Below are 111542 nucleotides of genomic sequence, written 5' to 3'. Positions count from 1 at the left end.
CATCAATCACCGATTGCGATAATGAAGGAATGGCAAACCAAGCGTCCTGAGTTATTTACCAAGAAGGTGGTTAATCACACGGGACCCGACAACTAACGACAATTGAATGGTCAACTCATCACTGTGGATATTGAAACACCTCATACTTTCCGGCTTACACAGCGCTTGAATAATTTAATTGGGATTTTACTTACATCAAAATATAAAATATAAAAGATAACTATTCAGCCTGTGATTAAACGGCTGCAGCGACCTGATAACAAAGGGATGCGCCTAAAAAGAAAAATTTCCTCTTTACCGTTATTTTGATGGCTAAAAGCATGTATTTAGCAGTTGATATTTATATGCTATCTTAATTAGCCTATCAAATTGGATAGCGTATTAGCAGAACGCTAAAAAATCTTTACATAACCAATTAATAAAAAGACTTGCTTTCTGGTTTTGAGGCCTCAAATCTTCGAAGAAAACCGCTGATGTTAATCTTTTTTTGGTGCACTATTATTTGTCATTGTGCTCCGTGGAAATAGGTCAGTGACATCAATGCCTAGCGCTTCACTAATTTGATAAATCTTTGTCAAAGTTATGTTCTTCTCTCCCCGCTCAATGTGCCCCATATAGCTACGATCTATTTCGGCTAGAGCTGCCATATTTTCTTGTGTTAACCCTTTGGCTTTACGTATTTCTCTAACCCTCTGACCAAACGCTACCAACTTCTCATTTCGCATTAATATTGCTCCATCCAAAGGACGGAACTATCAAGTTATGATGTATATAAATCCACAGACTATAGCTCTCATTTGATTGTTTTCGATGAAGGCGGACTACCCACCTTCAAAAGATAAATGCATCAAGGGCTCAAACGTCTCTTTCGGGTCTTCGGCGAAAAAAAGCGCATAACTGCTCACCAACCCGCCGAGAACGGACGCATAGCGATTTCACTAAATTCTGTAACTACGTCTCACTGGCACAAGCCGGTAGTCGTCGTCGCACATCAGTTGTCCCTGGAATATCTATTCCAGGGGCGTTACCTTGTCATTGCAAAGCGTCAATGCAATGACTACACCAAGATAAGTTGTGCAACCACAATAGCCCTTGCTGCACAGAAAGCTGTCGATGTACTGCCCGTAGTGTTAGGCCTTTAACGGCCAGAAGCAGCCTTTTAGGCGTTTATGATATAACGCCCGCAACACCGAGCAATTTGAAGCGAAGCGGAAAATTGCTCCGCGTGATTGCGATTGTTATATGGCTTAACTACGACGAGCGAAACTAAAAATATCATAAGGCGCTGGATATAAAGTCCACTAATTCAGTAATGTCTAATGGTTTTATATTCAAATTATAAATGTGCATAACACCAACATTGTGTATTTCCTTGACTAGTTCGTCACTTGTAAAGGCAAAAGGATCAGGTCTAGTATCTCTTCTCTGCGCTAGACCTGAATGTGTATTTTTCAACAAATACCAATCACCATATTCATCCGATTCTGAGGACACCAGAATAATGTTCAAACCTGTCCTGTCTGAACACTCTACTCCCCCCCAAGCCATAACAGACTTACCCTTAACGGTAGGCTTAGTAATATGAAGTCTTCGTTCCCCCCACATATCATTTGCATAGCCGCTTAGTACGTCAGACTCAGTCAAAGGATGAAACCATATATTCACGGACTTTCCGTCAAAAACAATTTTACAGGCCAAATCACCTATGCCTGAAACTTCAGAAATCTTCATTTCAGCACTGGAGCCTGATACCTTGTTGAAGTTATCTACAAACTCAGTGATGGGCTGAACTATTTCATTTTTAAACTCGAAGCTTAAAATATCATTTTTCCGCTTTAACTCTTTCTCTTTTAATTGTTGTTCTGACAAAACCTTTTCAGCCTCTAAATCTCTGGAGATCTTGCTTTTCAATATTTTGTCAATTGCCGACTTATGACCGCCAACATTTTGAGCGGACCCAACAAGGTCTTTTCTTACGCAATCCCAAGTTTTGTAACGATTACTAGGTTTTTTTGCTATTAATTTATTAACAACAGATGCGACTTTTGGTGAAATATTTTGATTTACTTCATTTAATGGTCGAGGGACGAATGTAATGTGTGCGTGCTCCCAATCGCGCTGTGATCCAAAAGCGTGAGTCAAAGCAGCTATTTGATAAAAAACATGACCTATTGAGTACATATCCATTTGAATTGTATTGGTTTCTGAACGATAAGCCTCTGGTGCAATGTATGGCTCAGTCCCCCATCCCTTGAAAGTTTTTGAGCGTGTTTTTTCTTCAGCTATTTTTGCCAAACCAAAATCCGCTATTTTAAAAATACCATCATCTATAAATATATTGTCTGGCTTTATATCTCGGTGGACTAGTATCTCGTTGACGGCCTCCATTCCGTCAATGATTTGGTGAAAAATTCCCAAGCACGCATCCTCCTCCATTAAGCTAGTCTGATTTTGCAAAAAATCTTCTAGAGATCCATCATGAGCTAAATCCATGATAAGGTATGGCGTGCTAGGTTCAGATAAGCCGTCGTGAAAGCCGTGATACCTAATAGTATTTTTGTGAGAAATCTTTTGTGCTTTCTCCCACTCATTGATTAACGAGCGGTGATTGTTGTCGCCAGGAAGATAATGCTGCAAAAACTTCAGTGCGAACTTAGAGCCTCCGCTCTTTTCTTCAATTGAAAAGACATGCCCCATTCCGCCTTGCCCTAAGAACCTTAAGACCACATATTCTTTACCTTCGAAATTTATACAATCATTAACTCTAAACATTATACCTTCCTAGTTAACCATCTACTTACTCTTGCCCGCAATTGCCATATAACGCTTTGCTCACCGGTAAATTAGGAGCGCAGCGAGTAATTTATCCGCGTGCAGCAACTTTTTATGTTGCTTGATAGCACCTTGTGACCTCTAGCTGCGCTGCCTTTTGAAAATTTGAGGTTTTCTCTCTCGCTGTAGACACCATACCATCGACAATCTGTTGCTCTTGCTGATTCTTGTTCAAAAATATAAACGACTGCACAGAAGATATTGTTTCAAAAGCCTCTAACCGCATTTGATCGCTCGAGATTATTTGCAGTTCGTTAAACACTCTCAGATAGCTTTTATACTCATCGGAGGATGGAGAACAACTATCGAATAAATGTGTTTGTATGAGCGCCTGAGACAGAGATAGAAATTCCACGTACTTGGATTTTTTCTCTTCCTGCAACTTATAAAAATTGGCGCGCTCTTCTTTTTGATCTTCATGAGACTGTTTTTTGATCAGCACAAGATAACCAGTCAATCCAGATATTGCCGCCCCCAGGCCAATTTTCACTGCCGTATCTATGACACTTATCCAGGTCAAATCCATCTAGAGCTCCACAACTCGCTCAAAACATAACGCCGACAGCACGCGCGGCTTTGTAGTGACGGCGAAGCCGCAACGGAAAAGCCGTCGCCGTGCCTGGCCTTGTTAAATTTTTGCCCTAAGTACTTGCCGAGTGTATTCACTACACACCCCAGAAACCTGTGACAATAGCTTTGGTTGATGCTCTCCGTAGAGGACCACATATGGTTGCAGCCGTTGTTTTACGGCTAGGGGGTATAGTAGCGTCTCATAATATAGCCTACCCAGAAGCCAAATTGTCCGGATTCGAAGGCGGCCAAGGCCGTCTAGATTCTCAACACCAGACAAAAGCAATCGCTCTTCATGTTCCTTAAACATCATTTCCACGGGAGTGATATCAGAGGTGGGGGCTTTTTCGGCGTAGCCTAACAGCGATTCATGGTCCCATAAGTGGGAGAATTTATTCCTGACCTTTCTCAGCGAATCCATATCCTTGAGTATATCTTCACTCATCCATCCAAAGGCGCAGGCAACTTGTATTCTTTTAGACAGACTTGAGAATGGTCCATAGCCAGAGAAGAGGCTATCTCTACCTCCTGGGACACCCTTGGGTATTTCACGTTTGTACATCTCATCAAGAGCTTCATCAGCGAATGCGCAAGCTATTACCGGAATAAGCCGTTCATCATCAGACGCTATTGCATCACATACCTTGTCCAGTCTCGAAACATCGTGGGATTCGGAGTTAACTTCGGCGGCAAATTTTTTTGCCTGTTCCCTTTCGAACGCCTTCGTATAGTTTCGATAAACCTGCAGGCCATTCTTTTCAACGTCGCTCATATCTAGCGCCGCGATATCTTCATCCCATTCGGACATTCTCACGAACTCCAAGGAAATTTAACAGTTTTATTCATGCGCATGCGCGTTAACATTATCACCCGTCTCTGAAAATTGCGCATAAGCATAAAAACTCTGATCATAAGCAATTGTTTTATGTTTATTTGCAAGATTATCCTCTGGCAATGCAAGCCTTCACGTTAAAGAACTGACCAGAAAAAAACGCATTGTGAGCCAGAGGTCCTATCCTGCGGATGTCCGCTTTGGGTCGTATTCTGCCGAAGCGCATACATCAGCATAGTCTAAATCTCTTCTATCGGCCAAAAGCAGTTTTTAGATATCACTGATATAGCGCTTTAACGCGGAGCGAAGAGGCGGCCCGCAAGTTACGTCCACCTTCCGCGATTTGTTATAGAGTATGCCTGCCCGATGCTCTCGCTGGGTGGTAGAGAAAACCTAATCTTCATCTTCAATTAGGGATTTAAGCTCGTCCTTTAAAGAAGCGGCCAGCTCGATTCCAATAGCGTGATTTAGAATTTTTTCTTCTGAAAAACCGTTATTCCGGATTTTATTCTTCAACTGGTTGAAGACGAACTTTCCTTTAAAACCCTTTAACTCTCTTTGTTGGAAAATTTGCCAAACTTCCTCATTCAAGGGACTACCGCCGTCAGGATACAGCTCTTGATTATGAGCCCTTCTTTGGCCTTCAAATTGTTGCCGCCCTGACACACTATGTTGATTTAAGATTTGATCTATATACCTTCGAGAATCCTCGATATCAATACCAATCAGTTCACTCATGAATTCTGGTCTGCAGAAGTAAGCTTCGATGTCTGAGAGGTCAGTACACCAGAGTTTTACTCCTTCAGCCGAGTACTTTCGCTGAAGTCTAGATATCTCGTCATCAGTCAAAGAGTCTCGATCTCGATGCACAAGTATTTTGTACTGCATTCCAAGTGTTTCATAGAGATCCTGGGCTTGCTCTGGCGACATAAGATTTTTGTAACCTTGCCCCGGATGGAACGTTACAAACTTTTCCAGCTCTGGCCACTGCTCCACAAGCTTCCTAAAAAAGGCGAGATCTTTGTCTTCAGAAACAATAACAACTTTTTTACCGAATGCTCCCCAGCCCAGCGCAATCTCTGCCGCTTCACGACAATCATTTGCTAGATCACCATTTTCTAGCCAATAAACATTCGCATTTATGGGAGAGCCCCGAACTATAAATGGCGAATGCGTTGTTAAAATTACAGAGAGATCCTTTTCGGCGGCAATGTCTGAAAGAGTAGATGCAAGTTTTTCTTGAACGTTTGGGTGAAGGTGGATATCCGGTTCGTCAATCAGAAGTATTTTTGGCTTAAACAAAAGTATGTAACAAAAAATTTGTATTAGCTGTATATACCCCGTTCCCAATAATTCTATAGGATGTAATATCCCACCAACTTCAACATCAGATTTTATTACTAAGTCTCTATCCGGATCGAAATATATCCTTATAGAGACATCTCCCATCAAACGAGTTAGCCAAATTTCAAGCTGAGCTATCTCTTCATTGCTTAACAAGTGCAGCGCGTTTCTCAAAAACACATTTGAGTCACCAAACGAGCATGCTTTCATAACAACCCGCTTTGATTGTTTTGGCTCACTGTTGGGAACTCCTGATATACCGGGAATGAAGCCACTGAAATACGTATCTGGACCTCGAAATGATGCTCTAACTTCATCAGGGATGTGGCCAGTCACTGAGATTCCAGCGTTTCTGGCAGCTCTTGCCTCGCAGGTCGCTGAAACTTCATTTCCATCATCGTTTTCAAATGTAAATTTTATTTTTGAGCTTGGAGTATTTGCTTTATTTCCCCAGCTGGCTCCATGGCCAAGCCTAGCATAGTCATCGGTTGGTAGGTAATCCAGATCCATGACAGCGACAGTCGATGTGCTTCCAATACGTATGCGCCCGGCTTGCCTTAACAAACAGGAAGCCAGATGCGCAGCTTGCAAAACCGATGATTTCCCCGATCCGTTAGAACCAACTAAGATATTTAGCGGGCCTGTCCCAATCTCTATTTCATTGATTTTTTTGAATTTCTCGATTTTTATTTTGGATAATCTCAATTTTCATCCTAGAACTTGTTCTATGGGCATACAATCCGATAATTCGGCCACTCTCTAACAGTATATTAGACAATGCGTTCTATGATTGAATGAACATGCTGACACTTCTTTCCGGCAAATGCAGCCTGCCAGATTCTCCCAGCCTATGATTCTTTATGCTATTAATTTCCATTAGGCTATATTTAGCCAAAATTCACGCTCCTGCTGCATTTCCAAGAATGACCGCTTTGGGTCGAGTGCAGCCAAAATTTGATTAGCAAGATCTATCACGGTCAACTGCTACCTTGGTCGTGAAAATAGTCGTCTTTGGCTACCAGACCAAGTTCGTCGCCTGCGTTCAAATCACCAGGGCAGCCATCTTCGCTGAATAGATTTTGCACGCGACGCTCTTGCTTGAAGTAACCCAACGTACCAAAGAAGCAGCTTTCACACAGGTGCAATTCGTAGCGTTCGCCGTCATTTTGGCTGCCATAGCCCCAATGCGCCTTCACAGTGGCGAATTCAAGTCCGCCGCCTGCTACGTGGGTTGAGGTGAGACATACATCGCATACCACGTCGGTGACCGCCTCGACTTCCACTTTTTCAGTAACTTTCATGTTTCTCCCCCCTCGCTAGCCCAGCGCTTCCGCTTGCGTACATAGTATGCGTGATGCACCTCTAAGTACGCTTTGTCTCTTTATCGACGGGAGCGTTGGACGTCAGGTCTTCCTGTTGCAACGCTTCCCAGTCGTCAACGCCGACAGGGTCGAAGGGGGCCTGGTATTCGTGGACCGATCCCTTGAGCCGCTGCAGGGGATTGCCATTCGTTTTTGCATCACTTTCAGGCATGGATTTTGTCATCGACGACTCTCCCACAATGCAGCTTTTACCGTGAACGTATCACGCCAAGAGGCTTATTACGCTTACTCCACCCCCAGCGCTTTAATCACGGCATCCACGGGCTCGGCGTAGAAACTGGTCTGAAACTTGGTGAAGAGCTCAGCGGGAATGGTCGCGATATCCGCAGCGCTTGCCATGGGCAGGGTCACACGCTTGCCGCCGGCATCGAACGAGACTTGCAAGCACTCGGCGAGATTCTCTACCGGCTTGAGGCTGCCGCCCAAGCTCATATCGCCCAGTACCACCATCTGGCTCTGGGTTGGCCGGCCTAGAAGCCCTGACGAAAATGCCACAAGGCTAGCAAGCGCCAAGTCGCGCAGCACGCCGGTATTCTGCAGGTCTACGACATGCAGGTGGAAATCGTGCTCCATCACCTTGCTGGAAGCGCTGATGCGGTTGGCGTTGGCCTTGAAGTAGTCGAACGCCATCTTGACCTGCTCTTTGGCCGAGGTGGAGTTCCACAGCCCCGACATGGCCAGCTTGCCGCTGCCAGCGGTGACCTGCAGCTCAATACGATAGACGCCGGGCATGCCCTTGTCGCTTAAGCCAATGGTATGTACCACGCCAGGCTTGCCGAGCCCTTCGGGGATGAGTCCACCACCGCCTTGCTCTTTGACGGAGACGAAGTGCTCCTCCAGCGTTTCTTTATCAATGTAGCTGAAGTGGACATCGTAGAACTCCATGCCGCCAATCTTCTTGAGCTGTTCTTTCACACGCCGACGTACTTGCAGGGCGTATTCCAAACAATGGAGCACGTCCTCCTTTTGGTACTCGCCGTGGGGATGAAGCAGCTTGAGCAGCCCAGAGACGGTCTTGCGCACGGCGATCACGTCGCGCTGGTTAAGGTTATCGCCCAGGCGGAAATGCGTGTCGATGGCATCGGCGAAGCTGCGCTTGCGCATCTCGCGGAAGAACTCGGCCAGGTAGTCGACGATGAAGCCGTAACGATGGGTAAAGAAAGAGGGCCGCATTTTGGGGATCTCCCAGCCCGGAATGTAGGCATGGAAGCGGTCGAAGAACGCGGCATCGATCATGGCATCGGGGAATGGCGTTAGCAGGTGGCTGGTTTTCACCAGCGACTCGACGCTCTGGTTGATGTTGCCGATGAATACCATGGAAGCGGAGGCTTCCATCTGCTCCCGCCCGCGAGCAAAGGAGCCGGAGGCCATGTAATCCTTCATGATCTGCACGCCGTCCTTGTCCTTAAACGAGATGCCGGCGACTTCATCAAACGCCACCAGATCCCACATGCCGACCAGACCGATGCGTCGCGAACTCATGTTATAGAACAGGTTAGCCACCGTGGTTTGGCCACCGGAGACCAGAATGCTGTTGGGCGAGCACTCCTTATAAATATGGCTCTTACCCGTGCCACGGGGGCCAAGCTCGCAGACGTTGTAGTTGTTCTCGACAAACGGAATCATCCTAGCCAGCAGGTGCCACTGCACCTCGGCATCCAGCTCAGCGGGCTCCATGCCGATGGAGCGGATCAGCACCTCACGCCACTGCTCGGTGGTGAAGCCGCTGCGCCCCTCGAACAGCTCCTCCATGTTCATGTGCGGCATCTGGATTGGTTTGAGCTGGCTGACCCCAAAGGGCGACGCGGATTGCCCTTCTTCATGGAAGTAGCTGAGCGTGGCGATCACCCAGATGCCGCCCACCAGCAGCTTCTCGTGCTCCTTAACGATCCCAGCGGAGATCTCGGCATCCTTGATGCCTAAGTTACTGAACGCCGCCTCGTAGCGGTCTTTTTTCTCGTTGAGGCGCACCGTGACCCGGTCGATGACCTTGAAACTGCCACGCTCGCGAACCAGCGACTTGATCTTCTCCGCTTCATCGGGGCGCACGTAGTTGTCGGTGAGAATCGTCTTGACGCTTTTCAGGCCTTCGTCGATCACGGCCTGATCGTCCGTGGCGCAGTACATGCCAAGCAGATACTCCAGCACGTACACCGGCACGTTAGCACCTTCCTTGACCCGCTGGGTTAGATCCTTACGCACCACGCGGCCACCAAAGTGGGTGTTGAGCAGGTCGTCGAGATCTCCCTGCTCGGTAAGAGAGCCATTTAAATCCCTATTCTTTTCGAGATGCTGATTATTATCCAAAATCCTGTTCCATACTGGTCATGAATGCTGCGCTACTACCGAAGACATGAATCCGTGAAGCAGACGCTAAAACGTCCCTTATCATCGCCAACGAGCAATTTTTGATCACCCGGAACCCTACAATTACGGGAAGCAATTGGAATTAGCCCTCGTGGAGTCACTATGGCTCATTACCTTTTGGTTAGTGGCCAAGCAAAGGTTTCCTACTTCTGGGTAAGAAAGCCCGCAGCCGCCATCATCTCAAATATGTCAGCATCCTGTAGAGACTTCCACTCCGGCAGTGCATCTAGTCGAACGTCGTAGTATATATCCCATCGGTCCTCAAACCTTTCGATCAGTTCAACACTCCAGGGTAGGGCTCTGTTATAGCGTGTGGAATTCCCATCGCTGTAAGAAAAAAATTCCCACCCCCACCGGGCCTTGAATTTTTCGAGCAACTCAAGGGACCAAGGTAGCGCTTCATTATACGAAAAATGACGCCAATTCCACCGATCCTCAAATCTTTCGAGCAACTCGAGACTCCAGGGTAGGGTCTGGTTTCTCGGGAGGTAATGCCAATTCCATCGACCCTCAAATCTTTCGAGCAACTCAAGGGACCAAGGTAGTGCTTTATTATACGAAAGAACATTCCAATCCCACCTATCCTCGAACCTTTCAATTAACTTGAGGCTCCAGGGCAAAGTTTCGTTGCAAGAAAAACCTAACCACCCCCAATTCCATCTGTCCTCAAACCTTTCGATTAAGTCGAGGCTCCAGGGCAAAGCTTCGTTGTATGAGAGTCCAGCTTCCCCCCAAGACCACTTATCCTCGAATCTTTCGATCAACTCAATACTCCAGGGGAGAGCTTCGTTGCCCGAGAGACCACCTCTTGAAGGTGCTTGCATCCCAAGTCTGTTGAAGTTAAGTACTCTTGATTCGCCCCAGAACCACCGATTCTTGAGCTCTTCAATTAGCGTCAGACTCCAAGGCAGTGCTTGGTTTTCCGAGAGCGTGTACCAATTCCACCGATCCTCAAATCTTTTGATTAACTCCCAGTTCCAGGGCAGTGTTTCGTCGCCCGAGAGGCTCTTCCAGTCCCATTGGTCCTTGAGCTTTTCGATTAACTCCAAGCTCCAGGGCAGGGCTTTGTTGCCCGAGAGGCTCTTCCAGTCCCACTGGTCTTTGAACCTTTCGATTAACTCCAAGCTCCAGGGCAGGGCTGTATTAGCTGAAAGACCAGAGTCACCCCAATCCCACCGATCCTCAAACTTTTCAATTAATTCAAGGGTCCAAGGCAGCGCTGGATTGCCCGAAAGGCCAAGTCTACTATTATTATCTTCCACGGAATCCCAGTCCCCCCAAATCCCCCAAGTCCACTTATCCTCGAATCTTTCGATCAACTCTAGGCTCCAAGGCAGCCCTACTTGAGACGAGAGCTCCTCCCAATCCCACTGATCTACGTAACGATCGAGCAATTCAGCGTCCAAAGGATAAGATGAAGATATCTGCAAAATCATTTGCGTTGGATGTCTGAGTAGTAGCGCTTTGAATCGCTCCTTATCGCGTTCTTCATTTAATGAAGTCGCAACCTGTAGCTGTCGGAAAGCCGCTGAAGTGACCTCCTGGTTAGAGCGAGTCTCAAGTGGATAATGGGGCTCGGTCATGGATATCCTTGGGTTCCTGTTATCTTTTGTGAAAGCTGCCTTAAACGCACAAAACGTCGATCTCTTGCTCCAGGGTGTGGAGTTCTGACATAAGCTCTCTCTGGCGACGATCGACATAGGTTGTCCAAGCCTCATCGCTGTACCCGATACTTTCCATCAGTTGCACGGCGGAAGATGCCTTCAGTGCGTGTAGTGCCGACACCGTTGTGGCGATGTGATGCTCCACCTGTGCGATGGCACCCCGCAAGCGACTGGCCTCGGTCAAGAGGCTGGAACGCGCATCCAGGTTTAAGCCACCTGACTGGAGCAGGTTGAGAATGTCGTGAACACTCTCTATATCTTGTGTACGGTAAGCTGCATCCAGTTGCTGGAATATCTCGGTCGCTTTGGCCTTGAATGCCTCCTCAACCTTATCGGGATGGCACAAACGGCAGGCCGAGCGGTACATCTGCTTCAGCGTTTTCTCGCTTTCCGCATCAAGCTCCTTGTGAGGAGGCTCAGCTTGTACCCTATGGTGTTCCTCGGCATATTCGCGGTACTGATTTTCGGCGGAGTGCGCCGCCTTCTCTGCCTCTTCGGCGTGCTCCCGTTCTTCTCTGCGTGCTTTTTCGGCGTGTAGTCGTTTGAGCTTAGCCCTTGCAGCAAGGACCGCTTGGATGAGGTCGCCAAGCGCATCATCGTGGCGGCGATTGAACACCACCAAGCGCCTTTCTAAATCCGCCTGCTCTGCAGTGAGTGCCGCAATTTCAAGCTCTAATGCTTCCAGGTGTAGTTTCAAATAAGGCACTTCCGCATCTTCCGAAACCACCAATGCTGAGGCGCGTTTCAGCCACTGCTCAATCTCTTCAAGTGCTTGTGTGTACTCGCCTGTGTCAAGCGCTGTTAAGGCCTTACGCAGGCCAGCCTCATTGGCGACACCGCGTAACCGTTGTATGTGAGGTGGCAGATCCTCAACGTCACCAAGTTGAATGAGGTTGCGGATCAGCTCTAGGCGTTTACGGATCCGATCCGTATCGAGGATCGACGTTCCATCTGTCTCTTTTCCGACGATCTGCTCAAAGGTATCTATAAAGCGGGTAGCGAACGAGACATGATTGTGGACGACCGTGACATTCTCTTTGTTATAGCGTGCACGTCGCGTCCAGTTGTAAGAGCCGGTGATCACCGTCGTACCATCGATAACACAAAACTTGTGGTGCATGAGCGAATCACGTCGACTACCGGGACTGATACGATGGATTTCTCCACCCAGATCAATCAAGGCGTCAAAATTAGGCGCCTTCGGGGGGCGATTAATCTCGTCATCCGTAATGGCGATACGTATCGAAACGCCGAAGGAGGCCCTGTGGCGTAGGGCGTTTAGGATTTCTCGATCTGTAAACCAAGCAACAGCAGCCACGATATAACTCTTGGCAGAGCCAATCTCGCGAAGCAGCACTTGATGGATATCGTCAAAATGAGCGGTGATTTTGGGTTCCATAATCTATGTTCTGCCCACCTTGTGTTGGTCTTTATTATAATAATGTGGCGAAATAAACGCCTAAATATGGTTAACACCCCATACTAGATAAATCAGAAAAAGTCATCCGTAAACGCCAGGTCGATGACCACCCGATAGCGTTCAAGCTCGGTGCCGAGATCTTTGTCGCGCAGCACCAGGAAGTAATCGCGCTTGCGGTCAAAGTCAGTGCCCGAGAGCGATAGGCGTAACGATTTGACGCGCTCATTCATGTTGTCGCTGGCACTGTCGAAGGTCATCGTTTCTTCGCTTGAAACCGGCGCATTGTCCTCATTAATGATCGTCACCGCGAGGGTGATGGGCTTGAGTTTTTCGCTGACCGCCTCGGTTTGCATCAGCTCGAAACGCTGGATGTTATTGACCATCTTCAGCGAGGCCTTGGGCGAGATCACGTCCACCTTACGACGGGTGCGCTTCTCCGCCTTGTCGCCGCGCAGCTGCTTGACGGTCAATACCGGCACCGCGATTTCCTGGGGCATGATGCCGCCATGCACGAAGCGCGCGCCGCCGACGAAGTGGAAGCGATGGGCGCCCTTGGGTATCCAGAACTCGGTATCGCAGGCGGTACCGGCGGTCTTGCGGGTATGGCCGTGCCAGACGCTGGCGTTGTCGGGGAGATTTGTGCCCAGCACATATCGCTTTTTGCTTTTGAAGGCACCGGCGGGCTTTTCGGTTAGGTGGGTGCGGTCGGTGGCATCCAGTTTGCCGCGCTGAAACAGGAAACCGTGATCGGCGGTGACCAGCACCGTGCTGGTGTTGAGGTGCATGAGGATCTTGCGCGTGAGGGTATCGAGCTCCTCAATGGCATCCTCCACGGCGGCGAAGGTCTCGTTCTCGGTGCTGGCGGTGTCACCTCTTGCGTCCACCACATTGTGGTAGACATACATCAGCTGCACGCCCTTGATTGCCTCGCGGCCCTGCTCGCGGGACCAGCCCCTGACAGTCTCAGCGGTCACCGCCATGGCCTGGCCACCCACGGCGGCGCTCAGGCGTTGGCTGCGGTTGTCGGTGCCCTGGCTCGACTTGCCATCCACCAGCACGTTGTCACAACCGGGCTGGTAGCTGAGCTCGTGATGCGGCAGCAGCGAGGCCATCCCCAAAGTGGTATAGCTGGGCACCACGCCGAGCTGGCTGGCGAGGGTGGCCTCACTGTAACGCTTGGCGTTGATGCGCTCGCGCAACTCCTCGGCCGCCTCATAGCGAAAGGCGTCGCTGATGATCACGACCAGGCGCTTATTACCATGGGCATCCAAGTGCGAACGCACCACGTCACGGAAGAAGTGCTGCTGATTGGGAATGCGCGGCAGCTTCCAGTCGTGCAGGCGCCCCTCGGCGTCGATGCGCTCACTCCAGTTGCGGGTGAGCTGACCCAAAAACCATTCGTCATAGCAACGCTCCACCGCCTCATCGAGCTTTTTGAGCAGCTCCACACTGGTGTTATCGGACGCTACCGCATAGTGGCGATAGGCCGTGTCAAAGCGATAGAGGTCATTGCAGTAAGCGTGATAAAGCGCCTCCACACTCTCGTAATAAAAGCCATTAAGGTGCTGCTGCCGTAAAGCAAACAGGTCGATAGCCGCACTCAGCGCGGCGTAAAGCTGGCGATAGCGGACGCGGCGCTCGTCGTTCTTGTGCCGCGAGGCCCAGTAGCCATCGAGGCGTTCGGCGATGATGCCACGAAACATGGCCAGATCGCGGACATCGGCCTGGGGTATCGCCTGGCACAGATCCACGATGATCTGTTTTTCCACCACCTCAAAGGTGGCGACATTGGCCAGCCGTTCCAACGGTACATCGCGGATCTTGTCTTCGATGCGCAGCGCCTCGGCCACCCAGCCGGAGATCTCATCAAAGGCCGGGAAGAAACGCGAGCTATCCCGCCAGCGCGAGAGCAGCGCCCGAGACGTCGCTCGGGCATTCACCGAGGCGATGGCGTGGCTCTGCGCCCAATCAGGAATCTCGGAGAGGCTCTCGCAGTAGCCGGTGGTCAGCAGGCGCAGCATCAGCTGGCCGAAGTGCAAGGCCTCATCCCCGATGAGCTCTGCTTGCGTCGCGGGATAACCCACCTCCAGCTGCAGCGCCTTGACCAGGCTCGGCACTAGGGCGTATTTGGTCATCTCGTCGAGCGAGGAGGGGTTGCCCTCCAACCCTACCGCTTCGGCCACCGCCTCATCGGCCAAGTGGAACAGCAGCGTGGCGACATCCGAGGCCGGTGCGCCCACCACAACGGCACACATGGCGAGATCCAGCGCCTCCTCATCCATTTCCGGGGTGACCAAACGCTTGAGCGCCTCGATCCGCTTGCGGCTGCCCAGGAACGCTTGACGCTTTGCCAGGTGCTCGCGCAGCACGTGCCGCGTTAACCCCAGCTCATTAAAGATCATCGACAACTGATCGGCGTAGAAGCGCCCGGAGTAGAGTTTGATATCCAACAGCCAGTCGTCTTCCGGCGCGGGCTCGGCATAGGGGAAGTAGAGCAGCGTCGGTGTTTCTGGCTCGTCCAACTCCAAGCGCAGCTTGACGCCGAACGTGGACTGCCCAGCCATGTTGAGGATTTGCACGCCATCCAAGGCCAGCTCATCCAGCGCATCGGTGAAGTGGCCGGGTGGGTCATACCAGAAGACACGGCGGTAGCCGTCAGTAAAAAAGGCGTAGTGAAGCCCTTGCTGAAGTTGTTCGAGCTGCATTTTGTTTGCCTATAGTCTTAAAGTAAAATCCTACGGGTAAATCTCAATAAAACTTTAGATTCTACTTTTTAATACCGCACCAAGTTCTAAAATCTCTTGGAAGTGACTTAAAATCCGGCCAAAAACTACATCGCACTGACTCGAAGTTATCATATGCTTCCATTTCAGCGTAAATCCTAAACTCTAGATTCCCTTCCTCTTTCACTCTTGCTACATCAGTGAACAAACCATATTCGAATACCAGAAAATCAAAATTCAATGGATGTCTTGTTAATGAACAAGATATATCACTATCGTTCCAACCGCTATCTTCGTTGTAACAAAAATCCAAGTGATCAATAGAATCAACACTTATAGGTTTTCCCAGCGGGGCTATAAGTGGGTCTGGAGCAGTTTTTCCCACACCAACAATATCAAATAAAATTTCCGCAAAGCAATGAACAATTTCATTATAATTAAGGTCATACAAACGTAAGCATTCTTTCTTTATCAACTCACCGTTTTCAAGATTCTTATAATGTTTATAGCCAGAGCGACCCCATTCATCACTCTTAACAAACTCCACTTCAAAACTGGAATCACTTTCGAAAATAACAACAACTCTACTGTTATACCTAGGAAACTTGTTCATATGCAAGCGTTTATCCTGGATAACAAGTCTTCCATCCTGATCAACCCCTGTCCAAATATCTTCATCGCTAGCGGTTATTTTAAAAATTCCACAATTATCAAAAATCTTATGGCAAATACCTTCTTTTTTAATTTTGTTTTCATATGGCATAAGTATTCTAACTTTAACACAATTATCGTGTTCACTTATCGCAATATTTTTCACTAACAAATCTTGACCGTACTCTAGCAATGAAGACAATATCCAGTTTTGAGAGTTTTTTACGCTACCAATATATTTATCGCCAATGTAAACTGATATCGCATGAGGATCAGAACATCGCCAGTCTCTAACTACCCTTGGAACAGAATGAAGATCTATTTTTTTAAAGAATTCGATCAAATCTAAGGTGTCTTTGCCATTAAAATCTTGCATCCAATATTTTACTGGTTTTTCTTTTAACGCAGCGATATTGTTAGTATATGAAGCATTGTCGCAAGCATTCACATCAAAAACTATGCTTGTATCTAATAAAAAATCACCATTTAAGCATTGCTTGACTCCATCAAAGTTTTCTTTAAGTCTTTTTTTAATTAATGATATATTTTTCGAAAAATCTGGCAAAATATCTAGGTTATAATTCTTACAGGATCTTCTAACCCAAAAAAGAGGATCAACTGTATAATTATGATACTCTGATACAGCAAGCTCAAAATTATTATCAATATTTATTTGACCTGAATCATAATGCAAAAATACTCCATCTTTTTCCCAAGATTTAAAAAGATTTAAAATCTCAAAATTAAATTCTTTTTTAGCCAATTCCTCAAATTTGTCAATTTTCTCTTTTATGAGTAAGATTATATCTTTGTAACTATAAATACTTTTTAACTCATCCTCGAAGTCAAAGTATTGATGACCACTAGATGAGCTGTAAAAAAGCCGCGCTTTAAAATTTCCAGGACCAAAGCTACTTACTGAACTCATAGGGCATGAGAACCAGCAACCAGTTGGAAACTCATAAACGTATTCACTACCATCAAATTTTCCAGTTAAAAATTTTCCTTTAACTCTTCCCGTTCTTAATCGCAGTATTTTCTGATCTCCAGATTTTTCACTCGAAAAGCCTAATGGAGGTGGGAAACCAAAACCACTCAAGCACTCAAGTTTTTTTACTATTACACTGCCATCCCTTGGCTTTTGGAGTGTATAAATTTTTTCATAATTTACTGATTCATTATTTTTTAGCTGAACTGTGTCTTCATAAATGCTTCTATTTTTTTCAATAATATGTGCGTAAACTACGACACCTAAAATTGCAAAGAGGAATATAAACCCAAGAATAACTATTGCTTCACCAATCATAACTATACCTTTTTTATAAGATTAATGCTTATTCATCATAATTTTTAATTGTATAATAAATAAATCATTTACCACTAACCACATTAACTTCCGCCAACAAATCCCCGAACTTCCCATAATTCACCTTCACCCCATTATCAAGATCCAGCGAGATGCGTTGATCGGCGTAGTGGCGGAGTTTTTCATCGAAGGTGGTGAGCTCGGTTTGCTGCTTGTAGAGCTTGCTCAGCTCCTTCTCAATACGCTTGGCTTCGGCGGCGGAGTCACTGGCGTCTTTGTCGCTTTCCAGCTTTTCCACGTAGCCGGTGAGCTTGGTGGTGAGCGGGATGACGTAGTCGGTGCGCATCTCGGCGAGAGTGCTTTCGTTGTAGCGGTGCAGATAGACCAGGCACTCGAAGGCTTTTTGCTTGCCGGAGGAAAACAGCCAATAGATGGGGCGTTTTTTGTAGGTGCGCAGGTGATCTTTGAAGAACTGAGTGCTCAAGTAGCGGCGGATAGTCTCAAGTGCGGCTTCGCCTTTCTTGGGTTTGATAGCGTGTAGGCAGAGACTTTCAGCGACGAATTCGAGGTTTTCCTGCAGGTGCTCTTCGCCCCAGACGGTGCGCACGAAATCGCGGAAGCGGTTGGTGGCGTCGTCTGGGAACCACTCCTGATCGGTGAGCGGGATGATGGCGTTTTCATCCGGTGCGAAGCTAGGTTTGGGGGTCTGGGCGAGGTAATCGCGGACGGTTTCGCCCTGGCTGGCGAGAATCAGGCCGGGTTTGTCCAGTGAGTAGCGGCCCATCATGCAGCCGATGGCGTAGCTGGCCAGCTCTTTTAGTGTGTCGCACTGCAGCAGGGTTTCTAACTCCTCTTCATTGCGTTTTCTACCGAAACGATAATGAGGGTTGCATTCCAGGGTTACCTCTTCCAACGGAACATAAGCATCTAGCTCGCCCTCAAGGGCATAACTTTTGATAAACAGGCGATTGAGACAGACCTCTAATCGCTGCATTTCAATAGCCATTTCATTCCAGTTGGTTCGGAGGTACTCGTACTTGGTAACCACCGTTCGTTTGTTACGGTCTAACGTCAAAAGAGGCAATTCTTCGAAATCCCATGAGGTTTCGAAACTGTCCCAGTCTACTTTTGATATCTCAACCAAACTTTCTGCCAATTGACGGACACTTTCCTCGTCTACGAGGCTAGGCATGGGGAGCGACGAAATTTGCGAAATATTAATATCTAGAGTGGGGCTTATGTGCTCAAGAAAATACTCAAGAGCTTTACTGTTAAGCAAAGCAAGCAGAGACAATCGATTATCATCTGCCGTTTTTATGCTTGAGCCTTTATGCCCCAAAACGTAGCCAAGGGGTAGCAGTCTAAATGAAGGTTTACCCGCTGTGAGTGCAGTCCAAGTAATCGTTGAAAGGAAATACTCTGCCGCGCCATCATGTCTAAATCCCGGCGACTCACCCCGCTCAGCTGCCCTAACCATGCGACGCCCATCATCCTCATAATCGAGCACATCAACGCCTAAGCCGTACCATTTTCGAAATATGCCTCCGCGATTATATGGGAACCAGCGGGCTTTTGAATGCTTTGCGGATTCCCGATCGCCTGCACTCAAACAGAGTCTATTATTTGATACTTCGTACCACAGACGCGAAAAGCGCTCTGTATTCCCGGTAGAAATCCCCCTATAAAACGAAGAGATATGTGAGATACGTTTCGCTGCATGAAAGATGGAAAATACTTTCTCACTTGCCCAATAGCTGATTGGACTCCCCGGAATCTTCTTGAAATCATCCGGCTTGGCGTCATAGAACCAGCCGCAGTCGCGGTTCTGAATGGCTTCGAGTAGCGCGCTCTGCTTCTCAGCTTCTGATTTACCGTCCACCAGCCGCAGATAAGCGCCCTGGTAATCCGGCTTGGCGATTTTTTCCATCACAAAGGCCGTGGCGGAGACGACTTCGCCGCTGATGCTGTCAAACGCCCTGCCTCCAAGGTGCGCCATGGTGATAATGGTGTTGTTTTCCAGTAGCCAGTCGCGCAGCTTTTCGTAGCTGGAAAGAAACATCCACGACTGCATATTGATCTGGGCGTTGTAACCCTGCGGTGCCAGCACGCTGAAGGCATGTTCCATAAAGATCGCGAACAGATCCGATTTGCTGTTGGGGTAGGCAGTTTTGGCGTAACCCTTCAGCGCTTTATTCATTCCCTTACTGCCCATATACGGCGGATTCGCCACCACGGCATCATAGCGCTGGGCCAGTATCCAAGCCTGCTGCACGATGGGCTTTAGCTGCTGGGCGGCGGTTTTCTGCATCGTATCGCCGCTATTGGTGAGTTCGGTCAGTTCGTCCAGCAGGGTTTTAAGTGGGGCTGCCAGTTCGTTGGGCACTTCAATCAGCGAGCCGAAGGTTTTGGCGTTTTCAAAGCGCTCAATTAAATCAGCAATCAGCTTGTAAGTGGCATCGTTGCTGGAGAGGTCTTGCTGTTCGCTTTCAAACAGGCCCTGAGATTGACCCTGGTGCCAGTCGCCGGTGAGGTTTAGATCTCGCCATAGGGTATCTGAACTGAGGTGTTGGCTGCTCTGCATGGCCAACACGTTCAGGCGCAGGTTGCGCGTTAAAATCCGGCGGTCGTCTTCGCGGGCCTTCATCAGCAGCGCAAAGCCGGCGAGCTGGGCGGCGCGGTCGTCGATATCCAGCCCGAACAGGTTATTTTCCAGAATCAGCTTAGGGATATCGCGGTTGCGGTAGCCGCGCTCTTCGTAGATCGCCTTCAGCACGTTATAGGCTTCCACCAGAATATGGCCGGAGCCCGCGGCGGGATCGAGCACCTTAATGGTTTCAGGGTCGATGCTGACCGGGGTGATGGCATCGAGCTGGGCCTGCACCTCGGGCTCCTGCTCGGCGGGTTCGATGTAGTACGGCATCTGACCCTTGAGGGCGGAGCCAGGGTAGGTCTGTAGCCACTGGCGGCCCACCGAGTTTTGCACCAGGTATTGCACAATCCAGTTGGGGGTGAATAGCTGGGTGGCGGCGGGAATGTCTTCGCTTTTCACCACCTTGCCGATCACCTGATCTTTCTTCTCGCTGATGTAGAACTGGTAGAGCCAGCCGATTACTTCTACATCCTGCCAGTCGGCTTCGGGAATGGCTTCGACCAGCTCGCGGATCAGGGAATCGGTTTTGGTCAGGTTGTTGGGCAGCAGCAGCTCGCTGGCGTCGTCCAGCGGCTCGAACAGAAACGGCATGGCCTCATGCAGGGCATGGCACTGGGCCAGCAGCAGCTCACGGTAGAGGGTTTCATCCTGGGTGCCGTCGAGCTTGAGTTCACGCACGCGGACCGTATCCAGCCCTGGCAGGTCTACCTCTAAGCAATCATCCAGAATTTGCAGCTGCCCGGCTTCGCCGTTGGCACCGCTGAGCACGCGGCGACCGTGGTCCAGGTAGCCGTGAATTTCCATGTAGCGAATGGCGCACAGGCGGTTGAACCAGCTGTAGGCGGCTTGCTCCATGGCCTGCTCAAACCCAAGCTGCACCACCCACTTAGCCAATGCCTCGCGGGGACCGTAAAGCGATTTAGGGAAGCTGTGGGATTGACCATCCAGGGTAGTGATCAGCATTACATCGCCACGCACCTCAGCCGGTGCCACCTGGCCCTCGCCCTTGGCGCCTGGGGTGATGCCATAGCGCGCCGCCTGACGGGTCATGGTATCGATAAAGCGGGTGCGCGCCTTGGGGGCGTATTTTTTGATGCTGGCGGTGTTCATGTCAGATCCTTGATCGGTTTTCTAGGGAGCAGCGGTGTTACCCACAGCGCTCGCCGCAGATAAGCCGTCATGCTGCCGGTACTGCCTTTTATGTTGCCATTGAAGGCCACTGGCCTAGCGTACTTGCACCTGTTTGCCGGCGTTAATGGCTTCATCCAGTTCGTCTTTTAGCGCGGTGATGAACGCATCGACCTCCGCCTGGCTTTCCAGGTAAACCCCGTCATGCACGCGGCTAAGCACCTCCGTCGCGCTGATACGCGCCACGGGCTTGGGAGCCGCCACCGGGGCAGGTTCGCGCACCGCATGAGCAGGCGTATCCGTGTCGCGCTTCGTCTCGTTGCTTTTCTCACCGCTGCGATTCGCCGGTGGTGGCGTTTTGCCGGGTGTTGGCGAGGGTTCATGCCGCTTGACCGCATCGGACTGCGCTTTATGCAGTCCTTCCAGGCTCTCTTCTTCTAGCTCAACGGCAGTTTCGGTTTGCAGCTGGTAGATCTGCGCGATACTGACCGATCGATTTACCGACGCCTTAAGCTGTTGCAGCGGGTGCAGCAGTCGGTTGCTTAACTCGGCGGTGCCTATGCCGCTCTTGGCAATTTCGGCGTTCACCTTGTCGATGCGCGAGTCGATGCGGGCAATGGCGTGTTGACGCTTTTCTACCACCAGGCGGTTATTGATCTCATCCAGCGTGCGAATGGTGCCATCAACCTTGTGCAGCAAGGTGTACGGCGCTTCGGCGTGATAAATACGCTCAAGCTCTTCCAGTGCTTGCCGGGCGTCCGCGTGCTTTTCTAGCTCCAGGCGATTGACACCAAAGTGGTTCAGCGCTTGTTCGAGCTGCTGCCAGGTGCTTAGCTGCTTGGTGAAGAAGTCTTTCAGGTCGCGGTAGTCTTCTTCGAGATCAAGCAGGTCGTCCTGCTTGGCGGCAACCTCCTTGAAGAAGTCAAAACTATCATCCAAGCGCAGTAAGCCTTCGACTTCGCGCAGCGAGGCGTCAATGGTTTCACGGCCTGGGAAGCGCCCGACATCGGTTTTGCTCTTGTACGCTTCCAGGTCATGCCGCCAGCGCGCGAGGTGTTCCACATAAAAGGTGAACAGCTCTTTTTCACTGCTGGGGCCAAGTTTGCCGAAGAGGTCCTTGGTCAGGTTACGGGCTTTATTCAGCACGGCATCTTCGGTCTGGCGTTTTTTCTGGAGGCGCACTTCGCTGCGGCGGCGGGCGTTGTTGAGCAGCTCAAACGCTTCTTGGCCCGAAAGCGCGGGGCCAGCGGTGTGGAAGGTCAGGCGACCGGCGGCGTGCAGGCGGCCCAGAATCAGCAGCGTCTCGCCTTCCGGCCAGCCAAACGGCCGATTACTGAAGCGCTCCAGTAACGGGTTAAGGGGCACCGGCTCGCCGCCGTGCAGAGAGATGTACTGTTCTACCTCTTTCACCGCCTGGGCGTTACCTTCCTCGCCATCCAGGTTCAGGTTCTGCGTGCCAATGTCGTCGGCGGTGAGCACCGCCTGCAATTCGCGCATGGGCTCGGGGGTGAGCACGGTGAGCTGGCCGAGCTTGCTGAAGGTGTTCTCCAGCAGGTAGCGGCAGGCCTCGTCCAGGCGGGTATTGAGCTGGCTGCGATTGAGATCGAGCTTTTGCCCCAGGGCATAAACGTCCGCATCCAGCAGCATCTCTTCCAAGCGCACCCGCAGGTGTTGCTTACGCTGCTGATTTTCGCGGCCACGGTCGGCCAGGATGCGCTCAACGCTAGGGTCGCTGGCGGCGGCGTTCAGACGAATAAATTTGTCGGTTTTCAGCAGCGTGCGCAGCTCTTCCGTAAAGCGTTTGTCGTCCGGCAACTTGATGATCACCTGGCCGTTGTTATCGCTGCTTTTATGGATACAGCCGGCTTCACTCATCTGCACGTATTCCACGTCCAGCGGCGACACCACTTCCACGCGCAATTGGCTCTGGTAGCGGCCATCCAGGGTGTGGCCATCCAGGTAGCGGCCAATGCTGTAGTCGGTCTTGTTAAGCGGGTAGCGGTACTTATTGCGATCCCGTAGCAGGTCTTTGAAGATCAGGTTGGCCAGCTCTTTGTTTTCATCGCTGCTGGTGACTTCGACCGCTTTGATCTTGCGCGTGATGTCACGCTCTTCATTGGTAAGAAACTGGTACTCATCGCCATTGCGGGTAATCAGACTCTCTTTTTCCAGCCGAGCCAGGGTGGTTTCCAGCTGCTCGCGAATGGCCACGCGGTCATCGTCGATTTGGGTGAGCGAGAGCGTGACGAGGTTATCCAGCGTGCCTTTGACCAGATCCACGTAGCGGATCATGAACAGTGTCCGCAGAATTTCCACGTCGAACGCTTCCAGCACCGGGTTTTCGCTGGCCTGGTCAATGGTGCGTTTCACCGCCGTGTCGAGAAACCCTTCGATAGCGGTATAGAAGCGATGCATGGGCACCAGGGCGCCGATGTGCTGCTCTTGTACGGCTTTGGCGGCCATGTGGAAGGCATCGAGCATGGAGCGTTCGCCATAGGCCAAGTGTGCGCCGGTGGCCCCGACCTTGCGGATCTCTTCAAACACTTTTTGCACCAACTGAAAGTGGTACGGCACAAAGGGATAGTTGGCGATAAAGCTCTCGGCGCCGTCGACGTTTTTCAGGGTCGGGCCAGAGCGATCAAAGGTGAGCTGATTGCGTAGGATCGCGCCCTTCTCGTCGAAGACCTGTTCGAGCTCGTCGCGGGCTTCTTCCGTTTTTACCAGCAGGCGCTTACGGATGACCTCATCGGAGTTGGAACTGGAGAGCGATAGGCGCGTTTTGAAGCGCCCGGCAATCTTGGAGAAATCGTTGGCCTTAGACGCGGTCATTTCCCCAATAACAGCGTCCATGTCCGCTTGCGAGGTGACCACGATCCAAGCACGTCCGCCGCAAATTGTTCCCAGGTTTTCGGTGAGCGTTTGCAGGGTCAGCATTAGGCGCGTATCGCTGCCGATAAACTGGCCGACTTCATCCACCATGAAGACCATGCGCCGCGTCGGCGATTGGCTATCCAGGTACTCCTTCACCCAGTGGCAGAAATTTTCCACCGAGACGCTAAACGTGGCTTCGGAATCCTCAAACCATTTATGCGCGGCCTCTGTTGAGAGTTCCAGGGCAACACTGATGGCGTGTTCGATATCGTCTTGATAGAACTGGTAGCCATCGCGCTCGTCTTCCCAGACCAGGCCGCTGGCATCTTGAAAGGCCTGCTTGAAGCGCTCATAAACGCCGCGCTTTTCCAGGTGGCGTTCCATGTGGGCAATATGCGGGTAGTCGGCACTGAAGCCCTGGTGCTCATTGAACACGCGCAGAAAGACGTTAAGAATCGGGTTGCCGTCGTCATTAGAACTGGCTTTGCTGTCGATGTTGAATAGCACCACGTCGGCCGGCTCATGCACTGCCTTGGCGATATCGGCCCGAATCATCGGGTCGTGTAGCTTGTTTTCATCGAAAAAATCGGCGGCGTGCTTGACGTTACCTTGCTCGTCGCGGGTTTGTGTATTGGCTAACAAGTAGGAAAGCGCTTTCAAGAAGTGAGATTTACCCGATCCGAAGAAGCCGCTGATCCAGACACCCACCCGGTTGGAAATCGACGGATCGCTCAGCGGTGTGGTGTAGGAGTCGAAAAACGCGCGAAAATGTTTTTCCAACTCGTTGGTCACGACGTACTCATCCAGCTCTTGGTAAATCGTTTCGTCATCGCGCTGATCGGCCTTCACGACCCCATTGATCGAGCGGCTTAGCGGCTTGCGAAAAAGCTCCTGAATGCGCATAGCGTTCCTAATAGGTGTTAAAGCAGACAATAAGGATTAAGGCACGAGCGCAAAGGCTCGGTAATAGTTGTTGCTGGCAATCTGATCAAATAACGTCATCGTTTGCCCGTCGTAGCTTCCGGGGTAGAACAGCACCAAGGGCTTATGCCCCAAGGGGCCGTGCAGGGCATTCAGCAAATTGTGCGCCCGCATCATCGGCCAGACACTGCCAACGCCGGTCAATAACACCATATCGGGGTCATGCGACAATGAGTGTCGTATGAGGTAGGGGGCAAACTTATCCATGTGCAGTGGCCCACGCAGCGCTTTGAGCAAGGCGTCGTCGCCTTTGGTTTGCTGCATGTGAATGGCCTTATCGAGAAAACCACGGGCTTCAAGGTAATCGTGGAGTACCGCCAGCAAGTTCACCTGAGCGACGGTGATATCAGGATGCTGGCGAGCCATTAACGCGGGAAGAAAGCTCAGGTACTCCCTGACCTGTAATTCATGCTCGGGCGGGTAATCGAAAATCCAGAAGCCGATCTCATTGCCAAGGCCTTGGCCCGCCAGAAAATCGGGGCGTGAGATTTTTTCCGCCACTTGGTTAAGGCGATCTTTAAGACGACTATCTTCTTGAAAAAGCGCGTTGGCGGGCGGCGCGGAAGAACCGTTGGGTGACATGCGATAGCATCCTTGTCTCTGGCATGTGAAACGCTAGATTACGTCGCTCGCCCTCGTCATGGCAAGGCGCGGGGTACGAAAGGAAAGTGCAGGCCTTTGCCTCTACGCAGAACCGCTGAGCGAACGACACGCCATGGCAGCGTCGTTGTGTTAGTACCCGTGTATTAGCGTAGACGCTTTAAGGCGTCATGTATCCTGACGTGGCGATGGGATTCCAACAGTGACGCTACTTCAGGCCTTAAGATCAACGGCTGAAGACGACGAGAACGGCTGGATGCCAACACCCCGACTTCGGCCAGCATGCGATACGCCACCTGCCCCATTTTGCGTTTCGATGAGGAAGACCACTGGGCAATCGACGGATCACGAAACGCTCGCTCGGCAAGAAACTCGTCCCACTGATAAGCAGGTAGCGTCTCGGCTTGGGTCACGAAGGCATCGGCCACCACCGTTTCCAGAAATTCCACCAGGAGCAGATTACGCGCCAGAGCCGCGCAGAAAGAGATCTGGGTGGCGAGTTGATCGTCGCCATCACGTAGCGCCTGCCAAAAAGGCAGCTCCAAACGCTCCAATCGTTTCCGAATTGCCTGAGCCATCCGCCGCGCCGTGGCTGGGCGGTTTTTCTGAAGGCGGTTTTCGTCAATGATGGCGTGCTGCCAGCTGGCTTCGTTAACGCCTTGAAGCAACAGATCCGCCACTAAGCGACTTTCTCGTACCATCAAGCCGCCACCAATGAGGTCTGAGTTGTAGCGGAAGGTGGAGGAGACTGAGGTCATTAGAAAAAGGCTCGTGAGATTATCGGTTATCGACAAATTATTGGATACTATTAACGGTCAATGGTCTGTACATTTTTAAAGAAAGCCTGGTGATCAGACAATGGGGTCTCTGACAATATCACCACACGAGCCCAAGCTCTCATGAAAAAAAAGTCAATACGGTCTTGTGGCAGATGTACAGCCTCAACAAGCCTTAGCGGCGTTTTATTCTTGTCTTGTTTCCACTGCTGTTGTGCTTGAGAGGCCGTGTCAATTTCCGCAACCTCAGCCGTTGCAGCGAACATTATGAGAAGACCGTTTCGCGGTGGTATCGGCGTGATTTTGATTTTATCGAGTTCAATCGCTTGCTTGCTACCGCTCAGTAAAAAAGGCACCGTCACCTCATTGCTGCCAAGGATCGCATCAGTCGCTTGATAACATGATACCGACAGGGGTGCATGGCATTGACACCCAGTGGCTGAAAGCCGCGTAAACAGCCGATAGGGCAATAAAAAAGCAATGAGCATTCTATCTTAAATTAATGCGGTAGTGGTCTTGACCATGGGGGTCAGAATAAAGCAACCACAGGTTTTGGTTTTGAAGCGCTAATTTTTTCTAGCTGTTTTTCTTTTTCGCATCGGCTTCTTACCCATTCCACGTAGAGCAGAGAAGTCACCGCCTTCTACTTCAGCAATTAACGCTTTCAGGCCATCAGTAAGGGGCTGCATAAACTGCCCATATCGCATCTGCTTCTCGCTGATGGCTTCTAGCTGAGACTCCCAATGTGCCGTCATGTCAGGAACGACCATCCGTTTAGGCAAACTGTTCACAAGATGCTTTCCTGCTTCTGTCGAGTGGATCTCCTTGCCTTTCTTGGTTAAAAACTGCCGTTTGAATAATAACTCGATGATACCTGCACGGGTGGCTTCCGTACCTAGTCCGTCTGTATCTCTGAGTACTTTTTTGATTTCAGGGTCTGATACGTATCTCGCTATTCCCGTCATGGCGGAGAGTAATGTGGCATCTGTAAAGCGTTTAGGTGGACTGGTTTGTTTCTCGTCCATTTTGCCGTCGATGCAGGTAACAGGATCTCCCGATTTCACATTGGGAAGAGGCACTGACGAAAATTCTGCATCTTGCTTTGCGGTCTTTTGAGGTGGCAACAGCGCCTTCCAGCCGCTAGCGATAACTGACTTCTGCTTGGCGATGAACAGTCCGCCTTCTACTTGGCTGTCGACTTGGTGTTCTGCGTACTCAAATGGTGGGTAAAACTGCATCAAGTACTGGCGGGCAACTAGCTCATAGATATTCTTCTCATCCTGAGATAGTCGATCACCTGGCACTACTCTGGAAGTTGGAATAATTGCATGGTGAGCGTCTACCTTGGCATCGTTCCACGCCTTACTCTTCAGGTCGAGGTCAGCTTCTCTTACGCTATTAGCAAGCGTTGTTGCGGTTTTAGCAATAGACTGAGTCACTGTTTGGCGTTCAGCGTAGTGGCCATTAGGCAGATACCGACAGTCTGAACGGGGGTAGGTAATAAGTTTGTGGCGTTCATATAGCTGTTGGCATATGTCCAGAGTTTTCTGGGCGTTTAGGTTGAACCGTTTTGATGCATCAATTTGCAGTGAAGAAAGGCTGTAGGGCAGGGGAGCAGGCTGTTTTTTCTGGTCACGTTTAGCTGCGATAACGTTGCCTGCCTTGCCAACCACCTTTTGCAGAACGACTTCGGCAAGCTTTCGTGAAAGCACCCGGCCTTCTTCGTCCATGTAAGGCTCGCAAGCAGTACTAGGCTTCCATTTTGCTATAAAAGAGACACCAGCTTCTGTCTGAAGCGTTATAAAGACCTCATAAAATGGTTTTGTTATAAAGTTTTCAATTTCCTGGTCTCGGTGAACGACCAAACCTAATACGGGCGTCTGCACTCGGCCAATCGACAAAACGCCGTTATAACCTGCACTTTGGCCAAGAAGGGTACAGAGGCGAGTCATATTAATACCGTAGAGCCAGTCGGCCCTTGCTCTTGCCAAGGCGGATGTTGCCAATGGTATGAAATCGGTATTCTTACGCAGATCATTCAACGCTTTCTTGATAGCGGCAGGGTTCATATCGTTGACGAGACAGCGCAATGTAGCTTCACGTTTTGTCTTATTTACACCTGAATAATTGATCACTTCATCGACCAGGATTTGGCCGACGCGATCAGGGTCACCCATGTTGACCAACTGGTCAGCTTCTTTAATCAGTTTTTTGACAGTATTAAATTGCGAGCGGGTCTGGCTTTTAACTTGATGTTTCCACTCGCTCGGAATGATTGGTAGGTGCTCTTTTTTCCATTTTTTGTACTGAGGGTTATAAGCATCTGGCTCAGCCTGTTCCAGTAGGTGACCAATACACCAGGTCACAACATCGCCGTTAGCCACCTTGATATACCCATCGCCTCTCTGGTGAGGCTTGGGAAGTACATCTGCAACTGCACGTCCGACACTTGGCTTTTCGGCAATGTATAGAATCAACTCTTTTTACCTCGCTCAAACTTTACTACTTTCGCTTTTTCAAGCTCTGTCTCAAGGACTTCTATTTTCTCTAGTGCTTCGTAAAGAGTGAATTCCAAATTAGCATTTTTTTCAATAACTTTATCGCAGAAAGACTTAATTTCGTCTCTTTGATCACGGTATTTTTCTTTTAGACGAACTTCATTATCTCGTTGCGCACGAAGACGATCAAGATTCTTTGATTTAGTCTCACGAGTATCGCTATCCTTGTTAATTTTATTTTGTTCTATAGCTCTTCTAGATTTTAATAAAAAATCTTTGTAATAATAAATGGCACCAGCACTTAGTCCAGCTTCGTCATTAATTCGGCTAATATTGATACGACCATCATTTCGTGTTTTTTCAGGTTTCCCTAGTAGTAATCTTTGAAGAGCGGCTTCTAGAAGCTGCAATGTATGCTCAGATCTTTCAGTTATTTTGTTTAAGCTCTCATTCATAATAAAGAAACCGAAATTTCACCAGAAAATTTTATATAAGACATTTGATGTTCATCAAACACTTTTTCAATAGAGCGTACCTCATAGTAGAGCTTTGAAAGAATGTTAGGTTGATTGACTTTCGCATCAACTAAGGCATTAAACTTATTGATTAATCGTTCTCTGACTTCAATAAGGCTGACAGCTTTTTCTTTTGTAACAATTTTATACTGACATATTGTCATATCACATACTCTATCGCAACGTGGATTTGTACAATGCCCTGTTGGATGTTCAATAATAGACATACGCCCTTCGCTTACTTGTGCAGCAATTTCTTCTCTACTAAGATAAATGGTTGTAGATGATTCGGAACGTAAGTTGAGAATACGCTTTCCCTCAGGGCCAGCAAGAGTTTCAGCATCATTATATATGTAATATAGTGTGTCTGTAATGTAGGCATAGTTTTCATCAGCTATTTCAGATATAAGATCCTCATCTATCATCATGTCGAAAAAAGAAGCAAGATGAGCCTGGTTTGAATACCATGATGTCATTATAATATTCATATGTTTGAATTGATATTTTAAATCGATTAAAGATCCAAGTTTGTTGCGAACAAAAAAAACTGCAAAAGTCCTTCTAAATGCATGAGGGTGCGGGATTAAAATATCACCAACTTTTAACTCATTTACTCGTGTAGGATTTAATAAATTAAATTCCTTTACGTCATTTATATTTGCTTTATAATTTAATGATTTGACGAAGTTTTTTATTGAGTCGCTAATAGCTTGTCGACCTACCTTTGGTTGAGTTGCTTTGGCAAAAGGTATAGCAATAAATAATGAATTTATGCCATCTAGAAAGCGATTTTTCTCGTCCACATGATGTATTTTTTCAACATACTCTTCTCTCCACATGATTCGAGCAAATTCATAGGCATCCCATAAAAGTTCAATTGCCTTAGATGCTGTAGGTATGGTTACCCAGGATACTGAACGTTTAGCGCCTCCAATATTAGGCTTGGTATCAATGCCATTTAGTAAAGGAATTATTACGTCACCATATTTTTTTTCCACATAGGAGTCTAAGTTAAAAGATTTAATTTCCCCATCTCGACATCCAGTAAATCCAGCAATTACGATATAACATGCACCTCTTAACCATGAAAGCCAGCTACTTGTCATGTCTAATTTTATGTCGTAGGAGCTATAATAATGAGCTTTTTTTAGAGCTTTCTTCCTGCATTCAATATAGTTTACGCCATTGTTTTTTTTATTAGAAATAAACTCTTTTATAAATACATCATATAGTTCTGAAATATTTTTTCTATATGGATGATATTTTTCAACAGTTTTTATAGAATTATCAAAATAAAATGAGGCTATGTTTTCGGGCAATGCCATGGTCTGTTTTGCATATTCAGAGTTGCCAGCTAATTTTTTCGCGAGTGATTCAGTATTACCAAAATCCCTTTTTATATAGCCTTTAGAATTTAGCATTACCAAAAACATAAAATGGTTTTTCCAACTCTTATACCTGAATTTTTTTAAAGCGGCTTTTTCTAAAAATAGTCTGAAAGATCTATCTTCCTCTAAAAAGTTATAATTAAAACCACCACAATCCTTGATGATTTTTTCAAATATTACAGCACCATCCATGAAATGTGTGACTGTACCTTTGAAAGATTTTAACGATGGTTACTGAATTATTTGATATACGATTTTTTTAAAGGTTTCTTTGAACTCTCCAGAAAGTCTATTTAAGTTTAAAGTGAAGTCGTGTTCAAAAAAGACCCACTTGTCATCCATATATTTGCTATATGCTTGACCTGTTGAGTCGTACGATATAACTGCTTCAGACGCAATTAAGTAGTCTCGTAAATTTGAGTCTTTATCAGTAAAGTTCATTTGTATAAACCTAGTAGTAAATCTAAATCATCACTATCAGACCATAAAGGGTGAGGAGCATCTAAATATTTCTCGTAAGCCAATTTGTAAACTTTGGGATATAGAGTTTTGATTTTTTCTAATAATTGGTTTATAGATACGCTAACCTTAGATAATACATTGGATGGAGTGGAGTTCATTGATGGCCTAGTTAATGATTGTAAAATAACATCGTTGAAGGAAAGCATTAACCATACATCTTGTTCTTCAGCAATTACTGCATGAAACTTGCAGTTAAAGCATTCTAAAAACTTATAACAAGCAACCCTCTCATTATTTTTTGCTACTTTGTTGTTAACTAATATTTTTTTTAGTTGCTTAGCCTTTTCACCATAAGGCATCCCGCATCTTAGACCACTTGAAATGCTTGTTGGTATGTTGTCATGTGAGAGTAATTGACTCTCTCTAATCGGATCTTTAAATTTGTAAGCGCTATGCTCAGTAGCTTCGAGAAGGTTTTCACCCTGGGCAGTTAGTTTTCTAATCTCAAGAGCTTTAGCTAAAGATAGCTCAATAGTTGTAGAGTCTCCATTCGAATAATGTTTAGATGCTGTCTCTGGCGAGTTATGAAGTCCCTCAGCAACCATCAAAACGCTATTTGAAGCACGCGTGATTAAAGAACTTTTTGTTTTTCTAAATTTTTGCGCGCTTAATGGAGGCAGGCCTAACTTTTTAAATACTTTGCTAAGATTTCCTGCTTCGGAAACAGTCATTGGGTAACTTTTATCGTTCTTAACCTTTGGAAAAATGTATTGGCTTTCGTCAATTGTTAATAAACGACTTATCTCAATCCAGCTGCTTAGAAAGTTTTTAGCCCTGTGTCCAAAGCCTACATCGATATAATTTATATTTCCCCCTTGGCGACCCTTAACAGTAGCAAGTTTATATATTCCTCTAGCGGTTTCTTTAAAAGGTTTTTCCGATATATCAGAATGTTTGAGTGAAAGAAGTGGGGTTGCATTTACTCCAGTATAGAAACAAGTAAGAAAATAAGCTGCTCTTGAAAGGTCAAATTTCCATTGATCTTTGTTTGTATTCGCATGCACCTTTCGAGAAGTTAATTCATATTCAGTATCTATATTATCAGTTGTTAATGGAAATGACTTGGGTGTTGCTTTATTTTTGATGCACTTAGAATAATATTTGTAAATTATATTTAGCTTTTCTACTAGAGTCTTTATTTCGTCGTCTGTATATGGGGGAGTCTCTATGCTGTCACGAGGAAATTCATAAAAGTATTTTTGGCACGAAAAATATAAATTTGCATCAAATTCTTTTAAAAAAGTTTTAAAAACGCTTTGTTTTTGCAGCAAGTTTTTTCCCTTGCTTCCGTTGTGATAACTTGTTACTAACGTTTTTATATATTGCTCTATAGAGTCTGTAGTAAAGATATCTTTATATCCAAGACGATCACAGTATCTAAAAAAAGCAACTAATTGAGTAAAGATATTTATTTTACTCCTAATGGTTCTATCCATCCCATTTACAACAGAAGTCACTTTGTACACCAAAGATCTTCTATTCATGTCTATTAAAGAAGACTGATTCTGATTTTTAGGCAGTTTTGCATGCCGAACTGAGTTGTCAAGAACAGGACAGTCTTTATATAATAAACGCTCAAAATTAGCAGTTGAATGACCATCACTAATTATTCGTATCTGCAATTCAAAAGGAATGATCTGATCAAAGTTTTTAAGATCGCTAGGTAAAGTGGTTTTTCTTCTGCTTTTACCTCGAAATGACATTTTTTATCCTTTTAAAATAATTTCTATTGCTTCTTCGTATACTTGATTGGCACTTTTTTCTTGCTTAGAAAATTTTAGGTAAGCTAATAGTGTGGAACGATGTTTTTGACCCATCACGGCTTGTAGATAATCAAGTGCTTCAGCTTCATTTAGTCCAGAATCTAGTAGTTCTTTCAGACGAAATACAGCATAGGAAGAACGTAAATTATGAAATTTATGATCAAAATCTATTTTATTATTACTAAACGCGTTCTTTATCTCACCCCAGCGTGCATCTAAAGTTTTAGATGAAAAAAACTTGCCCCTTTGGTTTATCAGAAGTGGGGGGTTATCAGCTTCATCAGGGTGATTTAATATGAATTTCCTTTTTCGCTCAATATATCTTGGTGAGTTTACATATTTATGTAATTCATTCATTAATTCTGAAGGGATTTCTGCATGTCGTATACTTTCGTTTTTTGTACTCACACCCAACTTTGGATCGAGTAGTAACCCTTCAGTATGGATTAAGTATTTTTTTGATAACTGATCTTTATCAGGTAGGTAAATTTGCTTAGCTCTTAAAGTGATTATTTCTCCTCTCCTAAGACCTGAAAAACGACCTATGTAGATAGCTAGCTTGAACTCAATTGATAGAGATACGCTATTGCTCCCAATTGATTTTCTAACTATTCCCTTTCTATCTGACTTTAGAAAATCATCCAGCAGGCTCCACTCATTTGTACTAAGTGGAACCAGCTTTCGTGCAAGCCCGTTGAATCTATAATCTTTTGGAAGGTTTAAGCGAAGGTCTGTAGAGTCAACATGTAAGATTTTATTTTTCATAAAATCATGTCGACCGGGTAATTCAACTCTAACAAATTCATAGTTAAAGGGAGGGTTTTCAAAATGATGATTTCTAGCCAAGTAAAATTTATAGAATCTTATTACGACTGACATATAGCTATTTGCTGTGCTTCTAGCTATAGTTCTATTTTTGAAAGCTTCTCTTAAATGTTTTTTAAATGCATAGGTGGGCCTTTGTCTGATCGCTGCAGGCATAAAATCCCATGCATAATTTATGTTATCCAGAAACGTAAAGTAATGAAGTAATCCTTGCGCTTGGGTATTAACCTCTTTTTTATGTAAGTTGGCTTTTAAGTGGATTAGCCAGTTATTAGCTACAGTAATACCTATTCCATTTTCTCTATAGAGAAGAGGCATGCGCCCAACAGATCTGCCAGTGCCAGGAATTATCGCTACTTTTTTGCCGCAGCGATTATTTTCAGTTTGAAATTCTTGGTCTATAAAGAAATCCGGTATTTCCCAAAGTATGAGTGACATCGGGGGGCCTGTCTTGGTGGGTGGAAGATACGGTTATGCCATTTCTAATTGCTGATTCTGCTGGTGCACCGGATCTTCTGCATCTGGATTCAGCCAAGCTGTCTTGCGCGGCGTCCAATTGCGCGTAGATCCGCTCAACCGTATTGGATGCTTGCGCTTCGCCTCGACATAAATCTCATCACGCTTGGCCAGCACGGCCAAATCTTGACCAGCGTGCCGCTCCGCCGGCGTTACGAAGCGGATAGCACTATGACGGTGCTCGTGGTTGTACCACTGCAAGAAGCCGACCACCCACTGCTGCGCTGCCGACAAATCGGCATAGCCATCGGTCGGGAAGTTTGGCCGATACTTGCAAGTGCGTAACAACGATTCCGAGATAGCGTTATCGTTGGAGTCCTGCGGGCGGCTGTACGATGGCGTGATGTTCAGCCGCTGAAGCGTGGCTTGTAGCGTTGAGCCCTTCATCGCCGAGCCATTGTCGGCGTGCAGCACCAGGGGCTGATTAACGCAGCCTTCGTGCAGCACAACCCGCTGGTTAACGCTGCTGTTATTGGCCATCGACTCCTGCTCGAAGACTTCGGCGGTGATGATCTTGCGGCTGAAGACGTCGACGATCATGTACAGGCAGTAGAACTGGCCACGGACCAGGCTCGGCAAATAGGTGATCTCCCATGTCCAACAGCCATTGGGCTGAGTAACCCGATGCCGCTGGGGGTCGCCTTCAGGACGCGGGACACGTGCGCGACCACGATGATGCTGTTCGCCGTGTTCCCGCAGGATGCGGTAATAGCTGGACTCTGAAGCCACGTAACGAACTTCCTCGTCCAGCAAGCGAGTCACGATCTGCCCTGGTGGCAGGCTGACAAACGCGGGGCGATGGCAGATGTCCAGTACATGCTGATGCTCTTCCGGCGTCAGGGTGTGGCGTGCTAAAGGCCGGTTGGCTTCCGAGCGGCGATTCTCGTCACCACGTGCCCAGCGGCGGTAGGCATTGAGGATGCCTTCTTCTTCTTTAGCCACTTCTGACACTATGAGGATATGCGCTGGGAGCAACTTCTTGCGGATAGATTCCCGGCGTTCATCGGAGTACTTCATTGGAACCTCGTATCGCATCGCCTCTTTAGAGTTAAAAGCCGCTATGGCTCCAACTAGCTTGGCAGTGGGGCGGTGCCTCTCTAGGATTTCACATAATATGGGTTATAAACTTGTAAGAATCAAAGTTCACAGTGAAATCGTAACAGTGCGCGATCAGGGTCGCCCGCGTGCACTACCTCTTGCGCTTGCTTGATCAACTGGCGAATGACGGCAAGTTGCCCTCGCGCTTTGGGGCGAGGGGTGAGCTTCCAGCGCTTAGGCACAATAGGCAGGCGGTCGAGCCGCCACTTTTTATCCACGGGGTCATAGGCATCCGGCGGAGCCTGTTCCAGGAGATGACCCAAACACCAGGTAACGGTGGTGTCACCGCACGTGATGGCGCCGTCTTGGCGCTGAGCACTGCCGGGAAGAGCGTCAGCGATGGCACGCGCGAGGCTGGGTTTTTCGGCAATAATTAAGCGCATGGTGAAAGTAGCGTGACTCGGTAGTCGGAATTGCGCTTATGGTAGCAGAGGTCGAGAGGTGTATTGTGCGATTTTGTCGTATAAGTTTTGTATAAATTGCTATCCTTCGTTAAGCTGCAACAACCGCTTTTAAAGAGGTCATACCATGCGCGATCGAGGCAGAACACGGCGATTATTAGGATTAGGCGCACGTACCGGTGGTGCGTTGCTGAAAACCCGTTTAGGTGGTCAAGCCGACTGGCGCTCGTTAGGCGAGGCGCTCTTTGAAGGGCTTTCCGAGCTTAAAGGCCCGGCAATGAAGCTGGCGCAGATTATGTCGCAGTGGGACGACCTGTTGCCGCCGGATCTAGCCGAAGAACTTTCACGGTTGCAACGCCAAGCCGAGCCTATGCCGTGGCCACGTATTCGCGAAGCCTTAGTGATACAATATGGTGACCTTGAGTCTCACTTTAGCGACATTGAAGAGCGCCCTTTTGCCAGTGCCTCGATGGGACAGGTACACAAGGCGGTGACTCACGCTGGTGAAACGGTGGTATTAAAAGTTCAGTATCCCGGTTTGGCGGATGTGTTAGAGAGCGACTTAAAGCAGGTAAAGCGCATCATGCGCTTAGGGCGTTGGTTCAAAGTTCCTCAAGCGCGGTTGGACGCGCTGTTTGAGGAGTTAGCGGCGGGGCTGCGTGATGAGCTTGATTACCGAGCGGAAGCCGATGCGATGGCCCGCTATCGTGAACGCTACCAGCAAGACACACGCCTGGTGATTCCCGAGCCACTGTTTGATCTTTCGGGGCAGCACGTGCTCGCCATGCGCTTTGTTGGCGGCACACCGCTGCGTGAGTTGGAAAGCGTTGACGATGAGACTCGTCAGAAAATCGCGGCGGCCTTGGCGGACTGGATCACAGAAGAACTGTTCACCTACGGCGAACTGCATGCCGACCCTCACGCGGGTAACTTCGCGGCCGATGAGGAAGGGCGGTTGGTGATTTATGATTTCGGGGCGGTGATTCCGGTGCCTGAGGCGCGCCTGAAGTCGATGATGCAACTCTTGGAGGCAACGCTTGCTAAAGATCCCATGGCAATGGACGAGGCGCTCCTAAAAATGGGCGGTCGCCAAGGGCAGGGTGCGCCATTATCGCTTTACCGTGAATCGGCCGAATGCGTGGCCCCGCTGTTCAGCCCCGGTGAGCAGGACTTCAGCGATGTGCGCGTGCATCGGCGCTTGCGTGAACTCACTCCCAAAGTGTGGGCCGCCATGGATCGATTGCAGCCGCCTGCCGATACGCTGTTGCTTTCACGGGCGCTGAATGGTCACTACTGGAATTTGGTTCGCCTGGGTGCTCGCCTGGATATGCATTCGCGCACACAGCCACTTCTTGCGTGGGCGCGTAAGCCAGCCTAAAAGTTGCGCACTGGGCCGTCTGGGAAAAGGTACCACTGCGTAAGTCTCTCTCAACATGATAAACTACTGCCGTTTTGACAACGTATGGAGACGGCAATGCTGGCGGTATGGGTCGATCAACTGCTGGGGTTTGCCTCTGGGGCACTCTCGGCAATTAGGCAGAACGAGCACTATCCCGATTTTATGATCTGGGTGCGGGCCGAGGGCGCCGATTATTTTAACGGCGATGCCGTCATGGCTCAGGCGTTGGCGCCCATTTTGTGGTCGCAGACGCCGCTTGTGCGTTTAGACTTTGCCTGTGAGCCGCTGGCAACGCCAGCACGCAATGAGCCGTGCTGGTGCGATTCCGGGCGCAAGTATAAAGAGTGCTGCTATCCCGTTGACTTTCCGACAGAAATCCCCGATCAGATGATGTGGATGCTGTCACTGCGTGAATGGAAGGGCGCGACTCTGAAAGCTGCATTGGCGAGCCAACGAGCGCCGGCTCAGGCTCTTTTAGAAGCGGGCTTAATTGCCGCAGAAAGCGGGCAGACGGGCCGTGCCATGCAGATATTAGAATCGCTCTTTGACGGTAGCGATTGGTCGCGTTTGCCGGAGCAAGCCGAGCCCGCGTTTGAAATTTTGCTCGATATTTATCAAGAACGGGGCTTTACCCACAAGCGTGCCGAGCTTCTCGATGAAGTACTGGAACGGGGGCCATTGTTCCTGCGCGGCGTGGCGCTTGAGCGTTTATGTTTGATGCACTTAGATAGCGATGATCTCGACAGTGCCCGTGCCGCTTTCGTGAGGGCGCAGCAGGCGCTGCCGGATTCACCGACACTGGCCTATATCGAAGCGATGCTGCTGCTCCACGAAGGTCACGAGAATGAGGCCAAAGAGCGAGCCAATTTCTGGTATCGGCGGTTGGTACGCCAAGGTGAGCTGGATGAAGATCAGCTCGATTTTCTCGCGGCGTTGGCGGCAAACCCGGGTGCTACACTGGCGGATCAGCTACTGAGCGCCGAAGAAGATCTCGCCACCCCGCTGATTGGCCTGCAATCTCTGCTAGCGGCCTTGCCGACGGCGCCAAAGCTAGATATTCGTCTGGCGCCAGAGAGTAACCGTTTGCGTTATCACGTCAGCGCGCGTGAGGCCACCCTGTTTGCAGCCTGGCATGAGCAGTTTCAGGTGCTGGTGGATGAAGACGTCGCCTTGGGCTTTCGTGATGACCCTTGGGGCAATGCCGTGGAGTGGATGACAACGCTTTGCGCGCACCCTGAGTGGCTGGATGCTCCTCAAGTCGTGCAGGATCTTACCTTGGCGTTAACCAGTCGCTTTGGCAGTTTGCCTTGGATGGCGCCTAGCCTGTTGGAGCCGCTGGCGATAAGGCTCTCGCGTTGGTTGCAGCAAGCCCGTGCCGAGGGTGATGGGAGTCTATGTTGGGATGACGCGGATAATGCCATTTTGCTACGCACAGGCTTGGCGTTGGTGGTCGGGATGGAGCGCGGCGCGCGTCAACACTCGCGGGAGCTCGCCGAAGAGCTTTTGGCCATTAACCGTGAGGATAGCTTGGGGCTGCGTGAGCTCGTGCTTGACCAGCTGCTGCGCGACGAGCGTAACGAAGACGCCCTAGCGTTGGCAGAGGAGAGTGGTGACGATGGCTCCATGCCGTTGAATATTCTTCTCGGACGCGCGCTCGCACTTTATCGCCTGGCCCGCTATGAAGAAGCGAATGAAGCACTACAGGCAGTGAAACAGCACAACCGCTACGCCATTGATATGCTGTGTGCGGATAATCCCCGTTCGGCGCTGCCCTCCGGAGAGGGTGACATCAAGCCGGGTAGCCGAGAAGAGGCTTGGCAGTATCGCACGCTAATGCGTGATCAATGGCGCGCGTCAACCGGTGCGCTCAAATGGCTAAGCATGCACCGGTAATATTATCGGCTTTCTAGGCCGCATCATGCATTCGCTTTCTGCGACTGAGGGGGTGGCACTAACTGAGCATCACGGTTTACCCAGATGGCTAAGGCCACCGCGGGCAGGCCTAGCAGCGCTGCCACCATAAAGAAGCTGGCATACCCTTGGGACGTCACTATGAGGCCGCCAAAACCACTTAGAAACTTACCCGGCAGCGTCATTAGTGACGAGAAAAGCGCATATTGCGTCGCGGTATAAGCCCGCGACGTGAGGCTTGAAAGAAACGCGATAAATACCGCGCTGGCCAACCCATTAGCGAGGTTATCGCCAATAATAGTGAGTACCAGCATGGGGAGCTGATTCCCCACTAGCGCCAGCAAGACAAATAATAGGTTAGTGAGCATGACAATAGCCGCCCCGAAGATTAAAAGCGGGCCAATACCGTAGCGGGCGACCAGTAAGCCACCCATAATGCCGCCCCCAATGCTCATGGCAATCCCAAAAATATTGGTAACACTGGCAATGGTGCCAAGCGAAAAACCTAAATCGATATACAGCGGGTTTGCCATCGACGCCATGGCTAAATCACTGATGCGAAACACCGCAATAAACACCAGTATCCAAAGTGCCTTGACGCCGTAGCGGGTGAAGAAATCAGTGAAGGGGCAAACAATCGCGCCGATACTCCACGCGCCTAGACGCCTGACGGTTTTAGGTTTCCCGCGACTAGCGCGCAGAAAAGCACGTACTCTCGGCTCATGGATTAACTGAATGCTCAGGGTGGTGCGGGGGGGTTCCGGGCGTAGCAGCACCGTGATCACGCCGATGCCAACCAGTGCCGCCATGGTTAAATACGCCACGTCCCACGATATTGCCGAGGCGACAAATAGGGCGCCAGCGCCAGCAGCCATGAGCCCACCTCGGTAACCGATGATGTACGTCGACGCCATGGCGGCTTGTACATTGTCATCGGCGGATTCGATGCGAAAGGCATCAATCGCAATATCTTGTGTGGCTGAGCCAAACGCCACCAGTAACGCAAACGCGGCCACCCACCCCAGATTCCCTACGGGTTCGAGCCCGGCAAGCCCGATAAGCCCCCCAGCGATCATCGCTTGGGCGAGTAACATCCAGCCGCGGCGTTGCCCAAAAGCGCGCGTTAGAACAGGAAGCGCCAAACGGTCGACGACTGGTGCCCAAAAAAACTTGATCGAGTAAAGCATCCCGATCCAAGCGAAAAAACCAATCGCCGCGATTTCGACGCCGTCACTGCGAAGCCAGGCTGACAGTGTTGAGAACACCAGTAAAAAGGGTAGACCTGCGGAAAACCCTAAAAACAACATCGTTAGCACTGGCGCTTGCCAATAAATCGCCAGGGCGGCCCGCCAGCTACGCTGGGGTGTCGGGGTCGGCATTGAGAAAGTCTCCTGGAAAGACGTTGGCTAGGGCAGGTGGTAAACTGCGCAGCGAAAATTAAAACGCCGATAGCTTACCGGAGAGGAGTTTTCCATGTCGATTACAGCGCATCAGGTCGTGACGCTGCACTATGTGTTGAGCGATGTTCTTAGCGATGGCAAGCAGGTACTTGACGATTCCAAGGCGCGTCATAAGCCGTTGGAGTACCTGCATGGGCATCATAATATTGTGCCGGGACTAGAGCGCGCGCTAGAAAACCAAGTGGCCGGCGCTGAACTTAGCGTGACGCTAATGCCGGCTGATGCGTATGGCGTTCGCAATGAATCATTGGTGCAGCAGGTGAGTCGTGCCTCCTTTGGCGATGCCGATTTACAGCCTGGCAGTTGTTTTCAAACTGAAGGCGAAGCGGGGCCGCAGATTGTTACCGTGGTTAGCGTAGACGGAGATCAGGTGACCGTGGATACCAATCACCCGCTGGCAGGCCGAACGCTACAGTATCAGGTGAATATCCTAGACGTGCGCGAGGCGACACGTGCTGAATTAGCCAAAGGACACCCGTTACCGCCGGGTACCGAGCACGCCAAGGTGGAAGATCGTAAGGTGCTCTAAGGCAATCGCTTGCTGATGCTTCGGCCGCTAAGAGAAAAGTGACCCACATCAAATTGTTTTACACCTGCTGGCCACGGTGTCGGCAAAATTGATTCAAGTCAGCTTTCCTCCGCGTTTTCGTGATTATTATGAAGTCATTACATCGCGGCGGGAGAAAAGCACATGTATTGGGACGGCACTGTTATTTTTGGTTTGATCACCGTCGGACTGATGATTGTTTTTATGGCGGGTTGGATCGGTTTTATCGTTCGTGACAGCAAACGTAAAAAATAAGTTCTCTTATTAGCAATCAGTTAGCAACCAGTCGTCAGGGGAGGAGGCTTACTGTAACAGGTAAGCTTCCAGTTACCGGCCCACTTGGGCCGGTTTTTTTTGCGGTAAAATAAAATAGGCCTGCTCGATAAAAGTCTTACTGTAAGTGCATGATATCCTCGTCATCATCGGCAGATTGAGCGTAAATCCGTTAACAGTGGGCGCATGAACTAATACCTGATTAGGAGCAAAGTGTTCCTAATCAGGTAATATAAAAACGCAAAAGTCAGGTTTGCGCATTAACTGTACCCTGGTAAACGCAGAAAAACGTAACAATAAGCCTTTCTAACGCCAATTTTCTTGCCAAGCGCGAAGTACCCGCTCGGGATACCACGTTTCTCCCAGACTTCCATTATAGCGCGCGAGCGCTCGGGTAAAGTCGCCCTTTTCGATCGCCAAGTAGTGCGCCAAGATAGTGCAGCCGTAGCGTAAATTGCGCCATGGGTCTTTAAGATCATCAGCCGGTACGCCAAGCTCATCAATCCAAAACGGCATAATCTGCATCAGCCCAACAGCACCGGCAGATGAGACGGCGTTAGCGTCAAAACCACTTTCCACCTGAATCAGCGCCAGGACTAACGTCGGGGGTAAATCGGCTAAACTGGCTTCCAGATAGAGACGACGCAGTAAGCGATCGCGCTTGGCAGTGTCAGCGATGAAGCGAGCTAAGATGGGCGCCATGCGCGCGACCCATTGCTGCCTTTTGGCTTGCTGGTGGGCCTTGAGAAGCGTCGCTTCCAACGTGGGGCGTAATGTTTTTTCGCCGACGGGCTCGGATGCTTGCGGCGCTAGGCTTATTAGCCCGCACGCCGCAAACAAGACCCATGCGCTATTACGCTTGCGCAAGCCCGGCTTTTTCACGTAGAAAATCAATCACTTGTTCGGCGGGGATCATGGTGACATTGCTATCGCGGCGGCCTTTGTACTCAAGCTCGCCGTTATCGAGGCCGCGATCACCAATCACGATACGATGTGGAACGCCCATCAGTTCTAGGTCGGCAAACTTTACGCCGGGGCGGGTGTCGCGGTCGTCCAAGAGAACGTCGAGCCCCGCCGCGGTTAACGTTTGGTAGAGATGCTCTGATTCCTCGCGTACACGCTGCGATTTATGTGCGTTCATGGGCACCAGGGCGACCTGGAACGGCGCAATCGCGTTTGGCCAGATGATTCCCGCATCATCGTGATTTTGCTCAATGGCAGCGGCAACCACGCGTGTTACGCCGATGCCGTAACAGCCCATCCACGGATGGCTGGTTTTGCCGTTATCGCCAAGAACCGTGGCGTTCATTGACTCGGAGTATTTTTGCCCTAGCTGGAAAACATGGCCCACTTCGATACCGCGTTTGATGGCAAGCGTGCCCTTGCCATCGGGCGAGGGGTCACCTTCGACTACGTTGCGTAGATCCGCCACTTCCGGCAGCGCCGCGTCGCGCTCCCAGTTGATGCCGAAGTAGTGCTTGCCATCGGTATTAGCGCCTGCGCCAAAGTCGCTCATCAGCGCGACGCTGCGATCGATGATAATGGGCATATCGAGGTTCACTGGGCCTAATGAGCCGGGGCCAGCGCCCACCGCGGCGCGAATTTCTTCTTCAGATGCCATGGTCAATGGCGCGGCTACGGCAGGGTGGTTTTCGGCTTTGACGTCGTTAAGCTCGTGATCACCGCGCACCAGCAGCGCAATCAACCCACCTTCCGTCGCGTGGACCATTAGTGTTTTCACGGTCTTTTCAATCGGCAGCTTGAACTGTTCCACCAGTGTGGCAATGGTTTTGGCGTTGGGGGTATCGACCAAGCGCAGCGCTTCGTTGGCGGCTGGACGCTCTGCGTTACTGCCTAGAGGAGCGGCAAGCGCTTCGGCTTTCTCGATGTTGGCGGCGTAGTGGGAATCGGTGGAGAAAACGATAGCGTCTTCCCCAGAATCTGCCAATACATGGAACTCGTGGGAACCGGTACCGCCGATGGAGCCGTTATCGGCGATCACCGGGCGAAAATCGAGCCCTAAGCGGGTGAAAATTTGCGAATAGGCGTCGTACATATCTTGGTAAGTGTTTTTTAACGAGTCTTCATCTAAGTGAAAGGAGTAGGCGTCTTTCATGATGAACTCGCGCGAGCGCATCACGCCAAAACGTGGGCGGATTTCGTCGCGGAACTTAGTCTGGATCTGGTAAAAGTTAACAGGCAGCTGTTTGTAGCTGGCGATTTCTTTGCGGACTAGGTCGGTGATGACCTCTTCGTGAGTAGGGCCAACGCAGTAGTCACGCTCGTGGCGGTCTTTAAGGCGTAAAAGCTCGGGGCCGTATTCTTCCCAGCGGCCAGATTCCTGCCACAGCTCGGCAGGCTGTACCGCGGGCATCAACACTTCTTGCGCGCCGGCGCGGTTCATTTCCTCGCGCACGATGGTTTCAACTTTACGCAATGTGCGCAGCCCGAGTGGCAGCCACGTGTAAAGCCCTGAGGTTAAGCGACGGATCATCCCTGCACGCAGCATCAGCTGGTGGCTGATCACTTCTGCATCGGCCGGGGTTTCTTTAAGGGTAGCAATGAGTAATTGGCTGGCGCGCATGGGGTTAAGTATCCCTTGATATTCTTCGCAATGGATGTGAATTCGTGAGCAGTGAGGTTGCCGATTGGCATTGGCAACGAACAAGTGTCGACATTGTACGGCGAAGCGTTAACAGCGGCAAAACTCAAACGTGCGTTAGGCTGTGCTAGTATGATGGCGTCTTTAAGCGTATTGGCGACCCTTTTATGTTAAACCGTTTTGCCTCAGTGAGGAAAAAGCTATGCAAACGCGGTATCGCTGGTTAAAAAGTGCAGTCATTGCTACCTATGTGGTGGCGTTAAGCGGCTGCGGAACGCTCTTCTATCCTGAGCGAAAAGGGCAGATGAGCGGCAATGTTGACCCGGTCGTGGCCATTGCCAACGGCGTTGGCTTGCTGTTTTTTATTGTGCCGGGGGTAATTGCCTATGCCGTTGATTTCTCAAACGGAACGATCTACCTGCCTAATCAAAACTCGGCCTCAATTGACGTTGAACGTTTACAGGATGTAAACGATGTAGTGGCACTGGAAACGCTGTTGTCGCAAAAGGCGGGTCAGCCGGTGCGCCTAGATAACGAGCTGCTCATGGTGGAAGAGGTCGAAAGCCTCGATGTTGCCATGGCGATGGTGCGTATGTCCGGCGTGTTGGATGACGAAAAGCTTGCCACCATGTAAGCGATGCTAACGTTTACAGAAACGCCCCCAACAGAGACCGTCTGTTGGGGGCGTTTTCGTTGCTGCCATCAGCACTGACGTTAGCGCCACTATATTTCACCGACTTGCTTTATCTTGTTGGCTATTTAGGTAGCGCCTAAGCGTGGCGGGGTCATCCGTAAAGGCGCTCGTAACACCCCATGCCCAGTACGGCTGGAACGCACTGGGATCATTGACGGTGTAGCAAAGTAGCGGATAGCCCGCATCGCATACCGCCTTAACGTGATGGCGCTTAAGCCGTGGCCAATGACAATGCACGCTATAGGCGTCAATCGTTTCGCACTGAGACTGCCAGTCCGCAGGTAGCGCACGAAAGAGCATGCCCAATGCCAGTTCCTGGGCGTTAGCATGGTGGCGACAGCGCTGCAGCGCCTGCATATTAAACGATGAAACAATCAACCGCTCAGGCGCTAGCGCAGACATCAACGAGGGGATGACCTGGTCGACCAGGGCTTCACCGTCACGGCCTTTGTGAATTTTGAGCTCTATATTGACGCTCATACCAAGCGTATTCACAAGCGCCAACATGGATGTCAAGCTGGCCATGCGCTCTCCACGAAAGGCATCGTCGAACCATTCGCCCACGTCGAGTTGGCATACCTGCGCCCAGCTTAAGCGGCTGATGTCTCCCTGCCCATCCGAACAGCGTGACACGTCCTTATCGTGCCAAATAACCGCTGTGCCATCGCCGAGAAGCTGCACGTCGAGTTCTACCCACTGAGTGCCTGCGTCATGCGCAGCCTTAACAGCGGCCAGGGTATTTTCAGGCGCTGCAGATGAATAACCGCGATGAGCAATTAAGGTGGGTAGTAAGATTTCTGGATGCATAATGAACGTTCCGTCAGTCGTCGGCGATTACGATGGGCAGAGTTTATCATGCGCGTTGTAATCGCCGCGTTGCGCCGCTGCTCCTGTAGCGTTAGCGTGCTAGATTCCCCAATAAAAAAAGGAGCTATCCAGCATGTCTCAACGGATTCAGTTTTCTCAAACCGGCGGTTCAGAGGTGCTTGAACTGGTCGAGGCGAACCCAGATGCGCCAGCGGCTGGCGAAGTCCGTATTGCCAACAAGGCGATTGGCCTTAATTTTATCGATATTTACTTTCGAACCGGACTGTATCCAGCCCCGTCTATGCCGTCGGGCTTGGGTACGGAAGGCGCCGGCGTGGTGGATGCCGTGGGCGAGAACGTCACCCACCTGAAAGAAGGCGATCGGGTGGCTTACGCGCAAGGCCCGCTGGGAGCTTACGCCGCGCATCATACGCTCCCCGCTGCCAAAGTCGTTAAGCTGCCAGACTTTATCGATTTTGAAACCGCGGCGGCGAGTATGTTGAAGGGACTGACAGTGCAGTATTTGCTGCGTCAAACCTATGAACTCAAGGGTGGCGAAACCATTTTGTTTCATGCCGCGGCCGGCGGTGTTGGTTCAATTGCTTGCCAGTGGGCAAAAGCGCTGGGCGTTAAGCTCATTGGTACCGTGAGTTCTGCCGAGAAAGCGGCGCTTGCTGAGAAAAATGGCGCTTGGGCAACCATCAATTACACCGAAGAAGATGTGGTAGAGCGGGTGCGTGAGCTCACCAATGGCGAGATGTGCGATGTGGTCTACGACTCGGTAGGCAAAGATACCTGGGAGATGTCGTTAGACTGTCTCAAACCTCGCTCGCTAATGGTCAGTTTTGGCAATGCCTCCGGCCCTGTCGATGGCGTGAATATCGGCATTCTCAACAAAAAAGGCTCGCTGTTTGTGACCCGCCCCAGTCTGAATGGTTATGCCGATACCCGCGAGCGCCTGGAAATGATGTGCGATGACTTCTTTGCCATGCTGGAAAGCGGCAAGATCCAAATCGATGTCGCCAACCGCTATCCGCTCGCCGAGGCGGGTAAAGCACAAGATGCGCTACAAAGCCGTAAAACCACCGGGTCAACGGTGCTGCTGCCCTAACGTTTTCGTACCCCAAGACGAAAACCGCCCTCACTAAGGGAGGGCGGTAAAGAGGGCAAATGGTGAGATGTGGTTAGCCGTAGGCCAGGTTAGGTAGCCAAGTGACCCGAAGCAGGAAACGTGACATAGACATTTCTGCACTCACCGTTATTCCACATCGACATAGGCACCCATGCGGCGCATGCGTTGCTCGAATTTTGAAACGTTGTCGACTAGGTCGTTAGGACCGAAGGCCACACACTCTGCCAAAATGGCTTCGATCAGCGTAATTGCTGAAAGGATCGAGGGGAAAAAGTGAGGGGTCGCATTGGCGACGTTGAACGTGATTTGCGCGCCCGGTACCAGCGGTGATCGCATGGTGTCTGTGACTACGATGGCTTTCACCCCGTTAATGCGGGTGACCTCTAGCGCTTTAACCGTTTCGGCGCAATAAGGCTCAAAACCGAAGACGACCACAATATCGTGCTCATCAAAGCGGTCAAGCTCGGTCAAAAGCCCGCCTTCTAAGCCGCGAATGAGGTGAATGTCCGGTATTGCGATACGCCCCACGTAAGCGAAGTGATAAGCGCATGCAAACGTATCGCGAAAGCCCACCACTGCCACTTGGCGTGCCCCCAGAATCATCTGGGCAGCGTCGCGCACGCGTGACTGATTATCGGCGGTAAATAGACGACCGATATTATCAAATGCGGCATCACCCACATCAAGAAACACTTGGTCATCGGTATGGCTGGCGAGGGTGCGTAACTGGCTGGCACGCCCAGAAAACTCGACCGGCCCTGCCTGCACCGCTGATTGAAACACGTCGCGAAAAAGCTCGTAGCTATCAAAACCAAGTCTTTTGGCCAGGCGGACTAGCGTGGAGGGGGTAACTTTGGCGGCGGCGGCGGATTTACGAATCGATTGAAAGGCAATGTCCAGCGGGTGCTCAAGTACATAGCCTGCGGCCAGTTTTAACTGGGGGCTAAGATCTGGGTAAACCTCTGCCAATTGTTGATTGATTTCATCTAGACAGGCAGAGGGTGGCGAACCGGGCAAGGCCTCTGTCGGATCATGCTGAGTAGGGTTTGGCATGTAAGGCTCCTCGATCCACGGCAGCATGCGAAAACGTTGGGCATTGTAACTCACGAGAGGCAAGGTGCGCAGTGCTGTGTCAAATATGAGATACGTTTGTTTCATTTATTATAAGATAAAGAAACGATCGTGTTGACGAAGGCAAATGCCTAAGACTACTATGCAGATAGAACAAATGTGCTCAATAGCATGGATTTTTGGTACAAACGTTTTGATCAGCATGTTGCAAGCGTTCGCAACACACGCATGCAACACACACCCACGCTCAGATTTGCCGCAGGCCTTAACTACCACTATGTCGATTCACGCTCTTTCAAATGCTTCGTCTCGCTTTACGCTGACAACGGAGGCGATACCTTCCTATCAAACACTGCTGGTTTCTTTGCAGGAACACGTTCTCGAAATCCGCTTTAACCGACCCCACCGGCTTAATGCGGTGGTAGAAGCGTTTTATACCGAGCTGATCGATGCGCTCGCTTTGTCTGAGCGGGCAGAAAACGTACGTGCCGTTGTGATAACCGGCGAAGGACGGGCGTTTTGCGTGGGGGCCGATATGAAAGAGCATGGTGGTGCCGCGCGTACGCTCTACCAACGACGCCAGTACCTGCAGCTGGGTAATGATGTGTGTGAAGCCATTTACCGGCTAAAAAAGCCCGTGGTGGCCGCGGTTAACGGCTATGCCCTCGGCGCCGGTGCGGAAATGGCGGTGGCTTGTGACTTTATTGTGATGGCCGAAGACGCACAAATCGGTTTTCCCGAGACAAGTATTGGTACCTGCGTTGGCGGAGGAGTGTCGAAGGTTTTGCCGCAAATTGTCGGGCTCGCACAGGCGCGGCGATTACTGTTCACCGGCGAGAAAATTAGCGGCACGGAGGCAGCACGTCTCTCTCTCGCAATCGCCACTTACTCGCAAGAGCAATTGCTTATCGAAGCCCATGCACTTGGCGCAAAACTCGCTGAGCAAGCTCCGGTGTCAATGGCCATGCTTAAGCGATTGGTCAATGTCAGTAGCGCCAACGATGTCGAGAGTCATCTTCAACAGGAGCTAGATGCGGTTTTCACCTGCTCGACGACGGATGACTGGCAGGAGGGCGTGGATGCCTTCGCACAAAAACGTAAGCCAAGCTTCCAAGGCCGCTAACCCCGGTTGTACTTACCTGTACTTATCGACTTAAGACAGTACTTATCGACTCTAGACAATACTTATCGACTCTAGACAGACTCGCTGTATAGCGAGCCAAGGTTAAAGGTTTAGGCATGAATCCGATTGAAGGTCACCTTCCCCTGCGTAGCCCGCTTCACGATATTTTAGCGCCCTCCGGTATCGCCGTGGTGGGGGCATCTGCTGATCCAACCAAACGCGGCTATAAAGCCATGGTGGGTCTCATCAAGGATGGTTACCGAGGTGAGATCTATCCCGTTAACCCCAAGGCCGATAGCATATTGGGGGTAAAAGCGTGGCCATCGGTGATGGAGATTCCGGGTAATCCGTCGCTCGCGCTGATTTGTACCCCAGCCGCCACCGTGCCGGGGCTAATTGCTGAGTGTGGCCGCCGTGGCATTAAAGGCGCGGTAATTCTCGCCAGCGGCTTTGGTGAAACCGGGGAAGAAGGGGCAAAGCTTGAGCAGGAAATGATGGCCCAGGCGCGTGCTCATGGCGTGCGTATTATCGGCCCGAATACCTCGGGAATATTTAACCTGCATCACCGAGTGAATTTGCTTGCGCTGGATAACGTTAAACCTGGCGATATCGGTATTGTCTCGCAGTCGGGCAACATGCTGTTGTCGTTAGCGTTAGAGGCGCAGCATAACGGCCAAGTGGGTTTTAGCACCTATATTGGTCCGGGAAACCAGAGTGATATCGGCTTTAATGATTACCTGCGCTATCTCGGCGAAGACGAGCACACCCGCGTCGCTACGCTTTATGTGGAAGGCTTTCGCGATGGGCGCAAGTTCCTGCAGGTTGCCCGCGACGTGACAGCCATGAAGCCAGTGGTGGTGTATAAATCGGGTTCCACCGAGCAGGGTCAGAAAGCCGCTAGCTCGCACACTGGGGCGCTGGCGGGCAGTTATCAAATGACGGTAGACCTGCTGCGTCAGTCGGGCGTGAGCGTGGTGCAGTATTCCGATGAAATTCTTCCGGTGGCCGAAGGCTTGGGGCTTTTACAGAAAGCCCGCGGTAAACGGGTGGCGGTGATCGCCGATGGCGGGGGGCAAGCGACGATTGCTTCCGACCGCTTAGCCGAAGCCGGACTGACACTTGCTGAGCTCTCGGAAGACACGCGTTATAAACTGCGTGAGATTTTATTCCCGCAGGCCTCTACTGCGAACCCGGTGGACGTTGCTGGCTCGTCAGACGCCAACCCGTCGCTACTGGCAAGATGTATGGAGATTGTCTCCGCCGACGATAATGTCGACAGTATTTTCCTCGTTGGGATGTTCGGCGGTTACAGCTTGCGCTTTGCTGAGTCACTGCTGGGAGACGAAATGCGTGGCGCTGAGGCGATGGTGGATCTCTCCAAGAAAACGACAAAACCGCTGGTGGTTTACAGTCTCTACGCGCCGGTCAAACCGCCTGCGCTTAGGCGACTACACGAAGCGGGCCTGCCGGTTTATACCTCAATCGAGCATGCCGTGCGGGTGCTTGCAGCACTCGGTGAACGCGGCGAATATCTGGCGCAGTGCGCTTTATCGGCGTCAGAAGAGAAAGAGTATGCCACCGACGCAGGGCGCGCGCTTTTGTCTCAGGCGCAAGCCCAAGGGCGCAATTTATTAGAGTTTGAAGCAAAGTCGCTACTGGCGGAACACGGTATTCGCGTGCCGGTTGAGCGCGTCGTTCGCCGCAGCGATGAGCTTGGTGACATTGCCCGCGAATTTGGCGACCAACCGTTGGCAATGAAGGTGGTATCGAAGGATATCTTGCATAAATCCGATGCGGGCGGTGTAAAGCTCAACCTTGCGGGTGAAGCAGCATTGCAAACCGGATTTGATCAGATCATGGCGTCAGCGCATGCCTATGATGCCAATGCCGATATTGAGGGTGTACTGATCACGCCCATGGCGGAAAAGGGCGTTGAGGTGATCATCGGGATGACGCGGGACCCGATTTTTGGTCCGGTATTGATGTTTGGTCTGGGCGGCGTGTTTGTCGAGATTCTTGAAGACGTGGCCTTTCGCGCAATCCCCTTGAGCCACCATGATGCCGCTTCCATGGTGGAGCAAATCAAAGCGAAAAAACTCTTTGAGGGGGTGCGCGGGGCCTCCGCGATTGATAAAGAGGCACTTGTTGAGCTTTTGCTCAGCGTATCGCGTATCGTTGCCAGCTATCCGCAGATTGCCGAACTCGACCTCAACCCGGTGATTGCCTACCCCGATGGCTACGCCGTGGTAGATGCGCGAATTATTGTGAAGGAGTCCTTATGACACTACCGACGCTACAAGATGCCACTTTGACGCTAGAGCAGCGCGTCGCGACATTAACCTTAAACCGCCACGATGTGCGCAATGCCTTAACCGGGACGGCGTTGGTTGACGACATTGTCGCGGTGGCCGAGTGGGCTAATCGCTGCGATGACGTGTCGGTGCTGCTGATTACCGGCGCCGGTTCCGCATTTTCTGCGGGGGGGAATGTCAAAGACATGGCCAGTCGCGGGGGCGATTTTGCCGGCAATGTCGCTGAAGTGGCCGAGCGCTATCGGCGTGGTATTCAACGCATACCGCTGGCATTGCAAGACGTGGAGGTACCGATCATCGCGGCGGTGAATGGACCGGCGATTGGCGCGGGCTTTGATTTGGCCAATATGGCGGATATCCGTATTGCCTCGCGTAAGGCAAAGTTTGGCGAGACGTTTCTTAACCTGGGGATTATTCCCGGCGATGGCGGTGCGTGGTTCATGCAGCGTTTGATTGGTTACCAGCGGGCCTTTGAGCTCACGCTTTCTGGCCGCATCATCGACGCCGAAGAAGCGAAAGCCTATGGAATTGTGCTGGAAGTGGCCGAGCCAGACGCACTGATGGAAGCCGCAATGGTACATGCCGAGCGTATTGCCGCGCAGCCGCCCAAAGCCACGCGATTGACAAAGCGGCTGATGAAAATGGCGCCCAATATGGAGCTAAAAGGTTTTCTTGATGTCTGCGCCACCTTCCAAGGAATGTGTCACAACGAACCGGAACATTTAGACGCCGTGAATAAAATGCTGGAGAGCATGGCGAAAAAAGAAAGGTAAAGATGGCGTGTTTTCCTCGTGCGCTTTTCGTCGGTGTGCTTTCGTCAGTTTATGAATGAGCCGCTTGCGCGTATCATTCCAAGCGAAAGCTTAAATAATTGACGAGGAGTGCCACGAATGGAAGGGGTGAAGCATATCGTCGCCGTTGCCTCGGGCAAGGGTGGCGTGGGTAAATCCACGGTAACGGTTAATTTAGCCCTAGCGCTCTCAGCGCAGGGCTACCGCGTGGGCGTGTTGGATGCCGATATTTACGGCCCAAGCCAGGCTCAGATGCTCGGCGTGAAAGAAGGCGAGCGCCCGCAAGCCGCAGGGGAAGATAAGTTTTTCCCGCTTGAAGCCCACGGCATCCAAGCTATGTCGATGGCGTTTCTGGTCAACACCCGCGAGCCTATGGTGTGGCGTGGCCCTATGGTTGTTGGCGCGTTCCAGCAGCTTTTAACCCAAACTCAGTGGGATAATCTTGATTTTCTCCTCATCGATATGCCACCCGGTACCGGCGATATTCAGCTGACGCTTTCGCAGCGCGTACCGGTATCCGGGGCTGTCATCGTCACCACGCCGCAAGATATTGCGTTGTTGGATGCGCGTAAAGGCATTGAGATGTTCCGCAAGGTTAACGTACCGGTGCTCGGCATTGTCGAGAACATGAGCACCTATCACTGTGAAAATTGCGGCCACGAAGCGCCCATTTTTGGCACCGGTGGCGGCGAACGAATTGCAGACGAATACGAAACCCAAGTGCTTGGGCGCTTGCCACTGAGTCTGTCGATTCGTGAGTTCGCGGATTCCGGTAATCCAAGTGTAATTTCCGAGCCAGATAGTTCCGTGAGCCAGACGTTTGGCGAGATTGCCAAGCGTGTTGCAGCAGGTGTGGACGGCGCCGCCGAGCAAGGTCCGACGATTTCTTTTAGTGAGTGATAGCAACGCAATGAGCATTAAATCGGATAAATGGATTCGTCGCATGGCCGCCAGTGACGCCATGATTGAGCCTTTTGAAGCAGAACAGGTGCGTTACGTTGATGGTAAGCGCGTGATTTCGTACGGCACCTCAAGCTATGGCTACGATGTGCGCTGCGCCGATGATTTTAAGGTGTTCACTAATATTCACTCGGCGGTTGTCGATCCGAAAGGGTTTGACGATAAGAGCTTTGTTGATGTGAAGGGGGATGTCTGCGTTATTCCGCCCAACTCTTTCGCGCTGGCGCGCACGGTAGAGTATTTTCGTATCCCGCGCAGCGTACTGACTATTTGTTTAGGTAAATCGACTTACGCGCGCTGTGGGATTATCGTTAACGTGACGCCACTTGAGCCGGAATGGGAAGGGCACGTAACGTTGGAGTTTTCCAATACCACCAACCTCCCAGCCAAAATCTACGCCAATGAAGGCGTGGCGCAAATGCTCTTTTTGGAATCCGATGAGATTTGCGAAACATCCTATAAAGACCGGGGTGGTAAGTACATGGGCCAGCGAGGAGTGACACTTCCTCGAACCTAACTCGAACCTAAAAAGCAAAGCGACACATAACGGCGCTTAGCGATGAAACGCTCAAGCGCCGTTTTGCGTTTGTCTTAGGGGTGATCGTCGAGCTCGTCAAGCTCCTCGGCGGCGTCTTCGTGACTCAAGCGCAGACCCTGCGGTGGCAGTACGGTGCCGTCTAGTGTGGCCCCTGTCCCGCTATACTGTAGGCGACCGTCTAAGAACCAGCTGACCGCGATAGGATAAATCAGGTGCTCGCGGGCGTGGATTTTTTCTTTTAGCGTCTCGATAGTGTCATCGGCGCTAACCTTGAGCGCGGCCTGAATCACCACCGGGCCGCCATCGAGCTCTTCGGTCACAAAATGAACGCTGCAGCCATGCTCTGATACGCCATCGGCAAGCGCACGGGCATGGGTATTAAGACCTTGATAAGCGGGCAGCAGTGACGGGTGGATATTGAGCGTTCGTCCGAGAAATCGCTGTACAAAGCGCGGCGTCAAGATGCGCATGAAACCGGCGAGCACAATGAGGTCAGGCTCGTGACGCTCAATGACCTTGATTAACGCGCCATCGTAAGCCTCGCGGCTATCGTATTCACGGTGCGGTAAAGCTACCGCATCAATGCCGGCATCGCGGGCGCGCTTTAGCCCATAGGCATCCGCCTCGTTAGAGATGACCGCCACGATCTCGCCGCCCAACCGGTCGTGGGATTGCGCCTCGATCAACGCTTGCAAGTTACTGCCGCTACCGGAAATCAGCACCACAACGCGGCGTGCGTCGGTGGCTTCGGGTTCTATCTCTTTTAGCGTATCGCTGGTGTAATCGGTGCTGCTCATGCCGGCAGATTCTCCAGCGTCACGGCGTCACCTTCGCGCGCCACAATGTTGCCAAGGGTGTAAACGGTTTCACCTTGGGCTTGCAGGTGCGTGCGGGCTTTATCGGCGTGAGCCGGCGGGACAACGATCACCATGCCGATGCCGCAGTTAAGCACCCGGTGCATTTCAGTTTCGTCAACGTTGCCTTGGGCTTTCAACCAGTTGAAGACCTCAGGGCGTTTCCAGCTGGCGATATCGATGTGCGCGGCTAAATGCTCGGGCAGAACACGTGGAAGGTTTTCCAAAAGCCCGCCGCCGGTGATATGCGAGAGTGCGTGAACGGGTGTCTCTGTCTCGCGCATCAAGGAAAGCAGCGGTTTGACATAGATACGCGTTGGCGCCATCAGTGCTTCGCTTAACGGCTTGCCATCGATGGCGGTATCGAGCGGTGCCTCGCTCACTTCAAGAATTTTGCGAATCAGCGAGTAACCGTTGGAATGCGGGCCCGAGGAAGCAAGGCCTAAGAGGACGTCACCGTCGCTGACGTTTTTGCCGTCCAAGATGTTCGCTTTCTCGACGACACCCACGCAGAAGCCAGCGAGATCATAATCATCGCCTTCATACATACCGGGCATTTCAGCCGTTTCTCCGCCCACAAGCGCGCATCCCGCCTGCTCGCAGCCAGCTCCAATGCCTTCGACCACCTCGGCGGCGATATCCACGTTGAGCTTTCCCGTGGCATAGTAGTCAAGAAAGAGCAGCGGCTCGGCCCCGGCGACAATCAGATCGTTAACGCACATGGCAACAAGGTCGATGCCGATGGTGTCGTGTTTGCCAAGGTCCATCGCAAGGCGTAATTTTGTGCCCACGCCGTCGGTGCCCGATACCAATACCGGCTCTTTGTAATTTTTGGGAAGCTCGCACAGGGCGCCAAAACCACCGAGGCCACCCATCACCTCTGGACGCGAAGTACGCTTGGCTACGTGCTTAATACGATCAACAAGGGCATTGCCTGCGTCGATATCAACGCCTGCGTCTTTGTAGCTTAGCGAAGGTTTGGTGGATGAAGAGGAGGTCTCGGTCATAGCAGATCCTGTGGTGCAAAAATAACGATGAAAGTACGATGAAAGTAAACTAACGATGCGAATGCTGGCGGATAGCCAGCGCCGATGCGGTAACGGGCCAAATTGTAACACTCAGGAGCTGGACCCGCATCGCTCCAAGCAGCGTAACACGACAGGCTAGTCAGCCTGGTTCATGGAGGAGTCGTTGAATGCATCATTCTTGGTGGGGAATTCTGCTTTTAGTGGTCATCGCAGGGGCTATTTATTTGCTTGATGCGGTGCTCATGCCATTTGTAACCGGCATGATTCTGGCTTATCTCGCCGATCCCTTGGCCGATCGCTTTGAGCGCTGGGGAATGAAGCGCCCCCTTGCCGTGACGAGTGTGTTTTTTGTGCTCGCGCTGATTTTGGTGGTGAGTTTACTGATTGTAGTGCCGCTGATTATTCAGCAGGTGAAACAGTTTGGTGATGCGCTCCCGTCTATTCTTCAATGGGTGGAAACCACGCTTGCTCCTCAGCTGCAGGCCTGGGTAGGCTACGACTTACAGGCGGAAGTGGCGAATCTACGCGAAATTTTGGTCCAGAACTGGCGTGATGCCGGGGGGTATTTAGCGCAGGCGCTCGGGCAAGTGGGGCGCTCTAGTATGGCACTGGTCTCTTGGGTGACGTACGTGGCGTTGGTCCCCGTTGTGACGTTTTACTTGCTGCTTGACTGGGACCGGTTAATTAACAATATCGCTAACCTAATTCCTCGCCAGTGGGTAGAAGATACGCACCGGTTGGTTGCTCGCTGCGACGAAGTACTTTCTGCTTTTTTGCGTGGGCAACTGCTAGTCATGCTGTGTTTGGGCATTATATACGCGCTGGGGCTGAGCTTGATGGGACTGAACTTTGGTCTTTTGATTGGTTTTATTTCCGGGATAGCCAGTATCGTGCCGTTTTTAGGCTTTATTGTCGGGATTAGCATTGCGTTGATCGTGGTGCTCTTTCAGATGGGCACCGTTTGGGCAATCTTAGGGGTGATTTTGGTGTTTTCCATTGGTCAGACGATCGAGAGTGTGGTGCTTCAACCTAAGCTTTTAGGTAACAAAATTGGCTTGCATCCCGTGGCGGTTATTTTTGCCGTGTTGGCAGGGGGGAAACTGTTTGGCTTCACCGGTGTATTATTAGCACTGCCGGCGGCGGCAGTGATCATGGTGCTCTTACGCGAAGTGCTTGATCGCTATAAAGGTAGTTCGCTATATGATGTCGAAGGGGTGTCCGAGAGTGCAGCCGCAGAGCAGCGCAGGCTCAATCAGGATCATTATGACGATAGGGGAACCCTATGAGCCGAGTGCCGGCACAGTTGCCCTTAGGCGTCGGGTTGCGCGATGATGCCACGTTCGAAAATTATTACACTAGCACGGCTAATGCCGGGCTGGTGCAAGCCCTAGTGAGCCAAATAGCGTTTCAAGCTGAACCGTATCTGTACCTATGGGGTAGCTCTGGCAGCGGCAAAAGCCATCTGCTTCAAGCAGCGTGCCATGCTGCATCGGATCATGACAAGCGCGCGCTCTATTTACCTTTAGCCGATTTAGGTCACTTTCCGCCGCTCATGTTAGAAGAAATTGAACGCTTAGACGTGGTCATGATTGACGACCTTGAGTGCGTAATCGGGCGTAAGCGCTGGGAAGAGGGGCTATTTCACGCGTTTAACCGCTTACGTGATGCGGGCAAATGCTTGGTAATTGCCGCCAATGCCTCACCGCGTCAGCTACCGGTTGTGCTGCCGGACCTGGCCTCAAGGTTGACGTGGGGCGTGACCTTTCATCTTCAGCCTTTGGATGATGATGAGCGCCTAAGCGCACTCAAACTGCGGGCGAACAGCCGGGGAATGCAGCTACCTGACGACGTTGGGCGCTATATTTTACATCGGGGGCCGCGTGAGCTCAGCAAGCTTTGCGGCGCCTTGGAAACGCTGGATCAAGCTTCGCTGTCAGCAAAACGTAAACTGACGATTCCATTTGTGAAGCAGGCGCTAGGCTGGTAAGCCGGCACAAAAAAACCGCCAACGGTATGCCGTTGGCGGTTTTTTTGTCAAAGCGCTTTGCGTCGAGATTAAGCAGATTTGCTCATCTTGGTCGCCGTTTCTTGCGCTTGCTTGACGTTATCTTCCGTTAGCTTTTGGCTCTTCTGGATGAAGTCCTGCTGCAATCCAACAACTTTATCCGCATCGCCTTTAACGCGCTCGGCCAGTTCTTTAGCCACTTTTTGCTGGCCTTCCATGTAAGAACGCAGACCTTCAGCGTCTTTAATGTCCATGAAGCTGCGCGCTTGCGCCATGCTGGTGTCGACGTAGGCTTTGCCTGCGTCAAGCTGGGCATTAAACATTTTTTCCGCGAAATCAACGTTCAGTGCTGCAAAAGCGCGAGCAGGCGCCATGAACATGTTATCGAACTGCTGAGTCATTTCGTTAGTGTTAATAGTGCGCATGATAAACCCTCCTAGGGCATTCGTTTGTGATGTTAAGACGAAGCACGCGTAAGTGGATCTATGCAATCTTCGTCATGTTGCGTTGCAGTATAGGGGATGTTTTTGTGCAGTGCAACATTATTAATGATGCGATTTTGAAATAGATACATAACGGGTGTGGGCGGCGCCGTTAGGGCGTATTTGCTAACTTAGGTAAGCGCGTTAGGTTGAAGGATGATACCTGTTCGTTTCATTGATCAAAAAGGATCGCAACATGTCGACACGTATAGAACGCGATAGTATGGGCGAGTTAAACGTCCCTTCCGATGCGCTTTATGGCGCCCAGACCCAGCGTGCGGTGAATAATTTTCCGGTATCGCATCAGCCAATGCCGCCTGCGTTCATCCATGCTATTGCGCGCATTAAACTCGCTGCGGCCCATACCAATCATGCATTGGGTTTGCTCGATGAGGCGCGTGCCACGGCCATTAAAGACGCGGCTCAAGAGGTAATCGACGGCAAGCATGATGCTCACTTTCCGGTGGATGTTTTCCAAACGGGCTCCGGCACATCGAGCAACATGAACGTCAACGAGGTTTTAGCTAATCTCGCCAGTCGGGCCGGGGTCGAAGTGTTGCCAAATGATCACGTCAATATGGGGCAATCGAGTAACGATGTAGTCCCGACGGCAATTCACGTTGCCGCGGCAATTGGCATAGATAGCACATTGCTGCCGGCGATAACGCACTTGCGCGACGCGATTGCTCAACGTGCTAGCGAGCTGGCAGACGTGGTGAAAACAGGACGTACGCACTTGATGGATGCCATGCCGTTAACCATGGCGCAGGAATTAGGCGGCTGGGTGAGTCAGCTAGATCAAGCGATTGAGCGCATCGAGAGTGCCATGACGCGTCTTCAGCGCTTGGCGCAAGGCGGCACGGCGGTTGGTACCGGTATTAATACACCGGCGGAATTTGGCGCTAAAATGGCTGAACACTTAAGTGAGCAAACAGGCTTAACATTTGTGCCTAACGATAGCTTTTTTGCCAGCCTTGCGTCGCAGGATGCGGCAGTCGAGCTTTCCGGGCAGCTAAAAGGCTTGGCTTGTGTCGTGATGAAGATCGCCAACGATTTGCGCTGGATGAATTCTGGCCCCCTTGCCGGGTTAGGCGAGATTGAGCTTGAGGCCTTGCAACCTGGAAGCTCAATTATGCCGGGAAAAGTGAACCCGGTTATTCCTGAGTCGGCAGCGCAAGCGGCAGCGCAAGTGATTGGCTTGGATACCGCGATTACCGTGGCCGGGCAAAGCGGCAATTTTCAGCTCAACGTGATGCTGCCGCTGGTAGCCTCAAATTTATTGTCGTCTATCGCGCTGATGAGCAACACGGCGCGATTACTGGCGGATCGGGCGATTGCGACCTTCAAGGTACGTGAAGATCAACTGCGCGAGCCGCTGGCGCGCAACCCTATTTTAGTAACGGCCCTAAACGGCGTCATTGGGTATAACGCAGCGGCCGCGATCGCCAAAAAAGCGTACCAAGCCGGGCGCCCAATTATCGACGTTGCCGAGGAAGAGACGACGCTTGATCGATTAACGCTTGAGCGCTTACTAGACCCTAAGAAACTGACCGAGGGTGGTGTGCCGGAGTAAGCTTTCTTTACGTAGGGCATGGCGATGTTAAGTCCAAAGTGCTTGCATTTCAGTCATAAAGAAGTATAATTCGCATCCGTTGTGGAGCGGCAGGACCATAGCTCAGTTGGTTAGAGCGCCACGTTGACATCGTGGAGGTCGGCGGTTCAAATCCGCCTGGTCCTACCAATAAGTCGATTTTGCCCAACTCGATTTTTTCACCACTACTATCATTTTATTACCTGTTTCCAGGACCATAGCTCAGTTGGTTAGAGCGCCACGTTGACATCGTGGAGGTCGGCGGTTCAAATCCGCCTGGTCCTACCAAGATAACGCCCCATGCGCTAAGCGGATGGGGCGTTTTTGGTCGTGATCTGCATGTTAGCTGTTGTTTGCCAGCGGCGTTATAGAAAGCCTAGCAAAAATGGGGTAGCTCCGTTCGCTGGGCAAAGATGGCCACAAGAGATTCAAGACCCGCTTGGTCCGTCGTGCTGAAGCGCCCTGGCTCGGGGCTGTCAAGATCCAGTACGCCCCAAAGTGCATCGCCTGATCTAATGGGAATCACAAGTTCCGAACGCGATGCTGCGTCACAGGCGATGTGATCGGCCACGGCGTGAACGTCATCCACCCGCTGGGTTTGTCCGGTGCGAGCTGCAGCGCCACACACTCCCTTGCTGAAGGGGATGGGGTGACACGCGGGTTTGCCTTGAAACGGGCCGAGCCAGAGCATATCCGGCTCGCGCTGTAGATAAACGCCCACCCAATTAAGTGTAGGCACTTGCGCAAAAACAAACGCGCTAAGCTGTGCGCTGTTGGTTAGCCAATCACGGGTGTCAAGCAAGGCGTGGAGTTGCTTGCCCAGTAAGGTGTAATCGGTAGGTGATAGCGTCATGCGGTGTCCTAATAACGCATCGAGCCGGCGCAATGCCGGCCCGATGTACGTTTTAAAAATGAAGCGGCGAAGGAAGTTGTGCTTATTTGATCCAGCCAGGAACGGCCGCGCCATCGAACAGTTCTTCGGCTTTTTCGATGACCGCCTCGCTTTGATAGGCGTCGACTAACTGGCGAATTGCTTCGCGGTCCTGATCACCTCCACGCACCACGATCAGGTTGACGTAGGGTGATTCAGGCCCTTCTTTGATCAAGGCGTTATCAAGGCTCAGGCCTGCCGGTTGGGCAAACGTATTATTGATGAATGCCATGTCGACATCCGGCAGTACGCGGGGCAGTTGAGCCGCATCAATCTCGCGGAAACGAAAGTTATGCGGGTTATCCGCAATATCAATAGGGGTCGCTTCCAGGTTTTCAGGGTCGTTGAGCGTAATTAACCCGTGGTTGTGCATCAAAATTAACGCCCGTCCTTCGTTAGAAGGGTCGTTGGGCAGCGCAATTTGGGCGCCTTCCGGTAGCTCGTCAATGCGCTCAAACTTTTCCGAGTAGGCGCCAATCGGATACACGAAAGTGTAACCAGCAACGGCAAAATCGTAGCCACGATCATTCACCATGGCTTGCATGTACGGTTCGTGTTGGTAAGCGTTGGCATCTAAGCTGCCATCAGCCAGAGCGGCATTGGGGGTGACGTAATCAGTGAATTCGATGATTTCAACGTTCAATCCGTATTCACGCTCTGCAATACCCGCTGCGACCTGCATGACGTCCGTTTCAGGGCCGGCCACGGTACCCACTTTGATGCTATGTGAGTCCGCGCTCGCGACGCTGCTCATCAGAGCGAGAGCGGATAAGCCGCTAATTAAAAGCTTTTTCATGAAGGTCTCCTATTGGCGCGATGTTGTATCGCCATTATCTTGAAGTAATAAAAATACTATGTCTAATTCTTTTAGAGTATAACTGCGATGGTTACTTACGATCGCTTTTGCGTACTAAGTAATCGCCGAGGCTTTGGAACCCTTGCACCATGACCACCAAAATAACCACAGTGATAAGCATGATAGTGGGGTTAAAACGGTTATAGCCGTAACGAATGCCCAGGTCGCCAAGACCGCCACCCCCCACCGCGCCTGCCATGGCAGAGTAGCTGACAAGTGTTACCAATGTGATGGTCAACCCCGTGATAATGCCGCCGCGTGCTTCAGGGAGTAATACCTTGCGAATAATCTGCCAAGGGGTGGCGCCCATCGCCTGAGCGGATTCGATCAATCCCGGAGATAGCTCATTAAGTGCGCCTTCCACCAAGCGTGCGACAAATGGAATGGCGGCAATGGTCAAGGGGACCACGGCGGCGTTAATCCCGATGGAGGTGCCCACTAACATGCGCGTGAAGGGAATGATGGCTACCATCAGAATGATAAACGGAATGGAGCGGCCAATATTGGTCACAATCCCGAGCACTTGGTTGAGTATCGGCATGGTGAGAATTTGCCGAGGACGTGTTACGTAAAGCATTACGCCCAAAGGTACCCCGAGGAGTGTCGAAATAAGGCCGGATACTCCCACCATATAGAGCGTATCCAGCGTTGCCTGCAGAATAAGATCAATCATCGCGCTGGACATGGCCTAGTACCTCTACTTGTAGCTTTTGAGATTCAAGATAGTGCATGGCTTGCTGAGTTTGTTCTGACGTTCCCAGTAACTCGGCAATCATCAAGCCTAAGGTGCGTTCCTGAATGGACTCCACTTTGGCTTGCAAAATGCTGACGTCGACACCGCATTCGCGCGCGAGCTGAGAAATGACCGGGGTAGAAACGGCATCGCCAGAAAATGTTAATCGCACAATCGGGTGAGTAGTATCGCTAGGGGTTTCTTGCAAGCGATCCACCAGCTCTTTGGGAGGGGCTAGCTGGAGAAAGTCATTTAAAAATTCACGCCCAAGCTGTGTGCGAGGCGCGGTAAAAAAATCACCGACGACGGCGTTTTCTACTAGTTCGCCGTCAGAGATCAAACTGACGCGATGGCAGATAGATTTAACCACCTCCATTTCGTGCGTGATCAACAAAATGGTAATGCCGAGCGTCTGGTTGATATCGCGCAGGAGCTCAAGAATGGAGCCGGTTGTTTGCGGGTCAAGCGCGGATGTTGCTTCATCGCAGAGCAATACCGCGGGTTCGCTAGCCAGCGCTCGAGCAATGGCGACACGTTGCTTTTGCCCACCTGAGAGTTGAGCAGGAAACTGATGGGTCTTATCGTTAAGGCCAACAAGCTCTAAAAGCGGTAAAACGCGCTCGCGAATTGCCTTTTTAGAACGCCCCATGAGTTCCAACGGCAGGGCCACATTGTCAAAAACATTGCGCGTTGTGAGTAAGTTGAAATGCTGAAAAATCATGCCAATACGATGGCGCGCTTGATTTAGCTCCTGAGCATTCAGACGTGTCATTTCTTGGCCATTGACCGTGACACTTCCTTCTGTGGGGCGCTCCAAGAGGTTGACGCAGCGTATCAGCGTTGACTTACCGGCGCCCGATAAGCCTATGACGCCGTGAATAGTGCCTTTGGGGACATGTAAGCTAGCGTTTTTTAGCGCATGAACGGCACCCAGTTTATTGCCACTGGCTTTGCTGTAATAGGTTTTGCTGACATTGTTGAGTTCAATCATGAATCGCGTCTGCCTTATATGAGGCCAAAGACGTAAAGAGGCCGACAATAGAGTGCGAGGAGCAAGCCTAGGGTGGGAAACAAAAAAAGACCACCCTAAACGGGTGGCCATCAACGCTGGACACACCCTTTTAGCGAAATTTTACCCGCCTATTGGCTGGGTAGACGCCCGCAATCTGGGTACAAATCGGCGTCGTTACAATTGAGGCAAAAGTCTAAATACCGGGATGAGTACTGTCAAATACCGGTTAGAATTATTTTTTACAATCTGAGTTTTTATTGGTTTTATTTTCTTTTTAAGTGATTTTGGTAGGTGTATTTGGGGTGTCTATTATCAAGTCGCGTTGTTGTGCGGGAAAAATTTTTCATGCACGTGTCTTGAAGGGGGTGTCATCAGCATAAAAGTGGCACAATACCGCCCTATTTACGTGCAAGATGTTGGCGATAACGCCATGTTCAGGGGGAAGCGATGTTTACGGGGATTGTACAAGGCACCGCTGTTGTCGTTGCAGTGCGCGAGCTCGACGCCTTTCGTACCCACGTGGTGGAGATGCCTAGCCATATGCGTGAAGGGCTTGAGATTGGAGCGTCTGTTGCCCATAACGGTGTCTGCCTCACAGTGACAGCAATTGAGGGTGATAACGTAAGCTTTGACTTGATGCGTGAAACGTTACGGTTGACCAATCTTGGTGCAATTACGCCTGGGCAGTGCGTCAATATTGAGCGTGCCGCGCGTTTTGGCGATGAAATTGGCGGCCACGTTATGTCAGGCCACGTGATTTGCAAAGCGAAGTTGGTTGAGATCGAAGAAGCGCCGAACAATCGTCGATTGTGGTTTGCATTGCCGGAAAAAGTCAGCCGATTTGTGTTTGAAAAAGGGTATATCGGAGTGGACGGTATTAGCCTTACGGTGGCTGATGTGCGTCAAACAGATGAGAGCGGCGGAGTAACGTTCAGCGTGAATCTCATACCTGAGACACTATCGCGTACCGCATTAAGCGAGCGGATGCTTGACGATGAGGTCAATATCGAGATTGATCCGCAAACTCAGGTGATTGTTGAAACGGTGGAGCGCGTCTTAGCGAACCGTGGGTAGGCAATATTTTTGTTTTTGCTGACCGATTGGTAAGCTTTTGGCCTAAAGCTTGCAAATAACAATAAGTGGGCAGATGCCCAACACTCTGCTGCATTTGGGCGCTCGTATTGCAAATTGCCTTTTGATAACAATTGCTTTCGATAATAAGTGCCTTTCGTTAATATGTGCAGCTTTTCTTACACTCAGGGACCCTACGCGTAGCGTTAAGGATCGAAAACTTTATGAAACTTCTTGAGAAGCACTTCAAGCTCTCTGAGCACAAAACCAACATAAAAACTGAGGTGATCGCTGGGATTACAACGTTCCTAACGATGGCCTATATCATTTTTGTTAACCCCAGCATTCTTTCCGAAGCAGGCATGGACTACGGTGCCGTTTTTGTGGCGACCTGCGTGGCCGCTGCGATTGGCTGCTTAGTGATGGGAGTTTGGGCCAATTATCCGATTGGTCAAGCGCCGGGGATGGGGCTAAATGCCTTCTTTACTTATGGTGTAGTGCTGGGCATGGGACATACCTGGGAAGCAGCCCTAGGGGCGGTCTTCTTGTCTGGTTTTTGTTTCTTTCTGTTGAGTATTTTTAAAGTTCGCGAGTGGATTATCAATTCGATACCGTTATCGCTTCGTCTCGGTATTGCTGCGGGTATCGGCCTCTTCCTGGCCATGGTGGCGCTTAAAAATGCCGGTATTGTGGTGTCAAACCCGGCGACCTACGTAGCCCTTGGAGATCTGTCTGAGCCGGCGGCAATTTATGCGCTCGTTGGCTTTTTTGTTATCACAGCCCTGGCGTATTTAAAAGTCACCGGTGCGGTGATGATCGGTATTTTAGGTATTACGGTAGTTGCCATGCTGCTCGGCCACAATGAATACGGTGGCCTGATGTCAATGCCACCGTCTATTGCTCCCACGTTGATGCAGATGGATGTCATGGCCGCGCTGGATGTCGCCATGCTGAGCGTGATTTTTGCGTTTTTGTTTGTCGATCTTTTTGACACGTCAGGCACGTTGGTGGGTGTCGCTCAGCGGGGCAAGCTTTTAGATAAAGATGGTAAATTACCGCGGGTTGGGCGTGCGATGATGGCTGATAGCACGGCATCAATGGCTGGCGCGGCCCTAGGTACCTCGACTACCACCAGTTATATTGAGTCTACTGCCGGTATTGCGGCGGGCGGGCGCACTGGCTTGACCGCCGTGGTCGTGGGGGTTCTTTTTTTACTGAGCCTCTTTTTTGCCCCGCTCGCGGGCTCTATTCCCGCTTATGCAACTGCCGGTGCGCTACTATATGTGGCGGTATTGATGGCAGGTAGCCTCGCCCACGCTGACTGGGATGACGCAACGGAAGCTGCCCCCGTCTTAATTGCTGCATTGGCCATGCCGCTGACGTTTTCTATCGCAGAAGGTATCGCACTGGGCTTTATTAGCTATGTGGCGATAAAGGCACTATCGGGCCGCTTTAAAGACTTAAATATTGCAGTAGTGTTATTGGCGCTGCTGTTCGTGGCTAAATTCTTCTTTTTAGACTAAACCTCGACCACTTACCGACGAAACGAGAGACGCGATGAGCATCTATGGCGATTATATTAAATCCGTTATCCGCACGGTGCCGGATTGGCCTGAACCGGGCGTGAATTTTCGCGATATTACCCCGTTGCTGCAAAACAGCGCTGCTTTTCGCAAGCTAATTGATAGCTTTGTGCACCGTTATCAAGAGATGAACCTAGATGCTATCGCGTCGATTGATGCGCGAGGATTTATCATCGGCGCGCCGTTGGCTTACGAGCTTGGTTGTAGCTTTGTGCCCGTGCGCAAGAAGGGGAAGCTGCCTTTTAAAACCATTAGCGAAACCTACACGCTTGAGTACGGTCATTCTGAGGTTGAACTGCACTCTGATGCTTTTCAGAAAAATGACCGCATTCTGCTAATGGATGACTTGATCGCCACCGGTGGCACTATGCTGGCAGCGGCTAACCTGATTCAGCGCAGCGGTGGTCAGGTGGTGGAAACCGCCACTATCATTGATCTACCTGAGCTAGGTGGGGCGCAGAAAATTCGCGATGCAGGTTTTGGTGTGTTCGCAGTTTGTTCCTTTACCGAAGACGAGTAACGCCTTTATGAGTACTCACCGTTATCACCAGCATTTTACGGTCTCTTGGGATCAGCTACACCGCGATGTGCGCCAGTTGTGTCATCAGTTAATTGAGCGTGATTTTAAAGGTATTGTGGCGATTACGCGCGGCGGGCTGATTCCCGCAGCGCTAATCGCGCGGGAGCTTAACGTGCGCCTAATCGATACCGTTTGCATCAAAAGCTATGATCACATGGATCAGGGTGGATTGGACGTTCTGAAAGGCGTTGACCATGACGGCGATGGCTGGCTTCTCGTTGATGATCTAGTGGATACCGGTAAAACGGCCAAAGCTGTCAGAGAGATGCTGCCTAAAGCGCACTTTGTCACGATTTACGCCAAGCCAGAAGGGCGCCCATTGGTTGATCAATACCTCACGGAAGTGGCTCAGCAGTGTTGGATCCAATTCCCTTGGGATATGGGCGTGGCCTACGTAGAGCCCCTTGTTGATCAAGTTAGAAAATAACATTTGAAACCCTGATGTTATGAAACCATGACGTTATGAAGCCATAAAGAGGTAAGGCAATGGCGAATCCGTTACCGGGTGAGTGGGGGAAAGCCTTAGAGAATGAGTTTCACGCTGAGTATATGCACTCGCTCAGGGCGTTTCTCGCCGATGAAAAGGCGGCAAAAAAGGTGATATACCCACACTCATCGAACTGGTTTCGTGCGTTTGAGCTAACCCCGCTTGATGAGGTTAAAGTCGTTATTTTGGGTCAAGACCCTTACCACGGTCCAAACCAGGCGCATGGTCTTTGTTTTTCCGTGCAACCGGGCGTGCCGGTGCCGCCATCCCTTGCCAATATCTACAAAGAGCTTGCCTCTGATGTTGGGTTCACGCCAGTTAAACACGGCCATTTGGAAGCCTGGGCCAAGCAAGGCGTTATGCTTCTCAACACGGCATTGACGGTTGAGCAGGGTAACGCGGCATCGCACCGTGGCAAAGGTTGGGAGTTATTTACCGATCGTGTGATTGAGGTAGTCAGTGAGCAAGCGCCTCCTTGCGTTTTTATGCTGTGGGGTGGCCATGCGCGGCAAAAGAAACAGTTGATTGATCGCAGGCGTCATTTGGTGCTTGAAGCGCCGCACCCTTCTCCGCTTTCCGCCCATCGCGGTTTTTTGGGTTCGCGACACTTTTCCCAAGCAAATGACTTTCTTCAATCTCAAGGCCGAACTCCTATTGATTGGCAATTGCCGCAAACCCCTTAACCTCAAGGTTTGTTACGCGTAGAATAGCGCACAATTTTGTATACCTGTCGAGACGACAAACGTCGTTGAATCAAATGCCTGCAGTGAGGAAGTCCCATGAGTGTTCATGCCATTAATCATCCGCTGGTGCAGCATAAGTTGGGGCTGATGCGAGAAGCGGATCTCAGCACCAAAAGCTTTCGTGAGTTAGCCGGTGAAGTGGCAAAGCTTCTTACTTATGAAGCCACTCAAGGACTAGAGCTTGAAGATCATGAGATTAAAGGCTGGAACGGAGAGCCAATTGCGACACGCCGTCTAAAAGGCAAGAAAGTGACGGTCGTGCCGATTTTGCGCGCAGGCTTGGGCATGCTGGAAGGTGTAACGGATTTAATTCCCAGTGCGCGTGTGAGTGTTGTGGGCTTGTATCGTGATGAAGAAACGCTGCAGCCAGTGCCTTACTTTGCCAAGTTCGCCAATGATATTGAAGAGCGTATGGCCATCGTGATCGACCCGATGCTCGCCACTGGCGGTTCCATGGTGGCAACCCTGGATATGTTGCGCGAGCGAGGCTGCGAAAGCATGAAAGTCATTGTCTTGGTAGCAGCACCCGAAGGTATCAAGCGTGTGCAAGAAGCCTACCCGGATATTGAGATTTACACGGCCTCCATTGACGAGCGGCTAGATGAAAACGGCTATATCGTGCCTGGCCTTGGTGATGCTGGCGATAAGATCTTTGGTACGCGATAAGCGCGCCTAGTATGACTGCCCCTTTCGCCCTGCGCGTTGGGGGCATTTTTTTGCTCTGCTGATAAACACGAACGAGATAGTGCAGCATGAAACTTATTTTGCTGAATATTAAGGAGGCCCCAAGTGACAGATACGACTGCGCAAACCGATTCATGGCCCAAAATGCTACTGACAGGCACTCAGATGCTCTTTGTTGCTTTTGGCGCATTGGTGCTGGTACCACTACTTACCGGGCTCGATCCTAGCGTAGCGCTATTTACCGCCGGTGCTGGCACGTTGGTATTTCATGCTGTCACCAAGCAAAGCGTGCCAGTTTTTTTGGCCTCTTCGTTTGCGTTTATCGCCCCCATTCAAGGCTCCATTGCTAACTTTGGTATTCCCGCTACTTTAGGCGGTTTGATGGCGGCGGGATTGGTCTACGTCGTGATTTCCCAAGCGGTTCGACTTAAAGGTACCGCATGGTTACACCGTTTGCTGCCCGCTGTGGTGGTGGGCCCAGTGATTATGGTCATTGGCTTGGCGTTAGCGCCGGTGGCGGTCGATATGGCCACCGGCGAAACGAGTGAAAACATCAACTATACCAAGGCGATTGTGCTGTCGATGGCAAGTCTATTGGTGACCCTGGTACTCGCCGTATTTGGGCGTGGGCTGCTTCGTTTGGTGCCTATCATCGGTGGTATTGTGACGGGGTATGTGCTGTCGCTTTTAATGGGCGTGGTCGATTTCTCCCCGGTAGTTGAAGCAAGCTGGTTTGCTCTACCCAGTTTTACTGCTCCTGAGTTTCATTGGGCGGCTATTTTGTTCATGATTCCGGTCGCTATTGCGCCAGCGGTAGAGCACATTGGTGACATGGTCGCGATTGGCTCGGTCACGCGTAATAACTATCTTGAAAAGCCGGGGCTTCATCGTACGTTGTTAGGCGATGGCTTAGCGACGACCTTGGCGGCTCTCTTTGGTGGTCCTCCCAACACGACCTATTCTGAAGTGACCGGTGCGGTGACGCTAACCCGCGCTTTTAATCCAATGTACATGATCGTAGCGGCGGTCATCGCCATCCTGCTGGCTTTTGTGGCTAAACTAGGGGCGCTTTTACAGACCATTCCTGGCCCGGTGATGGGCGGCATTATGACGTTGCTCTTCGGGTCGATTGCCGTTGTGGGGATGAACACGCTGGTGCGCGCCGGGCATTCACTGACAGCACCTCGTAATCTGGTGGTTGTATCGTTAATCCTGGTGTTTGGTATCGGCGGTATGCAGTTCGGCAATGGTCAATTTACGCTTCAGGGCGTAAGTCTGGCGGCAGTCGTAGGTATTGTGTTGAATTGGGTGTTACCGCGAGCCAGTGAAGATGCATAACCCGTTTGAGAAATAAAAGGAGCACGCCGCAATGCCATCAACACCGTCTTCATCCGCGCATACTGCAACTGTGACACCGATGCCTTTTCCTGTGCTAAGCGTTGCTGCCTGGAGTGGTACCGGTAAAACGACGCTGCTTACACAACTGATGCCGCTTCTGCGCGATTTTGGCCTTCACGTGGGCGTGATTAAACATGCGCACCATAGTTTTGACGTTGATAAGCCAGGTAAAGACAGCTATGAACTTCGCCAGGCAGGGGCATCGCCTATGTTGGTTGCTTCACATCAACGCTTTGCTTTGATGCAGGAAACCCCAGAGCAACAGGAGCCTGATCTTAATCACCTCCTCGGTTTGATGGTACCGCATGCGCCCGATTTAGTGATTGTTGAGGGGTTTAAAGCCTGGCCGTTGGCGAAGCTGGTGCTTTACCGCGAGGGGGTGGGAGAGCCTGCGATTTTGGATGATGCATGGGTGCGTGCGGCGGCTCTTAAAGCAGAAGATGAGCGCACGTTAAGGTCGGATATCACCCGTTTAGACATTGATGATATTCACGCAATTGCCCAGTGGGTGAGGCAGTGGATGCTGGCGGCGCGTGAAGCGACTGTGACATAAAACGTGATGGTGCCGCGACTCGTGTGGCCTGGTATTCTTTCTGCTAAAGCGATTTAAGGTGATTTTTCATGCAACTGACACATCTTAATGCCCGTGGTGAAGCCAATATGGTGGACGTGGGCGATAAACAAGCGACGCGTCGTGAGGCTGTGGCAACAGGACGCATTCTGATGCAGCCACGAACCCTAAAGCTATTGTTGGATGGTGCGTTGCCTAAGGGGGATGTGATTGCAACAGCGCGAATTGCCGGCATTCAGGCTGCAAAGCGTACTCATGAGCTGATTCCGCTATGCCATTCGCTTTCGCTGTCAAAAGTGGCGCTCAATTTTGACATTGACGAGCAAAATGGGTGTGTTCACGTTGAAGCGATGTGTCGGCTAAGTGGACAAACTGGCGTTGAGATGGAGGCGCTGACGGCGGTTTCGGTGGCGTGCTTAACGCTTTACGATATGTGCAAGGCGGTGGATAAATCGATGCGCATTGATGCCGTTCAGCTGGAAAGCAAGGAAGGCGGTAAGAGCGGTGACTACAAGCGTAATGATAGCGTCTATGAAAGTGCGCGCCCTATTGTAACCGGGGCTTGTGACGCTGGTGAGGTGAGTATAGGCGAGCGTTGTGCCTCGCCCTGTGTGCGAGTGAAGTTTTTGGCCGAGCTACGTGAGCGATTGGGTGAGAGTGAAGCCCTCGTCAACTTAGATGAAATGCAATCGCGCGATATCGGCGGTCTCAAAGCAGCGCTTGCTAAGCGTAACGATGCCTTTGTCGTGTTAAGTGATCGGCGTACGTTGTGTGCGGTTAATCAGGTAATGGCCAATGATAACGCGCCTGTTACCGACGATGACGAAGTGGCCTTCTTTCCACCTGTCACCGGGGGCTAAGATGAATATTGGCGTATACGTGCAGCTAGCTCCGTTCGATATGGCGTATGGCTATGATGACTTGCTTGCCCAGCGAACTGATGTGGGTGCCGTGGTGAGTTTTACGGGTCTCGTGCGTGATTTTAACGAATCGCCCGAGGTAACCGGCTTAACACTTGAGCACTACCCAGGCATGACCGAGCGCACGTTAGAAGATATTGGTGAGCAAGCGTGGCAGCGCTGGTCGCTTCAGGGGATTCGTATCGTTCACCGCGTTGGCTACATGGCGCCAGGCGATCCTATTGTGCGAGTTTCCGTGGCAAGCGCGCATCGCCGTGATGCCTTTGAAGCCTGTGATTTTATTATGGATTATCTTAAAACTCAGGCGCCGTTTTGGAAAAAAGAGCATGCTCAACAGGGCGACTACTGGGTAAAAGAACGTGATACTGATCAGCACGATGCTTCGCGCTGGTGATGAGTGAGCATCAACGCAAGTTCAGCATCAAAGTGATTCAGGCATCTCGGCGGCCATGATTTGTAAATGTACTTCAGGCAAATGCTGCATATGCTCCGCGAGCCACGCAATAAGACGGGGTTGTAACGCTTGACGAAGCTCCGCCAGCGTATCTGCGTGAATGTCGTCTAATTGCTCGTCTAGCCAGTCGCTAAAGCTGTCTTCATCAAGTGGGCTGGCACCGGCGTTATCCAGCATTAAGCTACCGATACGCCACCAACCTGTGTCACTGGCGGTAACGGGTAACGCGAGGTAGAGACTACCGCGTCGCGAACTATGGCTCGGGGTTTCAAGTCCAGGGTGAGGCGTAACGCTATTTTGATTCACAATACATGGTGGCTGTGGATAGCGCGCTTCACATTTGAGGCCGTGGCTATCAAATAACAGCATGTCGCCGTTAATGGGTGCCAAGGGTGCTTCAATTCCAAGCGACTCTGCAATGGCCTGGTGGGCCTGCTGGTGACGAGCCTCGCCGTGCACCGGTAGTAAATGCTTCGGCTTTACCCAGCGATAGAGCGTGCATAATTCATCGTGTGCCGGGTGCCCGGTGGCGTGAAGTTCAGGGTGGTTAAACTCATCAAATAGCGCGATGCCGAGTTGAATGAAGCGTTTTTTTAGCCGCTCAATAGGTCGCTCGTTACCGGGAATGGCTTTTGCGGAGAAAATAATGCTATCGCCCGGTTCAAGATCAACAAACGGATGTCGACCTTGTGCGAGGCGCTGTAAGGCCGCGCGGGGTTCGCCTTGGCTGCCGGTGGCAATAATCACGACCTCTTCCGGTGGTAAATAGCCTAAGTCGTGCGCGGGTACCAACGGTGGCAGTTCGTCTAAGTATCCTAATCCACGTGCGACCGTTACCATGCGCTCCATTGACCGTCCCATTAAGCTGATCCGTCGTCCGCAGCGTTGTGCTGCGCGAGCGATAGCGACAATGCGAGCCACATTACTGGCAAAGCACGACACCACGACACGGCCTTTACAAGTGGCCAGTGTTTTGGCTAAGGCGCGAGCAACATCGCCCTCGCTGCCGGAATGGCCTGGCATTGGGGCGTTTGTGGAATCGCCAACGACAAGATCCACCGGGGCTAAGGCGCGAAACTGCCCGGCGTCTACGGGTTTGCCGATCAGTGGCTCGGTATCGAGTTTCCAATCACCGGTATGCAACACGCGGTAGTCGCCTGCGTGCATAACAAGTGCGCAGCTTTCAGGGATGGAGTGGGTTAGCGCTAAATATCGAAGTGTAAAAGGGCCAGAGGTTAGCGCTTCTCCCGGCTCTACGACCTTAATGGCATCGTGTTTTAGGCCGTGCTCGCTAAACTTGAGCCGTAATAGCCCCGCAGCTAAGGGCGTGGCGTAAATCGGACACTGCCAATGGGGCCACAGCCAAGCCACTGCGCCGATATGATCTTCATGCCCGTGGGTAATAAATAGCGCGTCTGGGACAATATCAAGTGTTGTCAGCGTATCTATATTAGGAACTTGCAAGGGGGTGTTGGGTAAGTCCTGGCGTATCATCATGCCGCAATCGACGGCGATCCAGTGCTCCCTGAAACCATACAGCGTAAAATTCATACCCACTTCACCACATCCCCCTAGCGGCAGTAAGCGCAAAGGGTGGCGGCGGCGAGGGCGAATGTGTACGCGCGGTGCTTGCATGTTGATGAAAAGCCCTTGAAAGTTGGACCTTTACTATACGGGATTGCGGGGGCGTGTCACAATCGCACTTGTCACTAACAACGCCTTTTGCAGTGGATCGTGCCAAGTGTTGTTCCCCTCGTTACCATCGTTTTTTCGCCGCTTGGCGGACAGATTCGGTTGATAGAGTACGCTTACCTATGTCGATTTTCTCTCAGTCTCATTATTATCGCTTGGTGGTATCGTGTCCCGATCAGATTGGAATCGTGGCGCGTGTATCCAGTTTTATCGCCCAGCAGGGCGGCTCTATTACCGAGGCGAGTCAGCACTCTGATTTAGAAACTGGACGCTTTTTCATGCGTTATGAAATTTTGGCCGACTCGCTAGGTATCACACTAGAGGCGCTGCGCGAGGGTTTTACGCCGGTGGCAGAAGAATTCAATATGCAGTGGGCGTTAACCGATACGAAGCGTAAACCGCGCGTTGTCTTGATGGTCTCAAAAGAATCCCACTGCCTCGTCGATTTGCTCTATCGTTGGCAGGCGGGGGAGTTGGCGTGCGATATCGTTGGGGTCATTTCTAACCATGATGCCATGCGCGCCCTTACTGAATGGTACGGCATTCCATATTACCATCTCCCCGTTGACCCGCAGAATAAGCAACCCGCATTTGATGCTATCGAAGCGAAAATTGAAGCCCTGGATACCGATTGTGTGGTGCTGGCGCGTTATATGCAGATTTTGCCGCCAGCGCTGTGTCAGCGTTATCGGGGTCGTGTGATCAACATTCATCACAGTTTTTTACCTTCGTTCGCCGGGGCAAAACCCTATCATCAGGCCTATGAGCGTGGCGTGAAGCTGATAGGTGCTACCTGTCACTACGTCACCGAAGAGCTCGATGCCGGGCCGATTATTGAACAAGATATTCATCGCGTGAGTCACTGTCATACGCCGACAGATCTTGTGCGCTTCGGGCGCGATGTAGAAAAGGCGGTACTGGCGCGCGGACTGCGTTGGCATTTGGAAGACCGTGTGATTATTCACGGAAACAAGACAGTGGTATTTAGCTAATCCATCAACGGATGAGGTAGCGATGTCATTTGCACAGAGTGTGCTGGCTCCTTGGGCATTGTGGTTATGCGGCGCGGTTTCGTTAGCGGTGCTGGGGCGTATTTTGGCGCTGAAGCCGTGGCAGCCCTTATTCGCGGATACAGCACTGCAGCATCGTTGGCTGGCCGCAACCTTGGCGGTTGTGTTGATGTGGCAATTGCGGGCTCAAGCCGTTGATTGGTTGACACTGCATTTGGTTTTTACGGCATTGATGACGCTGGTTTTTAAAGCACCGCTTGCGCTCATTAGCAATGTGATGATTAACGTGGCGATGGTAGTGATTGGCCGTAATGAGTGGTCATTGCTGGGCGTGAATGTGCTAGTCACCGGCATTATTCCGGCATTGGTGGTGGGGATTATCTGGCGACTTGTGGATCGTAAACTGCCTGATAATCTAATGGTTTTTATGTTTGTATGTGGTTTTTTTGGCTCGGCTCTTGCGACGTTGGGAGGCGGCTTGACTGCCGTTGGGCTGATTGTCGCCGCGGGCACCGATCCTGAAGCCGTATATTTGGCACAGGAATATGCACGTTTTCTACCATTATTAATGCCGTCTGAAGCCTTTATCACCGGGATGTTGTTAAGCGTTTTGTTGGTCTACCATCCGAATTGGGTGGCCACATTTAATGACCACCGTTATATCGATATGCAATAGTACGTTTCCCGAAGCTTTTCCCTAAAGCTTCCCGGGGAGGGGTTTACCCAAGGGCTTGGCCGTTACCGCCACGAATGACGCCAACGCCAACACCTTCGATCTCTAACGCTTGAGTACGTAGGTCGATCACAATCGGATCGAACTCTGCGTTTTCGGCAAGCAGTTGAACGTTGTGCCCTTGACGCTTAAAGCGCTTAACAGTGACTTCGTCTTCAATGCGAGCGACAACGATTTGGCCATCACGCACACGTTCTGTGCGATGAACCGCCAGCAGGTCTCCTTCTAAAATGCCCACATCTTTCATTGAGAGTCCCCGTACACGCAATAAGTAATCGGCTTTCGGCGTGAAGTATTCAGGCGGTAGCGGGCAATAGCGATCAATGTGTTCATTAGCTAACACGGGGCTACCCGCTGCGACTTCGCCAATAACCGGCAAGCCGCTAGGCATTGTGCCATCAGCGGTAGACTCGTTTGAGAGCTCTTGCCCCTCGAGAGTTTCTTGCGCGGGCAAGCGGATACCGCGAGAGGTGTTACGGATAATGCGAATGGTGCCTTTGCGTTCTAGTGCGCGCAAGTGCTCTTCGGCTGCGTTAGGGGAGCGAAACCCAAGTGCTTTAGCGATTTCGGCGCGGGTCGGCGGGTAACCGTACTCGCTCATGGTTTTGACAATAAAGTCGTAAACATTCTGCTGACGAGCTGTTAAAGGCCGTGACATCGCAAGCTCCTTTTTTGCAGTTTTGATTTATGCACGTTTTGACATCTCGCTAGTACTGACTCAGTCAATAACGTTAAATGGTTTTGTGTGATTAAGTATACAGTATGTTGCTCTGTCCAGTGCAACCGTTACAGCCAATTTTCCTCATTTTTTCTGGTGCGTTTGTTTAAGCGCAATAAAGCAAATGTCGCGTTAGCGTTAAAAGTGCCCGATTCATCAAACATTGAGCCCGGATATCGCTTGGCGTAATATTCTAAAATGTTTAAAACACTCGTTTTTAGGAGCGACCATGGCTCAGTCTGATACGGTGACACGGATATTGGATACCGCTGAAGTTCTGTTTGCTGAACGCGGTTTTGCGGAAACGTCGCTGCGTAATATCACCAGTAAGGCGCGGGTCAATTTGGCTGCAGTGAACTATCACTTCGGTTCTAAAAAAGCCTTAATTCAAGCGGTGTTCTCTCGCTATCTTGATCCCTTTACACAGCGCTTTCATACCGCGTTAGATGAGCTGGAAGCACGCTACCAAGGGCGGGTAATTCCCCTAGAGGTGCTGCTAGAAACTATGGCCACGACGGTGCTGGCCGTGCCTGCCGAGCGGAATAGCTTGAAGGTGTTCATGCGTCTGCTTGGCCTTGCTTATAGCCAAGCACAGGGGCATTTACGTCGTTTTATTCAAGACGAGTACGGTGATGTGTTCACGCGTTTTACGGAGCTTGTGCGTCAGGCAACACCGACTATCCCCGATGCTGAGCGTTTTTGGCGTCTGCATTTCATGCTAGGAACCGTGATTTTTACGCTCTCAGGATTGGATGCGCTACGCGATATTGCGGAAAAAGACTATCAAGAGCAGGTTTCTGTGCGCGACCTTGTCAGGCGGTTACGCCCCGTCGTCGTCGCCGCGATGAACGCGCCGCTGCCTGCAAGCGCCGATGAGGAGAATTATGCGGACGCCCAAGCTCAGTGAGTTACCGCCCTTGCACGCCTATTGGCTGGAGATTGATACTCAGTGCCAGACGCTTACTTCATGGAAAGGAGAAAAAGCGCTTTTCTCTTGCTTAGTGTCTACCGCGAAGGCCGGCACAGGGCAGGACGAAAGTAGCGGGAAAACACCCCATGGATGGCATTATGTACGTGCCGCTATTGGAGGCGATGCGCCGTTGAGCGCGGTTTTTCGTGGTCGCCGCTGGACAGGTGAAGTCTACACGCCTTCGCTAGGGCAGCAGTATCCCGAGCGCGATTGGATATTAACCCGTATTCTGTGGCTTTGTGGTTTAGAGAGGGGTTATAACCGTGGCGGCTGCGTGGACTCTCAGCGCCGTTATATCTATTTACACGGCACGCCACAAAGCGAACCTATGGGAAAACCTCTGTCTCACGGCTGTATTCGCCTAAGCCAGGACGATTTGCTCTACGTATTTGACCATACACCGGCGGGAACGCCAGTGTGGCTACACGGTTAGCGAAAAGTTGCATGTAGCGAGTGTTGGTCTAAAATTAGCGCTCCTTTTTTCAGGATCTTTCGTTATGTCGCACCCCTTTGGCCCGGTCATGCTTGACCTTGAAGGGCTTTCGTTAACTCGCGATGAGCGCAAGCTATTAAAAGCCCCAGCTGTTGGTGGCGTGATTTTATTTGCGCGCAACGTCGAAAATGCCTATCAGGTGCGTATGCTTTGCGATGCCATTCGTCGCGAACGGCCAGGGCTTCTTATTGCAATAGATCAAGAAGGCGGTCGCGTACAGCGTATCAAAGACGGAGTGTCACGCTTGCCGCCGATGGCAGCTTTGGGTAAACGCTATCAAAACGCAAAAACAGAAAGCGTTGCGTTGGCGAAAGATGCCGGTTGGTTGCTGGGCTTAGAAATGTCGGCCTGCGGAATAGACATCACGTTTGCACCAGTGTTGGATATCGATAGCGGCGCTTCAAGCGTGATTGGTGATCGTAGTTTTGGCGCCGACCCTGAACAAGTCAGTGCCTTGGGTCAGGCTTTTATTTATGGACTCCATGAAGCGGGTATGGCGGCCATCGGTAAGCACTTTCCAGGTCACGGCAGTGTGGCAGAAGATTCGCATATAGCGCTTCCTGTTGATAAGCGCCCGTTAGATGCCATCAAGCAGCATGACCTTATCCCCTTTGCGCATCTTGCCAGCGACTTAGATGGCATTATGCCCGCTCACGTGATTTATCCTGCCTTTGATCATCGCCCCGCGGGGTTTTCGCCCAGCTGGCTGGGGATGCTACGAGAATCGCTAGGCTTTAATGGCTGTATTTTCTCGGATGACTTGAGTATGGCCGGGGCTCAAGTGGCGGGAGCTCCGGCAGCACGCGCCCAAGCGGCCCTACAGGCGGGCTGCGATATGCTACTGGTGTGCAATGACCGCGAGGCGGCGCTTGAGGTGGTGGCCGCTTGTAGCGGTCTCACTGCTAAACGTCCGGCGAAACTGCGTTACGCGCGTTCTCGGCCAGACATTGATGCGCTGACGGCTCTTGGGCGTTGGCGTCGCACTCACGCCCACCTTGAAGCGCTGGCGGCTGAGTACGCTTAAATTTTTTTGTGACTTTTGGAAGTAAGATATGGCTAAGCTAGACAAAGAAGCGCTCGCGTCGCGCGACTCCATGCGTGAACTAATGGACGACGCGGACTGCTTGATTACCCAAGAGCAGGTAGAGCACGCACTTGACCGTATGGCAGGGGAAATTAATCGCGATCTTGGCGATAAGCTACCGGTATTCTACTGTGTGATGAATGGCGGCCTGATTACCACTGGGCATCTGCTAACGCGACTTGGCTTCCCTTTAGAAGTGGACTATATCCACGCGACTCGCTATCGCAGCGAACTACGTGGTGGGGAGCTTTTTTGGCGTGTCTCACCCGAAGTGCCTATGGCGGGTCGCCACGTTGTCATCATTGATGACATTTTGGACGAAGGCGCCACACTTGCCGCCATTTTGGCATATTGCAAAGAAGCACAGGCGGCGAGTATCAGTACCGCCGTGCTGGTAGATAAACAGCACGATCGCAAGGCAGTTCCCGGACTTAAAGCCGATTATTGTGGACTCGAAGTGGCCGACCGCTTCGTTTTTGGTTTTGGCATGGATTACAAAGGCTATTGGCGTAACGCTCCAGGCATTTTTGCGCCCAAAGGCCTTTAACGCATGATACCAAGTGACTATCAACGCGGTGAGAAACGCCGCGCCAGCCCGGTTTCGGCAATCATGCGGGTCGAAATTTCTTCTACCGAGAAGCGTGTCGTATCGATGTAGGGAATATGCATTGAACGGTAGAGCGACTCGGCTTGTTCCACCTCCTGAAAGCACTGGTCCATGGAACTATAGCGGCTATTGGGTCGACGCTCGTTGCGAATGGCAGAGAGTCGGCGGGCATCGATGGTCAGGCCAAAGAGTTTATGTTGGTGCGGCGCTAACACCTTCGGTAGTTTGAGTAAGCCATCTTCGTCCTGATCGTCTTCGGTAAGCGGGTAGTTGGCCGCGCGAATCCCAAACTGCAGCGCTAGGTAGAGCGATGTCGGTGTCTTGCCGCAGCGCGAGACCCCTACCAGAATGATATCGGCTTTACTGTATTGATGGGTACGCGCGCCGTCGTCGTTATCCAGCGCAAAATGCACTGACTGAATGCGGTCCATGTAGACGTCATCGCTTCCAATGGAGTGCGTTCGGCCAACGCTGTACGAAGAGTGTGTCTCAAGCTCTTGTTCCAATGGTTCGAGAAAAGTGGAAAAAATATCCACTTTAAAGCCCACTGCTTGGCGAATGACGTCACGAATTTCTTGGTCCACGATGGTGTCGATAATGATTGGGCGCTCGCCGTCACGATTGGCAGTGGCGTTGATTACTTCCACCAATGCATGGGCTTTCTCCAATGTGGCGATATAGGGTTTTGTTTGCATGTTGATATCGACATTCTCAAACTGCGCAAGCAAGCTGCGGCCTAAGCTCTCGGCGGTAATCCCGGTGCCGTCAGAGATAAAAAAAGCGGTGCGTGTCATGGTATTCTCAACTCAGTAGTCAATAAAATCAGCAATCAATAAATAGTGGCGGCTATTGTCGAGCGTTGTGATGTCGATGACAACGTCGCTTGAATGACAAAAAGCACAGTCGGCGATAGCGGTCTTACTACAGAACCGGACGAAAAAACCATTATGTTGTAAATATCCTCCATTCTCTGCGCAGTTAGACTAATGGCGAATACATCCCGACAGTGCTAGGGTGTCAGCGTCAATTAGTGACGGCCAGCTGGTCGTACGGATGTTTAAATGCGAGGGGGTTGCGTGGAAGAGTATATTCTGTGGTTTGATCAGCTGGGTATGGCCGACGTCGAAAGGGTAGGCGGGAAAAACGCCTCGCTAGGCGAAATGATCTCTAATCTGTCGGAGGTGGGAGTGACCGTCCCCGGCGGCTTTGCTACGACTGCTCATGCCTACCGTGAATTTCTTTCCCACGAAGGCCTTAACGACCGCATCAACGATACGCTTAAGCGCTTGGATGTCGATGATGTTAAAGCATTGACCGAAGCCGGGCGAAATATCCGCCAGTGGATTATCGATACACCGTTGCCACCCACCTTTGAAGCCGCGCTGCGCGAGGCTTATGAAAAACTGCAACAGCAACACCCGCATTTGAAAGTCGCCGTGCGCAGTTCGGCAACCGCAGAAGACCTTCCTGACGCGTCGTTTGCTGGCCAGCAAGAGACGTTCCTCAACATCGAAGGCTTCGCTAATATCAAGCGTGCAGTGCACGAAGTTTTCGCCTCGTTATTTAATGACCGCGCCATCTCCTACCGTGTGCATCGTGGCTATGCCCACGAAAACGTCGCTCTCTCCGCTGGTATCCAGAAGATGGTGCGTTCCGAAACGGGGGCGTCTGGGGTCATGTTTACCCTGGATACCGAATCAGGCTACCGCGATGTGGTATTTATTACCGCTTCCTGGGGCTTGGGTGAGACCGTGGTGCAGGGCGCGGTGAATCCAGATGAGTTCTACGTGCATAAATCGACGCTTGCGGCCGGGCGCCCAGCCGTGTTGCGGCGTACGCTTGGCTCTAAACTCATCAAAATGGTGTATACCGAAGACGCGAGTGCAGGAAAGTCGGTTGAAACGGTTGATGTACCACTTAAAGATCGTGGTCGTTTCTGCATCGATGATGAGCAGGTCATGGCGCTTTCGCGGCAAGCCATGACGATTGAAGCGCATTACCAACGCCCAATGGATATCGAGTGGGCGCTCGATGGTGACGACGGTAAGCTTTATATTGTTCAAGCACGCCCTGAAACCGTCGTATCCCAAGAGGAAGGTGGCAAGCTTGAGCGCTTCAATCTCAAAGAGAAGGGGCGCACGTTGGTTACCGGTCGCGCGATTGGTCAACGCATTGGCAGCGGTGCGGTCAAGGTAGTACTTAGCCCGGATGACATGGATAAGATTCAAGACGGCGACGTACTGGTCACCGACATGACCGACCCTGATTGGGAGCCGATCATGAAGCGTGCTTCTGCCATTGTCACCAATCGAGGCGGGCGCACCTGTCACGCGGCCATTATTGCCCGTGAGCTTGGGGTTCCTGCGGTGGTGGGGTGTGGCGACGCCACTCATCTTCTTAACGAAGGCAGCGACGTGACCGTCTCGTGCGCAGAAGGCGATACCGGCCATGTCTATGAGGGTTTGCTTGAGTTTGATCATAATGTCTCAAGCATTGATGCAATGCCGGAGATCCCGTTCAAGATTATGATGAACGTCGGCAACCCGGATCGTGCGTTCAGTTTTGCCAGCTTACCCAATGCGGGTGTGGGGTTGGCGCGCCTTGAGTTTATTATCAACCGTATGATTGGGGTTCACCCCAAAGCGCTTTTGGAATACGACACGCTGCCGTCGGATTTGCAGCAAATTATTGATTTGCGCACCGCGGGCTACGATGATCCTGTTAGCTTCTACGTTGATAAACTGGTTGAGGGCATCTCGACGCTGGCAGCGTCGTTCTATCCGCAGCGCGTCATCGTGCGCCTCTCGGACTTTAAGTCTAATGAGTACGAAAATCTTATTGGTGGCAAGCTTTACGAGCCTGGTGAAGAAAACCCGATGCTTGGCTTCCGCGGTGCCTCGCGCTATATCTCTGATGCTTTCCGTCCGTGCTTTGAGCTTGAGTGCCGCGCGCTTAAGCGCGTGCGGGAAGTCATGGGCCTAGATAACATCGAAATCATGGTGCCTTTCGTGCGTACAACCGAGGAAGCGCGTGAGGTGGTGGAGCTGCTCGCGGCCAATGGGCTTAAACGTGGGGATAATGGTCTGAAGGTCATCATGATGTGCGAGCTTCCGGCCAACGCATTACTGGCTGATGAGTTTCTGCAGTATTTTGATGGCTTCTCCATTGGCTCCAATGACTTAACCCAGCTGACACTGGGGTTAGATCGAGACTCGGGTATCGTTGCTCACCTTTTTGATGAACGCAATGAAGCGGTGAAAAAACTGCTGGCGATGGCGATTCAAGCATGTAAAGCGCAAGGAAAATACGTGGGAATTTGCGGTCAAGGCCCATCGGATCACCCAGACTTGGCGAAATGGTTGATGGAGCAAGGGATCGATTCTGTGTCGCTCAACCCTGATGCTGTTTTGGAAACGTGGTTTATGCTTGCCGGTGAAAATCTAGCCTAAGCGGTAATATCATTTTCGTATTTCATACGCCCGGCCTAGCGCCGGGCGTTTTAGCTTTAGTTAAAGTGATTCGATGAATACCTCAACCGAATAGGAGTGCTTATGTTGCATCACTGGAAAAACCTCTTGCCGTTAGGTCTTTTGTTACTGCCACTGTCTGCGGCGGGGTTTCGCTATGAAGCTCCGGCTATCTCGCCAGAAACCGAATCAGGCTTTGAGGAAAAACCCGGTTGGGAGGCCGAGACGTTTGCTGTGGCGGCGGCAAACCCATTGGCCACCGATGCGGGGTATCAAGTGCTCAAAGCGGGTGGTAACGCGATAGATGCAGCTGTGGCAGTGCAGGCAGTGCTGGGGTTGGTTGAGCCGCAGTCAAGCGGTATCGGTGGCGGCAGCTTCTTGCTCCATTTTGACGGGGACAGCGTTCAAGCATTCGATGGACGTGAGATGGCACCGGCAGCCGTAGGGGAGGGGCTTTTTCTGGATGACAATGGTGAGCCACTGGCTTTTATGGAGGCCGTGGTAAGTGGGCGCTCAGTCGGTGTACCAGGCACATTGAAAATGCTTGAAAAAGCCCATCGTGAGCATGGGGCATTAGCTTGGGAAACGCTTTTCACCCCAGCGATCACCTTGGCGGAAGAGGGGTTTAAGGTGAGTCCCCGCTTGCACCAGAGCCTGGCAAGTGATGAGGCGCTTCGCAACGACCCCTTGGCAAAAGCGTTTTACTATCAAGGTAAAGATACGCCAGTGGCGACCGGAGAAATGCTCAAAAATCCCGCGTTAGCGGAAATATTGCGCCAGATTGCCCAGCATGGTAGTAACGTTTTGCACGAAGGAGCAATCGCGGAAGATTTGGTCGAACGCGTAAATACGCATCGCAATCACCCAGGCGACATTAGCCTTGACGATCTGGCGGCGTATGATGCCTTGATTCGAGAACCTATGTGTACGCCGTGGCTTCAATGGGAGGTGTGTGGTTTTCCTCCGCCTTCGTCGGGGCATTTAACTGTGATGCAGATATTAGGCATGCTGGACCAAAAGGCGATGCTTGAAGCGCCGTTAGATAACGGGGCGCCCAGTGGTGGCTGGTTACACCAGTTTCTGGAGGCCTCGCGACTCGCCTTTGCGGATCGCAACCGTTATATCGCCGACCCTGACTTTGTTGACGCGCCAGGCGGTGATTGGAATACCTTGCTCGCACCTTCGTACTTAGCCAAGCGTGCCGCCCTCATCTCTTCTGACAAAAGCATGGGAAACGAGGCTAAGCCTGGTAATCCGGGTGAGCTTGACGTTAGCTGGGCGGTCGCCCCTTCACAGCCGGAGTATGGCACTAGCCATATCAGTATTGTGGATGCTGATGGCCGAGCGGTGGCGATGACGTCATCAATTGAGCAGGCATTTGGTTCGCGTATTCTTGCCGATGGCGGGACAGGGCTTGCCGGAGGGTATCTACTTAACAATCAGCTCACGGATTTCTCTTTCGTACCGGAAGTGGACGGGAAGCCGGTCGCTAATCGAGTGGAAGCGGGTAAGCGGCCGCGCTCTAGCATGAGTCCAACGCTTATTTTTGAGCGTGAAAGTGGTGAGCTTATGGGGAGTCTCGGCTCCCCTGGTGGCGCGGCGATTATTCACTACACCGCGCGTACATTAGTGGCATTGCGAGATTGGGGGTTAAATGCTCAAGAAGCATTGGACCTTCCGCATGCCATTACGCTTGGTGATCATGTGTTTGTAGAAGCGGGTCGCTTCCCGGAAGAAACACTCGATGCTCTAGAAGATTATGGCCATAAGATAACGTTGCGCGAACTCACCAGTGGGTTGCAAGTGATTATGCGCCAAGATGACGGCGCCCTTTTCGGTGGTGCTGATCCACGGCGTGAAGGCGTGGTGATGGGCGATTGATTTCCGTCACTGGCGAAGCCAGTTACGCAGTTTGACCAGCATAAGGCCGCCGTCGCTGAGTTCGCGGCGGTCGGCGAGCAACGCTGCGAGTTGATCAGGGTAATCGGTAATAATGGCATCGACTCCCATATCTATAAGCGTTGACATGCGGGCGCGGCTATTGACTGTCCAAGCATGGATTTCGTAATTGTACCGGACTGCCAAGCGCATTTCCCGCTCAGTGATGCGGTTGTGGCGTAATCCAAGGGCATCGAATTCACCCCGATTAAGGGTGCCGGGAAGAATCAGTTGAGCCAATAGCGTTTTACGTAACGCGGGAGCTTGCGCTGTTAAATAACTGAGTAGCGCCGGTGTCATCGTGGCCACGCTCATTTCGGCAAATGCATTAGGAAAACCGCAGCGTGCATAGGCATCCAGTGGCGCCTGCTGTTGAGCCCAGCAAGTACGTCGTTCGTCGCTTTCAGTCTGTAGCGCAGCGATAACGGCGTCGGCGAGTCGCCGACTTTGGCCTGGAAGTGGCTTCATCTCTATCATCAGGCTGGCTTTGCCGCGCACGGCACGTAAGGTTTCGTCTAGGCCGGGGATGTGCTCACCTTGAAAGGCATCACCGAACCAGCTGCCCACATCAAAGTGGCTTAGCTCTTCGCGGGTCAAATCGCCAAATTCGCGACGGTCACCTGTCAGACGCGCCATACTGCGGTCATGATAGAGCATGACGTGCCTATCAGCCGTTAAGCGAACATCTATCTCAACGGAATTGGCACCATCCCTTACGGCTTGGTGAATCGCGGATAGTGTGTTTTCCGGTGCGACCATGGAGCTGCCACGGTGCGCGATAATTTCAACATCGTCACGTAGCTCAAAGCTGTTGAGTATCCACCATGCTTGTAATCCCGCAAAGAGTAGAACGGCAAGCTCTACTGCCCAAGCAAGGCGCCCAGGGTGAGAGGCTTGAGGTGGTGACACGTGCTGAGAACGATGAGCAAGCTGTAGGTATAAACACGCAGACAGCATAGCGTTGACGGCAACACCTAAAAAGGTGATGGCGAGGGTAATGAGAACATAGCCTGTTAGGTAAGCCAGTGTGACCGGTAATAAGATGGCGTTATGTTCTGGCAACCACCAAAGCATCGGTGTGAACAGACGATCAAAAAGCAGGGTGGTAAAAATAGGCAGTACAATAATACTCACCAAAACAAGCAACACCGCTATGCCGATTGAACGGTGCCAACCATGAGTAAGTGCAACACTGCGTTTGAGGGCACGCAAGGGCGATATGTTTTCCAGTGCCACCAAGGGCAGCGCCAGCACCCAGCGTAAGTAAAGCCACGCTGCCATCCAAATCCACAGACCGAGTAATGGCAATGCTGACGCAATAAAGTACCACAGCACCGGCGGCTTCACGCGTTGCAAATAATAAGTATCAAGCCCGCCAAGCCACGCGTCAAAAAGCCATGCTAAGGCGAACATAAAGGGGGCAATCAACAAAAGGTGAGAGCCCACTTGCAGGATAACAAGGCCGACTAATGCGGGTAGACGCCGAGTGCTAAGCCATAAGGCGTCTAATGCCAAACGATAGTGATTGTCACGCGGGCGTATAGCGACGTGAAGCATTCCGGCCTGTTGCCAGTAAAGCACCAGAAAGCCAAGTCCTAATACCACTAGTGATACGCCAAGCCCTAGCGGGCTGAACAGAAGAGCGGCGACTTCATCGGTAGTAACAACCGTTCTGTTGAGCTGCGCAAGCAACCCGTGTAGCACCCAAAGAAAGGCAGGTAAGAAAAGAGATGACGCCAGCAGGGTAAAGAATAGATGGAAGGCGATGAGCGGTCGAAGATGGTCACGCAGTGTTCTGAATAGGGACTTTCCTAGGGTTTTCAGTGGCTGCATAGTAAAGGCTTGAGCATCTCAAATTGAAAAACCAGGGTGGCACTGTTCTACCACCGCTAGCAAGTGAGGCGAGTTTCAGGCGGGAAGCGTCAAGCCTTCTTTGGCAATCACAATGCCGTTGTTATCGGCGTAAAGCCATTGCCCCGGCTCGATAGTGACTCCTCCGAAGGTAACCGCAATATCGCGTTGTCCTTCATCGCGTTTTTCACTTTTACGTGGATGGCTACCTAATGCCTGTACGCCTAAATTAAGTGTCACGAGGACGTCCACATCACGTACGCAGCCGTACATTACAATGCCTGCCCAATCATTTTTGACGGCTTGTTCGGCGAGCATGTCACCAAGCATTGCGCAGCGGTAAGAGCCACCGGCATCCACCACCAGCACGGCGCCGTTACCCGGCTCGGCCACGGCCCGTTTTACCATTGAGTTGTCCTCAAAGCATTTAATTGTGCGTACCGGGCCAGCGAAAGCATCTAATCCGCCGAAATTGGCAAAAAGTGGCTCAATAACGTTTACGTCGGGATAGCGATCGCAAATGTCGGGGGTCACGATATCGTTTTCATCGAGGTTTATAGATACGCTCATGGAAAACTCCTTATGCTTTATCGAATAGAAAGTGATGTTATCTAATAAGCCATGATGACGACCAGCATCGAAAAAAACGCCCCGCCTGAAAAAACAGGAGCGGGGCGTTCGGTCATCGACTTAGAAGCGTAACGCTTGCTTCTGTGATGTTGCGAGCATCGGCGATGTAGGTTGGTTCGAGAAGCTTACGCTTCCTGTTCCACCGGAATCACGTTTGAGGCGATTTTCTGATACTCCTCAATTTCGTGGAAATTCATGTAGCGATAAATTTCACCAGCCATGGCATCAAACTCACCCATGTAGCGTTGATATTCTTCTACGCTCGGCAGACGACCTTCAACGGCGGCCACGGCGGCCAGTTCGGCGGATGCCAGATAGACATTGGCGCCATCGCCCAAACGGTTGGGGAAGTTACGTGTGGAAGTGGAAACTACCGTAGATTTCGCCGCCACCCGTGCTTGGTTACCCATGCACAGCGAACAACCTGGCATTTCCATGCGCGCCCCGGCACGACCGTAGATGCCGTAGTAGCCTTCTTCGGTTAGCTGGTGCTGGTCCATCTTGGTGGGCGGTGCCAGCCATAGACGAGTCTTCAAGCTGCCGGCCGGCTGCTTTTCGAGCAACTTACCCGCGGCGCGGAAATGGCCGATGTTAGTCATGCACGAACCAATGAATACTTCATCGATTTTCTCGCCAGCGACATCCGACAGCAAACGAGCGTCGTCCGGATCGTTGGGGGCGCAAAGGATCGGTTCTTTGATTTCGCTCAAATCAATCTCGATCACTTCGGCGTAATCGGCATCTTTGTCGGCGCGCATCAGGTTTGGGTTGGCCAACCAAGCTTCCATCGCCTCGATGCGACGGCTGATAGTGCGCTCGTCACCGTAACCATTGCTGATCATCCACTTGAGCAGCGTGATGTTGGACTTCAAATATTCACTGACGCTGTCTTCGGAAAGCGTAATTGTACAACCCGCTGCAGAGCGCTCGGCAGAAGCATCAGAAAGCTCGAACGCTTGTTCAACGGTAAGGTCGTCAAGCCCTTCGATTTCCAGTACGCGGCCAGAGAAGGCGTTTTTCTTGCCGGATTTCGCGACGGTCAAAAGTCCTTGCTTGATGCCATACAGCGGAATGGCGTGAACCAAATCACGTAGGGTAACGCCAGGCTGACGCTCGCCTTTAAAACGCACCAGCACGGATTCTGGCATATCCAGCGGCATTACGCCGGTGGCGGCGGCAAAGGCCACCAAACCAGAACCCGCGGGGAAGGAGATGCCCATCGGGAAGCGGGTATGAGAGTCGCCACCGGTGCCCACGGTATCGGGCAGCAACATGCGGTTAAGCCAGCTGTGAATTATGCCGTCGCCCGGGCGCAGCGAAACGCCGCCGCGATTCATGATGAAGTCGGGCAGGGTGTGGTGAGTATCCACGTCAACCGGTTTCGGGTAGGCGGCTGTGTGACAGAACGACTGCATCACCAAGTCGGCCTGGAAGCCGAGGCAAGCAAGGTCTTTGAGCTCGTCGCGCGTCATTGGGCCGGTTGTGTCCTGAGAGCCCACGGTGGTCATTTTTGGTTCGCAGTACATGCCAGGGCGAACACCGTCCATGCCACAGGCCTTGCCGACCATCTTCTGCGCCAGCGTAAACCCTTTACCTGTATCAACCGGCTGTTCCGGAAGACGGAAAACGTCAGACGGCTCCAGACCGAGTGATTCGCGCGCTTTGCCGGTCAGGCCGCGACCGATGATCAGCGGGATACGACCACCGGCGCGTACTTCGTCAAGAATCAGCTGGGTCTTGAGTTCGAAAGTCGTTAGCACTTCATCGGTGCCGTGCTTGCACACTTTGCCTTCGTATGGGTAAACGTCGATAACGTCGCCCATGTTGAGATTGGATACGTCCATCTCAACCGGCAACGCGCCCGAGTCTTCCATGGTGTTGAAGAAGATCGGGGCGATTTTGCCGCCAAAGCAGAAGCCGCCGGCACGCTTGTTGGGTACGTTCGGCATATCGTCACCGAAGAACCACAGCACCGAGTTGGTGGCGGATTTACGCGAAGAACCGGTACCCACAACGTCGCCGACGTAAGCGACCGGGAAGCCTTTCGCCTTCACTTCTTCGATTTGCTTGAGCGGGCCGATGTTACCTTGCTCAATTGGCTCGATGCCTTCGCGCTCGTTTTTCAGCATGGCGCGAGCGTGGAGCGGAATGTCCGGGCGTGACCAAGCATCCGGTGCTGGAGACAGGTCATCGGTGTTGGTTTCGCCAGGCACCTTGAAGACGCTCAAGGTGATTTTTTCTTCCAGTGCCGGTTTGGAGAGGAACCATTCGGCGTCTGCCCAGGACTGAATGACGTCCTTGGCGACAGCGTTACCGTTCTTAGCGCGCTCTTCTACATCGTGGAAGGCATCAAACATCAACAAAGTATGCTTGAGCTGTTCGCCAACTTCGCGGACCAAGTCTTCATTATCTAAAAGCTCAACCAACGAGACAATGTTGTAACCACCCTGCATGGTGCCAAGCAGCTTGACCGCGTGAATCTTGTCAATCAGCGGGGAAGTGGCGTCGCCTTTTGCGATAGCGGTTAAAAAGCCTGCTTTGACATAGGCGGCTTCATCAACGCCGGGCGGTACACGGTTGGTGATTAAATCGAGAACAAACTCTTCTTCACCCGCCGGTGGATTTTTCAGTAATTCTACAAGATCAGCAACCTGCTCAGCGGTCAGGGGCTTGGGTGGTACGCCTTCTGCAGCGCGTTCCTCGACATGTTGGCGGTAAGCTTCAAGCACGTTGGGGCCCTCTCATTTGCTTTATGATGGCTGGCTGGGTAGCGGCTGAACGTCAGCAGCGAACAGGCCAGACATACGATATACGCTTGACAAACAGCGTCTGGTTAGGTGGTGTGATTCTACGGCAAACTGTCGACAATGTTAAGCGAGCAGGCAGGTAAAGCCGTTGTACTTTGGTGAAAGCACTTGGGTGAAAGCATTTGGGTGAAGGCACTTTGGTGACAAATAAAGCACTTTCGTAAGAGCAGACGGGTAAAAATGCAGCACTGAAAAGTAGTGTATAAGCTAATAGGTGTGATTCTGATGTTGCCACGTTAATATGGGGCTTCTAAGCATGAGGTCATAGCAAATGCCATGCCATGTTCCTGTCATGATACTTGATGTTGTATAGTGTCTACGTTTTAGATACACGTCTTGTACAATAGTGAAAACGTTTTCTTGAATACGGGTATTATGTCGATATTTGCCGCTGAATTAAGCCAGGCGGATCATTCCTTAACAGCGGATGATCTGTTGCCTGAAAGTCTGTTGAGTTTCTTGGGGTGCTCTACTCCTAAGGCGTGGTTGAGTTGGGCACTGGAAAACCCCACGTTGCTGCTGATTGATCACGCGCAGTGTGAAAAAAAAGCTGCATCAACGGCAATGAGTTTGCTCTATCGGTATGTTGATCAACCTTTACTGCTCAGCAAAATGTCACAGCTAGCGCGTGAGGAGCTTTTACATTTTGAACAGGTGGTTCAGCTAATGGAAAAGCGCGGTGTGACATATCGTCATTTAACCGCCTCGCGGTATGCCGAAGGGCTTCGACGGCATGTTCGGCCTAACGAGCCTGAGCGGTTGATCGATGTGCTGATTATTGGCGCGCTGATCGAAGCGCGTAGTTGTGAGCGTTTTGCCTGCTTGATTCCTTATTTAGATATTGAACTTGCCAAGTTTTATCGCACATTGGTGAAGTCGGAGGGGCGCCATTTTGAGGATTACCTGTTGCTGGCGGAACAGCAGACCCACGAGCCAATCAATGAACGCATTGCGTTTTTTGTGGCTTGCGAGCAGGAATTGATCATGTCGCCTGATTCGGTGTTTCGTTTTCATAGCGGTGTCCCGGCGTAACCCGCTATTCGCTTAGGCAGGATGTGTCCCATGCGCGATGTAAGTGAGTCTGATCAGCTGGTTCTTTTCGGCCATTTCTCCCTCTCCCAAGGTGAGAATATGCTGACCCACTTTAGCTACGATAAAGTGAAAGCGTTGCTGGTGTACCTTCTACTACACCGCCAGCCGGTAAATCGTGCGACACTCGCGGAGCTTCTGTGGCCGGATCAAGGGTTATCGTCGGGTCGTACTAACTTACGTCATGCGTTGCACTGCCTACGTCAATCACTTGGCGATAAAGCGGACCAGGTGCTTAACGTTTCCCGTCAAACGATTGCTTTTGACTTGCCTCTCCATTGGCAGGTGGATTTGCATGAATTGCAGCGTTTGCTCGAAGGCCCGCGTGATTTGGAAACGCTTGATGCAGTGCTGACCTGCTATCAAGGGGATTTGATCGAGGAGTTGCAGTTAACTAACTGTGCCGAATTTCAGCGGTGGCTGGTGCAAGTACGCAATGAATGGCGTCAGCGTGTTATTCGTTTTGCCGAACAAGTGCTAGACGCACACGCTGATATGCCGGATGCCATGTTAGAAAGCTTGGTAAGCCGCTTTTCAGGTTATGGCCCTTTCCATGAGCGGCTAGTGAAGCAGTTAGCGGAGCAAGATCAAATGGCCGCTGCCCATGAGCAGTACAACAGTTATTTGCAGCTGTTGGCGCTCTCGGGGCAGCAGCCAGAACCGAGCTTTTTACAGCTTGCCAACTATTGGTCAGATGGTCACCAAGACCCTCGTATGATCAGCCCGCAAGGGGCCTATTCACGCACCCTGGCGGCAGATAGCAAACCACTGCGCGAAGATGAAATTGAGCTTCGTCAACTTTCTGTGATGGCCATACGTTTGCGTTTGCAAGGCGACTGGCAAGACCGAGGAGCAACCCGCAGTTGCCTGACCTTGCAGCTTGAATTGCTGCGGTGGCTGGAGCAGCAGTGCCATCACTTGGGCGGTTTTTGGTTACCTGGCGCTACAGGCGGCTTGGGCTTAGCTTGCTTTGGCACACACGGACCTGCTCATCAACTGGCAGAGTTAGTGGCGCTATACGAGCACTGTCGCCAAGCGCTGCCACAAGAGTGTGAACGCCACTGGACGGGAGACGGTGAACCGCCAAGTTTTGAACTAGCCGCAGGCTTGCACAGTGGTCGCGTTGTTTACCTTCCCGAACGCCAGTTGGCAGACCCGTTAGGGCAAGTGACGCAGGTTTCATTGGAGCTAATGAGCGCAGCGGAGGGCAGTGAGCTTGTGATCTCGCAAGAGGCAAGCCAACACATGCCACCCGCGCTTGATTTGCAACCGCGTTTGGCTTCACGTTTGGTAGCAAGCGACGGACGCGTCCGCCTGCGTGCCTTAGCGTTAGGTAAGAACGAAGGCGGACGCGACGCCATGCCGCCAAGCCTAGTGGGTCGCGAAACGTCCCTTCGCACACTTCGTGACGCCTTAGCGCGGGCAGGCATTGGTTTGCGCCAAAGCGTGCTAGTGCGCGGGCCTTCCGGCATGGGTAAGTCGGCGCTCATGGTGGGGTTTCGGCAATTAGAGCTTAGCCGCGACGCCGCGATTTGCTGGCAGCCTGCGACTCGTTTATCAGTATTAGAGCCGTACGGTGTTGCTCGTACGTTGATCGCTTGGTATCTCGACGCTGAGCCCGATACAAGCTTGATTAAAGAGCTGCAGACGCGCTTGGGCATGCCTGAACTCGATGAGCCCCGCCAACGCCTTCTGGAAGAAGCGCTCGGGGTTCGTGATGTTCAGGAAATGACGCAATTAACCCAAAGCGGTGAAGCCGTTGAAATGGTCGTGAGTCTGCTGCACCGGTTGATTGAACGCCAAGCATTAGAGCGAACCTTGGTGGTTATGCTTGATGATTTGCAATGGCTCGATGAACCCTCTTTTAAAACGCTGGCAGGCCTACAGGCTCGATTGCCTATCAACACCGCTTTTATGCTTGTCGCCAGCCACCATGGCAGGGAAACGCTGCCGGTTAAACTGCACTGGGATCAGCAAATTACACTAGGTCGCTTGGACGCGCTTGAGTCATCTCGGTTGCTGTCGCAATTATCACGCCGCTACCGCATACACCTTAGTCCGCGGTTGCGCAATCAGATTATCGAGCGCTGCGACGGTGTACCGCTCTATATGCAGGAGATTTGCCGGCGTCTGGATATGGATCGTCGTGAGGGACGCACGATACAGTTTGATGATTTGCCTAAAGGGCTTTTTGGACTGCTCGCGAGCCGTATTGATCAGCTAGAACAAGACCGCCACTTAGCTCATGTGGCGGCCGTATTAGGCAAACGCTTCCGGCTAGATTTTCTCGCGGAATGCAGTGGTGTTGAGGCGTCAGCACTTCAACAGGCGTTGGAACACATGCGTCAGCTCGAAATTGTGGAGCCTGTTGAGAAAGAAGGTGATCAGCCTGAGTATCAATTTAGCCATCAGTTATTGCAGGAAGCGGCTTATCTATCATGCCCGCGCGATGTGCGCGTCAAACTCCACCAGCAAGTGGTTAGCTTGATTGAAGAGCGCTTTCCCATGTGGATTAGTCGCCACCCAGGCGATTTTGCCACCCATCTGCGTCGTAGTGGACATTACGCCCGTGGTGCACGCTACTTTGAGCTTGCCGCGCGCGAGGCATTAAAAGTCAGCGCTAATCGCACAGCGCTCAAAATGGCTGACTTTGGTCTTGCCACCCTGCGTCACGTGGATCATCAGGCGGAGCGTGAGGTCAGTTTGCTTACTGTGCGAGGCCAAGCAGCATTTGCTCTGGAAGGCCATGGCTCGCCAACCGCACATGAAAGTTTTGTCCGTGCTCGGGAGCTTTTGCGTAGCACTGATCAGGAGAGTGCCGATGAGCCAGAAGATTTAGAACAAATTTTTTTGGTGAAGTGGGGGCTTTGGGTGGGGCGAAGTCAGCGTTATGCGCATGCGGACGCCTTTGCTCTTGCTTCCACGTTAGCGGATATCGCCGCTAAGTTGGAAGACCCGCGCTATCAGCGCTTAGCGGATTACGCACGAGCTCACTGCGAATATTGGGCAGGACGTATTCAACAAGCGCATGATCACCTTGATGAGATTGACCCGCTCAATGCGCCCATGATGATTGAGTGGTTGCCCTTCTCGGATCATCCGCAAGTCACCGCAGCGTGTTTTCAGGGTTGGGCACTGTGTTTGCGTGGTGATTATCAGCGTGCCGAACATCAGGTCTCTGCGGCTATTCGCTTGGCGGAGCAAATAGGTCACCCCGGTACCCTCGCCATGGCGCTGCTATTTGCGGCGGCTCTTTATCGCCAGCTTGGGCATGTGCATTTGGCGACCCGCCACGCCGAAAGGGCTGCGGCGATGACCGGGACGCCGGATTTACAACTTTGGCAAATTGCCGCTCAATCGATCTTGGGCTGGCAGCGAGCCTTAGGGGGTGATCGAGCCGGCTTGCAAAAGCTAGAAGAAAGTCTCGATCAAATGGCTGAGCTGAATGGGCGCGATCGTTACCAACGTCCGGTTTTATGGTATGCCGATGCGTGCATAGCATTAGGTGAGCTAAAAGCCGCGGAAGACTACCTAGACCAATGTTTGGTGATTGCGCAGGAACGTACCACGCTATTTTTGCCTGAATTGGCCACTCAGTTAGCTCGGGTTCGTCAGTGGTTGGGGCATGCACCACGAGAAGTGAAAGCGCTTGCTAGTCTGGCCATTTCTCAGGCGCGAGAGCATGGTAATCGCCATCAAGAGTTAGCGGCTCTGGAGTTTTGGCTGACGGACATAGCGCCGGATGATGAAAAAGCTCGGAAAACCTTCCGGCGCTTGCTCAATGAAGTCAGCCACAGTGATGCGCCAGTGCTAGTGCGCTGGGTTAGCCTGCTTGGCCGTCGCTTGGCACCGGAAAGTTTAGAGAGCGAATAGTGCTATTGCGCCAATGCCCCTGCTTGAACCATGGTGGCTTAGCCTGTTGCGTTTTCCAGTTGGGTGAGCGCGGCGAGGGCGTCTTCACGTTTCTCGCCACAAAGCGCTGAATCAAAACGAAATTGCTCGCATACCGCTGGGCGCGTGGCATCGCCAAAGAGGCGACATAAATTATTCTCATCAAGCTGTACGCAACGCATGCCAGCCGGCTTGCCGTTTGGCATTCCTGGTATCGGGGTGCTGATAGAGGGTGCTATGCAGCAGGCTCCGCAACCGGGGCGGCACCCCTCTTTTGAGTTGCCTTGGTCGGATTGAATCAATGTGTTCATGGGGCAGCGATGGCCGTCGCGCCTTTATTGATCCCCTCATAAGCGACCACTTCAGTTTTTTGGCTCGTCTGGCCTGCAATTTGATTGGCTAACCATCGCGTAATATTTTCCACCGTGGTGGGAGACTCAAGTATCGCGCAGCGGTTCATTGGAAGCGTAAGTTCGAAGTTGCCCTGCGCCGCCGTATAGCTGCACGTTAACGTGTTGGCACATTGGTGTGTAATATCCGCCTCTTCAACTAAATAGCGGTGGTTTAACCACTCGGCCCAGTGAGCCTCAAGTATCGGCTGTCGTCGACCTTGTTGGTGAACCGATAAGCGCGAGCGGTGGCCGTGTGCAATACGCTGACAGTTGCCCGCATGACGTTTCAGCCCGTGGCTATAGCCGTAAGAGGCGCCGTCAATCGTTTCCTGTTGTGCCTTAATTTTAACGTGATCAACATTATCGGGGCGCGCTTGATTAAGCAATTCATTGGCATATGCCGCGAACACGGAAGCATCAATATGGCTAGCTGATATCAGAGTAAATGCGTCTTTCGGCCCTTTAATTTCAATTGGAAAGGGAATTTCCGCGCGAAAGCATAGTCCCTCTTGGCAAGGGAAAATCGTGATGCCCGGTGCCTGGGAAGGAATCAAGAGCGTGTGATCGGGACCATTGTCGAGCACGTTCTTGATCCAAGGCTTTACTGCACCAAAATCAAGCAGCATACCATCTTCGCCGAGCTGGCCTTCTAGTTGAACATCGACCTGCCAGCTCATCCCCGTCAAGCCGTGAGCAGTATCCCAGATCGATACATCGACATTGGTCAAGTTGTGAACAAAAAGCGCCATTATGCAAAGCCCGCGATTTTATGTATTTGCATGGAAAGTCGCCATTGCGGGTGGTTGAGGCAGTACTTCGTGGCCTGCGACACAGCCTTTTCTTGTGCAGAAGCGTCTGGGAGAAAAGAGGTGTCCATAGGCTGCAAGAGGAAGTGTGTAAACGCAAGGTCCGCAAACGCTTCTGGTGCCGCGTCATCCTGCGGATAAACAAGCTTGAGCTCTTGGCCCGTTGTGATAGCGAGAGAATTGAGGCCTTTGGGGCTGACACACAACCAATCAATGCCTTCGGGGGCGGGCAATGTGCCGTTCGTTTCTACCGCGATTTCGAAACCGCTGTCATGGAGTGCGTTAATCAAGGCGTTGTCGAGTTGTAACAGTGGCTCGCCTCCTGTGAATACGACATAAGGGGTGCCATGTGTGGAGTCTGGCCACAAGGCGTGAAGGTGCTGGGCAAGCGCCGGCGCATCGTGGAAGCGGCCACCATTAAGGCCATCAGTGCCGACAAAGCCGGTATCACAAAATTGGCACTGAGCGCTTGAGCGGTCTTTTTCACGTCCCGACCAAAGATTGCAGCCGCTAAATCGACAAAATACGCTGGCGCGACCGGCTTGAGCCCCTTCTCCCTGAAGTGTATAAAACGCTTCTTTAACGTGGTACATCAGTCGCCTCCTGCTTATAGGCGAGCGGATCTTGAACACCATTTTGCTCAAAGGCGGCAAGGCGTTCACGGCAACTGCTGCACACACCGCAGGCCAGTACATCGCCTTCGTAACACGTCCAGGTGTGGGAGTAATCCAGCCCCATGGCGAGCCCGTCGCGCAAAATGTCTGCTTTGCTGGTATGAAGGTAAGGCGCGTGAATCTTGACCGGCGTGAAGTTGGCAATACCAGCAACGTGATTCATGGCTTCGACAAACTCGGGGCGACAATCGGGGTACAGCTCGTGATCACTCCCGTGGGCGCCATAGTCCACCCGTTTTGCGCCGATATTGACGGCGTTGGCAATCGCTAGCGAAAGCAGCACCATATTACGATTAGGAACGACCGTCGCGGTGAGATTCTCGCTGTTGTAATCGCCGTTAGGCACGTCGCGTTCAGGGTTAGTCAGTGCAGAATTATCTATCAGCCCGTGTATGGCGCGGATATCAACTACCTGATGGGGAAGTGATAATGCTTGGCAAACATGGGTGGCAACGTCGAGTTCGCGACGATGGCGTTGACCATAATCGAACGATAAGGCGTGAACCTTGAGTCCTTCACGTAGGGCGCGATGGAGAACGGTAAAAGAGTCCATACCACCGGAGTAGATCACTACGGTGCTTTTTTCTGAGGGGTGGGGCATATCAGCGTATCTCTTGGCCGGAGAATTTATGTTTTCTCGCTCACTTGAAGATGCTGCAGAGCGAGAAAGGTTTCCGGGATCCGGTCCGGAAGGCGGCAAGTGTACGTAATGCACCAGTAAGTTGCCAGTCCTCGCAGCGCCTAGCCAGTGCAAGAGCGGCTTGGTAATATGCGTCCCATTTTTATAAACGGATAGTCACGATGAAAGCGCCTGAATTACTCTCGCCCGCTGGTACTTATAAAAACATGCGATACGCTTTCGCCTATGGGGCGGATGCGGTTTATGCGGGACAACCGCGCTATTCACTGCGGGTCCGCAACAACGATTTTAAAATTGATAACTTGCATAAAGGTATTGCTTACGCCCATGAGCGGGGCAAGCAGTTTTACGTCGCGTCCAACATCGCGCCGCATAATAGTAAGTTGAAAACCTACCTACGTGACATGGAGCCGGTAATTGAGGCAGGCCCCGATGCGCTGATCATGTCCGATCCCGGTTTAATTATGATGATTCGCGAGCGCTGGCCGGATCAAGTGATCCATCTTTCGGTGCAGTCCAACGTGGTCAACTGGGCGGCGGCAAGGTTCTGGCAGCAGCAGGGCATTAGCCGCATCATTTTATCGCGTGAGTTGTCGTTGGCCGAAATCGCTGAAATTCGCGCCCAGTGCCCGAGTTTGGAGATTGAGACCTTTGTTCACGGGGCGCTTTGTATTGCGTACTCAGGTCGCTGTTTGCTTTCGGGCTACTTTAATCATCGCGACCCTAATCAAGGTACATGCACTAACGCTTGTCGATGGAAATACAACACCGTTGCGGCTTCACAAGATGAAACCGGTGATATTGTTCCAGCCAACTCCGCACGTGCCCATTCGGCCAGCGGCATGTGGAGGCCCGGTGAAAACGGGGTGATTGCGGCTGGCAGTGGCAGTGTCGCGGAATCAACCGCTTCGGCAGGCGGTTTTGAAGGCCAGAACGAGCTCTCAGCATTAATCGAAGACCGCACGCGTCCAGGTGAGCTCATGCCGGTATTCGAAGATGAGCACGGCACCTATATCATGAATTCCAAAGACTTACGTGCGGTTCAGCACGTGCCAAAGCTGGCCCGCATGGGGGTGTCGTCGCTGAAAATTGAGGGTCGTACCAAGTCTCACTACTATGTGGCGCGCACGGCGCAGGTCTATCGTCGAGCCATCGATGACGCGGTGGCTGGGCGTCCCTTCGATATGCGCTTAATGGATGAACTCGATAATCTCGCTAACCGCGGCTATACCGAAGGGTTTTATCGTCGCCATGTTCATGACGAGTATCAGAATTATCAGCAAGGTAACTCGATTGGTGTGCATCAGCAGTTTGTCGGTGAAGTCACTGGCTACGACCCCGATCGGGGTGAACTTGAGATTGAAGTGAAAAACCGCTTTGAAGTAGGCGACGGCATGGAGTTGATGCTGCCCGGTGGTAACCGTCGCTTTGTGCTGGAGCATATTGAGAACAAGCGCGGTGAGTCTGTCGGTGTGGCGCCTGGATCGGGCCATGTGGTGCGCATCCCTGTTCCGGGCGAAACGATTGCGCCGGAGCGCATTGAGTTTGCCTTGTTGATGCGCGACTTGAAGTGACAGTGTGATGAATGACTATGCTAGCGAGTCACGCTATAGAGTCTCTAAGGCAAAAAATGCTAGGCTAAAACTCCATTAACGCGAGATGATTTTATGGCCACGATTCAGCACAGTGAGATCCTTTCTGCTACGCCCGACAGAGTGTTTGCTTTGCTGAGTCGAGTCGAGGATTTTACTGATTATTCCGACCTAATTCAGCGTATTGAACCACTCGGTGATGACCGTTATCGCTGGTACGTGAGAGCGGTAGGAATGGACTGGACGTTTGACGTAGAAGTGACGGAAACAAAAGCACCCGAAGTGCTGGCATGGAAGTCGCTTGACGGTGTGAAAAATCAAGGGCGGTATCAGTTGCGTTCTGTACCTAACGGTACTGAAGTTTCGCTTACGTTAACTTATGAAATTCGCAACCGTTTCTTGGAAAAGGCAGTCAATAAAGCTGTGAATCCGCTAGTGGGTAAGGTCAGTCGGCAAATTTTGGAGCGTGTTGAAGCGAGGCTTAACGCAGAAGATTAAGCGCTAAGTGATGGGCTCTTATGCCATGACTTAGCGCCGTTTAGCTAAAATCTGAGTTTGTCGGGCTTTTATTTGCGCTTATGCATTGAGGCATCTAGGTGGTCGACGACTTCAGCCCAATCGGCATCTTCATCAACTGCTTCACGCAGGAACTCTGCTTGACCTTCATTCCAGCAAGGGGCATCAGCGAGTGCCATCTCTTCGGGTAATGGTGAGTTTCTGTCGATAAAACGTTCAATTGAAGCTGCGTCATTAGCAAGCCCTAGCTGTTCAAATAGTTCGCTAAAGTGGTGAACTGGCTTATCCATCTGTTTTCTCCTTTTGATACAATCAATAACGTGAAATTCGTTGTTACCTTTACCTTAGCGTTTATGCGCACATTTTTCACTAAGACGTGACATTGCGTCACGACGAAATGCACTAGCGCTCGCCCACCAAGGATGTGACGAACTGTTGGCGGCGAGCAGACTCTGTGAGCGGCTGGGCAAGCAAGTGAACAAGTTTGGTATAAGCAGCCTCAGGCGTCATACCATCGCCTGAAAGTACGCCTGCTTCTACTAAATCATGACCAGCCGCGTAGGCGCCAAGATGGACGCTTCCTTGCGGAGCCTGGCTGATTGCCGCGATAAGCTTGCCTTCCCCGGTTGCTGTTGCAATCACTGACATAATATCCGGATCGTCGGTGATATTGCCTGCCCCCCAAAGTTGTAGCAGTGCGCCTCGCACTCGGACATCGTTTAACCATGCTGCCAATTGCCAGGCGGCTATACCCGGCCAAAGTGAGACGCGGATAACTTCGCCCTGGGCAAACGGCGTATAGTCTGGCAGTTCAAAACGCGGCGCGCCGCGCTGCTGATAGGAAAGACCACGGCTTGGATAATAGACGAAATCCTCTTCGACACGCTCACCTAGCCGTGGATAATTAGGGCTGGTGAAGGCATCCACGGCCTCGGTATGCTGCTTAACGGCTCTCGCACCGCGCAGTAGTTGTCCCGCGAAATAGATGACGACTTCTTGCAATGCCGATTGAGCGGCAAAATGTAACGCTCCTTGTATGTTTTCGAGCGCATCGCTATTGGCAACCTCCAGCGGTTGCATGGCGCCAGTAAGCACTACTGGTCTATCGAGTCCTTGTAGCTGATACGCAAGACTCGCGGCGGTCCAGCTCAAGGTATCGGTACCATGAAGTATTACAAAACCGCGATAATCACTTATTCTGGCATCAATATCGGTAGCAATGTGTTGCCAGGTAGCAGGGGTAGCGGCGCTAGAATCGATAAGCGTCGGGTAGCTGATGAGATCAAAAACGGGGAGCTGTTGGCGCTCAGCTAAAGGCAGTCGCGCTAACGCTTGGTCGAGTCGTTGGTCAAAATGACCGCTGGGAAGCAGGCCTTTGGGGGAAACTTCCATGCCAATCGTGCCGCCAGTGTAGATAATCAATATTCGCTCTTCGGATGGTGCGCAGGCGGCTAAAGGAGAGGATGTACTCATGGAAAAGCTCCGGTTTCGGATCGACCAGGCAAGAAACTAATAGCGTTGCACAATCAACTGTCCGTTTTCATTATCCAGCCGGCGATTACGTCCGGCAAAGAGGGCAAACGCACTGCACAGGGCAAGGATGGTAATTAGCAACCACGCTATGGTCGAGATGGTTGCTCCTGCTTGAAGCTGTAAGCCCACAAGGAAGGGACCACAGGATGCAAGGGTGTAGCCCCCGCCTTGAACCAAGCCCGAGAGTTGTCCAGCAAGGCGTGAATTGGCCGTGCGCAACACCAGCAAGCTGAGTGCTAGGCTGAAACTTCCGCCTTGACCCAGCCCTAAAAGAATAGCGCCTGGCCATTTCCAGGTCATAGGTGCCAACAGTAATAATGATAGCCCTGAAGCAGTGAGCAGCTGAACGAATAAAAGTGCAGGGCGCTGATCACGGCCCAGGCGAGCAAGCCATGGTGCGGTAAGTGCCGATACCAGCTGGAACATAATAGAAACGGCCATCGTCCAGCCAGCGGCAGCTTCGCTATAACCACGCTCTATCAAAAGCGAGGGGAGCCAGCCAAACACGACATACGCCATAGAAGACTGTAGCCCCATAAAGAGCATCACATACCAAGTAAGAGGTTGACCTAACAGTTTCAGCAAACCGCTGGCTTCTGGTTGTGTGATGGCTGCTTGGCGACGGCTTGGCATGCTGAAGTGCCACAATAGTAGCGCGACGATGGCCAATAGTGACCAGCTCATTAAACTTGCTTGCCAGCTTCCCAGTACAACGGTAAGCGGTACGCTTAGCCCAGCCCCAAGCGCTCCCCCGAGACAGAGCGCCATGGTATATAGCCCAGTCACCAAGTCAGCGCTATGCGGTAACTCACGTTTTACTAAAGCCGGTAGTAATGTGCCGCCTAATCCAATCGCACTCCCTGCTAGGGCAGAGCCGATAAATAAGGCTCCTGGTAATGGCAGCCCACGTAATATTAGGCCCGCGGTTAGTATGATAAGAGCGGTACTTAGGGCGCGCTCGCTGCCTAAACGATTAGCAAGTAGTGGTGCAACAGGCGCTGTTAAACCTAGAAACAGCACGGGCAAGGTGGTAAGAAGCCCCGCCTGTGCTGCCGTTAGTCCGGCAGTTTCCTGCAGGCGAGTAAGCAAAGGGGCAACAGACGACATCGCTGGGCGCAGGTTAAGCCCAACGACTACCATAAGCAGTAAAAATATAAGCGAGTGTCGCGAGAACATAACGGCAGTTAGGTCATGTGTGGACGTAAATCGCCACGCACTGCGTCCAATAGCGTGAGGAAGTGGTAGCCTTCGGACGCATGGATGCAATCAACCCTTGGGCTGGTAAGCATTCCCTTGTCCATTTGCAAACGGTCATAAATCTCTAATGTCACTTTTCGTGCAGGCTTGTCACCGGGTTGCATGATGCCGTCTTCAAGAGTAAATGTTTCCAATAGTGTGGCTCGCACGCGTGTTTGAGTGCCTTCACTTAACATGCGGCGGATAAAAAGCCACCCTTCACACACCAGTGCGTCTTCGTTGTCATGGCTGCGAAGAAATAACGTCCGATAGCACGCGCCTTCCGAGGCGGCTTTTTCGGCCATACTACGATAACCCTGAGCTACCTGGTTGGCGCTTGCCTTTGCTTGCTCTATGCGTTGCTCAATGCCTTGATGTTCACGGCTGAGCTGTTCTTGGCGTTGAAAAGTGAGCCAGCGGCGATAGTCCGCCATAAGTTGAGACGACGCCATTAATCACTCCCATTGTGGTGACTTAGCATGGTTGATAAGCACATAAGCGATACCATCGCATATTCCTTATACAGGGGCTAGCAGCAAGGGCTAGCGGCGTGAGCGCTTGCTCTGTTGGTTGCTGGCTGTTTTGCCTTGACGAGGGGCACGCTGCTGCCGGCGACCGTTTTCTATTGGCTGAGGTGTTGCGTTGAGATCGGGTTCAAAACCTGGCTCGGTATGGCGTGTGAGTGGCTGCTTAATCAACTGTTCAATGTTTTTGAGTAGGCTTTTTTCGTCAACACAGACAAGCGAGACAGCTTCTCCTTGACGGCCCGCACGACCTGTACGCCCAATGCGGTGTACATAATCTTCTGCCACATTGGGCAGGTCAAAGTTCACCACGTGGGGTAAGTCGTCAATATCGAGCCCTCGGGCCGCAATATCGGTGGCAACCAAAACTTGCAAGTCTCCGCTTTTAAAAGCGTCAAGCGCTCGAGTTCGTGCGCCCTGACTTTTATTGCCATGAATCGCCATTGCCGGAATAGACTGCTTTGAAAGCTGTTCCGCTAACCGGTTGGCACCATGCTTTGTACGGGTGAAAACCAGCACTTGAAACCAGCGATGTTTCTCGATGAGATGAGCAAGCAACTCACGTTTTTTATCGCGATCAACATGATATACCGACTGTTCAATTTTTTCGGCAGTAGTGTTGCGTGGTGCAACTTCGATAAAGGCTGGGTCGTTTAAGAGCTGCTTTGCCAGGGTTTGAATTTCATTGGAGAATGTCGCCGAAAAAAGTAAGTTCTGGCGTTGTTTTGGCAACAAGCGCAGCAACCGCTTAATGTCATGGATAAAACCCATGTCGAGCATGCGGTCAGCTTCATCCAATATCAGGGTTTCAATTTGCGAAAGATCGACATGTCCTTGCTGATGTAAATCAAGTAGCCGCCCAGGTGTGGCTATTAACACATCAACGCCACGCTTTAATGCGTCTACTTGGGGTTGCTGTCCGACACCGCCGAAAATTACCAGTGATTTCAGTGGTAAGTAATGACCATAATCCCGAATGCTTTCAGCCACCTGGGCGGCAAGTTCGCGCGTCGGTGTCAGTACTAATGCCCGGATGTGATGTTTTCGGCTATTGCTCGATTGGCTTAGACGCTGCAGAAGAGGCAGAGTGAAACCCGCCGTTTTACCGGTGCCGGTCTGGGCGCTGGCGAGCAAGTCCCGTCCTTCAAGGATGACGGGAATTGCCTGAATTTGGATAGGGCTAGGCTGTGTATACCCTTTGGCTTTAACGGCTTTTAAAAGCTCATCTGAAAGTGATAGATCAGAAAAAGATACGGCGGAAGAAGCGTGCATAGTGTCTCCGCGCAGCTATAGTTGCCACGCTTTTGAAGTGGTGAAGCCGAAATATCAGCATCTATTATAAAGGTGAGGAGCGTATCAAACTGTCTTATATTATAACATGCCAGGAACCTCGCAGGCATGAATCCTGCAAGGCTTACATTATGCTTAACGTGTGGCTACTGAAGTAAGTCGTTTCTCTGCGTCAGTGTGGTCGAAATATCGTTAGCGACTTCCCTCCAGCTTAAGCTAAGCGCGCGCACGAGTGCTGGATAGCCATCATTTTCTAGCGCTTTACGCGCTTGAAAACTGTCAAGGTGTAATAGCCTATTCTGCGCGTCACGTAGTTGCCACTGACCGCTCGTAATCGCGTAACCATCGTAGCGGCCATGAAACTCATCAACGTCTAGCTGTAACGTTAGAGCGTCGCCACTACTTGGGTTGCCATTGACCACTTGAATATCTTTTAGTGCAATAGCGAGAGCATCACGCAAGTTGCGCCCGAGTTGGCGGCTTAACCCTTCTGCCCATTGGTGTTCGCGGGCTTCACGGATTTCGATGTCGTCAAGTTGCATGATAATGCCGTCAACATCTAAGTAATGTGCCAAACGTACCGCTTTGATACTCAGCGCAAAGCGTGGCGACTCGGGAGCGTTGGGCTGATCGACATTGGGAAGCACATAGCGCGTAGATGGTGAAACGTTGCTAGCGCAGCCGCCCAGTAACATGCTTATAAAAAGTGCCAGTAGAGCTAAAAGAACGAGTGGCATTCCTTGGGGTGAATTTTTCCTATGCATCATCATTTCCTTAACCCTTTTATGAATAGCGTGCGTTAATCACGCGGCGCGCGAGGTGTCGGGTCTTTCGTGTCAAGGTTATCAAATAACAAGGCGCGAGGATTTTCGTTTAGTGTGCGTGTTAATGGCTGTAAATCACGGAGTAAACGGTCTACCCGCTCAGCAGTGGAAGTAAACGCCTGGTAGGCCGGCGAGCGGGGGGATACGCCCTCAAGGGCTGAGCGTAACTCTTCCAGCGTCGTATTGATGTTACCGCTGACCGCTTGCGTCTCTGGATCATTAAGGAGTTGGTTAAGCGATTGAGATACGTCGTTTACCTCCGCGAGCAACGCTTCAGACGCAGCTAAGTTACGGTTAATCCCGGTTAGAAGTGGCTCGACTTCCAGCCCGTTCAGTTTGTCTAATAATTCAGTAATTTGCGCTTGAATTTGAGCAAAATCACCTGCCACGGTTGGAAAAACGGTGTGTCCTGCAAACGTTTCAGCCTGGTACTCTGCGGTACTATCGCGCTGGAAATTTAGGTCGACAAATAGAGCGCCGGTGAGCAAATTGCCACTTTTCAGTGAGGCTCGCAGGCCTAAATTGAACATACGCTTAAAGCGCTCGTCCCATTCCTCCAAATCAATGTCAGTGCTTTCGATGCCCAGACGCTGCGGTTCAATGCGAATCAGTACAGGAATGGCAAAACGTGCACGAGAGTCAGGTTGTGGTGCCGTAAAATTCCACGGCACTGCTGCGACTGTGCCGACACGTACACCGCGAAACTCAACAGAAGCGCTTTTGTTTAGGCCTCTAACGGAGTCATCAACAAGCAAGACATATTCAAGGTAGCGATTAAAGGTTCCTTCCCGTGCACTTTTTTCATCGGCATAAAGGTTGAAGCGGGTGTTGGGCCCAACCGGCTGCCCCATTGGTAAATCTTCAGGAACGCCAAAAGTCGCCCCGCCACCAAGCAGAGCTTCTAGCGATTCCAGATTGACACGTACACCCTCCGCATCAAGTTGGAAGTCGATACCGCTAGCCACCCAAAAACGCGTACTGTCTGTGACTAAATTGGCGTAAGGCTCTTCGATGTAAATTTGATGGTGCATGGTGCGCCCTTCAGCGTTGAAATTGGCTTCTTCAACACGTCCTACGGTATACCCTTGGTAAGAAACCGGGTCGCCCACGTTTAACGAATTACCTAATTGACTCAAAAGGTTAAGCTGTAATCCAGCATCACCTGAGGGCGCGACGGGCGGTGTGTCACTAACACGAAATTCACGCTTTGGTTGCTCAGCAGTGCCGGGTTCCAGCTGTATATAGGCGCCTGAAAGCACCGTACCAAGGCCACTAATGCCTTCACGACCGATACGTGGCTTAACCACCCAGAATCGGCTCTCTTCGTTAAGCATGGCTTCGGCATTAGGATTAATGCGCGCGTTGATCACCGCGTGTGAAAGGTCTTCTGAGAGTTGAACGCTCTCTACGCGGCCAACCTCGACGCTGCGACTGCGGATAAGCGTTTTGCCGGCTTCTATCCCATCTGCGTTCTCAGTGGTGAGCGTGATGAGGGTACCGCGACTGGTGTAATTGTCATAAATCAACCAAAAGCCGATAAGAATGGCAACAAGAGGGATTATCCAAATAGGCGATAGTCTCGCCTGCGGGGAAGGCTTAGCGCGGTGTAGGTCCTTTCCTTCCGTGGGGTGCTGTGTTGAGTTCTCGTTAGTCATCAACCTTTCCTGAATAACGCGGAGGTGGGGTATCCCAGATAAGTCGCGGATCAAACGTCATGGCGGCTAGCATTGTGAGCACGACAACGCCGCCAAAGGCGAGTGCTGCGGGACCGGGGGTAATCGACATGAGGGAGCCCGCGCGTATTAATGCGACCAGAATGGCGACGACAAAAACATCCACCATCGACCAGCGCCCGATAAATTCAGTGACACGATATAGCACTGTGCGTTTATGGGCGTTTAATTCATTGCTTCGCTTGACCACTAAGCAAAGCCACGTAAGAGCGACCAATTTGCCAACAGGCACAATCACACTGGCGATAAAAATTACCGCTGCAATTGGCCATGAGCCCATCTGAGCAAGCTCAACGACGCCACCAATAATAGTCGAAGGCGTCGTGTTTCCAAAGCTTGTGGTATTCATAATAGGGTAAATGTTTGCAGGTATGTACATGACCGTCGCGGCAATAATCAGCGCCCATGTCCGCTGTAAACTATTGGGCAGACGGCTGTGAAGCGTCTCATGGCAACGTATGCAGCGCGTTTTTTTGGCGGTTGGATCCATACGATTGATTAAACCGCAAGTGTGGCATCCGGCCAAACCTTGTTCGGTTGCAGTAGCCGCGGTGCGTGTGCCATGGGGTGCTTGTGGTTCGCCGTTATCAAGTGAAAACCACATCCAATCGGCATCAAGCGATTGAGTCGTGGCAAGTAACAAGACAGCAAATGCACAGAAACTCCAAAATGAAGTCCCAAGCTCAATATTTGCCATGCTGGCAATTTTAATAAGGCTGACCAGCGCACCAATAATAAACACGTCCGCCATTAGCCAAGGCGCTAAGTGAGATAAGGCGCGTGCAATATCTCGGCTAAATGGCAAAGGTTGGTCACGCAGAAGCCCAAATTGAAGCCATACCACTCCTGTTAGATAAACGGCTGGCAACACCACTATGGTCATTATGACGGCAATGGCAACCAGTGGCTGATTAAATCCAATTAATGTTGTGGCCGTCTGTGTTAGCTCAATACGGTTACTCACGCCGCTCACATTAAAACTGACAAAAGGAAATGAAATAGCGAGTATCAGCGCAACCAGTGCCGACAAAGCGAGTGCCATGCTGCGTTGCGCTGGGTAGCGATGGCGTCGCACAAGCGTATAACCACATCGAGGGCAGTTGGCTTTTTCACCATATTTAAGTGGAGGCAATGCGCTGACCCAGTCGCACTCATGGCAAGTTCTCAGCCGTCTACGTTGAGTACGAATTTCTGGAGGTGCGTGATCGACGTCAGAAATCTGGAGTTTCCGCAGGCGTTGTTTGGCCAACCGTTTAGGCATGGAGCTAAAAAGACCTACATATTTAGGAGCTGATCGTAAAGAAGGGGAATGGAGATCACGCAATGAGTGCCTCATGAGGTTTCACCATACATGTTGCTAATATGACGGCCTCACTGTTCGAGTCAAGCTTTGCTGCAAATATCATAAATGACTTGACCTAAGGTGATGATTGCACAACGATGCGCTCTCGATTTTGCCTAATCCTATGATGAAAGGAAATAAAATGCTGCTTCCAATACTCTCTGTTGTTGGAGGATTAATTTTACTCATTTGGAGTGCCGAACGATTTATTGAAGGTGCGGCCGCAACATCGCGATGGCTGGGGCTGTCGCCACTTATTATCGGTATGTTAGTGATCGGTTTCGGGACTTCCGCACCAGAAATGACGGTTTCAGTTTTGGCTGCATGGCAAGGAAGCCCTGGCTTGGCGGTAGGTAATGCTTATGGCTCGAATATTGCTAATATCGGCCTAGTGCTGGGCTTTGTGGCGTTACTGGCACCACTTGCTGTTCATTCTAGTGTCATTCGTAAAGAGATGCCTGTGCTCTTTGGTGTCACTCTCCTAACTGGTCTGATGTTATGGGATGGATTTATAGCACGCTGGGAGGCTGTTGTTTTACTGTTGGCGCTGCTGGTGTTCATCATTATCAGTATCGTGAAATCACGCGGAGAACAAAACGATGCTCTGGTGGGCGAGGTGGCCGCTACGCTGGAAAGTCATCCCATGTCGCGTGGTAAAGCACTGGTTTGGACACTTACAGGCCTTGTTCTTTTGGTGGCAAGCTCTCGATTTTTGGTGTGGGGCTCCGTAGAGATTGCGCTTGCCTTTGGTGTTAGTGAACTCATTATTGGGCTTACTGTAGTGGCTATTGGAACCTCGTTACCTGAACTAGCTTCTTCTATTAGTGCATTAAAGCGTAAAGAGCACGATATGGTGTTAGGTAACGTTGTTGGCTCTAATTTATTTAATACGTTAGGTGTAGTGGGGTTGGCGGGGGTTATTACTCCCATCGAGACAGGTAATGAAGTGTTATCGCGCGATTGGGGAGTAATGCTCGCGATGACTGTGCTTATGATCTTGTTTGCATTTTCCTGGAGAGGCCGCCCTAGGTATATCAATCGTGTGGAAGGCGGGGGGCTTCTTCTGCTGTTTATTGCTTATACAGCCTATATGGTTTCGTTGGTCATTAATGCTTAAGGCTAGCTGCCAAGTCCCACGTTGAAAAAGCAATCGGCCAGCTATATTAAGCTGGCCGATTGTTCTAATTTACCATGTATCTATACATGTCTGCTTTTAGGGAAGTGCGGGTACCTCAAAATCTGGCATTTCGCCTGTCAGCGTGTGTAGGAAAGCAGTGATATCATTAATCGTGGCTTCTTCAAATTCACTGCCCAGCATTTCACGGCCCATGATAGCCACGGATTCTTCTAATGTTTCGGTCGCGCCGTTGTTCATATACGGGTAAGTCACAGCTACGTTGCGCAACGTTGGTGTTCTGAAGCGATATTTGTCGCTTTCTTCGCCTGTTACTGTATAGCGTCCAAGGTCAGTGGAGCCGGGAACCTGAATCGCATGGAATTGGCTGTCCGTTAGCTCAGGGCCCCTGTGACAAGCAATACAGCCGTTATCGACGAAAGCTACCATGCCGTCTTTTGCCTGGTCGCTAATGGCTTCCATATCTCCGCGCAGATAGCGGTCAAACGGTGAATGAGGAGTATTCAGTGTACGCTGGAACGACGCTAGCGATTTTGCCAGATTGTCCGCATTAATCGGATCTTCGTCATTTGGAAAAGCGGCCTCAAATTTACGCTGATAGAGGTCGAACTCATTTAATCGTGCTAGTGCGGAGTCAAGGTCCATTGCCATTTCAACGCCAGCTTCAATGGGGCCTAGAGCCTGAGCCTCAAGGTCGGGTGCGCGACCGTCCCAAAATTGTGATTCTAAAAAGCCACTATTAAGAACCGTGGGTGTATTACGTTCGCCCACTTGTCCGTCATGGCCTGTAGCGCGAGGTATCCGGTCAGCCCATCCTAAAGCAGGATTGTGGCAAGTGGCGCAACTGATGACGCCGCTTGAAGAAATACGGGGCTCAAAAAAGAGCATATTACCCAGCTCAACCTTTTCAGAACTAAGTGAGTTGTCAGAGGGAATGGGGGGAAGATAAGGCAACGCATCAAAACGATCACGGTAATCTTCTAGCCCATCCTCGGCAACGGCAAAGCTTGCTGGTATGAGTGCTGAGCTTGCTATTAGTGCGGGTAATATTTTTTTCATGCTGTGGTGCTTTTTCATAGATTGTTCCCTCTCATGCTATTTATTGGCCTTTTAAAGTGAAAAGCCCATAAATATCGTATCATCAACTACCATTTAGGTTGATTTGGTCGCAAAAATCAACCTAGCAAATTCCTTGAGAAAACGCTTAGGATGACCTGGGTCAATTTTTTATTATCTAGCGTTCAGTTGTCGTCTTGACGTGATTTTTTGTGTGGAATGCCATAGCGTATTGGTCTTGAAAACCGAATCATAAGGAGTCAACGAAATGCCCCGCTATCGCTACCCCTCTATTCCTGAGTCAGAAGTCACACCGAAAAGGCTTTTTGAGAAACGTCGGCGTTTTTTACGTCAAGGGGTAGCCTTGGGAGCTGCATCAATCCTGCCTTCGGGTTTGCTGATGCCTACGAAAGCAGAGGCCTGGGCAGATGAATTTAAGATACAGCTAAAAGAAAACATGACGCGTAAGGACTTTGCTGGCGATGAAGGTATTACCGATTATGGCGATGCGACGTCTTATAATAATTTTTATGAATTCGGTACGCGAAAAAGTGATCCGGAAGTATATGCCCATAAGTTGCCAACAGACCCATGGAGTGTGCGAGTAGAAGGGGAGTTCAATTTAACGGGTGACATTGCGTTTGAAGATATTCTGCAACGCTACAGCTTGGAGGAGCGAATCTACCGGTTACGTTGCGTTGAAGCATGGTCGATGGTGATACCATGGATAGGCTTTCCCTTACGCGAGCTTATAAAACATCATGATCCCACCTCTAAAGCTAAATACATTGAGTTTGAAGCCATTCATGACCCCGAAAAGTTGCGAGGGCAGCAGCGCTCAATTATTGAGTGGCCTTATCGCGAAGCATTGCGTATGGATGAGGCGATGCACCCATTAACGATGATAGCCGTAGGGATGTACGGAGAAAAAATGCCTAATCAAAATGGTGCCCCTATGCGTTTGGTGGTGCCATGGAAGTATGGATTTAAAAGCATAAAGTCCGTAACGGTTATTCGTGCCCTTGAGCAAAAACCGAAAACTTCTTGGGAAGAGCAAAATCCTGAAGAATACGGTTTTTTTGCCAATGTGAACCCCAATGTGGATCATCCCCGCTGGTCGCAGGCGCGAGAGCGTCGCATTGGAGAACCTGGTCGGCGCGAAACGCTGATGTTTAATGGGTATGCAGAAGAAGTCGCCCACCTTTATGAAGGAATGGATTTACAACGGCATCATTAGAATTGAGTGCTTTGATCTATGATAGATACGAAAGCGAAGATTCTGCTCTTTCGGTTTTTGGTATTGCTTTCAGGTGTTGTGCCTGCATTATGGCTTGGGTGGATGTGGTTGTCGGACAGTATGGGTGCGAACCCAGCAGAAACGGCGGTCCACTTTACGGGGCGTACTGGCTTAATCCTCTTGCTTGTCACTATTGCGTTTAGTCCTGCTTTTCGCCTCAGTGGGTGGGTGGGGATTATGATTGCGCGAAGGCAGATGGGGTTGTGGGCCTTTTTTTGGCTCACTGCACATATGCTGACCTGGATGGGGTGGGATCAGTATTGGGAATGGCGGTGGATTTGGCATGATATGTGGGAGCTTGAATATATTCGGTATGGTCTTTCAGGGTTATTGTTATTGATTCCACTTGCTTTGACATCCTTCCGCTGGGCTCCTGAGAAAATGGGCTGGTCCGCTTGGCATTGGTTGCATCGCCTCATTTATGTTGCGGCAGGATTGGGTGTTTATCATTTATGGGTGCTCACGCGTGTTGACTATCTACTCCCAACTGCTTTCGCCATCGTATTTCTTGCGCTTGTTGTTTTTCGCGTGGTTGATGCGATCTTGCATCGCCAATAGCTTTCCTCGGTAAAAAGTGATTGTCAGGCCTTGACCGGAATCGAAAAACAAGTATGATATGCACCCATCGAGAGGCAAGCGGTTTTGCCATCTCGCAGCTCTTTAATAATGTGATCAGGTAATTCATGTGGGCGCTTGCCGATGAGGGTGATAAATCACCGAATATCAAGGCAAGCGGTCATGAGAAC

The 111542-nt window shown here is 51.2% G+C and carries 93 protein-coding genes, 2 tRNA genes and 1 pseudogene; 41 read left to right on the top strand and 55 right to left on the bottom strand.

What is annotated here, in order from left to right:
• Nucleotides 1-476: 476 nt before the first annotated feature.
• From QC823_RS07640 to QC823_RS07525, 24 genes and pseudogenes are all read right to left on the bottom strand, one after another.
• Nucleotides 477-725: a helix-turn-helix domain-containing protein gene (locus tag QC823_RS07640; RefSeq protein WP_309655764.1), complete on the bottom strand. Its 249-nt coding sequence runs from the start codon at nucleotides 723-725 to the stop codon at nucleotides 477-479.
• 550 nt (nucleotides 726-1275) lie between these two features.
• Complete coding sequence (locus tag QC823_RS07635) at nucleotides 1276-2772, bottom strand: serine/threonine-protein kinase (RefSeq protein WP_309655763.1); 1497 nt, start codon at nucleotides 2770-2772, stop codon at nucleotides 1276-1278.
• Nucleotides 2773-2884: 112 nt separating this feature from the next.
• Entirely contained in the window at nucleotides 2885-3358 is a 474-nt protein-coding gene (locus QC823_RS07630; protein ID WP_309655762.1) for a hypothetical protein, read from the bottom strand.
• Between the two features lie 102 nt (nucleotides 3359-3460).
• Complete coding sequence (locus QC823_RS07625) at nucleotides 3461-4210, bottom strand: hypothetical protein (RefSeq protein WP_309655761.1); 750 nt, start codon at nucleotides 4208-4210, stop codon at nucleotides 3461-3463.
• A 417-nt stretch (nucleotides 4211-4627) separates the two neighbouring features.
• Nucleotides 4628-6283, bottom strand: coding sequence for an ATP-dependent nuclease (locus tag QC823_RS07620; RefSeq protein ID WP_309655760.1), 1656 nt, complete (start codon nucleotides 6281-6283; stop codon nucleotides 4628-4630).
• A gap of 272 nt (nucleotides 6284-6555) precedes the next feature.
• The gene (locus tag QC823_RS07615; RefSeq protein WP_309655759.1) at nucleotides 6556-6879 is read right to left on the bottom strand and encodes a hypothetical protein; all 324 of its coding nucleotides are present in this window, start codon (nucleotides 6877-6879) and stop codon (nucleotides 6556-6558) included.
• A gap of 61 nt (nucleotides 6880-6940) precedes the next feature.
• Nucleotides 6941-7123: a hypothetical protein gene (locus QC823_RS07610; RefSeq protein ID WP_309655758.1), complete on the bottom strand. Its 183-nt coding sequence runs from the start codon at nucleotides 7121-7123 to the stop codon at nucleotides 6941-6943.
• 62 nt (nucleotides 7124-7185) lie between these two features.
• A complete protein-coding gene (gene brxL / locus QC823_RS07605) occupies nucleotides 7186-9267 on the bottom strand; it encodes a protease Lon-related BREX system protein BrxL (RefSeq protein ID WP_479715090.1) in 2082 nt (693 codons plus the stop codon).
• 203 nt (nucleotides 9268-9470) lie between these two features.
• Nucleotides 9471-10910 (bottom strand): hypothetical protein, encoded by a 1440-nt coding sequence (locus QC823_RS07600; RefSeq protein WP_309655757.1) that lies wholly within the window; start codon nucleotides 10908-10910, stop codon nucleotides 9471-9473.
• 40 nt (nucleotides 10911-10950) lie between these two features.
• Entirely contained in the window at nucleotides 10951-12390 is a 1440-nt protein-coding gene (locus QC823_RS07595; RefSeq protein ID WP_309655756.1) for a phospholipase D-like domain-containing protein, read from the bottom strand.
• A 92-nt stretch (nucleotides 12391-12482) separates the two neighbouring features.
• Nucleotides 12483-15116, bottom strand: a complete 2634-nt coding sequence (gene pglZ, locus QC823_RS07590; protein WP_309655755.1) for a BREX-1 system phosphatase PglZ type A — start codon at nucleotides 15114-15116, stop codon at nucleotides 12483-12485.
• Nucleotides 15117-15177: 61 nt separating this feature from the next.
• Nucleotides 15178-17091 (bottom strand): hypothetical protein, encoded by a 1914-nt coding sequence (locus tag QC823_RS07585; RefSeq protein WP_309655754.1) that lies wholly within the window; start codon nucleotides 17089-17091, stop codon nucleotides 15178-15180.
• Nucleotides 17092-17155: 64 nt separating this feature from the next.
• Entirely contained in the window at nucleotides 17156-20851 is a 3696-nt protein-coding gene (gene pglX, locus QC823_RS07580) for a BREX-1 system adenine-specific DNA-methyltransferase PglX (protein ID WP_309655753.1), read from the bottom strand.
• A gap of 114 nt (nucleotides 20852-20965) precedes the next feature.
• Nucleotides 20966-24643, bottom strand: coding sequence for a BREX system P-loop protein BrxC (gene brxC / locus QC823_RS07575; protein ID WP_309655752.1), 3678 nt, complete (start codon nucleotides 24641-24643; stop codon nucleotides 20966-20968).
• Nucleotides 24644-24679: 36 nt separating this feature from the next.
• Nucleotides 24680-25303, bottom strand: coding sequence for a DUF1788 domain-containing protein (locus QC823_RS07570; RefSeq protein ID WP_309655751.1), 624 nt, complete (start codon nucleotides 25301-25303; stop codon nucleotides 24680-24682).
• Nucleotides 25304-25467: 164 nt separating this feature from the next.
• Nucleotides 25468-26079 carry a DUF1819 family protein gene (locus QC823_RS07565; protein ID WP_309655750.1) on the bottom strand — a complete coding sequence of 204 codons (612 nt, stop codon included), beginning with the start codon at nucleotides 26077-26079 and terminating at the stop codon, nucleotides 25468-25470.
• Between the two features lie 50 nt (nucleotides 26080-26129).
• Nucleotides 26130-26453, bottom strand: coding sequence for a hypothetical protein (locus QC823_RS07560; RefSeq protein ID WP_309655749.1), 324 nt, complete (start codon nucleotides 26451-26453; stop codon nucleotides 26130-26132).
• Between the two features lie 210 nt (nucleotides 26454-26663).
• Nucleotides 26664-28574 carry a DNA topoisomerase III gene (locus QC823_RS07555; RefSeq protein ID WP_309655748.1) on the bottom strand — a complete coding sequence of 637 codons (1911 nt, stop codon included), beginning with the start codon at nucleotides 28572-28574 and terminating at the stop codon, nucleotides 26664-26666.
• Entirely contained in the window at nucleotides 28571-29050 is a 480-nt protein-coding gene (locus QC823_RS07550) for a hypothetical protein (RefSeq protein ID WP_309655747.1), read from the bottom strand. The genes QC823_RS07555 and QC823_RS07550 overlap by 4 nt, the downstream gene beginning before the upstream one ends.
• Entirely contained in the window at nucleotides 29047-30690 is a 1644-nt protein-coding gene (locus QC823_RS07545) for a site-specific integrase (protein ID WP_309655746.1), read from the bottom strand. Before QC823_RS07545 ends, QC823_RS07550 begins: the two co-directional genes overlap by 4 nt.
• Nucleotides 30691-30935: 245 nt before the next feature.
• Nucleotides 30936-32723 (bottom strand): hypothetical protein, encoded by a 1788-nt coding sequence (locus tag QC823_RS07540; protein WP_309655745.1) that lies wholly within the window; start codon nucleotides 32721-32723, stop codon nucleotides 30936-30938.
• Nucleotides 32724-32726: 3 nt separating this feature from the next.
• Complete coding sequence (locus QC823_RS07535) at nucleotides 32727-34046, bottom strand: site-specific integrase (RefSeq protein ID WP_309655744.1); 1320 nt, start codon at nucleotides 34044-34046, stop codon at nucleotides 32727-32729.
• 33 nt (nucleotides 34047-34079) lie between these two features.
• Nucleotides 34080-35141 (bottom strand): DDE-type integrase/transposase/recombinase, encoded by a 1062-nt coding sequence (locus tag QC823_RS07530; RefSeq protein WP_309655743.1) that lies wholly within the window; start codon nucleotides 35139-35141, stop codon nucleotides 34080-34082.
• A 149-nt stretch (nucleotides 35142-35290) separates the two neighbouring features.
• Nucleotides 35291-35605 (bottom strand): annotated as a pseudogene (locus QC823_RS07525) (toprim domain-containing protein); the annotation flags it as partial.
• A gap of 145 nt (nucleotides 35606-35750) precedes the next feature.
• On the opposite strand from QC823_RS07525, the gene QC823_RS07520 reads away from it, so the two are divergent.
• Nucleotides 35751-37001, top strand: a complete 1251-nt coding sequence (locus QC823_RS07520) for an ABC1 kinase family protein (protein WP_309655742.1) — start codon at nucleotides 35751-35753, stop codon at nucleotides 36999-37001.
• A 96-nt stretch (nucleotides 37002-37097) separates the two neighbouring features.
• Complete coding sequence (locus tag QC823_RS07515; RefSeq protein ID WP_309655741.1) at nucleotides 37098-38915, top strand: SEC-C metal-binding domain-containing protein; 1818 nt, start codon at nucleotides 37098-37100, stop codon at nucleotides 38913-38915.
• Nucleotides 38916-38938: 23 nt separating this feature from the next.
• Here QC823_RS07515 and QC823_RS07510 read toward each other — a convergent pair whose 3' ends face one another.
• On the bottom strand, nucleotides 38939-40312 hold the full coding sequence (locus tag QC823_RS07510) for an AmpG family muropeptide MFS transporter (protein ID WP_309655740.1): 1374 nt from the start codon (nucleotides 40310-40312) through the stop codon (nucleotides 38939-38941).
• 94 nt (nucleotides 40313-40406) lie between these two features.
• On the opposite strand from QC823_RS07510, the gene QC823_RS07505 reads away from it, so the two are divergent.
• Together QC823_RS07505 and ccoM are read left to right on the top strand one after the other, a co-directional pair.
• On the top strand, nucleotides 40407-40922 hold the full coding sequence (locus tag QC823_RS07505) for an FKBP-type peptidyl-prolyl cis-trans isomerase (protein WP_309655739.1): 516 nt from the start codon (nucleotides 40407-40409) through the stop codon (nucleotides 40920-40922).
• Nucleotides 40923-41084: 162 nt separating this feature from the next.
• On the top strand, nucleotides 41085-41195 hold the full coding sequence (gene ccoM, locus QC823_RS07500) for a cytochrome c oxidase subunit CcoM (RefSeq protein ID WP_309655738.1): 111 nt from the start codon (nucleotides 41085-41087) through the stop codon (nucleotides 41193-41195).
• 324 nt (nucleotides 41196-41519) lie between these two features.
• Here ccoM and QC823_RS07495 read toward each other — a convergent pair whose 3' ends face one another.
• Together QC823_RS07495 and QC823_RS07490 are read right to left on the bottom strand one after the other, a co-directional pair.
• Nucleotides 41520-42095 (bottom strand): lytic transglycosylase domain-containing protein, encoded by a 576-nt coding sequence (locus QC823_RS07495; protein WP_422823615.1) that lies wholly within the window; start codon nucleotides 42093-42095, stop codon nucleotides 41520-41522.
• The gene (locus QC823_RS07490) at nucleotides 42067-43797 is read right to left on the bottom strand and encodes a proline--tRNA ligase (protein WP_309655737.1); all 1731 of its coding nucleotides are present in this window, start codon (nucleotides 43795-43797) and stop codon (nucleotides 42067-42069) included. Before QC823_RS07490 ends, QC823_RS07495 begins: the two co-directional genes overlap by 29 nt.
• 220 nt (nucleotides 43798-44017) lie before the next feature.
• Here QC823_RS07490 and QC823_RS07485 point away from each other — a divergent pair, with 220 nt between their 5' ends.
• Nucleotides 44018-44449: a hypothetical protein gene (locus tag QC823_RS07485; protein ID WP_309655736.1), complete on the top strand. Its 432-nt coding sequence runs from the start codon at nucleotides 44018-44020 to the stop codon at nucleotides 44447-44449.
• Nucleotides 44450-44545: 96 nt separating this feature from the next.
• Here the strand turns inward: QC823_RS07485 and QC823_RS07480 are convergent, their stop codons facing one another.
• On the bottom strand, nucleotides 44546-45319 hold the full coding sequence (locus QC823_RS07480; RefSeq protein WP_309655768.1) for a glycerophosphodiester phosphodiesterase family protein: 774 nt from the start codon (nucleotides 45317-45319) through the stop codon (nucleotides 44546-44548).
• 130 nt (nucleotides 45320-45449) lie between these two features.
• Between QC823_RS07480 and QC823_RS07475 the strand changes: the two genes are divergently transcribed.
• Nucleotides 45450-46427, top strand: a complete 978-nt coding sequence (locus QC823_RS07475) for an NADPH:quinone reductase (RefSeq protein WP_309655735.1) — start codon at nucleotides 45450-45452, stop codon at nucleotides 46425-46427.
• Between the two features lie 147 nt (nucleotides 46428-46574).
• Here the strand turns inward: QC823_RS07475 and QC823_RS07470 are convergent, their stop codons facing one another.
• Complete coding sequence (locus tag QC823_RS07470; protein WP_309655734.1) at nucleotides 46575-47501, bottom strand: MurR/RpiR family transcriptional regulator; 927 nt, start codon at nucleotides 47499-47501, stop codon at nucleotides 46575-46577.
• A gap of 295 nt (nucleotides 47502-47796) precedes the next feature.
• Here QC823_RS07470 and QC823_RS07465 point away from each other — a divergent pair, with 295 nt between their 5' ends.
• The 5 genes from QC823_RS07465 to dcd all read left to right on the top strand — a co-directional run bounded on the left by QC823_RS07465 (nucleotide 47797) and on the right by dcd (nucleotide 53222).
• Entirely contained in the window at nucleotides 47797-48642 is an 846-nt protein-coding gene (locus QC823_RS07465) for an enoyl-CoA hydratase/isomerase family protein (RefSeq protein ID WP_309655733.1), read from the top strand.
• A 116-nt stretch (nucleotides 48643-48758) separates the two neighbouring features.
• Nucleotides 48759-50924, top strand: coding sequence for an acetate--CoA ligase family protein (locus QC823_RS07460; protein WP_309655732.1), 2166 nt, complete (start codon nucleotides 48759-48761; stop codon nucleotides 50922-50924).
• Entirely contained in the window at nucleotides 50921-51727 is an 807-nt protein-coding gene (locus QC823_RS07455) for an enoyl-CoA hydratase-related protein (RefSeq protein WP_309655731.1), read from the top strand. Before QC823_RS07460 ends, QC823_RS07455 begins: the two co-directional genes overlap by 4 nt.
• Nucleotides 51728-51844: 117 nt before the next feature.
• Nucleotides 51845-52645, top strand: a complete 801-nt coding sequence (gene apbC / locus QC823_RS07450; RefSeq protein WP_309655730.1) for an iron-sulfur cluster carrier protein ApbC — start codon at nucleotides 51845-51847, stop codon at nucleotides 52643-52645.
• Between the two features lie 10 nt (nucleotides 52646-52655).
• Complete coding sequence (gene dcd / locus QC823_RS07445) at nucleotides 52656-53222, top strand: dCTP deaminase (RefSeq protein WP_309655767.1); 567 nt, start codon at nucleotides 52656-52658, stop codon at nucleotides 53220-53222.
• Between the two features lie 74 nt (nucleotides 53223-53296).
• Here dcd and purN read toward each other — a convergent pair whose 3' ends face one another.
• Together purN and purM are read right to left on the bottom strand one after the other, a co-directional pair.
• Complete coding sequence (purN, locus tag QC823_RS07440; RefSeq protein WP_309655729.1) at nucleotides 53297-54040, bottom strand: phosphoribosylglycinamide formyltransferase; 744 nt, start codon at nucleotides 54038-54040, stop codon at nucleotides 53297-53299.
• A complete protein-coding gene (purM, locus tag QC823_RS07435; protein ID WP_309655728.1) occupies nucleotides 54037-55104 on the bottom strand; it encodes a phosphoribosylformylglycinamidine cyclo-ligase in 1068 nt (355 codons plus the stop codon). The genes purN and purM overlap by 4 nt, the downstream gene beginning before the upstream one ends.
• A 188-nt stretch (nucleotides 55105-55292) precedes the next feature.
• Between purM and QC823_RS07430 the strand changes: the two genes are divergently transcribed.
• Both QC823_RS07430 and hda read left to right on the top strand, forming a co-directional pair.
• A complete protein-coding gene (locus tag QC823_RS07430) occupies nucleotides 55293-56411 on the top strand; it encodes an AI-2E family transporter (RefSeq protein WP_309655727.1) in 1119 nt (372 codons plus the stop codon).
• Nucleotides 56408-57112, top strand: coding sequence for a DnaA regulatory inactivator Hda (gene hda / locus QC823_RS07425; RefSeq protein ID WP_309655726.1), 705 nt, complete (start codon nucleotides 56408-56410; stop codon nucleotides 57110-57112). Before QC823_RS07430 ends, hda begins: the two co-directional genes overlap by 4 nt.
• A gap of 68 nt (nucleotides 57113-57180) precedes the next feature.
• On the opposite strand, the gene QC823_RS07420 is transcribed toward hda, so the two are convergent.
• Nucleotides 57181-57555, bottom strand: coding sequence for a phasin family protein (locus QC823_RS07420; protein ID WP_309655725.1), 375 nt, complete (start codon nucleotides 57553-57555; stop codon nucleotides 57181-57183).
• Between the two features lie 253 nt (nucleotides 57556-57808).
• Here QC823_RS07420 and QC823_RS07415 point away from each other — a divergent pair, with 253 nt between their 5' ends.
• The 3 genes from QC823_RS07415 to QC823_RS07405 all read left to right on the top strand — a co-directional run bounded on the left by QC823_RS07415 (nucleotide 57809) and on the right by QC823_RS07405 (nucleotide 59491).
• Nucleotides 57809-59185, top strand: coding sequence for a class II fumarate hydratase (locus QC823_RS07415; protein WP_309655724.1), 1377 nt, complete (start codon nucleotides 57809-57811; stop codon nucleotides 59183-59185).
• A 91-nt stretch (nucleotides 59186-59276) separates the two neighbouring features.
• Nucleotides 59277-59353, top strand: a tRNA-Val gene (locus QC823_RS07410).
• Between the two features lie 61 nt (nucleotides 59354-59414).
• Nucleotides 59415-59491, top strand: a tRNA-Val gene (locus QC823_RS07405).
• A gap of 88 nt (nucleotides 59492-59579) precedes the next feature.
• Here the strand turns inward: QC823_RS07405 and QC823_RS07400 are convergent.
• The 4 genes from QC823_RS07400 to QC823_RS07385 all read right to left on the bottom strand — a co-directional run bounded on the left by QC823_RS07400 (nucleotide 59580) and on the right by QC823_RS07385 (nucleotide 62714).
• Nucleotides 59580-60056: a GAF domain-containing protein gene (locus QC823_RS07400; protein WP_309655723.1), complete on the bottom strand. Its 477-nt coding sequence runs from the start codon at nucleotides 60054-60056 to the stop codon at nucleotides 59580-59582.
• An 82-nt stretch (nucleotides 60057-60138) separates the two neighbouring features.
• Nucleotides 60139-60930, bottom strand: coding sequence for a MetQ/NlpA family ABC transporter substrate-binding protein (locus QC823_RS07395; RefSeq protein ID WP_309655722.1), 792 nt, complete (start codon nucleotides 60928-60930; stop codon nucleotides 60139-60141).
• Nucleotides 60931-61021: 91 nt separating this feature from the next.
• Nucleotides 61022-61675: a methionine ABC transporter permease gene (locus tag QC823_RS07390; protein WP_309655721.1), complete on the bottom strand. Its 654-nt coding sequence runs from the start codon at nucleotides 61673-61675 to the stop codon at nucleotides 61022-61024.
• Entirely contained in the window at nucleotides 61656-62714 is a 1059-nt protein-coding gene (locus tag QC823_RS07385) for a methionine ABC transporter ATP-binding protein (RefSeq protein WP_309655720.1), read from the bottom strand. Before QC823_RS07385 ends, QC823_RS07390 begins: the two co-directional genes overlap by 20 nt.
• A gap of 468 nt (nucleotides 62715-63182) precedes the next feature.
• Here QC823_RS07385 and QC823_RS07380 point away from each other — a divergent pair, with 468 nt between their 5' ends.
• The 10 genes from QC823_RS07380 to moaE all read left to right on the top strand — a co-directional run bounded on the left by QC823_RS07380 (nucleotide 63183) and on the right by moaE (nucleotide 71166).
• Nucleotides 63183-63809, top strand: coding sequence for a riboflavin synthase subunit alpha (locus QC823_RS07380; RefSeq protein WP_309655719.1), 627 nt, complete (start codon nucleotides 63183-63185; stop codon nucleotides 63807-63809).
• A gap of 221 nt (nucleotides 63810-64030) precedes the next feature.
• Complete coding sequence (locus tag QC823_RS07375) at nucleotides 64031-65329, top strand: NCS2 family permease (protein ID WP_309655718.1); 1299 nt, start codon at nucleotides 64031-64033, stop codon at nucleotides 65327-65329.
• Between the two features lie 34 nt (nucleotides 65330-65363).
• Nucleotides 65364-65909, top strand: a complete 546-nt coding sequence (locus QC823_RS07370; RefSeq protein ID WP_309655717.1) for an adenine phosphoribosyltransferase — start codon at nucleotides 65364-65366, stop codon at nucleotides 65907-65909.
• Between the two features lie 7 nt (nucleotides 65910-65916).
• A complete protein-coding gene (gene gpt, locus QC823_RS07365) occupies nucleotides 65917-66396 on the top strand; it encodes a xanthine phosphoribosyltransferase (protein ID WP_179930833.1) in 480 nt (159 codons plus the stop codon).
• A gap of 59 nt (nucleotides 66397-66455) precedes the next feature.
• Nucleotides 66456-67139 (top strand): uracil-DNA glycosylase, encoded by a 684-nt coding sequence (gene ung / locus QC823_RS07360; protein ID WP_309655716.1) that lies wholly within the window; start codon nucleotides 66456-66458, stop codon nucleotides 67137-67139.
• 96 nt (nucleotides 67140-67235) lie between these two features.
• Nucleotides 67236-67865 carry a uracil phosphoribosyltransferase gene (gene upp / locus QC823_RS07355; RefSeq protein WP_309655715.1) on the top strand — a complete coding sequence of 210 codons (630 nt, stop codon included), beginning with the start codon at nucleotides 67236-67238 and terminating at the stop codon, nucleotides 67863-67865.
• Nucleotides 67866-68027: 162 nt separating this feature from the next.
• Nucleotides 68028-69221 carry a uracil-xanthine permease family protein gene (locus tag QC823_RS07350; RefSeq protein ID WP_422823620.1) on the top strand — a complete coding sequence of 398 codons (1194 nt, stop codon included), beginning with the start codon at nucleotides 68028-68030 and terminating at the stop codon, nucleotides 69219-69221.
• A 31-nt stretch (nucleotides 69222-69252) separates the two neighbouring features.
• Nucleotides 69253-69834 (top strand): molybdopterin-guanine dinucleotide biosynthesis protein B, encoded by a 582-nt coding sequence (gene mobB, locus QC823_RS07345; protein WP_309655713.1) that lies wholly within the window; start codon nucleotides 69253-69255, stop codon nucleotides 69832-69834.
• Nucleotides 69835-69902: 68 nt separating this feature from the next.
• Entirely contained in the window at nucleotides 69903-70712 is an 810-nt protein-coding gene (gene moaC, locus QC823_RS07340) for a cyclic pyranopterin monophosphate synthase MoaC (RefSeq protein WP_309655712.1), read from the top strand.
• A 1-nt stretch (nucleotide 70713) separates the two neighbouring features.
• The gene (moaE, locus tag QC823_RS07335; protein WP_309655711.1) at nucleotides 70714-71166 is read left to right on the top strand and encodes a molybdopterin synthase catalytic subunit MoaE; all 453 of its coding nucleotides are present in this window, start codon (nucleotides 70714-70716) and stop codon (nucleotides 71164-71166) included.
• A 27-nt stretch (nucleotides 71167-71193) separates the two neighbouring features.
• On the opposite strand, the gene QC823_RS07330 is transcribed toward moaE, so the two are convergent.
• Nucleotides 71194-72777, bottom strand: coding sequence for a ribonuclease J (locus QC823_RS07330; protein WP_309655766.1), 1584 nt, complete (start codon nucleotides 72775-72777; stop codon nucleotides 71194-71196).
• Nucleotides 72778-73040: 263 nt separating this feature from the next.
• Between QC823_RS07330 and purU the strand changes: the two genes are divergently transcribed.
• Complete coding sequence (gene purU / locus QC823_RS07325) at nucleotides 73041-73910, top strand: formyltetrahydrofolate deformylase (protein WP_309655710.1); 870 nt, start codon at nucleotides 73041-73043, stop codon at nucleotides 73908-73910.
• Between the two features lie 22 nt (nucleotides 73911-73932).
• Nucleotides 73933-74604: an energy-coupling factor ABC transporter permease gene (locus tag QC823_RS07320; protein WP_309655709.1), complete on the top strand. Its 672-nt coding sequence runs from the start codon at nucleotides 73933-73935 to the stop codon at nucleotides 74602-74604.
• Between the two features lie 43 nt (nucleotides 74605-74647).
• On the opposite strand, the gene lexA is transcribed toward QC823_RS07320, so the two are convergent.
• Complete coding sequence (gene lexA, locus QC823_RS07315; RefSeq protein WP_309655708.1) at nucleotides 74648-75319, bottom strand: transcriptional repressor LexA; 672 nt, start codon at nucleotides 75317-75319, stop codon at nucleotides 74648-74650.
• 289 nt (nucleotides 75320-75608) lie between these two features.
• On the opposite strand from lexA, the gene QC823_RS07310 reads away from it, so the two are divergent.
• From QC823_RS07310 to QC823_RS07295, 4 genes are all read left to right on the top strand, one after another.
• Nucleotides 75609-76286 carry a TetR/AcrR family transcriptional regulator gene (locus QC823_RS07310; protein WP_309655707.1) on the top strand — a complete coding sequence of 226 codons (678 nt, stop codon included), beginning with the start codon at nucleotides 75609-75611 and terminating at the stop codon, nucleotides 76284-76286.
• Nucleotides 76264-76782: a L,D-transpeptidase family protein gene (locus QC823_RS07305; RefSeq protein ID WP_309655706.1), complete on the top strand. Its 519-nt coding sequence runs from the start codon at nucleotides 76264-76266 to the stop codon at nucleotides 76780-76782. The genes QC823_RS07310 and QC823_RS07305 overlap by 23 nt, the downstream gene beginning before the upstream one ends.
• 64 nt (nucleotides 76783-76846) lie before the next feature.
• Complete coding sequence (nagZ, locus tag QC823_RS07300; protein ID WP_309655705.1) at nucleotides 76847-77866, top strand: beta-N-acetylhexosaminidase; 1020 nt, start codon at nucleotides 76847-76849, stop codon at nucleotides 77864-77866.
• Nucleotides 77867-77894: 28 nt separating this feature from the next.
• The gene (locus QC823_RS07295; protein ID WP_309655704.1) at nucleotides 77895-78473 is read left to right on the top strand and encodes a hypoxanthine-guanine phosphoribosyltransferase; all 579 of its coding nucleotides are present in this window, start codon (nucleotides 77895-77897) and stop codon (nucleotides 78471-78473) included.
• Nucleotides 78474-78493: 20 nt separating this feature from the next.
• Here QC823_RS07295 and ppsR read toward each other — a convergent pair whose 3' ends face one another.
• Nucleotides 78494-79327 carry a posphoenolpyruvate synthetase regulatory kinase/phosphorylase PpsR gene (ppsR, locus tag QC823_RS07290; RefSeq protein WP_309655703.1) on the bottom strand — a complete coding sequence of 278 codons (834 nt, stop codon included), beginning with the start codon at nucleotides 79325-79327 and terminating at the stop codon, nucleotides 78494-78496.
• 282 nt (nucleotides 79328-79609) lie between these two features.
• Here ppsR and ppsA point away from each other — a divergent pair, with 282 nt between their 5' ends.
• Together ppsA and ggt are read left to right on the top strand one after the other, a co-directional pair.
• A complete protein-coding gene (ppsA, locus tag QC823_RS07285) occupies nucleotides 79610-81982 on the top strand; it encodes a phosphoenolpyruvate synthase (RefSeq protein ID WP_309655702.1) in 2373 nt (790 codons plus the stop codon).
• A gap of 102 nt (nucleotides 81983-82084) precedes the next feature.
• On the top strand, nucleotides 82085-83881 hold the full coding sequence (gene ggt / locus QC823_RS07280; protein ID WP_309655701.1) for a gamma-glutamyltransferase: 1797 nt from the start codon (nucleotides 82085-82087) through the stop codon (nucleotides 83879-83881).
• A gap of 6 nt (nucleotides 83882-83887) precedes the next feature.
• On the opposite strand, the gene QC823_RS07275 is transcribed toward ggt, so the two are convergent.
• The 3 genes from QC823_RS07275 to acnB all read right to left on the bottom strand — a co-directional run bounded on the left by QC823_RS07275 (nucleotide 83888) and on the right by acnB (nucleotide 89148).
• The gene (locus QC823_RS07275) at nucleotides 83888-85771 is read right to left on the bottom strand and encodes a glycerophosphodiester phosphodiesterase family protein (protein WP_309655700.1); all 1884 of its coding nucleotides are present in this window, start codon (nucleotides 85769-85771) and stop codon (nucleotides 83888-83890) included.
• A gap of 75 nt (nucleotides 85772-85846) precedes the next feature.
• Nucleotides 85847-86359 carry a ribonuclease E activity regulator RraA gene (gene rraA, locus QC823_RS07270; protein WP_309655699.1) on the bottom strand — a complete coding sequence of 171 codons (513 nt, stop codon included), beginning with the start codon at nucleotides 86357-86359 and terminating at the stop codon, nucleotides 85847-85849.
• Nucleotides 86360-86544: 185 nt separating this feature from the next.
• On the bottom strand, nucleotides 86545-89148 hold the full coding sequence (acnB, locus tag QC823_RS07265; RefSeq protein WP_309655698.1) for a bifunctional aconitate hydratase 2/2-methylisocitrate dehydratase: 2604 nt from the start codon (nucleotides 89146-89148) through the stop codon (nucleotides 86545-86547).
• Between the two features lie 453 nt (nucleotides 89149-89601).
• Here acnB and QC823_RS07260 point away from each other — a divergent pair, with 453 nt between their 5' ends.
• Nucleotides 89602-90258 carry a MiaE family protein gene (locus QC823_RS07260; protein WP_309655697.1) on the top strand — a complete coding sequence of 219 codons (657 nt, stop codon included), beginning with the start codon at nucleotides 89602-89604 and terminating at the stop codon, nucleotides 90256-90258.
• Between the two features lie 30 nt (nucleotides 90259-90288).
• Nucleotides 90289-94188 carry an ATP-binding protein gene (locus QC823_RS07255; protein WP_309655696.1) on the top strand — a complete coding sequence of 1300 codons (3900 nt, stop codon included), beginning with the start codon at nucleotides 90289-90291 and terminating at the stop codon, nucleotides 94186-94188.
• Nucleotides 94189-94226: 38 nt separating this feature from the next.
• Here the strand turns inward: QC823_RS07255 and QC823_RS07250 are convergent, their stop codons facing one another.
• From QC823_RS07250 to queC, 4 genes are read right to left on the bottom strand one after another with little or no spacing between them, the layout of a single operon-like run.
• The gene (locus QC823_RS07250) at nucleotides 94227-94517 is read right to left on the bottom strand and encodes a YkgJ family cysteine cluster protein (protein ID WP_309655695.1); all 291 of its coding nucleotides are present in this window, start codon (nucleotides 94515-94517) and stop codon (nucleotides 94227-94229) included.
• Nucleotides 94514-95347 carry a 6-carboxytetrahydropterin synthase gene (locus QC823_RS07245; protein WP_309655694.1) on the bottom strand — a complete coding sequence of 278 codons (834 nt, stop codon included), beginning with the start codon at nucleotides 95345-95347 and terminating at the stop codon, nucleotides 94514-94516. Before QC823_RS07245 ends, QC823_RS07250 begins: the two co-directional genes overlap by 4 nt.
• On the bottom strand, nucleotides 95347-95997 hold the full coding sequence (gene queE, locus QC823_RS07240) for a 7-carboxy-7-deazaguanine synthase (protein WP_309655693.1): 651 nt from the start codon (nucleotides 95995-95997) through the stop codon (nucleotides 95347-95349). Before queE ends, QC823_RS07245 begins: the two co-directional genes overlap by 1 nt.
• A complete protein-coding gene (gene queC / locus QC823_RS07235) occupies nucleotides 95984-96679 on the bottom strand; it encodes a 7-cyano-7-deazaguanine synthase QueC (RefSeq protein WP_309655692.1) in 696 nt (231 codons plus the stop codon). Before queC ends, queE begins: the two co-directional genes overlap by 14 nt.
• Before the next feature lie 200 nt (nucleotides 96680-96879).
• Between queC and trhP the strand changes: the two genes are divergently transcribed.
• Nucleotides 96880-98292 (top strand): prephenate-dependent tRNA uridine(34) hydroxylase TrhP, encoded by a 1413-nt coding sequence (gene trhP, locus QC823_RS07230; protein WP_309655691.1) that lies wholly within the window; start codon nucleotides 96880-96882, stop codon nucleotides 98290-98292.
• 93 nt (nucleotides 98293-98385) lie between these two features.
• Complete coding sequence (locus QC823_RS07225; RefSeq protein WP_309655690.1) at nucleotides 98386-98808, top strand: SRPBCC family protein; 423 nt, start codon at nucleotides 98386-98388, stop codon at nucleotides 98806-98808.
• 68 nt (nucleotides 98809-98876) lie between these two features.
• Here the strand turns inward: QC823_RS07225 and QC823_RS07220 are convergent, their stop codons facing one another.
• The 8 genes from QC823_RS07220 to QC823_RS07185 form a co-directional block, all read right to left on the bottom strand.
• Nucleotides 98877-99116, bottom strand: coding sequence for a DUF2789 domain-containing protein (locus QC823_RS07220; protein ID WP_309655689.1), 240 nt, complete (start codon nucleotides 99114-99116; stop codon nucleotides 98877-98879).
• A 112-nt stretch (nucleotides 99117-99228) separates the two neighbouring features.
• The gene (locus QC823_RS07215; RefSeq protein ID WP_309655688.1) at nucleotides 99229-100299 is read right to left on the bottom strand and encodes an asparaginase; all 1071 of its coding nucleotides are present in this window, start codon (nucleotides 100297-100299) and stop codon (nucleotides 99229-99231) included.
• Between the two features lie 36 nt (nucleotides 100300-100335).
• Nucleotides 100336-101535: an MFS transporter gene (locus QC823_RS07210; RefSeq protein WP_309655687.1), complete on the bottom strand. Its 1200-nt coding sequence runs from the start codon at nucleotides 101533-101535 to the stop codon at nucleotides 100336-100338.
• An 8-nt stretch (nucleotides 101536-101543) separates the two neighbouring features.
• Nucleotides 101544-102047 carry a hypothetical protein gene (locus QC823_RS07205; protein ID WP_309655686.1) on the bottom strand — a complete coding sequence of 168 codons (504 nt, stop codon included), beginning with the start codon at nucleotides 102045-102047 and terminating at the stop codon, nucleotides 101544-101546.
• A gap of 90 nt (nucleotides 102048-102137) precedes the next feature.
• The gene (locus QC823_RS07200; protein ID WP_309655685.1) at nucleotides 102138-103391 is read right to left on the bottom strand and encodes a DEAD/DEAH box helicase; all 1254 of its coding nucleotides are present in this window, start codon (nucleotides 103389-103391) and stop codon (nucleotides 102138-102140) included.
• Nucleotides 103392-103555: 164 nt separating this feature from the next.
• Nucleotides 103556-104056, bottom strand: coding sequence for a PqiC family protein (locus tag QC823_RS07195; RefSeq protein WP_309655684.1), 501 nt, complete (start codon nucleotides 104054-104056; stop codon nucleotides 103556-103558).
• A 152-nt stretch (nucleotides 104057-104208) separates the two neighbouring features.
• Nucleotides 104209-105888 (bottom strand): intermembrane transport protein PqiB, encoded by a 1680-nt coding sequence (pqiB, locus tag QC823_RS07190; RefSeq protein ID WP_309655683.1) that lies wholly within the window; start codon nucleotides 105886-105888, stop codon nucleotides 104209-104211.
• Nucleotides 105881-107227, bottom strand: a complete 1347-nt coding sequence (locus tag QC823_RS07185; protein ID WP_309655682.1) for a paraquat-inducible protein A — start codon at nucleotides 107225-107227, stop codon at nucleotides 105881-105883. Before QC823_RS07185 ends, pqiB begins: the two co-directional genes overlap by 8 nt.
• A 223-nt stretch (nucleotides 107228-107450) precedes the next feature.
• On the opposite strand from QC823_RS07185, the gene QC823_RS07180 reads away from it, so the two are divergent.
• Nucleotides 107451-108425 (top strand): calcium/sodium antiporter, encoded by a 975-nt coding sequence (locus QC823_RS07180; protein WP_309655765.1) that lies wholly within the window; start codon nucleotides 107451-107453, stop codon nucleotides 108423-108425.
• A 96-nt stretch (nucleotides 108426-108521) separates the two neighbouring features.
• Here the strand turns inward: QC823_RS07180 and QC823_RS07175 are convergent, their stop codons facing one another.
• Complete coding sequence (locus QC823_RS07175; RefSeq protein WP_309655681.1) at nucleotides 108522-109520, bottom strand: cytochrome-c peroxidase; 999 nt, start codon at nucleotides 109518-109520, stop codon at nucleotides 108522-108524.
• A gap of 247 nt (nucleotides 109521-109767) precedes the next feature.
• On the opposite strand from QC823_RS07175, the gene msrP reads away from it, so the two are divergent.
• Both msrP and QC823_RS07165 read left to right on the top strand, forming a co-directional pair.
• The gene (msrP, locus tag QC823_RS07170; RefSeq protein WP_309655680.1) at nucleotides 109768-110736 is read left to right on the top strand and encodes a protein-methionine-sulfoxide reductase catalytic subunit MsrP; all 969 of its coding nucleotides are present in this window, start codon (nucleotides 109768-109770) and stop codon (nucleotides 110734-110736) included.
• An 18-nt stretch (nucleotides 110737-110754) separates the two neighbouring features.
• Entirely contained in the window at nucleotides 110755-111354 is a 600-nt protein-coding gene (locus QC823_RS07165; RefSeq protein WP_309655679.1) for a protein-methionine-sulfoxide reductase heme-binding subunit MsrQ, read from the top strand.
• The last annotated feature ends 188 nt before the right edge of the window (nucleotides 111355-111542 follow it).

Origin of the sequence: Vreelandella vilamensis (assembly GCF_031451755.1) — a bacterium.
Classification (GTDB): domain Bacteria; phylum Pseudomonadota; class Gammaproteobacteria; order Pseudomonadales; family Halomonadaceae; genus Vreelandella; species Vreelandella vilamensis.
This window is presented reverse-complemented; position numbering and strand designations above follow the sequence as displayed.

Bases quoted from the DNA above. Each gene is read 5' to 3' on its own strand.
- QC823_RS07640 (WP_309655764.1), bottom strand. From the start codon at position 725: ATGCGAAATGAGAAGTTGGTAGCGTTTGGTCAGAGGGTTAGAGAAATA.
- QC823_RS07635 (WP_309655763.1), bottom strand. From the start codon at position 2,772: ATGTTTAGAGTTAATGATTGTATAAATTTCGAAGGTAAAGAATATGTG.
- QC823_RS07630 (WP_309655762.1), bottom strand. From the start codon at position 3,358: ATGGATTTGACCTGGATAAGTGTCATAGATACGGCAGTGAAAATTGGC.
- QC823_RS07625 (WP_309655761.1), bottom strand. From the start codon at position 4,210: ATGTCCGAATGGGATGAAGATATCGCGGCGCTAGATATGAGCGACGTT.
- QC823_RS07615 (WP_309655759.1), bottom strand. From the start codon at position 6,879: ATGAAAGTTACTGAAAAAGTGGAAGTCGAGGCGGTCACCGACGTGGTA.
- QC823_RS07610 (WP_309655758.1), bottom strand. From the start codon at position 7,123: ATGACAAAATCCATGCCTGAAAGTGATGCAAAAACGAATGGCAATCCC.
- QC823_RS07600 (WP_309655757.1), bottom strand. From the start codon at position 10,910: ATGACCGAGCCCCATTATCCACTTGAGACTCGCTCTAACCAGGAGGTC.
- QC823_RS07595 (WP_309655756.1), bottom strand. From the start codon at position 12,390: ATGGAACCCAAAATCACCGCTCATTTTGACGATATCCATCAAGTGCTG.
- pglZ (WP_309655755.1), bottom strand. From the start codon at position 15,116: ATGCAGCTCGAACAACTTCAGCAAGGGCTTCACTACGCCTTTTTTACT.
- QC823_RS07585 (WP_309655754.1), bottom strand. From the start codon at position 17,091: ATGATTGGTGAAGCAATAGTTATTCTTGGGTTTATATTCCTCTTTGCA.
- pglX (WP_309655753.1), bottom strand. From the start codon at position 20,851: ATGAACACCGCCAGCATCAAAAAATACGCCCCCAAGGCGCGCACCCGC.
- brxC (WP_309655752.1), bottom strand. From the start codon at position 24,643: ATGCGCATTCAGGAGCTTTTTCGCAAGCCGCTAAGCCGCTCGATCAAT.
- QC823_RS07570 (WP_309655751.1), bottom strand. From the start codon at position 25,303: ATGTCACCCAACGGTTCTTCCGCGCCGCCCGCCAACGCGCTTTTTCAA.
- QC823_RS07565 (WP_309655750.1), bottom strand. From the start codon at position 26,079: ATGACCTCAGTCTCCTCCACCTTCCGCTACAACTCAGACCTCATTGGT.
- QC823_RS07550 (WP_309655747.1), bottom strand. From the start codon at position 29,050: ATGAATGAGAGCTTAAACAAAATAACTGAAAGATCTGAGCATACATTG.
- QC823_RS07545 (WP_309655746.1), bottom strand. From the start codon at position 30,690: ATGGATGGTGCTGTAATATTTGAAAAAATCATCAAGGATTGTGGTGGT.
- QC823_RS07540 (WP_309655745.1), bottom strand. From the start codon at position 32,723: ATGTCATTTCGAGGTAAAAGCAGAAGAAAAACCACTTTACCTAGCGAT.
- QC823_RS07535 (WP_309655744.1), bottom strand. From the start codon at position 34,046: ATGTCACTCATACTTTGGGAAATACCGGATTTCTTTATAGACCAAGAA.
- QC823_RS07530 (WP_309655743.1), bottom strand. From the start codon at position 35,141: ATGAAGTACTCCGATGAACGCCGGGAATCTATCCGCAAGAAGTTGCTC.
- QC823_RS07520 (WP_309655742.1), top strand. From the start codon at position 35,751: ATGCGCGATCGAGGCAGAACACGGCGATTATTAGGATTAGGCGCACGT.
- QC823_RS07515 (WP_309655741.1), top strand. From the start codon at position 37,098: ATGCTGGCGGTATGGGTCGATCAACTGCTGGGGTTTGCCTCTGGGGCA.
- QC823_RS07510 (WP_309655740.1), bottom strand. From the start codon at position 40,312: ATGCCGACCCCGACACCCCAGCGTAGCTGGCGGGCCGCCCTGGCGATT.
- QC823_RS07505 (WP_309655739.1), top strand. From the start codon at position 40,407: ATGTCGATTACAGCGCATCAGGTCGTGACGCTGCACTATGTGTTGAGC.
- ccoM (WP_309655738.1), top strand. From the start codon at position 41,085: ATGTATTGGGACGGCACTGTTATTTTTGGTTTGATCACCGTCGGACTG.
- QC823_RS07490 (WP_309655737.1), bottom strand. From the start codon at position 43,797: ATGCGCGCCAGCCAATTACTCATTGCTACCCTTAAAGAAACCCCGGCC.
- QC823_RS07485 (WP_309655736.1), top strand. From the start codon at position 44,018: ATGCAAACGCGGTATCGCTGGTTAAAAAGTGCAGTCATTGCTACCTAT.
- QC823_RS07475 (WP_309655735.1), top strand. From the start codon at position 45,450: ATGTCTCAACGGATTCAGTTTTCTCAAACCGGCGGTTCAGAGGTGCTT.
- QC823_RS07470 (WP_309655734.1), bottom strand. From the start codon at position 47,501: ATGCCAAACCCTACTCAGCATGATCCGACAGAGGCCTTGCCCGGTTCG.
- QC823_RS07465 (WP_309655733.1), top strand. From the start codon at position 47,797: ATGTCGATTCACGCTCTTTCAAATGCTTCGTCTCGCTTTACGCTGACA.
- QC823_RS07460 (WP_309655732.1), top strand. From the start codon at position 48,759: ATGAATCCGATTGAAGGTCACCTTCCCCTGCGTAGCCCGCTTCACGAT.
- QC823_RS07455 (WP_309655731.1), top strand. From the start codon at position 50,921: ATGACACTACCGACGCTACAAGATGCCACTTTGACGCTAGAGCAGCGC.
- apbC (WP_309655730.1), top strand. From the start codon at position 51,845: ATGGAAGGGGTGAAGCATATCGTCGCCGTTGCCTCGGGCAAGGGTGGC.
- dcd (WP_309655767.1), top strand. From the start codon at position 52,656: ATGAGCATTAAATCGGATAAATGGATTCGTCGCATGGCCGCCAGTGAC.
- purN (WP_309655729.1), bottom strand. From the start codon at position 54,040: ATGAGCAGCACCGATTACACCAGCGATACGCTAAAAGAGATAGAACCC.
- purM (WP_309655728.1), bottom strand. From the start codon at position 55,104: ATGACCGAGACCTCCTCTTCATCCACCAAACCTTCGCTAAGCTACAAA.
- QC823_RS07430 (WP_309655727.1), top strand. From the start codon at position 55,293: ATGCATCATTCTTGGTGGGGAATTCTGCTTTTAGTGGTCATCGCAGGG.
- hda (WP_309655726.1), top strand. From the start codon at position 56,408: ATGAGCCGAGTGCCGGCACAGTTGCCCTTAGGCGTCGGGTTGCGCGAT.
- QC823_RS07420 (WP_309655725.1), bottom strand. From the start codon at position 57,555: ATGCGCACTATTAACACTAACGAAATGACTCAGCAGTTCGATAACATG.
- QC823_RS07415 (WP_309655724.1), top strand. From the start codon at position 57,809: ATGTCGACACGTATAGAACGCGATAGTATGGGCGAGTTAAACGTCCCT.
- QC823_RS07400 (WP_309655723.1), bottom strand. From the start codon at position 60,056: ATGACGCTATCACCTACCGATTACACCTTACTGGGCAAGCAACTCCAC.
- QC823_RS07395 (WP_309655722.1), bottom strand. From the start codon at position 60,930: ATGAAAAAGCTTTTAATTAGCGGCTTATCCGCTCTCGCTCTGATGAGC.
- QC823_RS07390 (WP_309655721.1), bottom strand. From the start codon at position 61,675: ATGTCCAGCGCGATGATTGATCTTATTCTGCAGGCAACGCTGGATACG.
- QC823_RS07385 (WP_309655720.1), bottom strand. From the start codon at position 62,714: ATGATTGAACTCAACAATGTCAGCAAAACCTATTACAGCAAAGCCAGT.
- QC823_RS07380 (WP_309655719.1), top strand. From the start codon at position 63,183: ATGTTTACGGGGATTGTACAAGGCACCGCTGTTGTCGTTGCAGTGCGC.
- QC823_RS07375 (WP_309655718.1), top strand. From the start codon at position 64,031: ATGAAACTTCTTGAGAAGCACTTCAAGCTCTCTGAGCACAAAACCAAC.
- QC823_RS07370 (WP_309655717.1), top strand. From the start codon at position 65,364: ATGAGCATCTATGGCGATTATATTAAATCCGTTATCCGCACGGTGCCG.
- gpt (WP_179930833.1), top strand. From the start codon at position 65,917: ATGAGTACTCACCGTTATCACCAGCATTTTACGGTCTCTTGGGATCAG.
- ung (WP_309655716.1), top strand. From the start codon at position 66,456: ATGGCGAATCCGTTACCGGGTGAGTGGGGGAAAGCCTTAGAGAATGAG.
- upp (WP_309655715.1), top strand. From the start codon at position 67,236: ATGAGTGTTCATGCCATTAATCATCCGCTGGTGCAGCATAAGTTGGGG.
- QC823_RS07350 (WP_422823620.1), top strand. From the start codon at position 68,028: ATGCTACTGACAGGCACTCAGATGCTCTTTGTTGCTTTTGGCGCATTG.
- mobB (WP_309655713.1), top strand. From the start codon at position 69,253: ATGCCATCAACACCGTCTTCATCCGCGCATACTGCAACTGTGACACCG.
- moaC (WP_309655712.1), top strand. From the start codon at position 69,903: ATGCAACTGACACATCTTAATGCCCGTGGTGAAGCCAATATGGTGGAC.
- moaE (WP_309655711.1), top strand. From the start codon at position 70,714: ATGAATATTGGCGTATACGTGCAGCTAGCTCCGTTCGATATGGCGTAT.
- QC823_RS07330 (WP_309655766.1), bottom strand. From the start codon at position 72,777: ATGAATTTTACGCTGTATGGTTTCAGGGAGCACTGGATCGCCGTCGAT.
- purU (WP_309655710.1), top strand. From the start codon at position 73,041: ATGTCGATTTTCTCTCAGTCTCATTATTATCGCTTGGTGGTATCGTGT.
- QC823_RS07320 (WP_309655709.1), top strand. From the start codon at position 73,933: ATGTCATTTGCACAGAGTGTGCTGGCTCCTTGGGCATTGTGGTTATGC.
- lexA (WP_309655708.1), bottom strand. From the start codon at position 75,319: ATGTCACGGCCTTTAACAGCTCGTCAGCAGAATGTTTACGACTTTATT.
- QC823_RS07310 (WP_309655707.1), top strand. From the start codon at position 75,609: ATGGCTCAGTCTGATACGGTGACACGGATATTGGATACCGCTGAAGTT.
- QC823_RS07305 (WP_309655706.1), top strand. From the start codon at position 76,264: ATGCGGACGCCCAAGCTCAGTGAGTTACCGCCCTTGCACGCCTATTGG.
- nagZ (WP_309655705.1), top strand. From the start codon at position 76,847: ATGTCGCACCCCTTTGGCCCGGTCATGCTTGACCTTGAAGGGCTTTCG.
- QC823_RS07295 (WP_309655704.1), top strand. From the start codon at position 77,895: ATGGCTAAGCTAGACAAAGAAGCGCTCGCGTCGCGCGACTCCATGCGT.
- ppsR (WP_309655703.1), bottom strand. From the start codon at position 79,327: ATGACACGCACCGCTTTTTTTATCTCTGACGGCACCGGGATTACCGCC.
- ggt (WP_309655701.1), top strand. From the start codon at position 82,085: ATGTTGCATCACTGGAAAAACCTCTTGCCGTTAGGTCTTTTGTTACTG.
- QC823_RS07275 (WP_309655700.1), bottom strand. From the start codon at position 85,771: ATGCAGCCACTGAAAACCCTAGGAAAGTCCCTATTCAGAACACTGCGT.
- rraA (WP_309655699.1), bottom strand. From the start codon at position 86,359: ATGAGCGTATCTATAAACCTCGATGAAAACGATATCGTGACCCCCGAC.
- QC823_RS07260 (WP_309655697.1), top strand. From the start codon at position 89,602: ATGTCGATATTTGCCGCTGAATTAAGCCAGGCGGATCATTCCTTAACA.
- QC823_RS07255 (WP_309655696.1), top strand. From the start codon at position 90,289: ATGCGCGATGTAAGTGAGTCTGATCAGCTGGTTCTTTTCGGCCATTTC.
- QC823_RS07250 (WP_309655695.1), bottom strand. From the start codon at position 94,517: ATGAACACATTGATTCAATCCGACCAAGGCAACTCAAAAGAGGGGTGC.
- QC823_RS07245 (WP_309655694.1), bottom strand. From the start codon at position 95,347: ATGGCGCTTTTTGTTCACAACTTGACCAATGTCGATGTATCGATCTGG.
- queE (WP_309655693.1), bottom strand. From the start codon at position 95,997: ATGTACCACGTTAAAGAAGCGTTTTATACACTTCAGGGAGAAGGGGCT.
- queC (WP_309655692.1), bottom strand. From the start codon at position 96,679: ATGCCCCACCCCTCAGAAAAAAGCACCGTAGTGATCTACTCCGGTGGT.
- trhP (WP_309655691.1), top strand. From the start codon at position 96,880: ATGAAAGCGCCTGAATTACTCTCGCCCGCTGGTACTTATAAAAACATG.
- QC823_RS07225 (WP_309655690.1), top strand. From the start codon at position 98,386: ATGGCCACGATTCAGCACAGTGAGATCCTTTCTGCTACGCCCGACAGA.
- QC823_RS07220 (WP_309655689.1), bottom strand. From the start codon at position 99,116: ATGGATAAGCCAGTTCACCACTTTAGCGAACTATTTGAACAGCTAGGG.
- QC823_RS07215 (WP_309655688.1), bottom strand. From the start codon at position 100,299: ATGAGTACATCCTCTCCTTTAGCCGCCTGCGCACCATCCGAAGAGCGA.
- QC823_RS07210 (WP_309655687.1), bottom strand. From the start codon at position 101,535: ATGTTCTCGCGACACTCGCTTATATTTTTACTGCTTATGGTAGTCGTT.
- QC823_RS07205 (WP_309655686.1), bottom strand. From the start codon at position 102,047: ATGGCGTCGTCTCAACTTATGGCGGACTATCGCCGCTGGCTCACTTTT.
- QC823_RS07200 (WP_309655685.1), bottom strand. From the start codon at position 103,391: ATGCACGCTTCTTCCGCCGTATCTTTTTCTGATCTATCACTTTCAGAT.
- pqiB (WP_309655683.1), bottom strand. From the start codon at position 105,888: ATGACTAACGAGAACTCAACACAGCACCCCACGGAAGGAAAGGACCTA.
- QC823_RS07185 (WP_309655682.1), bottom strand. From the start codon at position 107,227: ATGCCTAAACGGTTGGCCAAACAACGCCTGCGGAAACTCCAGATTTCT.
- QC823_RS07180 (WP_309655765.1), top strand. From the start codon at position 107,451: ATGCTGCTTCCAATACTCTCTGTTGTTGGAGGATTAATTTTACTCATT.
- QC823_RS07175 (WP_309655681.1), bottom strand. From the start codon at position 109,520: ATGAAAAAGCACCACAGCATGAAAAAAATATTACCCGCACTAATAGCA.
- msrP (WP_309655680.1), top strand. From the start codon at position 109,768: ATGCCCCGCTATCGCTACCCCTCTATTCCTGAGTCAGAAGTCACACCG.
- QC823_RS07165 (WP_309655679.1), top strand. From the start codon at position 110,755: ATGATAGATACGAAAGCGAAGATTCTGCTCTTTCGGTTTTTGGTATTG.